Source organism: Streptomyces diversicolor (genome assembly GCF_057537855.1).
This window is the reverse complement of the sequence record NZ_BAAJXA010000028.1, coordinates 1-115,343: the sequence shown is the minus strand read 5'-3', so window position 1 is coordinate 115,343 and position 115,343 is coordinate 1. Positions and strand designations below refer to the sequence as shown.

Genomic DNA, 115,343 nt, shown 5'->3' with positions numbered 1-115,343 from the left:
GTGCGTCCGCGACGGTGCCATGCTGGTGCCCCGGCTCGTCCCGGCCGCGGCCGAGGGATTGCTGCCACGCTCCGACGACTGGCGGCTGGACGTCACGGCTCCCGGCACCATCGACGGGCTCGGCGTGGTCCGGGCGGAGGCGGCGCACGGCGAACTCGGCGAGCACGAGGTGCTGGTGGGCGTCCGGGCGGCCGGCCTGAACTTCCGGGACGTGCTCATCACCCTCGGGCTGTATCCCGGGGACGCCGCGCTCGGCACCGAGGGAGCGGGCGTGGTGCTGGCCACCGGGTCAGGGGTCACCGGCCTGGCGCCGGGCGACCGCGTCACCGGCTTCCTGACCGACGGGTTCGGCCCCCGGGCCGTCACCGACCACCGCAAGCTGGCCCGGATCCCCGACGGCTGGACGTACGCGCGCGCCGCCGCGGTGCCCGTGGCGTATCTGACCGCCTACTACGGTCTGGTGGAACTGGCCGACGTGCGCCCCGGCCAGAAGGTGCTGGTGCACGCGGCGGCCGGCGGTGTCGGCGTGGCGGCCGGCCACATCGCCCGGTACCTCGGCGCAGACGTGTACGCCACCGCACACCCCGGCAAGTGGGACACGCTGCGCGCGCTGGGTTACCCGGACTCACACATCGCAAGCTCGCGCGACACGGGTTTCGCGGACGCGTTCGGCGACGGCTTCGACGTGGTCCTCAACTCGCTGACCGGCGAGCTGCTCGACGCCTCGATCGGCGTGCTGCGGCCCGGCGGTCATCTGCTGGAGCTGGGCAAGACCGATCCGCGTGACCCGGCCACCCTGCCGGATGTCGTCTACCGGCCGTACGACCTGCTGGCAGAGCCGCCGGCCGAGCGGCTGCACGCGATGCTCACCACCGTCCTGCGACTGCTGGCCGACGGCACCTGCCCCGAGCCGCCGTTGACCACCTGGGACATGCGCGAGGCCCCGGACGCGTTCCGCCATCTCCAGCAGGCCCGGCACGTCGGCAAGATCGTACTGACCCTGCCGCCGCCGCTCGACCCCGACGGCACGGTGCTGATCACCGGCGGCACCGGCACGCTCGGGGCTCTGGTGGCCCGGCATCTGGTCACCGCGCACGGTGCCCGCCATCTGCTGCTGGCCGGCCGGCGCGGGCCAGCCGCCGACGGCGCGGTCGAGCTGCGCGCCGAACTGACCGCGCTGGGCGCCACCGTCGCCATCGCGGCGTGCGACACCGCCGATCGCGATGCCCTGGCCGAGTTGCTGTCCGGAGTCGATCCCGGCCATCCGCTGACCGCCGTGGTGCATGCCGCCGGCGTGCTGGCGGACGCCACGATCGGCGGCCTGACCGACGAGCAGCTGCACGCCGTGCTGCGCCCGAAGGCGGACGCCGCCTGGCATCTGCACGAGCTGACCCGCGACCAGGACCTGGCCGCCTTCGTGCTGTTCTCCTCGGCCGCCGGGGTGCTCGGCACCGCAGGGCAGGCCAACTACGCCGCTGCCAACGCCTTCTTGGACGCGCTGGCCCAGCACCGGCACGGCCTCGGACTGCCCGCGACCGCACTGGACTGGGGGCTGTGGGCCACGGCGAGCGGTATGACCGGTGCTCTGAGCGGGGGCGACCTGGACCGGCTGCGGCGCACCGGGCTGCGGCCGATGAGCGCCGCCGACGGGCTGTCCCTGCTGGACGCCGCGCTGCGCTGCCCGGCGCCGCAGCTGGTGGCCGCCCGGCTGGACCGTGCCGCGCTGCGCGCCCTGGACACCCCCGATCCGCTGTTCCGACGGCTGCTGCCCGCCACGGTCGACCGGCACTCCGCCCGGGGTGCCTCCGGCTGGGTCCGGGAGCTGGCCGGCCTCGACGACGCGGAGCGGCGCGCCGCCGCGCAGCGGCAGGTCCGGACGCACGCCGCAGCGGTCCTGGGGCACACGCCGGAGTCCGTCGGCGCGGACCGGACCTTCCGCGACCTCGGCTTCGACTCGCTCACCTCGGTCGAGCTGCGCAACCGGCTCGCCGCCGGCACCGGTCTGTCGCTGTCGGCCGCCGTCGTGTTCGACCATCCGACCGTCACGGCGCTCGCCGATCATCTGCTGTCCCTGGTGGCGGGCGAGCAGTCCGCGGCGTCCGGGCCCGCGGTGGCGCGTGACACCGGCGACGACCCGATCGTGGTGGTCGGCATGGCGTGCCGCTTCCCCGGCGGGGTGCGCTCGCCGGAGGACCTGTGGCGGCTCGTCAGCGACGGGGTGGACGCCATCGGCCCGCTGCCCGCCGACCGTGGCTGGGACCTGGCCGCGCTGCTCGACCCCACAGGTCGGCCGGGCACCACGTACGCGGCGGCCGGCGGATTCCTGTACGACGCCGCCGAGTTCGACCCCGAGTTCTTCGGCATCAGCCCCCGCGAGGCGCTGGCCATGGACCCGCAGCAGCGGCTCCTCCTGGAGACGACGTGGGAGGCGTTCGAGCAGGCGGGTATCGACCCGACCCGGCTGCGCGGCAGCAACACCGGCGTGTACACGGGCGTGGTCGCCCAGGAGTACGGCACCGACCGCCACGACGGCGACGAGGAGACCGAGGGCTATCTGCTGACCGGTCAGACATCGAGTCTCGCCTCCGGGCGGGTGTCGTACGCGATGGGCTTCGAGGGCCCGGCCATCACCGTCGACACGGCGTGCTCGTCGTCCCTGGTGGCTCTGCACATGGCCGCGCAGGCGCTGCGCGCGGGCGAGTGCGATCTCGCGCTGGCCGGCGGCGTCACCGTGATGGCCACCCCGTTCACGCTGACCGAGTTCGCCCGGCAGCGCGGACTGTCTCCGGACGGGCGCTGCAAGGCGTTCTCGGACGACGCCGACGGTACGGGCTTCTCCGAGGGCGCGGGCCTGGTCGTCCTGGAGCGACTGAGCGACGCACGGCGCGCGGGACACCGGGTGCTCGCGGTGCTGCGCGGTTCGGCGGTCAACCAGGACGGCGCCTCCAACGGGCTGACCGCCCCCAACGGCCCGGCCCAGGAACGCGTCATCCGCCAGGCCCTCGCCACCGCCGGGCTGCGCCCCGGCCAGATCGACGCCGTCGAGGCACACGGCACCGGCACCCGGCTCGGCGACCCCATCGAGGCACACGCGCTGCTCGCCACCTACGGGCGGGACCGCCACAGGCCGCTGCTCCTCGGCTCGGTCAAGTCCAACATCGGGCACACTCAGGCCGCCGCGGGCGTCGCCGGCGTCATCAAGATGATCCTGTCGATCGGCGCGGGCACCCTGCCCCGCACGCTGCACGCCGCGAACCCGTCCCGGCACGTCGACTGGCCCCAGGGGCGGGTACGGCTGCTCGACGAGCCCGCGCCGTGGCCGCACACCGGCGAGCCGCGGCGAGCCGCGGTCAGCTCCTTCGGCATCAGCGGCACCAACGCGCACGTGATCCTGGAGCAGCCGCCGGAGCACGCCGGGCCCGCCGGCGCCGAACCCGGGCCCGCCCCCGCCTCGGGGGTGATGCCGGTGCCGTGGCTGATCAGCGCGCGCGGCGAGCCGGCCCTGCGCGCCCGGATCCGGCAGCTGCGCGAGCTGGTCGACGGCACCCCCGGGCTCTCCCCGGTCGCGGTGGCCCGTGAACTGGCTGTCGGACGCTCCCAGTTGGAGCACCGCGCGTATGTGGTGGGCACCACGGCAGAGGAGCTGCGCCGCCGTCTCGACGATCCACGGGACGCCGTCACCGCCACTACCGGCGGTGTCGCGTTCCTGTTCAGCGGACAGGGCGCCCAGCGGGCCGGCATGGGCCGCGAACTGGCCGACGTGTACCCGGTGTTCGCCGAGGCGCTGGACGCCGCACTGGCGCACCTCGAACCGGGGCTGCGCGAGATCATGTGGGGCGACGGGGCCGCGCTGACGCGCACCCGGTGGACCCAGCCCGCGCTGTTCGCCGTGGAGACGGCCCTGTTCCGACTGCTGGAGCACTGGGGCGTGCGCCCCGCCCATCTGCTCGGCCACTCGATCGGCGGGATCACCGCCGCGCACGTGGCCGGGGTACTCGACCTGGCCGACGCCGCGACACTGATCACGGCACGGGCCCGGCTCATGGACGAGCTGCCCGCCGGAGCCATGGCCGCCCTGGAGGGCACCGAGGACGAGATCGCCGCGGCACTGCCCGACGGCGTCACCGTGGCGGCGCTCAACGCCCCCGGCACGGTGGTGGTCTCCGGCGACCCGAACGCGGTCGCCGCGCTGTCCGCCCGGTGGCGCGAGCGCGGCCGCCGCACCCGCGCCCTGGACGTCAGCCACGCCTTCCACTCGCACCACATGGACCCGGTCCTGGACGAATTCCGGGCGGTCGCCCGACGCCTGACCTACCACGAGCCGAACATCCCCATCGTCTCGGACCTCACCGGCCGCCCCGCCGCGGCGGAGCGACTGTGCGACCCCGAGCACTGGGTACAGGCGCTGCGCCGGCTGGTCCGTTTCCGGGACGGCCTCGCCGCGCTGACCGAGCTGGGCACCGAGGTCTTCCTTGAGCTGGGTCCGACGCCGGCACTGAGCCCCCACGTGCTCGCCCCCGGCGTGGCCGTGCCGCTGCTGCGCACCGACCGGCCGGAGCCCGAGAGCCTCACGGCCGCGCTCGCCGCCGCGCACACCCACGGCGTGCCCGTCGACTGGGACACCGTGCTGCCCCCGGCGCCCCCGATCACACTGCCCGCCTATCCGTTCCAGCGCGAGCGGTACTGGCTGACCAGCCGCCCGGAGCGGGCCACGGCGGAGGACGCCGGGTTCTGGACCGCGGTGGACGACGGCGACGTCCGGGCGCTGGCCGACACCCTGCGGGCCGACGAGGACGAGGCCCACGCGCTGGCCACCGTGCTGCCCCGGCTGTCCGCCTGGCGGGAGCGTAGCCGGCGCGGCTCGCGGGCCGACGGCTGGCGCCACCGCGTGACCTGGCGTCCGATGACCGCGGACCCGGCACCGGACCCGGCACCGGCATCGGCATCGGCATCGGCATCGGCATCGGCATCGGCATCGGCATCGGCCGAGGCTCCGTCCGGAACCTGGGTGGTGGTGGTCGCCGACGGCGAGCCGGACGCGGCGTGGCCGGACGCGGTGGCCGCGCTGCTGGCCGAGCACGCCACCGTGGAACTGCTGCCCCTGGCCGGCGAGTTGGACCGCGAACAGCTCGCCGAGCGGCTGCGCGTCGCCGCGCCGAGCGCGGTGCTGTCCCTGCTGCCGATGTCGCGGGCTGGGTATCCCGGCCACCCGGACCTGCCCTGGGCACTGGCCGCCACGCTCGTACTGACCCAGGCGCTGGCCGACACCGGTCTGCACGCACCGATGTGGACACTCACCTCGGGCGCGGTGAGCGTCGGCGCCGACGACCCGGTCACCGACACGGCGGCTGCCCAGTGCTGGGGCCTGGCCCGGTCGGCCGGGCTGGAACACCCGCGCCTGTGGGGCGGCCTCGTCGACCTGCCCGCCGCCCCGCCCAGCGAGGAGCTGCGCGACCGGCTGCGGCTGGCCCTGTCCGGACCCGGCGGCGAGGACCAGCTGGCGGTGCGTCCCACCGGCCTGTTCACCCGCCGTCTGGTACCCGCGCCGGCGGCGGCACGCCCCGGCCGAGACAGCCCCTGGCGCCCCCGCGGCACGGTGCTGGTCACCGGCGGCACCGGCGGCCTGGGCGCCCATGTCGCCCGCTGGCTGGCCGCGAACGGTGCCGAGCGGCTGGTGCTGGTGAGCCGGCGGGGCGCCGCCGCCCCCGGAGCCGCCGCGCTCGCCGCCGAGCTGGACTGCCCGGTCACCGTCGCCGCCTGCGACGTCACCGACCCCGTGGCGCTGGACGAGTTGCTCGTCCGGATCCGCGCCGACGGGCCGCCGCTCCGAGCCGTGGTGCACGCCGCGGGCCTGCCCCAGGACACCCCCGTCGCCGGGACGACGATCGCCGAACTGGCCGAGATCAACGGCAAGGCGACCGCCGCCGGGCACCTCAGCCGGCTACTGGCCGACGACCCGCTGGACGCGTTCGTGCTGTTCTCGTCCGTCGCTGCCACCTGGGGCAGCGCGGGCCAGGGCGGTTACGCCGCGGCCAACGCCGCGCTGGACGCGCTCGCCGAGCAGCGCCGCGCCCGGGGTGCCACCACCACCTCGATCGCCTGGGGGCTGTGGGCCGGGCAGAGCATGGCGACCGACATGCTCGCCCGGGTGGAGCGCACCGGGCTGCGGGCGATGGCCCCACGGGCCGCGATCGCCGCCCTGCAGACGGCGCTCGACCAGGACGACACGACGGTCACGGTGGCCGACGTGGACTGGCCCCGCTTCCTGCGCCTGTTCGCCACCGCCCGAAACCGGCCGCTGTTCGCCGAACTGCCCGCCGCGCGCAAGAAGGGAAACCCGGCGCGGTCCGGCGAGGGCGCCGCCGACGAGGCGGCCAGGCTCGCCGAGCTCGCGCCCGTCGTCCGCTCGGCCCGCCTGCTTGAGCTGGTAGCCGGGCACACCGCGGCCATCACCGGCCGCGCCGCCGATCCCGACACCCGCCGGCCGTTCAGAGCGCTGGGGTTCGACTCGCTGATGACCGTCGAGCTGCGCAACCGGCTCGCCGCGTCGCTCGGCATTGAACTGCCCAGCACGCTGGTCTTCGACTACCCGAGCCCGGCCGACCTGGCCGCCCGGCTCGACACGCTGATCGCCGGCACGCCGGCCCCGGACGCCACGGTCCCGGGCTCCGCGACACCGGAGGCGACCATCGCCACGGCTGCCGACGACCCCGTCGTGGTGGTCGGCATGGCGTGCCGCTTCCCCGGCGGCGTACGCTCGCCCGAGCAGTTGTGGCGGCTCGTCAGCGACGGCGTCGACGCCATCGGTGCTTTCCCCACCGACCGGGGCTGGGACGTCGACACCCTCTACCACCCCGACCCCGACCACCCGGGCACCACCTACAGCGACCGGGGCGGATTCCTCTACGACGCCGGTGAGTTCGACGCGGAGTTCTTCGGGATCAGCCCCCGTGAGGCGCTGGCCATGGACCCGCAGCAGCGGCTCCTGCTGGAGACCGCCTGGGAGGCGTTCGAGTACGCCGGCATCGACCCCGCCCGGCTGCGCGGCAGCAACACCGGTGTGTACGCGGGCGTTTCGGCACAGGAGTACGGCGGCGGAGCCGGCCACGGCCCGGACGACGTGCGCGGGCATCTGGCGACCGGCGGCGCGACCAGTGTCGCCTCCGGCCGCATCGCCTTCACGCTGGGCCTGCACGGCCCCGCCGTCACGGTCGACACCGCGTGCTCGTCGTCGCTGGTCGCCACCCATCTGGCGGCGCAGGCGCTGCGCACCGGCGAGTGCGATCTGGCGCTGGCCGGCGGCGTCACCGTGATGTCCGGACCGGCGGTGTTCCTGGAGTTCAGCCGCCAGCGCGGGCTCGCCCCCGACGGGCGCTGCAAGGCGTTCTCGGACGACGCCGACGGCACCGGCTGGAGCGAGGGCGCCGGACTGCTGGTGCTGGAACGGCTGTCGGACGCGCGCCGGCTCGGTCACCGGCCGCTGGCGATCGTCCGGGCCACCGCGGTCAACCAGGACGGCGCCTCCAACGGGCTGACCGCCCCCAACGGCCCGGCCCAGGAACGCGTCATCCGCCAGGCCCTCGCCACCGCGGGGCTGCGCCCCGGCCAGATCGACGCCGTCGAGGCACACGGCACCGGCACCCGGCTCGGCGACCCCATCGAGGCACACGCGCTGCTCGCCACCTACGGGCGGGAGCACACCGCCGAGCGGCCCCTCCACCTGGGCACGATCAAGTCGAACATCGGGCACACGCAGGCCGCGGCCGGTGTCGCCGGAACCATCAAGATGATCATGGCGATGGGCCGTGGCGAACTCCCCCGCACCCTGCACGCCGCCGACCCGTCGCGACGCGTCGACTGGGACACGGGCCACGTCGCGCTGCTCACCTCGGCGACCGCCTGGCCCGACACCGGCGAGCCCCGCCGCGCGGCCGTCTCATCGTTCGGCATCAGCGGCACCAACGCGCATCTGATCATCGAGCAGGCCCCGCCGGTCGCCGACGAGTCCACGGCAGAACCCGCCGGCGAGCCCCCGGCCGGGCCCGCCGTCCCGCCCGCTCCCGTGCCGTGGCTGCTCAGCGCGCGCACCGTGCCCGCGCTGCGAGAGCGGGTCCGCCGGCTGCGCGCGTTCCTCGACGAGCGTCCCGAGGCCACCCCCGCCCAGGTCGCCCGCGCCCTTGGCACCACCCGGACGCACTTCGAGCACCGGGCCTCGGTGGTCGGCGCCACCCGCGACGAACTGGCGCACCGCCTCGACGGACCGCCCGCCGCCGTACGGCGCGGCGACGGGCGCACTGCCGTGATGTTCCCGGGCCAGGGTGCGCAGCGGGCCGGGATGGGCCGCGAGCTGTACGCGTCGTACCCTGCCTTCGCGGCCGCCTACGACGAGGTCTTGGCCCATCTCGACCCCCGGCTGCGGAAGATCGTCGAAGACGGCGGGGAGCAGCTCGATCGGACCGAGTTCACCCAGCCCGCGCTGTTCGCGGTGGAGACGGCGCTGTACCGGCTGCTGGAGAGCTGGGGCGTCAAACCGAGCCTGCTGATCGGCCACTCCCTCGGGGAACTGACGGCGGCCCATGTCGCGGGTGTGCTGACCCTGCCCGACGCCGCCCGGTTGATCACCGCCAGGGCGCGGCTCATGCAGGCGCTCCCGCAGTCGGGTGCGATGGTCGCGCTGGCCGCGGCCGAGGAGGAGGTCCGGCCGGAGCTGCCGCCGGGCGTCGGCATCGCCGCGGTCAACGGCCCCGGCTCGGTGGTGGTCTCCGGCGACGCCCCGGCGGTCCTGTCGCTGGCCGACCGCTGGCGCGAACGGGGCCGCAAGACCCGCAGGCTGGCGGTCAGCCACGCGTTCCACTCGCATCACATGGACCCGATGCTCGACGAGTTCCGCCGGGTCGCCGAGGAGGTCACCTACCACGAGTCGGCCATCCCGATCGTCTCCGACCTGACCGGCCGCGAGGCCACCGCCGCCGAGCTGGCCGACCCCGGGTACTGGGTGCGGCAGCTGCGCGAGACGGTGCGTTTCCACGACGGTGTCGCCCGGCTGCGCGAACTCGGCGTGACCGTCTTCCTGGAGGCCGGTCCCGACGCCGTGCTCTCGGCCCTGGTGGCGGGCGTCGACGCCGTCGTACCGCTGCTGCGCGCCGGGCGCCCCGAGCCCGCCACGGTCATGACGGCGCTGGCGACCGCGCACGACCACGGCACGCCCGTCGACTGGGACGCGGCCCTGCCGCCTGCGGCGCCCCTCCGGCTGCCCACCTACCCGTTCCAGCGCCGCACGTACTGGCTGCCCAGCGGCCGGACGTCCGGCGCCGCCGGTGAGTCGCCCGCTGCGGTCGGGCATCCGCTGCTGCGGGAGCTGGTGGAGCTGGACGACGGCAGTGTGCTCTACACGGGACGGGTGTCGCGGCGCGCCCATCCGTGGACCGACGACCACGACGTGTTCGGCACCACGGTCATCGCCGGGGCGACCTGGGTCGAGCTGATCGCCTGGGCGGCACGCGAGCAGGGCTGCCCCGAGATCGTGGAACTCAACCACGAGGCGCCGCTGGTGCTCCCGCTCAACCGGGTCACCGAACTGCAACTGCGCCTTGCCGCGCCCGACGAGGACGGTCAGCGGCAGGTCACGCTGCGCTGCCGGGCGGACGGCGCACGCTCCGGCTGGACCGGCCTGGCCCGGGCCGTCGTGGCCGACGGTGCCCCGCTCGACGCGGCTGCGCCGGACACGCTGTGCGTCTGGCCGCCGCGGGACGCCGAACGGCTCGACACGGCGACGTTCTACCGGCGGTTCGAGGAACACGGGTTCTTCCGCTGGGGCCCGGCGTTCCAGTCGCTGCGCGGGGCGTGGCGCTCAGGCGACAGTGTCCTCGCCGAGCTGCGCTTTCCCGAACACACCGACGCGGCCGGGTACGACCTGCATCCGGCGCTGCTGGACGCCTCGCTGCATGCCCTCGGCCTTGACGGCACCCCGGACGGGCTGCTCCCGCCGATCGAGGACGCCGGCCTGCCGACCGAGCGGCCGCGTATTCCGTTCGCCTGGCGGCGGGTGCGCATCCACGGCCGGGGGGCCCGGGTGGTGCGTGTCCGCATGGTCGCCGCCGCCGACGGCGGCGCCGAGCTGACGCTGGCCGACGAGTCCGGGCGGATCGTGGCCGAGATCGGCTCGTTCGTCACCATGCCGATCTCCCGTGACCAACTGCGCGGTTCGCTGACGACCCCGCGGCACGAATCGCTGTTCCATCTGACGTGGGACCGGATCACGCCGCCCGAGCATGACGCCATGCCCCGGACGGTCCGGCTCGGCGCCGGGTACGAGGGTCTGGACGACCTCGCCGCGGCCTCCGTGTCCACCCCGCCGGAGGTCGTCATTGCGCGGGTTCCCGACTCCGGCGACGCGCACCCCGCGTCCGCGGACCCGGCGTCCGTGCACGCGCACACCGCCCGAATACTGGGGCTGATCCAGCGCTGGCAGGCTGCACCGGAACCGGCGCAGGCCCGGCTCGTGGTGCTCACCCGTGGCGGCGTCACGCTGCCGTCGGACCCGGTGCCGCCCGCACCGGCGCACGCGGCGGTCTGGGGCCTGGTGCGGGCCGCCCAGGCCGAGGATCCCGGCCGGTTCACCCTGATCGACGCCGACGAGGAGCCCGCCGACGCGCTGCTGGCCGCGGCGCTGGCCACCGGAGAGCCCCAACTGGCGCTGCGGGGCGGCCAGTTCCATCTGCCCCGCCTCGCGCGGCTGCCCGACGCTCCCGCGCAGCGCACGGTGCGCCCGTTCGACCCGGACGGCACGGTGCTCGTCACCGGCGGCACCGGCACGCTCGGCGGCCTGCTCGCCCGGCATCTGGCCGAGCGGCACGGCGTGCGCCATCTGCTGCTGGCCGGGCGGCGGGGCGTGATCGGCGACGAACTGCGCGACGCACTCGCCGCGCTGGGCACCGAGGTGACGGTCGCCGCCTGTGACACCGCCGACCGCGACGCGCTGGCCGAGTTGCTGGCCTCGGTACCGGCCGCACACCCGCTGACCGGCGTCGTGCACGCGGCCGGGATCATCGACGACGCGGTGCTGGCCGATCAAACGCCCGAGCGGCTGCGGGCCGTGCTGCGGCCCAAGGCCGACGCGGCCTGGCACCTGCACGAACTCACCGCGGGTCTCGACCTGTCCGCCTTCGTGCTGTTCTCCGGCGCCGCCGGGGTCCTCGGCAGCGCCGGGCAGGCGAATTACTCGGCCGCCAACGCGTACCTGGACGGGCTCGCCGCCCACCGGGCCCGGCTCGGGCTGCCCGCCACCTCACTGGCCTGGGGCCTGTGGGAGCAGCCCAGCGGTGTCACCGGGCATCTGGACGACACCGACCGCGGCCGCATGGCCCGCGGCGGTATGCGGCCGCTGCCGACCCGGCTGGCGCTGACCCTGTACGACGCCGCGCTCGCCTCCGGCGTCCCCGCGCTGCTGCCGGCCTGGCTCGACCCGTCCGCGGTGGCCGATCCGGCGGCGGTACCCGCGGTGCTGAAGACCCTGGTGCGCGACGGCGCCCGGTCCGCCGCGGGCGCAACGGGAGCCGCGGCGGCCACCCGGGCCGCCGCCGACGACCTGCGCGGGCTCGGCTCGACGGAGCTCAAGCGCCGGCTGCTCGCCCTGGTCACCGGGCACGTGGCCACGGTCGCCGACTGCGCCGCGCAGGGTGTGGAAGAGCGCCGCCCGTTGAAGGAGCTGGGCTTCGACTCGTTGATGACCGTCGAGCTGCGCAATCGTCTGGCGGGCGCGACCGGTCTTTCGCTGCCGGCCACGCTGGTCTTCGACCACCCCACCCCGGCGGCACTGGCCCAGCACCTGCACGATCTGCTGGGACCGGACGACGCCGGCCCGGAAACCACACAGGAGGAGATCTCGGACGAGGCCGTCCGTGCGGCACTGCTGTCGGTCCCGGTCGCCGCGCTGCGCGACGCCGGCCTGCTCGACGGCCTGCTGCGGCTCACCGCGGCGAAGCCCGGAGACACCGTGGCGCCGGACGTCGAGGAGGCAGCGGACTCCATCGACACGATGGACTCGGCGGACCTGATCCGTATGGCGCTCGGCGGAGGGCACCCGAGCAGCGCACCCCAAGACCCCGCAGCGGGGCGGACGTCCCACGAGGAACGTACCGCCGACCGGACCACCGCACCCAGGTGACCCGGACGGGTCGCTGCCGCCGGGAGGATCTCCCGGTGGCAGAACGGCCCCGTCCGCTGCGGCCCCCCTCCGGCGGCCCCGGACCCCCGGGGCCGCCCGGCGCGGCACAGGACAGCCGCCCTCCCCTCGACTCCCCCACCCCCGACGAACTTGCCCGCAACGGCGTACGCCGCCGGGTCCGCCGTCCGCATGCGTTAGGAGCAGCACCCCGCCATGCCTCAGCAGATACTCGCCGACATCACCGCACACGTAGGGCAGGTCCTCGTCACGGAGGGCGCCACGGTCACCGCCGGAGACACCCTCGCGATCCTGGAGTCCATGAAGATGGAGATCCCCGTCGAGGCGGACACCGCGGGCACCGTCACCAAGCTGGCCGTCATCGAGGGTGACGTGCTCCGCGAGGGGGCTTTGATCGCCGAGATCTCCTGAACACCGCCGTCCCGGCAGCCGGTTCCACCGGCTCATGGGGTCCGCAGGCAAGCGCCTTCGTTCGTGCCGGGGACGTAGAGTTCGCGGTCGGCCAGGGCTCGGGCGGAGGCGTGGGCACTCATACACTGCGCGACCGGACGAACTCCATGGGGGTTTGGCCGTACTGCTTCTTGAAGGCACGGATGAAGTGACTGCTGTCGGTGAAGCGCCACTGTGCGGCGAGTTCCGAAACACTCGGTCGGCCGACCGGCACTGCCAGTTCGAGCCGGGCTTCTTCCAGCCGCCTGCGGCGGATGTACGCGGCCACCGACTCCTCGGACTGGGCGAACGCCCGGTGCAGTGTCCGTACGGAGACATTGAGTTCGCGGGCCAGGGCCGCAGGGGTGAGATCCGGATCGGTGAGACGGCCGTCCACGATGTCCCTGGCGGCTTGGGCCACTGCCGGGGCCAGCCGGGGCTCACGGTCGTCGAACGCCCGCATGAGTACCCCCTTGACCAGTTCGATCAGAGAGTTGCGCGCGGCTTGCACACCGGCGGGCGTGAGGTCGTTCAGCGTCGCGTCGACAAGTTTGGAGTAGCCCGTGAGCAGACGTAATTCGGGCGAATCGGCCGGTCCGACGATCGCCCGGTCGCGGATCAGCGGCCTGAGCGGCGAGGCCGGCAGGATCAGTACCTTCGCCATCGTGTGCGGCTCCACCTCGAACCGCGCCGGAGGGCCGTTGTGCCGCACGATGAACTGCCCGGCCGCCACGGCGGTCTCACCCCGGTTGCCCGGAGGGACGAAGCGCCACGCGCCACGCCCCAGCACATGCACCAGGACCCGGTCTTCGAGGTGGTGGGAGGCGCCCCGGGTACCGCCGGCCATCAACTCACCGTAGACGTCCGAGAGCACCGCGTCGTGCACCTTGGACGCGCGGACCCGGACCCGGAAATCACCCGATCCGACTGGCGCCCAGGGTGGCAGGGGGAGCGCCTCTTTGATCTGTGACTCCCACGCACGCCGGAAGACGTCGAAGCCGTTCGTCCCGGCACTCGGAGCTGTCGTGTCGACGAAGAAGTTCCTCCCAGGCCCTGGTCCCGGTGCCGCTCCGTCGGTCCTCGGTTCGGTGTGTCCCGTGTCGCTCATCTCAACGTCTCGCCTTGCCGGCAACCGATGCTCCCTCGCCGCCGTATTCCACCACGGAACCGGGCACCGGCGCTGACGTCCCATCAGGGTGACGCTGTGGTACAAGCGCACGTCGCGGCGATCTCCGTAAGGTGAGCGATACGGACCATGATGGACGGCGCGCGGGGACCGGGGCGACCGGACCGCACCTGTTCGGAAACGGACAGACAGCGCGCTCGCTTCCATGCTTTCCGCCCCATGGTGAGTACGTGAAGGGCTCCAGCTGTTATGTCAGACACGAATCGCGGCACCGACGTTCCCTTGAGCGATCCCGCCGCCGACGCCGCCGTCTTCGACCTGCTGATCGGCCTGGTCCGCGCCCAGGTCCTCAGGGGCGTGGCGGCGCTGCACATCGCCGACCACCTCTCCGAAGGACCCATGACGGCCGAGGAGTTGGCCAAGCGCGAGGGCAGTCATCCGCGGGCCACGTACCGTCTGATGCGCGCGGCCTCGTCGATCGGTCTGCTGAGCTACGAGGGAGACCACCGTTTCGGTCTCACCGGCCGGGGCCGGCTGCTGCGTTCCGGGGTCCCCGGCTCCATGCGCTCCCTGGTGCTGGCCCAGACCGGCCAGGCGCTCTGGCAGTCCTGGGCCCACTTCTCCGAGGCTGTGCGGGAGGGCGGGGCCCAGACCAAGAAGGCGCTGGGGATGGAGATCTTCGAGTACTACTCGAAGCCGGAGAACTCCGAGGAAGCGGCTCTCTTCGCCCAGGCGATGGGGGACCTGTCCGGCCTGGTGACGCAAGGCGCCGTGGCCGCCGTCTCCACGGCCGGTGTGTCCACCGTCGTCGATGTCGGCGGTTCGAACGGTGACTTCGTCCTCGCGCTGATGGCGGCCGACCCCGAGCTGAGAGGACAGGTCCTCGACCTGCCGCACGTCGTCGAGAGCGCACGCGGCGAGGCCGACAAGCGTGGTCTGTCCGGCCGTTTCTCCGCGGTGGGGGGCGACTTCTTCGTGGAGGTTCCCCCGGCGGACCTCTACCTGGTGAAGACGATCCTGCACGACTGGGACGACGACCAGTGCACGACCATCCTGCGCAACTGCAGGTCTGCCGTGAACGAGGGGGGACGCGCGCTGGTCGTCGAGATGCTCGTCGGCGAGATCGGCAAGCCCGACCTGGCCACCCTGTCGGACATGGCCATGCTCACCTCGACCAACGGTATGGAGCGCGATCTGGACGAGTTCGACGCCCTCTTCGCGGCCTCGGGGTGGCGCCGGTCGAAGACGTACCCGGTGGGCAACGGTTACTTCGGCATGGAGCTCGACACCATCTGAGGGCACTCGATCTCGGTGGCGGCAGGGGTGAGGCTCAACGGGCCCTGGCCACCGTGGCCGGGACCTCCGCCAAGGCGTCACCGGATTCCCCGGCGCATGTGCTCGACATGGTCAACCGAACCATCCCGTCCCGGTCGGCCGCCGCCAGGCGTCCGACCTCAGGCGGGACCGCCTCGGCACCGTACTCGACAGGCGGGCCGGTGCCGGGCTGTCCGCGGCGCTCACACGGCGCCGGCGCGGCCGGCTTCCCGGCCCGGGCCGGTGCCGGCGCCCGCTACCCGACACGGCAGTCCGACGCACCTCCGCGTCGCCGATGGCGACGCGGAGGTCATGCGTGCTCCGCCGGACGTTCTCCACCTTGGCCGGCGGAGCACCGAGCAACTGCCCAGGACCCGCATCCACACGCCGCTGGAAGCCTCAGGGATCAGACACAGGTACTCACGCTTCACCCGCATCGCTGACTCCAGCACGCGGCCGCTCCCCCGCCGACGGCCGGGCACGGCAGCGCCGGATCTTGACCCTTGAGTCCTGACCGTGAACCTTTCGGGCAGCTCAGTGCCACCGATTGCCTCTCGCTCTGTCAGGCGACTTGGGTTCTGGGTCGTGACCGGAGAAACTGATCCCGTGACGTCCCGTGATCCGCGTGGCTCCCTGCTTCTCCTCGTCCGCCCGCGCACCCTGGCCGCCGCGCCCCGAACAGCAGTGACCCAGCGTCGCCGACCGGCCCCCCGCCCCCCGGAGGGCACCCCTCCGCCGGCGGAACTCGCCCGCATGGCCCGCGCCGTCCTGGCGGACGCGGCCCGCGTCACCCGCTGGGCCGACGCCGCCCTCCGCCCTGGCCGCGAGGGCGCGAAACCCGACAGCAAGGGCACCCTCTCCGCCACGACCGTCGAACGGGCCGCCGCCGACCTGGGGCTGACCGTGGCTCAGGTCCAGCACGACTGGGACACGGCACGTCTGGCCGGCCTGGTCAAGATGCACGGTGACAGCACCCGCCCCGGTCAACTGCTTCGGGCCTGGGACCGCGACGACAGCGCCGTACTGCGCGGCTGGGTCGTCCTCTTCGACGCTTGGTCGCTTGCCCACCCGGAACCCACCGACCACGAGCCGACCTCCGTCGCCGACGTCGTCTCGGCCATGCCCCAGGTGCTCTCCTTCCTCCAGCTCTGCGCTGGCCCCGTCCCGGTGGAGCATCTCCTCGACCTCCTCGAACAGCGGGTCACCGAACTGCGCACCGAACGGTGCGAGGCCGCACACGGCCCCCGGCCCAAGTCCACGCCCCAGCCCCAGCCCCAGCCCCAGCCCCAGGACGTCAGCCACGGTCAGCCCGTCCAGGAACCCCCCGATCTGCCGTTGGACTTCGCGGCCTTCTACCAGAGCCGCCAAGAGTTCTTCCATCAGTTCGCGGAGACCCGCCTCGGCAGTCGGCGTGTGGCCGAGCAGGTGGTCCACCAGGCGTTCCTGGAGATCCTGCGCGGCTGGGGCCGGCTGCTGCAGGAAGGCGACCTGGAGCAGCAGACCCTCGTGGTCCTGCACCGCTGTGTCACCGACCGCCTCAGACGCGATAGCCCCACCCCCTCCGCGGCCTCCGCGGCCTCCGCCAACAACGATCCGGCGGAGCCCGCGGAGGACACCGCGCTCGCTCCGCTCCTCGACTGGGCGTTGCGGGCGCTCGCCTCCGTCGGTGCCCTCACCTACGACGACGGGCAGGCCACGCTCACCGCGCTCGGCAGCTGGGCGGTTTGGGTCAAGCTGGAGCAGATCTGCGTCGCCGCGCAGAGCCCCGCCGGGAACATCGAGCAGGGCGCCGAGGACATGCTGCGCGGCTGCGCCCAGCTGCGCCCCCACGCGGCCCGCGCCGAATACCGCGCCTGGCTCGCCGCCCGGCCGGTGGGCAGCGCCGTCACCGAACTCCTCGGCGCCGCCCGGGGCGAGGACGCTCTGCTGCGCGGCCTCGCCTTCGAGGTGCTGCGCGTGATCGGCGCCCCCGCCGAGCCCGAGGTCCGTACCGTGCTCGACGAGCCAACGCTGCGGCCGTACGCCTTGCTGTGGCTCGCCGAGCATGACGGCGCCGACCCCGAGGACGCGTTCGAGGTGCTCACGCGGGCAGAGGCCACCTGGCTGTGGGTCGACACCGCCGCCGCCGTCGCCGACTACGGCGAGGCCCCGATGCTCGTGCGGCACCTGGAGTCCGCGGTGCAGCTGACCATTCCCGCGCTCCTCGACGAGGTGCGCGCCGTCGGCCACCCCCGCACCGTGCAGGTACTGGTCGCACTCGCCGCGGCACACCCCGATCCCGTCCTTGCGAAGGCCGTACGCCGCGCCGCCTTCCAGGTACACACCGGGGCGCCGCCACGCTGCCGGGCTCAACTGACGCTCGTGGATGACAATCCCCGCGCAGGGACCCCCGTACGCCTGACCATGCGGCTGGTGGCCGAGTCCGGGCATCCCTGGGCCCGCCCGGGTGCCCGGCCCCCGCTGGACATTGTGGCCGTGCCGCTGAGCAGTGCGGAGGTTGTGCCGGCCACGGTGCTGTACGGCCCGGGAGACGCCGAATCCGCTCAGTTCCGCGTCGTGGCCGCAAAGCCCGGTACGCACCGGATCCGGTTCACTTTTCTGCACCACGACACCGGTGTCGTCCTGCAGCAGGTGGAGACGAAGCTGGACATCGCGACTGCCGATCCCACGGGTGCGGGGAAGGAACGGCTGCGGCCTCGCAGGGGGAGGTCCTGACCACGTGCCGCGCTCATTGACCACCCGCGTCGTCCAGGACCCTAGTGACGGCTTCCGCTTCCTGCCGCATCTGGAGACGGAGCCGCCCGATCTTCGCGTCAGTTTCGACGTCCTCGGCGGCGACCGGATCCGGGCCCGTATGACGGGAACGCTGGTTCCCGCGCTCGTGGGCACCGAGCACAAGGCCGATCTGATTGCCCGGCCGGATGAGGTCCACGGCGCGGCGGCCCGGTTGTGCGCTCGTTGGAAGGAGCGGTTCGTCGACTTCCAGCCGGTCGACGACCGAGGCCGAGCCCTGCGGGACCGGCGGCGCCCGTACGCGGTGGCCGCGGATCTCAGCGGCGAACCGGAGGACGAGCTGCGCACGGTGGTGGCCGATTTGGCCCGCGGCGGTGAGTCCCTGCTGTTCGACACCCTGCTCCGCGGAGACGATGTGCGGATCCAGACGTTCCGCACCTATCTCCGCTCGGCCTTGTCCAGGGAGGGGCTACGGGTACGATTCGACTCCGATGTGCAGCTTCCCTGGCCGATGCTCTGCACCGGCCAGGAACCCACCGAATCCGCAACGCCCCTCCCCGCCCTCTTCGCCCGCTTTCTCGGCCACCGGCATCAGATCGAGCACACGGGCGACGCCTACGCGTGGATCGGACCGCCCCGTACGGCACAGCAGCGGCCGGCCGTCAGCCTGAACCACGACGTCCGCGTGGGCAGCGCGACCCGAGCGGACGAAGTCGCGAAAGCGCTGGCGGAGGGCACGGCGTGCACCGTGCGCACGACGCACGAGGAACTGGTCCGCGACTTCGGAAACCCGTATCTGGACGAGCAGTTGATGTACTTCTGGTGCCACGGCGAGTTCATCGCCAACGAGCCCGAACCCCACGTCCTGGTCATCAGGCTCACGGATGGCACCCCCTTCGACGGCCACACCGTACGCGAGCTGCGGGCACGCCACCGGAACAGCTGTTTCCGACCGCTCATCCTGCTCAACGCCTGTCATGCCGCAGTCTCCGGGGCGAGCGCGGACCGTGCCTTCCTGGGGCGCATGCTCATCGAGCACGGCGCGCAGGGCGTGCTGGGACCGCATATCGCGATGCCGCAGGCGTTCGCCGCCGAGTACGCGCTTGAGTTCATCAGGCGATATCTGCGCGGCGAGTCGACCGCCGGCAGGATCGCGCACGAGCTGGCCCGGCTCTTCGCGGCCCGGTACCGCAACCCGTTGGGCTTCGCCTACGGACTGCATGGCGGCATGGATTCCCGTCTGGAACTGACAAGTGGAGGTGACGCGTGAGCCGTGCCGCCACGGTCGTCGAGGCCGTCGACCTGGACGAGAGCGGGTGGCTGCTCGACGCCCACACTGGTGAGCCGGTGCCGGACCACCGGCTGCGCCACACCTTCACGGAGCGCCTCGCCCCGCCCGCCTGGGCCACGGACATCTTCGTCTACGTGCACGGCTGGCAGACATCCCCCAACTCCGCCCACCGTGCTGCCGAACGGCTGCTGAACCTGGCACACGACAACCTGAGGACGGCCCCGGACAGGTATCCGGCCTTGACGGCCGAGGGCTTCAGCCCATGGTGTGTTGTGGTGCGCTGGCCGTCGTCCAGCCCGGTCACCCCTACCGGCTACCGCAGGATCCGGGACCGGGCACACGCAATGGGAGCGCGTGACGGCGAAGGACACGCGACGCACATCCTGGGCCGGCTGCTCGGCTATCTGCACGCCGAGCGCGCCGCCCCCGGTGCGGCACCTGTACTGGCCAACCGCGACGGGCAGTACCTCCACCTGGTCGGACATTCCTTCGGCTGCCGGTTCCTGTGCGAAGCGGTGCAGTGGGCGGCGGACCCCCAGCGCGCCGACACACTCGACTGGAGCGCGGCGGGCCGTTCGCCGGACCGCCCGTTCACAGTGGACAGCATGCTGCTGTTTCAGATGGCCGCACGGCGCGACGCCTTCCTCTCGCTCTTCCCATCCATCCTGCCGAGTGACCGGCACGACGGCGCCCCGCTGAGGGGGCCCATCGTCGCCACGTACTCCCGCCACGACCGGGCGACCGGGTTCTGGCACCTGCGGGCAGAACGGCAGCATGGCATCGGGCACTCCGGGATCGGCCCAGCACCAGCGCCCATGTTCACCACACGTCTGCTGCCGCTCGACGAGCGGTATCCGCTCTCCGCGCTCGACCACCACTTCGTGAACGTCGACGCTTCCGACGTGTATGTCCGCGGTCGCCGTCTCAGCCCGGCAGGGGCCCACTCCGACCACGTGCGTCCGGAGTCGGCCCATCTCTTGCTCACTCTCGCGGACTACTCGCGCTGAGCGACCAGTACAGGCGTCCGGCGAAAGGCTCAATGAGGCGTCGCCGACCACACAGCCCGAGGAAGATCTCGGTGCGTTCGGCGTGCTCGGCCCAGACGGGCCCGTGGCAGGGGTGATGGGTGGCCTGCGGACAGCGGGTCCCTGCTCTTCGGCCGGTTCGCCTTCGGCGGGGGCCTCGGGCGACAGAGGGCGGGCTTTGTGGGCGGCGAGTCGGACCGGGGCTGTCGGCGCGCCCCACTGGATCTATTCGGCCCAGGCACGCTCCAGCTGGATGCGGAAGGCGGCGGGCCTTCGCCCGATCAGCTCTGCCAGCGTCGAGTCGACGCTGGTGAACTCGCCATTCCGTGCTGCCGCGAAGATGCTCAGCATCAGGTCGGCGATCGGGGTCGGGGCGCCGTGCGCCAGGACCTGCTCGCGAAAGGCGTCGTCGGGGACGACGGTCCGGGTGAAGGGCCGTCCGGTGACCTGGGACGCGAGCTCGGCGACGGTGTCGAAGTCGAGCGCCGCCGGGCCGGTGAGCGGCGGGGTGGGCCCCTCGAAGCGGGCCTCCTCGGCGAGGATCACCGCGGTGGCCTCGGCGAGGTCGTCATGGCCGGTCCAGGCGACGGGGCCGTCGGCGGGGAGGGCGATGTCGCCGGTGTGGCGGGCGGACTCCAGGAACTGCAGGGCGCTGGCGGCGTAGAAGCCATTGCGCAGCGCGGTCCAGGGCAGGCCGGTGGCGCGCAGCAGGTCCTCGGTTTGGGCGTGGTCGCGGCATGCCTGGAAGCGGGAGTCGTGGGCGGCGCCCATCTGGCTGGTGTAGAGGATGCGGCGGACGCCGGCCTTCACGGCGGCGTCGATGGCGGTGCGATGGCCGCTGACGCACTCCTGGCCCGTGCGGTCGAGGGAGACGAGGAGCAGTTGCTCGGCGCCCTCGAAGGCGTGCGCCAGCGAGGCGGGGTCGTCGAAGCTGCCCTGCCGGACGCGGACGCCGCGGTCGGCGAGGTCTTGGGCCTTGCGAGGGTCGCGGACGCTGACGCCGACGCGGTCGGCGGGGACGCGCTCCAGGAGGCGCTCGACGGTGCGGCGGCCGAGCTTCCCGGTGGCCCCGGTAACGATGATCATGGGTTCTCCCGACACTGTTTCCAATGGAATCATTTCCACGGTAACACTGGAAATCTCAGTGGAAACAGATCCTCGGTACCATCGGTTCATGGCTACGCGCGACTCAACCGACGGCCCTCGGCGCCGCATCGTCGAGGCAGCCGTCGAGCTGCTGGAGAACGGCGGCCCTGACGCGGTGAGCACCCGCGCGGTCGCCGCCGCGGCCGGAATGCAGCCGCCGGCGATCTACCGGCTCTTCGGTGACAAGGAGGGACTCCTTGAAGCCGTCGCCGAGCACGGCTATACGCAGTTCCTGGAGAGAAAGCGCGCGCAGCTCGACCCCGCCCCGCAGGACCCGGTGGAGGAACTGCGCCGCGGCTGGGACATGGTGGTCGAGTTCGGGGTCTCCCGCCCCGAGCTGTTCGCGGTGATGAACCGGGCCATCGGCCGGGGATCGGACGCAGCACACCGCGCGGGCCTGGAGATCCTCCATGGGCGGGTGCGCCGGCTGGCGGCCGGGGGGTGGCTGCGGGTCGACGAGGAGCTGGCCGCGCAGATCATCCAGGCAACCGGCCAGGGCGCGGTCACCACCTGGCACTCCACCCCCGCAGACCGCCGCGATCCGGCGCTGTTGACCGTCCTGCGCGAGTCCATGGTCGCGGCCGTCACTCGCGCCGAGCCGGCGGTCCCCGCCGCGGAGTCCGGTCCCGCCGCTGCGGCCCGCGCGCTGCGCGCCGCCCTCCCCGACGACGCCGATGTCCTGAGCGAGGCCGAGCAGCGCCTGCTGCGTGAGTGGCTGACGCGCCTGGCGGCGCACGGTGGCGCGCCGCATGCCTGATCGCGCGTCAGGTGCCGTCAATACACCAGTTATGCCCTAGTAGGTTCCTCGCCAGGTTGGCGTGGTCTCACGGAGACTGTGGTCAGTCCGCCGCCGGGGCCGCTTCCAGGGCCTCGGCGGTCAGTTTGCCGCGTGGGCCGATGGCGTCGGCCACGCTCAGGCAGGTGCTGTCGTGGAAGACACCGAGTTCGTAGTGCACGGAGTCGGTGTCGACGGAGCGGACCGTGAGCCCGATCTCGTAGTCGCCCGGGTAGGTCACCTCACCGAGATACTGGATCTGGTACGACGAAGGGGGCAGATCCGGCACCGAGCCCGCACCACTTGTCCCGATCGAGTGCGAGGTGAAGGCGGCGACAGCCTCGTCGTACCAAGTGGCCAATGCGATGAAGTTGACGTGCTGGTTGGAATCGACGTCACCGATCCGGGAACGCAGAGTGGCCCAGTACGAGTAGTGGGCACGTCGCAGGCGCTCAGGGCGTGGACGGGCAGCTGCCGACGTTCCTGTCTCCGGCAGCTGCAACTCCCCGAGATCGGCGATCAGCTCGTCCGGAAGCCGGAGCGGCCCCGAGCTCTCGGCCAGCACGACGGTGGCGTCGCCACTGCCCACCTGCTTGCCGCAGATCGGCCTGCCGCACCCGGACATCGATCTGGATACCGAACCTCTGACCGTCAGGAGTGTTCATGCATCATGACCTTAGGGCAGCGTCAACTCACCCGGCCCCGCGTCCCGGCTGACGAACCTGACCCAGCGGCGACCGGCACCGCTGTTCAGGGACTTGAAGTCCGCAGCCGACCGCATCATCGACCGCCACGGACCCTCGTTGTCACCGCGGCCTCGCATGCGGCCCCGCAAGGCCACCGTGCTTCGGGGGCACACCACGACGTCGCCTACGGCCCGGTCGTGTGCTGCGAACCATCCCGGTCCTGGCCGCTTCCGGATGGCCGACCTTCGGCTGCTTCGTGTGCATGCGTGTCGTTGTACCGGAAGGTCACCTTGATGCGGTCGCCGCGCCCCTTCGACGCGGTGAACAGGATCGGCTCACCGTGTTGGGTGGTGTCCAGGCCCTCCGATGCCAGTATGGGGTAGCCGACGGCGACGTCGAGATGGTCGGCGTCGCGAGGTTCGGCGAGTTCGCTCCAGTAGGTGCGGTAGGCCCTGCGCAGTTCGATGTCGTAGTGATCACGCAGTGCGTCGTACAGCGATCCGGTGCCTTCTGCCGAAGGCCAATGGCTTTTCAGGCGCGGCAGTCGGCTGCGGTCCATCCAGATGGTGGTGAGACTCCAGGGGACTCCGTCGACGTAGCGTACGAGTTCGTAGCAGACAAGGCGCTCGGCCGCACTCAGTTCGGTTTGGATGCGCTTGTCCGTAACGGTGCGGACGTCGAGCAGGCGGGTTTCCGTGGTCGCGCCGTGAGCCGAGATGTTGTGGGTGAAGCTGGGCACGGTACCCAGGTCGAAGCGGACCTTTGTTGCAGCGGGGAAGGTGCCGTTGCCCTGCTTCACCTCGATGACGCCTCGCCGTGCGAGTTCGTCGAGCGCCTGCCGGACCGTGAGGCGGTTGACTCCGAATTCGTCGGCGAATTCGAGCAAGCTCGGCAAGCGTCTTCCTGGGGGATACTCGCCGGCCTGCAGACGCGCTTCGATGATTTCGCTCAGCTGACGGTAGAGCGCTGTTCCGTTGTGCCGGTTGAGGTGGGTGCTTCGCATGGCGTTGGTGGGCTCTTCTTCTCGGTGCGCGGCGGCCGGTGGTGAATGGCTGGGGCGGTCAGCCCCTGTGTCGGTCGTCTTCGCGTGGGTCCAGGACGACGTCGAGTCGCAGGCGCCTCGGGTCGCGGTCGAGCGCGGCGAAGAGTGCGGTGCGGACCAACTCGACGCGGTGGTCCATCTCTTGCTCGTCGACAGTAACCCATGGTACGTCGTGGGGTATGCGGTTGTCAGGAATGGGATCGTCGCGGTAACGGGGCTTGATGAAGCCGTGGATGTGCGGTGTCCAGTTCCCGAGCACTTCCCAGTTGAGCTTGTGCGGCCGGAATGCCTCTTCGACGGCCGCGGAACTCAGCAGGAGGTCGTTGAAGTAGCCGCCGGCCGCGGTGGGCGGCAGGTGGTGCAGTTCGGTGGCGTGTGCGTTGCTGATGAGCATGCACATCCCGCTGACGTACTGGTTGGCGGCAAGCAGCAGTCGAGAGGCGGTCAGGTCAGCGATGTGGCGTCCGGTTGTGACGTCGCTGTGTCCGGCCTCGATCTCGGAGCACATCAGGCAGCCGGAGTCCGGTTCGGGACGGAGCACATCGGCTGGGTTCGGCATGGGGTTGCTGTTCGGCGTCATGGGTGTGGCTCCTAGGCGTGATCGCGGTGCCGGACCGAGGTGGTGGTCATGCGCTGTCCGCCGGCATCGAAGTAGTGCAGGTGTGCCGGTTGAGTGTGGACCATAAGGGGTCCGGACGGCCGGGCTGTGGCTGGTACACGTACCCGGGTTGCGCCGGCGTCGGTCGCGACGTGCAGGAGACGATCCCGTCCGTGCAGTTCGCTGGCGGTCACCGAGCCGGCCAGCGTGAAATCGTCCGCGGTACCCGGCCCGAGTCGAAGGTCCTCCGGCCGGACACCGACGCTGTGAGCGCCACGGTAGTCATGTCGAGGGAGCAGGCCGACTGGAAAGAGGTTCATGCCCCCGAGGAAAGTGGCCGTGAAGGTGGTCGCCGGCTCACCGTAGACGACGTCCGGTGAGTCTGCCTGCTCGACGCGTCCGGCGTTCATGACGACGAGGTGGTCGGCGAGGGACAGAGCCTCTATCTGGTCGTGAGTGACGAAGACGACCGTCATGCCGAGCCGACGCTGCAACGCCATCAGGTCGGTGCGCATTCCTGCACGCAATTCGGCATCGAGGTTGGAGAAGGGTTCGTCCATGACGAGTACGGCAGGGTCGCGGACCAGAGCACGAGCGATGCCGACACGTTGACGTTGCCCGCCGGACAATTGAGCCGGACGGCGATCGAGCAGCCCGTCGAGTTTGAGGAGCCCGGCTGTCTCGCTGATCGCCGTCAGGCGGTCCCGTTTGGGCACGCGCGTCATGCGGAGGGGAAACTCGATGTTGGCGCGCGCGGTCTTGTTCGGGTACAGGGCGTAGTTCTGGAAGACCATCGCGATTCCGCGTTCTTCAGCTGCGAGCGCGGTGACGTCGTGGCCATCCAATTCGATCTTTCCGGCGGTGGGGGTCTCCAGACCGGTGATGCAGCGGAGCAAGGTGGTCTTGCCGCACCCGGACGGGCCGAGCAGCACGGTGATCTGCCCCGCTGGAATGGAGACGTCGACCCGGTCCAGTGCGTAGCTGCTCCCTTTGTCGAAGGACTTGGCCAGTTCGACGCATCGGACCGCATGGCCGAGGTGTGGGCCGCTGGAACGCGGGGGTGATGTTTCGGACCCTGACGACGGCGGCGTGTGTACTTCGGTCACTTGGACTCCTCCAGCAGGAGAGATGCCTGCCTGGCGGCGTCACCCAGTGCCTGGGCGGGACTCTTGGAGCCGCGCAGCGCCAGGATGATCTCCTGTTGCAGCTCGTCGGTGATCTGGCTGGACTGGGACCCGGGAAAAGCGAATTGATTGACGACGTTCGCGAGTTGCTGGTTCCCCGGCCGGTAGAGCGGGTTGGTGAAGAACCCCTTCAGGTACTTTTTTCTGTCGGTGGCCACCCGATTGACCGAGGACAGTCCGCTGGCCTTGACGAGTGTAGTGATCGCGGCCGGGCTCACCAGCTTCGAGATGACGTCGAACGCTGACTTCTGTCGCCGTGCGTCCTGGTCGAGCAGGACCAGGCTGGCGAGTCCCGCGACACATCGACGAGTACCGCCGTCGGGGATGGGCATGACCGCGGTGCGGACGTCGAATGTCGACGCCTTGGCTATTCCAGCGATCTTCGCCGAGCTCGTGTACATCATGCCGAGGTCGCCTCGGCCGAAGGCGTCCGCTTCCTGCTGGTAGGTCATGGTCTGACCGAGGCCGTCCTTGAAGAGTTTCGCCCAGAACTGCAGTACCTCGACACCCGCGTCATCGTTGAAGGCAGGTGTCCGCCCGTCGGCAGAGGCCATCGCGCCACCGTTGGAGTACAGGAAGTTCTGGAAGCAGAAGTTGCCGCTCTGGTCGTTGCTGAAGGTGGCTCCGTATGTGGTCGCCTTCGATGCGACCAGTTGTTCGGCGTACTGGCGGACCTCGGAGAAGGTGGTCGGGGGCTTGTCCGGATCGAGACCGGCCTTGGTGAACGCGTCGGCGTTGTAGAACAGAATGAGCGTCGAGATGGAGTAGGGCATCGCGTAGAGCCTGCCGTCGACCTTGCACAGGTCCATGAGGGCGGGCACCATCTCCGTCTGGTCGAAGCCGCTGGACGCGACCAGGCCATCGAGGGCGACGGCCCGCTGAGCCGAAACATACTTGTTGAGGTTGTAGCCGCCGATCATGGCGATCGAGTCGTGCACGCCGGCAGCCAGGTCGGACTGTACCCGCTGATCGACGGAGTCGAAGGTGCCTGGCGTCTGGACAACCTTGACGGTGGTGGCCGAGCCGGGGCCGTAGAAGCTCGACAGCAGGGCGGGCATGAAGGAGTAGACGGCACTGTCGATCATGACGAGGTCCAGTGTGTCGCGTCCTGAACCGGATGCGGAGGATGTGCCGTCGGAGTTGCCGCTGCACGCGGCGAGAAGTCCGCCGAGGCCGAGGGCACCGGCGCCGGCGAGCAGTGTGCGGCGGGAGAGAGAACTGTCGGCAGACATAGGTCGATGCTCACTTTCAGGGGTACCGGAATGGGTGGGACAAGCCGGGTCAGTCGAGTCCGCGGGCGAGGGCCAGCCCACGAACGAAGTGCCTTTGACAGGCCAGGAAGCCAAGGAGCAGCGGAATGACCGCGAGGGTGGCGGCCGCCGTCTGAGCGCCGTAGTTGGAGCCGGACTCCTGGGACGCGAAGAGTGAGATGCCGTATGGCACGGTGCCGTGGGCGTTCGTACGCAGGATCACCGAGGGCCAGAACAGGTCATTCCAGTTGTAGATCACACTGAAGACGGCCAGGGCGAGGATGGCCGGCTTGACGTTGGGGAGAACCACCCGCCACACCATCGCGATCGGACCGACGTGGTCCAGCCGTGCCGCGTCGAACAGGCTCTGCGGGATCGAGAGGATGAACTGGCGCATCAGATAGATGCCGAAGCCGGTGCAGGCATAGGGAAGAACCAGGCCGGCGATCGAGTCGTTCAGCCCGACGCGCGCCAGCATCACATAGTTCGGGATCGCGACGACTTGGGGCGGGACGATGAAGCAGACGAGTACGCCCCAGAACAGCACGGATCTGCCGCGGAATCGCATCCGCGCCAGTGCGTATCCGGCGGGCACAGCAGTGATCAACTGGCAGAGGAATATCAGGCCGGTGACGAGAATGCTGTCGAGGTAATACCGGCCCCACGGTGCGGCCCGCCAGGCGGCGACGAAGTTGTCCAGGGTGAGGTGGGACAGGCCGAGACTGCCGTCGACGATGTAGGGCTCGGGTGTGAAGGCGGAGCGGACCATGACGTAGAACGGGAAGAGCGTGACAACAGCTCCTGCTGCCAGTACTCCATGAGTGGCGGCCAGGCGTGCGGCGCCGGTCGTGCGGCGGGGAGCGGTCATCGCGTGCCTGCCCTTTCCCACCGCCGGCCGAAGCCACGCAGCTGTGCAAACGTGGCAGCCAGTACCAACACCAGCAGAAGCACACTGATCACCGACCCGACGCCCAGGTTTCCGAAGGTGATTGCTTGTTGCCACATCAGGACCGACAGTGTGGTGCTGGCGCGTACGGGACCACCCGCCGTCATGACCTGGATCTGGTCGAAGACACTCAGGGCGTTGCGGGTCGCCACCGCAGCCGCGAACACCAGAGAGGGACCGAGCGCGGGGAAACTGACGTGCCAGAAACGCTGCCACGCACCGGCTCTGTCCAGCCGCGCGGCCTCCACCAGATCGGGATTGACGTTGTTCAGGCCCGCCAGGAACATGATCATCGATGATCCGATGCCGTGCCATGCACCGACGACGGCCACCGCCGGCAGCGCCCAGGTCGTCGAACCCAGCCAACCGGTCACACCGATGGCGCGCCCGAGCATGGAGTCGATGACGCCGCTGTTCGGATAGAACATCCACGTCCAGATCACAGACATCGCGGCGAGGGTCGACGCGGCGGGCATGAAGTACGCCGTTCGCCAGAGCCCAGCCCCCGTTCCGAGTGAGTTCACGGCGACGGCGACCAGGAGACCGACGCACACAATGATCGGTGCCGTGATGAGCCAGTACAGGACTGTGTGCCAGAGGGCGGGCAGCAACTGTCCTCCGCGAAGGGCCGTTCGCACATTGCCCAGGCCCACGTAACCATGCGACTGCGCCAACAGGTCGTAGTGGAACAAGGACAACACGCTCACGACGCCTACGGGCAGCAACACGAACAGCGTGAGCAGGAGCATCGCAGGGGAGAGCAGAACGTAGGGTGCGCAAGCGCTGACGACCCTTCGCCGCAGCGACCCGCGTCGAACCGAGTCCTCAGGTCCGGCGCCTGTGGCCGGAGAACGCTTGGTCATCGTGCGCTGATCCGATGCCGGGGCGGCGGTCACTGACCCGTCCCTACGGCAGCCGGCCGTGCCGTCCCCTCGGCGTCGCAGTGGTCGCCGCCGGCTGTGGCCGCCGGGTGTGCGCCACCAGGTGCCGGGTGCCTCGCGTCCGTCACGGCGTTTCCTCCTTCGTCTGAAACGAGCGGTCCATGGGGTGCGGTGGACTCACCAGGACCTTGCCGCACCCAGCGGACGCAGGGGGCGACCCTCCGATGACTCTTTCCAGAACAGCTAGTGAACGAGACGTCTAGACGGCTAACCGTGTACTACGGTCGAGCCGTGAGCAAAGCCGCCATAACGAAGACCCCCCTGGACAGGGCCGAGCGCCTGGCGGGGTTGGCCGCCGCCGCGCGGACCGCACGCTCAGCCCTCATCGACCTGGCCGACAGAACACTCGCGGCCACGGATGTCGTGATCGTGGAGTACCCCGAGCCCTACGCCGCTCCCCTGACGCTGCATACCGCGGTCGGTGACTCCGACCTCGGTGCCGCCGTCGTGACACGTTGCACGGTCACGATCGACGGCCGCACCGGATGGGGCCTCGTACTCGGATGGGACCGGCTCGCCTCTCTCGCCGCAGCGGTACTCGACGGCGTGGGCGGCGAGATGGCCGACACGCTGGCCGCTGAAGCTCTTGCTGCCGAGCAACTGGCCCGGCAGCAAGAGGCCGACCTTGTCCTGCTGACCCGAACGGAGTCGGAATGACGTACGCGACACAAGAGGTCATGGAGGGACACGACCACTTCCGGGCCACGATGGTCGCCCTGTCCTATCCAGGACGCCGAATTCCCGTCGAGGACGCGTCCCGCACCCACGCGTCCCGCACCCACCTCAGTCGCACCGGCCGACAGATCCTGCGCGCGCTGTACGACGACGAGACACCCGTCACCACGGTCGCCGCAGACGGAACGACGACGGGCGCCGCACCCGAGGAAGCACGTGTCCTCGTCGTGAACGGCAGCACTTCTCACGGGGTGCTGAGCCGGATCCCGCGAGGCACCGAGGAATACCCGGAACAGGGGGCGACAGTCATCTATCTCGTGGCGGGGCTGCCCGATGCGGCGCACCTCCACCTGACCGGTCCCGGCGTGGACGGAGACCTGGAAGTCCGCCTTCCTCTCGCCCTCGACGACGTCATGGCCCGTAACACGGCCTGCCGGGAGAAACCCACGGGCATCGACCTCCTCCTGGCCGGTGACGGATGGGTCACCGGGCTGCCGCGCACCACGTCCGTCCAGCAGGTGGATCGATGAGTTACTCGACCTACAAAGAGGACGCCGCCGCGATCAGCGCCGTACAAAGACTGGCGGCGAAACGCCGAGCGCCTGGAGTGCCGGGCGAACTGGCCGCGCAACTGCCCCTGTTGTTCGACCAGATACAGGGCGAAGCAGGACTCTTCGCGCCGGCCCTGGTCGAGCGCGCGCTGAGCCAGGCGCAAGGCGATGTCGGCCGGGCGGTGGGCCTGCTGCGAGGCTGGGCCGCCGTCCTGCCCCGTCTGGTCACCCCGACGCTCAGCGAGGAGGACGTACGGGTCGTACGGCGACTGACACCGGCATTTCGTAATCCGGAGCACGGACAGTACCTCGGTGCGTCGCCGGATCACGCGCCGCGACTGCTTCAGACCGACGACACGCCCGAGCAGACCGCCGGCGTGCCCGAGCCGGAGCAAGCAGTGAGCGATGAACCGGGCTCCGAAGCGACGGATGGCCCGTGCGCACAGAAACTGCTTCGGTTTCCCCGCGCGGTGGCGGACCTTGAGGCCAGCGGCATCCTCAAGCATGGCTCAGGGGCACACTCGGCGCCGCACAGCGCCCTGCTTGCCACGCTCGCCCAAGGGGACACCGGCGCGCTGACGACGATTGCCTATGCGGCCGCGCGAACCTTCGGCAGCCAGCGCGAACCGATCGTCGGAGAGCTGCGCGCAGGGTACACACCGGTCCAGGTCGTCCATCCGGACCTCGGTGTTCAGATCACGCTGGGTGAAGTCCCTGTCTGTACAGCCGAGTTCGTCGTCGAGCACCGTTGTCCCCCGGGCCAGAAGGACTCTCCCGCCGCCCGGTTCTATCTCGGCGCCGGAACGACCATCGGGCATCTGGAGCGTCGTGCGATAAGCGCCGCTCTGCTCGATGCGACATGCAGCCGGGACGGTGCCGCGGACGACGTCGGTCTGGGCATGCTGGGAGACCCGGAACTGCTCGCCCCCCTGCTCGACGGTGCGGCAGCGTGTGGCCACATCGAGCACTTCAAACTGCCACATCATGTGCAGTTCCAGTCCAAACTCGACCCGGACGCGTCCGCCTACGAGTCCGCGGAGGATCAAGAAGCGTGAACACGATGCGACTGCTCGACCAACAGCCTCCGGCGGAGGCCGGCTACCGGTTCGGCTACCTCGACGAGCCTTCCAAGCACGTCATCCGTCAGGCGATCCTCAAGTCCATCTGCATACCAGGACACTTGGTGCCGTTCGCATCGCGACACATGCCGGTTGCCCGGGGGTGGGGCAGCGGCGGACTTCAGGTGACATTGGCCGCCATCACGCGAAGCGACACGGTGAAGGTCATCGACGAGGGCGACGACGACACCGTGAACGCGATCGGGCTGCGCGACCTCATAGCCCGCACCTGCGGTGTGGACACCACGACGGACGCCGGCAAGGCAACACTCATTCAAAGCCGCCACCGGATACCGGAGACGAGTCTCGAAGAGGGGCACGTTCTCGTGTTCCAGCTGCCGTACGGTGACCCCCTGCGCTCCATGACGTCGAACTCGATCGTCACCAGCCCGGGCGAACGCCGACGCATGCACGCGGAGGGCGACTACGACCAGGTCTGGCTGGGACTCTTCGAGCAGACGCTGCAAGAAGGCCAGGCCCGCTCCAGCCTCAGTCATCCGGTCGAGGTCAACGGCGGTTACACGGTCACCGTCGCCAGCCCCCGCTGGGACCTCCCTCGGCTCAACAACGCCGAGTTCATCTCCTTGTTCGGCATGGGCCGGGAAGGCTATATCTTCGCCATCCCGCCCTATACCAAGGCTGTCCCGTTGAGTTTCGAGGACCGCCCGTTCGTCATCGAGAGCTTCGCTCAGCCCTGCGCCCGGTGTGGCAGCACTTCCTCGTACCGGGTCACACAGCACATCGACGCCGCCGACGTGCTGGTCTGCTCCGACGTCGACGCCTGCGACCGCCGGCAGGTGCACGCATGACGTCCCCGCACCTTCACGTCAGCCATCTCACCGTCCGTTACGGGGCGGGTTGCGAGAACTGCCGCGACGTGCGTTCCGAACCGAGCGAGCCCTTGTGCTCGTACTGCGGGAGCCTCACCGGATGCCGCGACATCACCTTCACCGCGGACCACGGCGAGGTCGTCGGCATCGTCGGCGAATCCGGGTCCGGCAAATCGACGCTGCTGCGGGCACTGGCGCTGGCGACCAGGCCGACCACCGGAACGGTCGACCTGCGCGGACACCGAGTCAGTGACCTCACGGGCCGCGCTCGCCGCCGAACGCGGATCACCGACATCGGCGTCGTCGAACAGGCTTCGAGCGACATCCTGCATCCTGGAGTCTCCGCTCTCGGCAACGTGGCCGAACCCCTGCTGGCACGAGGATGGCGGCACTTCGAACAGATCCGCGCCGAAGCCACGGCACGGCTGGAGGAGACCGAGATCCCCAGCGATCGCATGTCCGAACCCGTCCGCACCTACAGCGGCGGGATGCGGCAGCGCGTCCAGCTCGCCCGGGCCTTCGCCGGCTCACCACAGTTGATCTTGCTCGACGAGCCCACCAACGGACTCGACGTGTCCGTCCAAGCGCGCGTTCTCGACCTCATCCGGCGCCTGGCCAGCGACAAGGGAACGACGATGGTCATCGTCTCGCACGACCTCGCCACCGTCCGCATCCTGGCTCAGCGCACCTTGGTGATGTCGGCCGGGCGAGTCGTCGAAGCCGGGATGACCGACCAAATACTCCAAGACCCTCAACACCCCTACACCCAACTGCTGGTGAGTTCCCAAATATGAACACCCTGAGCATTCGCGGGCTGAGCAAGAGCTTTCACAGCCATCTACGCCAAGACGCCACCACCATCCCGGTCCTGCGCGGTGTCGACCTCGACCTCGAACAGGGCACCTGCACGGCACTCACCGGAGCCAGCGGATCAGGCAAGACATCGTTGCTGCGATGTGTATGGCGCACCTACCACCCCACCGACGGAACGATCACGCTCCGCACCCCGGGCCATGAACTCGACCTTGCCGGCGCCGACGACCAGGCCGTCCTCTCGGCCCGACGCAGCGTCATGAGCAGCGTGACTCAATTCCTCGACGTCATTCCACGCGTCCCCGCCGTCGACCTGGTCGCAAGCCGCGGCATCACACACGAGGGCGCACGCGATCTGCTCCGGCGTGTCGGTCTGCCGGCGGAGCTTGTCGATCAGCCACCGGCAACCTTCTCAGGTGGACAAAAGCAATTGGTCAATATCGCCATGGGCCTGGCCGCCCCGGGGCACCTCCTCCTCCTGGACGAGATCACAGCATCCCTCGACCGCACACGGCGCTCCGCCATACGGGCCGTGCTACGCCACTACAAGGATGCGGGAGTCACCATGCTCGCCGTCGTCCATGACAGCGACGCCCTCGGCCCGCTGGTTGACCGTGTCGTCGAACTTCGAGACGGAAAGGTCCTCACCACATGATCAGCCTCCGAGCCCGTCGTATCGCAACTCCCGAACAAGAACTGCATGACCACTGGGTGAGCATCGAGGATGGGGGCATCATCGGCGTGACCCCCGCGCCGATGCCCGGCGCCGAGCAGGTCGACCTCGGCGACGTCGACCTGCTCCCCGGACTGATAGACCTGCACTCGGACTGTCTTGAGCGTCATCGGTACCCTCGACCAGGCGCAGAAGTCGGTCTTCCCGCCGCCCTCCTCGCCGTGGACGCCGAGGCCGCCGCCAACGGCATCACGACCAATTTCGTCTGCGCTTCCTTCGAGGAGGACGCGTCCAAAGGCCGCACCAGTAACAACGCCCTCGACCTTGTCAACGCCCTGGGGCACTGGCACGCGCGCTTGCGCGTCGACCACTACATCCACGGCAGGGTCGAACTGTGGCAGGCCGACCTCGACCTCGTCCGAACAGCGTTGGGCAACCCCAGAACAAAACTCGTGTCGTACATGGACAACCATGCGGCTACCAACCGTCCGGTAGTCCTCGACGACATTCGACACTCGATCTGGGGTCAGACGCACCCGGACCACGACACGGCGGAACCCCCGCCCGCGGGCATCGTGGACGAGGTCCGCCGCTACGTCTGCGCTCTCGCCCAGGACAGCGGCCTGGTCCTTGCCTCGCACGACGATCCCACCAGCGCGGCCGTCACCACGGCCGCCCACCTCGGAGTCGACATCATCGAGTTCCCGACGACCGCGGAGGCGGCCGACGCGGCAAGCGCCGGAGACCACGCCATCGTCATGGGCGCGCCCAATGCCGTTCGTGGCGCATCACGCGTAGGACGGCTGTCCGCCCGCGCCGTCGCGGCTTCGGGGGCACTGACCGCTCTTGTCTCCGACTATCACCCCCCGTCTCTGCTCGCTGCGATCTATGCGCTCGAAGACGCCGGCGTCTGCTCGTGGAACGATGCGGTCAAGCTGGCCACCACGGCACCGGCTGACCTCGCACACCTGACTGACCGAGGAGCCATCACACCTGGTCGACGTGCCGATCTCATCGCAGTCGCCAGACATGACAGGTACCCGGTCGTTCACACCATGTGGCGCAACGGCAAGCCCCTGTATGCGTTCGGCTCGCCGGCGGCCTCTCCCACGACACGATCCGAGGCGTTGACAACTCGGCCAACATCGCACAACTGATTCCCAAACGAGCGCTGGCACGCTCCTCGGCGGAGGGGAACTGTAGCTCGACGCGGCTCTGACGGAACAACACATCGTCCAACGGGCGCTCTTGCCCCGCTCACCTGGCGCACAGACATGAAAGGGAGTATCGATGACTGACCGAATCGAACAACAACGCCCCACTCCCCCACCAGACACCCCAGGAAGTCAGGTGGACAGGGGCACGCCATCGCCACGGTGCGTGCCGTTCCCGAACCCGCGGGACTGCCGTTCCGGACGGCTCCGCACCGCGGCAGGACCGATCGCGTCTGTCGCCGGTTCCCGGGACCATGTCCCCTTGAAGGCGGTCCTGCGAGCCAGCCTGACGCCGGCCTACGGCCGCCCCTGGTCCGTGGCCGTCCTGCGCGCGACCCCGGGGGGTGGCGCGGCATGAAGGACCGGATCCCCTGGCCGGTGCCCGAGCCACGCCTGCCCTCCGGCGTCCACCCCGTACTGGCCGCCGCGACACGGGCCGCGGTGGACGCCTTCCGTCGTGCGCGCGAAACCTACGACCGGGCCCAACTGGCTGAGAAAGTCCAGGTGGGCGCGGACGGCACCCCGACTATGCGGCTGGACATCCTGGTGGACACCGCGATCGCCGACGTCGTGGACGCCCACCGGATCAATCTGCTCAGCGAGGAACTGGGCAGCATCGACAACGGCTCCGCCGTCACGCTCGTCACCGACCCGGTGGACGGCACGGCGAACGCCGCCTCCGGCGTCCCGCTGTCCGCCTTCGCCGGTGTCATCGCGGTGGACGGCACGCCGACAGAAGCACTGACCTGCTGGCTGGACACCGGCCGCTGCTGGCACACGGTGGCAGGGCAGCCGACGCCGTACCGCACCAGCGGCCGCACGGAACTGGACGGTGCGGCGGTGAGTCTGCTGCGGCCGCAACCGCACATCGCCGACGCATGGTGGCGGGTGGCGACACGGGCCGCCACGATCCGCATCCTGTCCACGAGTTGTCTCGAAGCGATGCTGGTGGCCGAAGGATCGACGGACGCGTTCGCCGACGCCGGCTCCGACACCCACCGCATCGTCGACCTGGCCGCCGCCATGGTGACCGTCCCCGCGGCCGGCGGCACCGTCATCGACACGCACGGCCGCCCCCTGGAAATCGACCCCGACCTCACTCGCCGCTGGTCAGGCATCGTCGCGGCCACCCCGCAACTCGCGGAAGAACTGGCCGAGACCATCCGCGGAACATGACAGCGACGACCCAGCGGCCGGTGACCGCGCCGAGCGGCGTACACCCCAGCTCAGCAGGCCGACGGCGCACACCGACCGCGGCTGACGGACGTTCACTTCGGCCACCGGCGGCGCGGCCAGGCTGAAGGACTGGCTACCAGGCGTCCATCCCGCTCGCGCAGGCGTGGGGCGGCGGCCCAGCTGTGATGTCTCAGGACGTTGGTTCCACGAAGTTCTCGAACGGCTTCGGATGCAGGAGGCCGGACAGCACTTAGGCGGAGGCGGAGGCCACGAAAAAGGGGATGGCGACGAGGAAGCGGCCGGCCTCGGCCCGTCGGCGCTGTTCGGCGAGCCACTCGTCCGCATCATCACGGCCGACGGCGCCGCTGGCGCAGGCCTGCTCGGCGAGCCTGGCGAGCAGCGACAGCATCGCGGGGTCGGTGAACACGCTGGTGTGCACCTCGACCGTGACATCGTCGAAGCCGCCGGCCAGGAGCAGGCTGCGGTACTGGCGGCCGGCGCGGGGCGTGCCCAGGAGGTCGGCGCGGGCGTGCACGATCGTGCGGGTGAGCGCCGCATCATCCGAGTCGATCATGATGGCGTCCCAGTCCTGACCGACCAGGACGATCCTGCCGCCTGGGCGGAGGACCCGTCGTGCCTCCGCCACCGCGCGCCCTGGCTCCTGACGTACGTGGAAGACCTTGTCGGCACGGTAGCCGCGCACGCTTGCGTCGGCGAACGGCAGATCCTCCGCCCCCGCCTCCCGGAACTCGTTCTGCGGCCACCGCTGCCGGGCAGCGGCCAGCATCCACGGGCTGGGGTCCACGCCCACCGCGTGGACCCCACGTTCGGCCAGCTCGGCGACGGCTCGACCGGCGCCGCAGCCGACGTCCACGACGGTCGAGCCCGGGATGAGAGACAGCAGTTCGTAGGATCGGGCCCGCAGCCGGGTGGCACTCGGCATCTCGTCCGCGGCGTCGAGGACAGCCAGTAGGGCTTCGGTGTCGCGGTGCTCTTCGACCGCTTCCTGATTCTTGGACATGGACGTCATGCTGCGACTTAATGTCGGCATGAAGTCAAGCGAAGACGGCGGCGCCGGCACGTTGAGCATCGGCGCCCTCGCGGCACGGTTCGGTCTGGCCACGCATGTGCTGCGACATTGGGAGGCGATGGGCCTGCTGCACCCCGGACGGGACGCCGGAGGGCGCCGCCGCTACGGTGTGGACGACCTCACCCGCGTGGCGACGATCCTCCTCTTGAAGGAGGCCGGCCTTGGCCTGAACACCATCAGGAGCCTGTCTGCAACCGTCGACCGCGCCACCCGGCACGAGATCCTGCGTCCCGCGGCCGAAGAGCTCCGGGCGAGAATCGCAGCGGCCCAGGCCTCATTGGAGCTCGTTGAGGGCGGTCTGAACTGCGAGCACGAGGACGTCACCCAGTGCCCGAACTACCGGCGGCTCATCGCTGAGCGGTCCGGCTCCCGAAGTCCGTCGGAGAGCCAGTGATCGAGGCCGTAGCACCAACCTCACAGGGCAATACATCTGGTCGGCGCGCTGCACTCCAGCCGCCCGGTGAAACCCGCAGGTCAGACAGCGAGTCCCGCGGGAGCACTAGACGACTGGTCTAATTCGATGCTACGTTCAATGCATGCCAGCCACCAAGATGGACACACGTCAGAGCCTCCTGGACACCGCGCGGCGGATCGTTGCCGTCAAGGGCTACGCCGCGGTCGGCATCAACGAAGTCCTGGGCGGAGCCGGTGTGCCGAAGGGATCCTTCTACCACTACTTCAGCTCCAAGGACGCCTTCGGTGAGGCGATGATGAAGAGCTACTTCGACGACTACCTCGCTGTCATGGATCGGATCGTCGCCGACAGGGACAAGAGCTCTGCGGAACACCTCATGCGGTACTGGCAGAACTTCTACGACACGCAAGCCGTCGACGACTGCCAGGGCGGATGCCTGGTCGTCAAGCTCGGTGCGGAGGTTTCCGACCTCTCGGAGGCGATGAGGATGGTGATGAAAGCGGGCACCACGGCCATCGTCGACCGAGTGGAGAAAATGATCACTGCTGGCATCGCGGACGGGTCCGTGTCCGTAGACGCGGACCCCCGTGCGACGGCCGAGGCTCTCTATGACACATGGCTGGGGGCAAGTGTGATGGCGAAGATCCACCGCAGCCCGGACTATCTCGACGGCGCCATGACGGTCACCCGCCAACTCCTCCACGTCTGACAAGCCCACGCTGCCCGCGACGAATCGGAAATCGGGCAGCGCTCCGACGCGTATTAGTAGACCAGTCTAATCAAAGGAAGATCATGACTGCCGACCTTATCTACTCCGATGCGACACAGCTCGCTGAACTGATCCGTACCGGGAAGGTGTCATCCGTCGAGGTGGTGCAGGCACACCTTGACCGCATCCAGGACGTCGACCCGAAGCTCAACGCCATCGTCACGCTGGTCGACGGCGTCCTCGACGCCGCGAAAGCGGCGGACGAAGCGCTCTCGGCGGGCGGCGAGATCGGGCCTCTGCATGGTGTCCCGTTCACGGTCAAGGACTCGTTCGACACCGCCGGGGTGCTGACACAGCGCGGCTCGCCGATCTTCAAGGGCCGCGTTCCGGACACGGACGCCACCAGCGTGGCGCGCATCAAGAAGGCTGGTGGGATCCTGCTGGCCAAGACCAATCTGCCGGAGTTCTCCTACTCGACCGAGAGCGACAACCTCCTCACCGGCAGGACGAACAACCCCTGGAACCTCGACCGGACACCCGGTGGCTCCAGCGGTGGGGAGTCGGCAGCGGTCGCAGCCGGCATGTCGCCCTTCGGGCTCGGCAGCGACCTTGCGATCTCCGTACGCGGACCGGCCGCCCACACCGGCATCGCCGCCCTCAAGGCGACGCACGGGCGCATCCCGATGACCGGAGTCTGGCCCCGAGTTCCACGCCGTGACTGGCACATCGGACCGATGGCCCGAACCATCCGTGACATCGCGCTGGCCTATTCGCTGATGGCCGGCCCCGACGGCGCCGACGGTTTCGCCATGATTCCCCGCGAGTTCGACACAGGCCTGGGCACGTCACCCGATCGTCCTGTCCGCATCGGCTGGCTGGTCGACTCCGGACTCGGCCCGATCGACTCGGAAGTCGCCGCGACCGTGCAGAAGGCCGCCGAAGCCTTGCAGAGCACCGGCGCCAAGGTCGAAAGGGTCAGCATCCCGGCACTCGAACGGGACAACGCCCTCGAACTCTTCTACCGACAGCACGTCATGGAGGTCAAGCCCGGCTTCAAGGAGGCGACCACCGGCCACGAAGACCAGATGCTCAAGATTTCCAAGTCCATGCTCGCCGGCCCCGACACGTCCATCCGCGACTACGTCCTGGCCGAACAGGCCGTCGAACGTCTCCGGGACGCATTCACCGAGTACTTCCAGCAGTACGACGCCCTCCTGCTCCCGGTCGTGCCCATCCCCGCCCACGAACACGGACTCACCCAGTTCACCATCAATGGCCAGACCGTGGACGCCGCCCACATCCAGACCGCCACCATCCCCTTCAACCTGACCGGCCTGCCGGCCCTGTCCATGCGCTTCGGAACCAGCAGCGACGGCATGCCCATCGGAGTCCAGCTCGCAGCCAACTGGCACGCCGAGTCCACCATCCTTCACCTCGCCTCGCTGCTGGAATCGGTCAGCCCCGTCCGCGACCACCACCCCGACATCTGACAGGCCGGCACAGCCACACGGGCCTTGCCCCCGGTCCAAGGTGTGGGGCGGCGTGCGGCGCACGCGATGCGCCTGCTGACATCGGTCCGGCCGGCCGACGGGTACGGTCGCAGCAAGTGAGTGGCAAACCGGATGGTGGCCACCGCGGCGGACCGTGGTCCACCGGTCGCCGTCCACCGCAGTGGCTGGCTCTTCGCGAGCAGTACGGGCGTCGGCTGGACCGATTCAGGACCCGTTGGTACGGACCCTGGCCGTGGCCGTCCGGCTCGGTGTCGCCCCGCGGATGGGCGGGACGCCGGGGCCGACCCTGCGGGCGGCTCGTCGACGATCCCGCCTCGACCAGTGCGCGCAGTCCCGCCCGGACGCGCGCGGGCGGCGGCCCGCTCACCTCGGCGGCCAGTGCCCGCGCCGCCGGTCCGTTCAGGGCGTGGCTACGAGGGCGTAGTTGTCGGTGTACGCCTGTAGCTGGGATTCTTCGGCGCTGTAGAGGATCTTCGTCTTGGTGGACGAGGAGTCGAGGGTGACCTGGACGTCGAGGTTGGCGCTGATGTCGTTGGACGCCAGGTAGTTACTCTCTCCGCCGGCGACGAGGATGATCGTCGGGTTGGCTCCGGAGGGGCTGATGTTTGAGGCCGGTACGGAGAACGAGAACTGGTTGGCGGTGACCGCGTTGTGGTCGCCGTTGATGTGGACCAGGCCGTAGAGGTCGTCGAAGCGGGTGCTCGTGCCGTCGCCGTACACCCGGCGGAAGTGGTTGCCGGAGATCAGGTTCTCCGAGCTGCCGTTCGTCAGGGCGATCATGCTGGGGAAATTGCTCAGCAGTTTGTTCGCGGAGATGTTGCAGCGGTTGGAGTTGACGAGGGTGATGTTGCAGGCCCACAGGATTGTGTTGCCCGAGATGAGGATGCCCTCAGCGTTCTCCGCGAAGACCGAGTAGCCCGCCCAAGCGCGGGGCCGCAACCAGGATTACTGGACGACCCCCGCGCACTCCAGTCGGGTGCTGGCGGACCTCGAAGGCCCCGGCCGTATCACCCACATCTGGATGACCCAGTTCTGCCGCCGTACCCTCGGCCCCGGCCTCATCGACCCCCTCGAAGCCGACACCGTGGCTCCCGTGATGGAGATCCACAACGCGCTCGGCGTCAACTGGGAGGAGCCGGACCCCGACTACTACCGCAAGGTCCTCATCCGCATCACCTGGGACGACGAGGAGGAGCCCGCCGTCCTCGTCCCGCTCGGCGACTTCTTCGGCATCGGCCACTGCATGCCCAACAGCTACCAGTCGGCCCTGTTCACCGTCTCCGCCAAGCCGGAGGAGTCCCTGATCTTCGGCGGCAGCGCCGCCTTGAACTGCTGGGCGCCGATGCCGTTCGACAAACGCGCCCGCATCGAGCTGGTCAACGAGAACGACCTGCCGATCCAGCAGTACTTCTACATCGACTACGAGCTGCTTCCGGACCGGCTCCCCGCGGACACCCTCTACTTCCACGCCCGCTGGAATCGCAGCAACCCCTGCAACGGCTGGGCCCCCGACATCCAGACCAACAGCCCCGAGGTCAACATCGTGGATGTGACCGGCGAGGACAACTACGTCATCCTCGACACCGAGGGCCGCGGTCACTATGTCGGCTGCAACCTCTCCGTCCACCACCGGCAGGGCAGCTGGTGGGGCGAGGGCAACGACATGATCTGGATCGACGACGACTTCCTGCCCGACGGCTCCACCAGCTGGCCGCCCTCCCTGCACGGCACCGGCACCGAGGACTACTTCAACCACGCCTGGGGGATGCAGAAGAACGCCTACCTCTACCACGGCGCGATCCTCCACGAGGCCGACGTCCCCGGCTACTCGGTCAACTACCGCTTCCACGTGGCCGACCCGGTCCGCTTCGAGGAGCGCATCAAGGTCTCGATCGAGCACGGTCACGGCAACCATCTCTCCGACGACTGGGCGTCGACGGCGTACTGGTACCAGACCCTGCCCTCCCCGAAGGCGACGATCCTCCCGCTGGAGCAGCGGATTCCCGTGCGCCCGGCCGACCGGCCGATGCCGGTCCCGGCCTCCCGTGCGGGCACGGTCGCCGAGGAGATCGCCGTCATGCGTGAGAGGTACCGGGCCCGATTCGAGCGGCACATGAACAACCTCGCCGAGCGCACCCGGCAGCGGGGCGAGCGCTCTTTGCGGGAGTCGGAGGCGAACATCGAGCAGGCCGCGGCCGTGCGCCGCCGTGACGACGAGCGCGCCGATGACTGACACCCGGACCCGGGCGGCGGCGGCCCTCGACACACACTTCCCGGCGGTCCACCTCCGCCCGCCGGCACACTGGATCAACGACCCCAACGGCCTGGTCTTCCACGACGGCCACTACCACGTCTACTTCCAGTACAACCCGCACAGCGCCCGCCACGCCGACATGCACTGGGGCCACTACCGCAGCCCGGACCTGATCCACTGGGAGCTGCTGCCGGTGGCCCTCGCCCCCACCCCCGGCGGGGAGGACGAGGGCGGGGTGTGGTCGGGCAACGCTGTCTCCCACCACGGCCGTCTCATCGCCTTCTACTCCGCCAAACGGGACGACCGTTGGTACCAGCCGGTGACGTCGGCGGTGTCGGTCGACGGCGGTACGACCTTCACCAAACGCGGCAGCCTCCTGATCCCGAAGCCGGCCGAGGGCACGACGATGTTCCGCGACCCGTACGTATGGCAGGACGGCGACCGCTGGCGCATGCTCGTCGGCGCGGCCCTGGCCGACGGGCGCGGAGCAGCCCTGCAGTACACCTCCGCCGACCTCGACGACTGGTCGTACGAGGGCGTCTTCCTGGCCCGTTCGCCGCATCCCCTGCGCGATGGCCGTAACACCGAGGAAGGCTGGGAGTGCGCCCAGTACGTCGCCTTCCCCGACGGCACCGGCACGGTCCTCGCCAGCGCCTGGGACCCGCAGGCGGGGGCAAGCTGCGCGATCCACTGGCCGGGCCGCGAACAGGACGGCGAGTTCAAAGCCGCGGCGACACCCCGCCTCCTCGACCACGGACCCGACTTCTACGCCCCCGCCCTGCTCCATGCGCCCGACGGGCGCCGGCTGATGTGGGCCTGGATCTGGGAGGCCAGGGACGAGGAACGCGTCGGCGCTCCGAGCGCCTGGACCGACGAGGCGGGCTGGGCGGGCATGCTCTCCCTGCCCCGCGAGCTGACGCCCGGCCCGGACGGCGAACTGATCCAGCGGCCGGCTCGCGAACTGCTCGCCCTGCGCGGTGGGCGCCGGATCGCCTCATCGGGCAAGGTGAGCGCCGAGGAGCCGGTGGACCTCGGCGAGGTGCCCCGCGCCACCGACCTGACCGTGACCTTGGAGCGCGGTGGCCGCCTGAGGCTGCTCACCTCACCGGACGGGACCGAGTACCTCGACGTCGTCCACCACCTCGTCACCGGCGAACTGGTCGTCGACCGCGCGCACGCCTCCCTCGACCCGCGCGCCAAGGGCGGCAGTTGGCGCCTCCCACCGGAGGGGCCCCACGCGGCCCTGCGGATCCTGCTGGACCACTCGGTCGCGGAGATCTTCACCGAGTCCGGCCGCGCCCTCACCGTACGCTTCTACCCCGTCGGTGCCGGTCCATGGCGCGTGCAGATGGGTACCACGGGCGGTGGCTCCGCCTTCTACACGGTCGCTGCATGGGACCTGACACCGCCCGAACAACACATGGGCCGACGCGGCGACTCCTGACACCGGCACCGCCCCGCCGACACGCATGCGACTTCGGCGGGGCGTCTCGCGCGGGGTCCGCCTCCGCCCGTGCGCACCTGATGAGCGGGGGACCGGGAAACCCCTTCGCTTGTGCTTGAGGAACAGGCCATCGTCATCGGCCACGGCTGAGGTGCCCCGTCACAGCACAGAAAGATCACCGATGAAAAAGCGCACCACCGCGTCTGCCGACGCCGACCGGGCCGGCGTCCGGGAACTGCCCGTGGTGGGTGGCGGTCCCAGTCGCATCGCCGCCCTGCCTACCGGCGCGCTGCCCGACGGCCTGGCCATCGCGCCGTCCGGCCGCGCCCTCTACGTCGCTCGCTGAAGTGATGTGGGGCGCGGGGAGAAGCCGAGCGTGTGCTTCCGGCGGCCGACGTTGCGGCGTAGCGCCTCCTCTTCAGGCAGTACGACGCCTTGCGTTCTCGTGCGATCTCAGTAGGCAGGAGAGACGGCACGCGCACGACGCGCTGACAGGGTCCTCGCGGGCAGCCTTGGTGACTGTCCGAGACCGTGACCCTGGAGAGACATTCCCTGTGGCTACCCTCCTTTACCGACTGGGCCGCACCGCCTTCCGGCGGCGCCGGCTCGTCGCCCTGCTGTGGGCGCTGATCCTCGGCGCCGTCGGCTTCGGCGCCGTCAAGGCACCGGCCGCCGACGACAGCAATACGTCGTTCATGCCGGGAATCGAGGCGCAGAAGGCGTTCGACCTGATCGGCGAGCGTTTCCCGGGTTCGGACGCCAACGGCGCCGACGCCCGCATCGTCTTCACGGCCCCGCACGGGGAGAAGGTCACCGCGGCCGACAACCGCGCCGCCATCGACACCCTGGTGTCGGAAGCGGCCGACGGCCCCCAGGTGGACAGCGCCGTCAGCCCCTTCACGGCGAACGCGGTGAGCGAGGACGCCTCCACGGCGTACGCCACGGTCACCTTCAAGGTCAAGGCCGCCGATCTGACCGATGCGGCCAAGAACGAGCTGGAAGACGCCATCGGCCGGGCGCGCGACGCGGGGCTCACGGTCGAGGTGGGCGGTACCGCCCTGGCTGATCAGCCCGCGGCGGGCGGCTCCGCCGAGGCCATCGGCATCGTCCTGGCCGCCGTCGTCCTGCTGATCACCTTCGGATCGCTGGCGGCCGCCGGACTGCCGCTGCTCACCGCCGTCATCGGCGTCGGGATCAGCATGTGCGCGATCCTCGCGCTCGGCAGCACCTTCGGGCTGGACATGACCACCGGCACGCTCGCCTCCATGCTGGGACTCGCGGTCGGCATCGACTACGCCCTGTTCGTCGTCTCCCGCTACCGGGAGGAACGGGCGAACGGCCGGGAGCCACGCGAGGCCGCGGGGCTGGCCGTCGGCACGGCCGGTTCCGCCGTGGTCTTCGCCGGCCTCACGGTCGTCATCGCGCTGGCGGGGCTCGCGGTGATCGGCGTGCCGATGCTGACGAAGATGGGTCTGTGCGCCGCGGGAGCGGTCGTCGCCGCCGTCCTCATCGCGCTGACCCTGGTGCCCGCCCTGCTCGGCATGTGGCCCAACGCCGTACTCCCCCGCAAGACGCGCAAGCGCGGCCTCTCCGCCACCCAGCACCAAGGGCGCGTCCGGGAGAACGGCGGCAGCCGGTGGGCCCGGTTCGTGCTGCGCCGCCCGCTGACGGTCCTGCTCGTCGGCCTCGTGGGCCTCGGTGCTCTCGCGCTGCCCGCCGCCCAGCTGGAGATGGGCATGCCGGGTGCCGAGGCCAAGCCCGTCTCCACGACGGAGCGGCGGGCCTACGACGCGCTCGCCGACGGCTTCGGCGCCGGCTTCAACGGCCCCCTGACGATCGTGGTGGACACCGAGGGCGCCGACGACCCCGCGGCGGCCGCGAAGACCATCGCCGGGCAGATCGACCGGACGGACGGCGTCGTGTCCGTCTCACCCGCGCGGTTCAACGAAGCCGGTGACGCCGCCCTGTTCTCGGCCGTCCCGGCCACCGGTCCGAACGACGAGGCCACCAAGGACATCGTGCGGACGATCCGGGCCGAGCGCCCGGGCCTGGAGGCGCGGACCGGAGCGACCTTCGAGGTCACCGGCAGCACCGCGATGAACATCGACATCGCTCGGGCGCTCCAGGACGCACTGGTGCCCTACCTCGTCGTCATCGTCCTGCTGTCCTTGGTGCTGCTCCTGGTGGTCTTCCGCTCCCTGCTCGTGCCCCTCAAGGCGGCCCTCGGATTCCTGCTGTCGGTGCTGGCCTCGCTCGGCGCGGTGGTGGCCGTCTTCCAGTGGGGGTGGGGCGCGGAGCTGCTGGGCGTCGAGCAGACCGGCCCGATCATGAGCCTGATGCCGATCTTCCTCGTCGGTATCGTCTTCGGCCTGGCCATGGACTACGAGGTCTTCCTCGTCGCCCGCATGCGCGAGGCGTACGTCCACGGGGAGCGGCCCGCCCAGGCGGTCGTGACCGGCTTCCAGCACAGCGCCCGGGTGGTCGTGGCCGCCGCCGCGATCATGATCGCGGTCTTCTCCGGCTTCGTCGCATCAGGCGAATCCATGATCAAGACCATCGGGTTCGGCCTCGCGGTCGCCGTGCTCTTCGACGCCTTCGTGGTCCGCATGGCACTCGTGCCGGCCGTACTCGCCCTGCTGGGCGACAAGGCGTGGTGGCTGCCCCGCCGGCTCGACAAGGTGCTCCCGCACGTCGACGTGGAAGGCGCCGCACTCACCGCGTCCGATACAGGCCCGGAAGACGGCGCTCACGCCCCGCAGCAACCGGTGCGCATCTGACCTCCTGCTCGCACCCAGCGCACCGCGGTGCCGCGTACGGCGGCGCCGCGGCGCACGTCTGCCAGGCTGTGCCTGGTCGCCCTACCCTGGAGAACGCGATGAGCACGAACTGGCAGCGCCGCGCGGCGCGCCACCCGCACGCGGCGGAGGCCGGCCTTCTGGCACTGCTGCTCCTCGTCACGCTCTCGGGGGCCCTGTTCACCCGCAGGGTCACGGACGAGCCGCCGGCCCTGTGGCCCGGCATCGCCCTGTCCGTCCTCGCCTGCGCGGCACTGCTGTGGCGGCGCAGCCACCCACTGCCCGCCCTGGCGGTGACCGCGGTGTGCGCCGTCGCCGAGGGGATCACCGGCTATCTGATGACTCCCCTGCTCATGGGCCCCCTGTTGTTGGCGCAGTACTCCGCGAGCGTGCGCGCCTCTCGCCGGAAGGCGTGGAACAGCGCACTGGCCGCGGCCCTGGCCATGGCCGTCACAGGGATGTTCTTCACTCCCTTCGGACACCAGCTGATCTTGACGACCATCAATCCCGCGGCATGGGTCCTGATGGTCGCGGCCTTCGGAAGCTATGTGCGGGTACGACGGGAGTACGCCGCCGCTCGGGCCGAACACACCGCCCAGGAACGGGAGGAGGAAGCACGCCGCCGCGTCATCCAGGAACGGATGCGGATCGCCCGCGAACTCCACGACGTCGTCGCCCACCACCTCGCCCTGGCCAACGCCCAGGCCGGCACCGCGGCCCACATCGCCCCGACCAACCCCCACCAGGCGCTTGAGATCGTCGCACGGCTGCCCAGGACGACCGCCGCCGCCCTGCGCGAACTCAAAGCCACCGTCGGGCTGCTGCGCCAGGACTCGGACCCCGACGAGATCACTCCCGCACCGGGCCTCGACCACCTGGCCGACCTCCTCGCGAGCTGCTCGGCCGCCGGACTCGACGTCGACGTCACCATCCAGGGGAAACGCCGGCGACTCGGCTCCGGACTCGACCTCACCGCCTACCGGATCATCCAGGAAGCACTCACCAACGTCACCAAGCACGCGGCCACCCGCACCGCGCACGTCCGGCTGGCCTATACGCCCCACTACCTGACCCTCACCATCACCAACGACACCCCCGCCCCCCGTCCACCGGCCGGCCCGTCCCAGCAGCGAGGGTTCGGACTGCTCGGCATGCGCGAACGCACCCTCGCCGCCGGAGGCACCTTCCACGCCGGCCCACGACAGGACGGCGGATTCGAGGTCGCCTGTGCGCTCCCCCTGCACGACCTCGACGCACGCGAGAACGAAAGCGAAAGCACCACATGACCATCCGCGTCCTGCTCGCCGACGACCAGGCCCTCCTCCGGGCCACCTTCCGCATCCTGATCGACTCGGAACCCGATCTCACCGTCGTCGCGGAGGCCCACGAGGGCCAGGAGGCCATTGCCCGCACCCTCGAACACCGGCCCGACATCGTCCTCATGGACATCCGTATGCCGGGCACCGACGGCTTGGCCGCCACCGCGGACCTCTGCGCCCGCCCCGAACTGTCCGCCACCCGCGTCCTGATCCTCACCACCTTCGAGAACGACGAGAACGTGGCCAAGGCCCTACGCGCCGGCGCCAGCGGCTTCCTCGGCAAGGACGTCACCCCGGACGTCCTGCTCGCGGGCATCCGCACCGTGGCGGCCGGCGACGCCCTGCTCTCCCCGACCGCCACCCGCTCCCTGATCGACCGGTTCCTGGCGACACCCGACCACCGGCCGCTCGCACCGCCCGAGCGCCTGGCGACGCTCACCCAGCGCGAGCGCCAGGTCATGGCCCTCGCCGCGCACGGCAGAACCAACGCTGAGATCGCCGACCACCTGGTTCTCAGCCCTCTGACCGTACGGACCCACATCCAGCGCGCCATGACCAAACTCGACGCCCGCGATCGAACCCAGCTCGTCGTCATCGCCTACCAGAACGGTCTCGTCGGCAACCCGGGGCGGTGACGTGCTGCCGCCCGTGCAGAAAGCTGCGCCACCTGACCTGGCGCCGACCGTCTTCAGTTCGTAGCAGTTGGGCCGGTCCTGTGAATGGCCAGTGCTGTGACCGCATGGGTTCGCCGGGTTGGCGGTCGTGGCGGCTGGATGTGCGGTGACGTCCGATCCGAGCGCTGGAGGCGCGGTGGCCGAGCCTGTCCGTGTGCGCGGACTGGCCGACCGGGAGGGGCAGAGGCTGCCGCAGATCGTGTGCCGCGGTAGCACCGACTCGGTGCGCTACCGGCGGGCGATGATGCTGCCGGCCTCGGTCGGCGGGGACCGCGTGCCGGTGATCGCTCAGCTGGTGCAGGCCGACGAGGACACCGTTCGGGATGTGATGCACCGGTTCAACGAGATCGGCCCGGCCTGCCTGGACCCTCGGTGGACGGGAGGCCGTCCCGGCCTGTTCAGTTCAGACGACGAGGACTTCGTCGTTCGGACGGCCACGACCCGCCCGGTCAAGCTCGGCCGTCCCTTCACCCGTTGGTCGCTGCGCGAACTCGTCGCCTACCTGCGCAAAGTGCACGGCCCGCATCCGCAGTGAGACTCGACGGGCAGACCGGCGTACTCATCGGGCCCGAGGCGCGTCCAGTGCCTGTTTTTCGCGGCGCCGACGACCCCCAGACCATCGAGAAGGTCCTCAAGCTCAGTCGGCGGCCGGCGCCCCTGGACGGCGGGCACGGCGTGCCACCCAGGTGACGTCCGACCGCCGCCCGCCCTGGTCGACGTCCAGGACTCCGGTCCCGCGCGCGGGCGGCCCGTGCCCGCCGTACCGCGCTGACCTGTTCCTCGGTGACCTGGTCGGCCCGTCCACGGACCCACATAGTCGCGTTGCTGGCCTGGACGATGTGGTGGAACACCGAGCCCCGCCCCACGCCGTTGAAACATGCTCTCCACCGCCCGGTTCGAGCCCTCCACGGTGCCCTTGAGGTGAGGGGTGTGCCGCCCGGCGTTGACCATGCCGACGAGGGCGGCGTGCACGGTACCGACGAACTCCCCTGTTTCAGCGGTGACGTCGCATTCGGAGGCCGGCAGCAAATCGGTGCACGCTCTCGACGGTCGCCTCATACATGTCCGGAACGGCGGACCGGCCCCGGGCCGCCGAGGTGAAGCACATCGACGGCGTGGGCAGCGGCGGGGCTGCCGCCGGGTGTCTTGGCGGCGGCAGCGTCCCGCCGAGGTGTCGGCCGGAGCGGCTGCGGGCCGCTCCGGCCGTGTTGTCAGGGGTGTTACGCGGCCTTGACGGAGCCGGCGTCGACGGCCCAGTTGGCGCCGATGGCGCTCGGCATGGTCGGGGATGCCAGCAGCAGCACCGCGCGAGCGATCTCGTCCGGCTCGATCAGGCTGCCGGTGAGCATGCCGAGATCCGTCGGCAGGTTCTGCATCAGGACGGCGTGCTCGACGCCGATCGCCTGCGCCACCTGGGACATGTAGCCGTCCTCGCCCGCGATCGCGTTGGTCCTTGTCACGGACGGCGAGACGGTGTTGACCCGTACCCCCTGCGGGGCCAGCCGTTCGGCGAGCCCTCGGGAGAACGTGTTCAGCGCCGCCTTGGCCGCCCCGTAGGGCAGTGGGGTGCCGCCGGGAGCGCCGGGGCGCCGGGCGGTGTCGGAGCTGATGTTGACGATCGCGCCCCGGGCCTCCGCCTCGGTCAGCGCGGGCAGTGCGGCCCGGGTGACGCGTACGGCGGAGCTGAGGTTCAGGGCGAAGACGTCCTGCCAGATGTCGTCGCCGCCGTCGAGGGTGTCGCCGAGCGATCCCTCCGGCAGGCTGCCGCCACCGGCGTTGTTGACCAGGACGTCCAGACGCGGGTCGGCCGCGAGGACCGTCTCGACCATGCGGCGGGGCCCGTCGGCCTCGGACAGGTCGGCGGACACGAAGGTTGCCCCGGTCTCTTCGAGCTCGGGTGTGCTGCGCCGGGACACGGCGGTGACCGATGCGCCTTCGGCGAGGAAGGCCCGCACGATCGCGAGGCCGATGCCTTTGCTGGCGCCGGTCACGAGCACGCGCTTGCCGGCGAGTTGCAGATCCATGGTGCATTACTCCTGTGGTGCGAGGAACGTGATGCGGCGGGGAAGGGAGCCGGAGGTCAGAAGGTGTCGTGCAGCGGTGCGCCGAACCGGGCGTCCGCCGCGTGGGTGTCGCCGACCCGGGAGGCATCCAGGGACAGCCGGCCGTCGGCGCTGAGTCGGAGGGCTTCACCGTCACTCTCGCGCCGCGCCCGGGCGAGGACGTGGACGCCGCGATAGGCCGGCTCGCGTGCGGGGTCGGCCCCCGTCGCGGCCGGAGGCTCCGGTCACCACGGGGATGCTGCCCGCCCCGTCGGACTCGTATGACGTTGTCATATGAATGACCGTAGGGGTTTCACATGACAACGTCAACCCAGTGATGTGACGGTGTCATCTGTAGTATGCGGGGCATGGTCAGTCGCGCAGAGTCCGCCGCCGCCACCCGCCGCGCCCTTCTCGACGCGGCCGCCGAACTGCTCGACGAGGGCGGCCCCGAGGCGGTGACCCTGCGGGATGTGGGCGCACGGGCCGGTGTGAGCCGCGGCGCCCCCTACGGACACTTCGCCGACAAGGAGAGCCTGCTCGCCGCCGTCGCCGCAGAAGACTGGGAGCGTTACAGTGACGAGATCGCGGCCCTGCGCGGCACCCCGTCCGACCGGCTGCGGGGCGCCCTCACCGCGCTCGTCTCCACCGGCCGCCGCCACCCTCACCGCTACCGGCAGATGTTCGGCCCCCCGGGCGGAGCCGACCCCGCCACGATGATCCAGGCCTCATGCCGCGCTCAGGACGAGTTCCTGGCCATCGTCTCCGAACTCGTCGACGAACACGACCTGCACCGATACGGTGGCCTGCTCCTCACCGGCGTCAGCGGCATCATCAACGCAGAACTGAGCGGCCACTTCTCCACTGGGCGATGGCGCACCTCCGCCGACGAACTTGTCGACACCCTCGTCACGCTCATCGCCGACGGACGGCCCCGCGCCTGAGCTTGTTCTTGAGGATCTGACCTGATGCCGACCGTCTGCCCGGCGGACACGGGATGCCAAGGGGTGCTGACGGCCAGGACGAAGGCGCAGACACCCTCACCCGCCCGGCCCGCGACGGCACCGGCCGTCACCCGGCCCGTGCGGCCGTCGCTCACATCCGTTGGCATCGACCACGGGGATCGGGATGGCCGCTCTCTCTCCCCATCGGCGCTCGCTCCACGGCAGCAGGAGGCCGACGCCCCTCGCAAGCGGGACGGCCTGCGCCGGTCACTCGCCGAGTGGTTCGGCAGCAGCGTGCTGCCGTGCCGCAGACACCGGCCTGTTCCCGGACCACGCCCGACTGCACCACTTCATGGTGACCTGGGGGGCGTAGCCGCCGTCGACCAGGTGCTCGGCGGGCAGCGGCCCGCCACGCGCCGGACGGGTGCGGATAGCCGGCAGAGCCTGGGCGTCGTTGGCGGCGGCCGAGGTGGTGGCCACGTTCGTGGTCACGTCGATGCTGTCGGAGGCACACCTCTCCATGACATGCTCGGCGAACCCACTCCAGCGGATGATGTGCCCGTGCCGGACGTAGCACGCCGTGGTGTCGTAGGGGGAGACGACCGCCGAGGAGAAGGGCGGCGGGCCACCGTCCTCGGCGGTGCGCCGGTGCAGGCGGCCTGCCCTGTCATTCCTCGCCGACCAGCAGATGCCCGGCCGTGCGGGCCGCTTCCTCCAGCGTGGCCCGGGCCGACTCGGTGATCGGTTCCGGCCGGTCAAGTCGCGCACCGCGTGGAGTCGTTGCGCTGCGTGGCGCGCTCACGCAGCGCAACGACTCCGGCCTCCTTCAGGCGCGCCGGAGCGAAGCCGAGAAGACGGTCGGCGCGGGCGACCTGGGCGACGCGCTCGCGGAAGTCGGCCGACACGCTGGGGTGGAAGCCGGGATCGTCCAGCTCCATGGCCAGGGCCTATGTGAAATCGATGCGGCAGCAGACCGTTTCTCCTGTTTGCCGGTCAGACAGACCGCGCAGGAACTTCAGCACGCGAACGGTGGCCGACTGGGCCGACGCGAGACCGGGACGGCTCGCAAAGCGCCGCGTTGACCCTGCCCCTGGGGCATGGGTTGTACTTTCGCCGGGGCGGAGCACCGAGATCGGAAAGGTTGAACGTCATGGCGTGGAGCACCCAGCAGCTCGCCGACATCGCCAGTACCACCGTCAAAGCGGTGCGTCACTATCACCGGATCGGACTGCTCGACGAACCCGAACGTGCCCCGAACGGCTACAAGCAGTACAAGCCGGGCCATCTCGTCCGTGTGCTTCAGATCAAGCGGATGCGCAGCCTTGGTGTTTCCCTCGCGCAGATCGGCGCGATGGGACGAGCTGACGGGAAACCCGACGAGGCCGTCCGTATGCTGGACGCCGAACTGGCGGACACCATCGAACGCCTGCAGCGGATACGCGCTGAGCTGGCCGTCATCCTCAAGCACCGGGCGCCGCTCGACGTTCCCCTGCCGTTCGGTCCCGTCGCCGATGAACTGTGCGAGCGAGACCATGCCCTGGTCACCGTCTACTCGCAGGTGTTCAACGACAACGCCCTCGATGACCTGTGCCAGCTCATCTCGGAACGCGATGAGCACGAGGACGAGTTCGATTCCCTCCCCGAGGACGCGGACGACGCGACGATCAACGAACTGGCCGGGCATCTGGCCGTGGCGATGCGCGCCCATCAAGACCGGTTCCCGTGGATGAGCGATCCGGCCAGTGCCGCGCCACGAGGCAAGCGGTTCGCCGAGACCGTGATCCTCCCCGCCGTCGTCGAACTCTACAACAAGGCCCAGCTCAAAGCGCTCGCCCGGGCCCACGCGCTCAACCAGGAGTTCAGATCCACGGCGGGTACTGACGCCACCGAGCGCCAGGCCAGTTCGTGATGTCGAGCGCGGCCTCGAAGACGCTGCCGAGCAGCGCCGAGCCTGATGCTCCGACAGAACAGCTACCCCGAATGTGATCTCTGCGGTCGTCGGGCTTGACCTGGCCCCAGGGGCAGGGGTTGCCCTGGATCACGCAAGGAAGCGCATCGAGAACACATTCGGAGGAATGGACATGCATCGAAGCCGTCGTATAAGCCGGGGTCTGGCCCTGACGGTTGCGATCGGCCTCGCCGGGTCGTTGGCACCGGCCGCGGCCGCCGATCGAGACGACGTAGGTCAAGTGAAGTGGGGGGCCTGTCCCGACGACGTCACGGCCGAGGCGCCGACTCTGAACGTACAGTGCGGCACCGTGACAGTGCCGCTGGACTACGACGACCCGGACGGGACACAGATCGACCTCATGGTGTCGCGGCTGGCGAGTGAGAACCCGCAGAAGCGGCGCGGTGTGCTGTTGCTGAACCCGGGCGGTCCGGGCGGGTCCGCGCTGACGATGGCGGCCGGTCTGATCGACCTGGGCATCCCGTCGAAGGTCCTCGACACCTACGACCTGATCGGTATGGACACCCGCGGATTCGGACACTCGGCGCCGGTCGACTGCAAGTTCACGGTCAGTCAGGGCTATATCGGCAATGTCCCGCCGTACGCCGTGGACGACGCAGCTGTGGTCAAGCAGGCCGAGATCGCCAAGGGCGTCGCCGAGCAGTGCGCGGCCAACGACACCGACGGCCGCATGGCCCACATCACAACCGCCAACATGTCACGGGATCTGGACCGGATCCGGGCCGCGCTCGGCGAGGAGAAGGCAAGCTACTTCGGCCTTTCGTACGGGTCGGCGCTGGGGGCCGCGTACGCCTCGATGTTCCCGGACACCACCGACCGTGTTCTCATCGACAGCAATCTCGGTGACACGGCCCTGGACCACGCCGGGATTCGTCGGTACGCGCTGGGAATGGAGCAGACGTTTCCCGACTTTGCGAAGTGGACAGCGGCACGGCACTCCGCCTACGGGCTCGGACGGACGCCGGAGGAAGTGCGCGAGATGTACTTCACGCTGGCCGAACGGCTCGACGAGAAGCCGGTATTCGGCATCGACGGACGCCAGTTCCGGTTCGCCACCTTCGGTGGACTCTACGCCGAGCGGACGTACGGCCGGACGGCGCACCTCTGGGAAGCGGTCAAGGACGCCGACGGCACCGCGATCAAAAGGCTGATGGCAGAGACCCCCGGCGTACGAACGCCAGCCGGTGAGGTGGCGTCGTACTCCAACTCCTGGTCGGTCTTCCTCACGGTGACCTGCAACGACGTGGAGTGGCCCAGCGATGTCCGGGCGTACCAGCGCAGCGTTGCCGCGGACCGGAAGAAGTATCCGTTGTTCGGTGCGGCGGCGGCCAACGTTCTGCCGTGTGCGTTCTGGACGCGAGGGCCGTCCGAGCCGCAGGTCGAGATCAATGACGACGGGCCGGCGAACATCCTGATCATGCAGAATCGACACGACCCGGTCACGCCGCTGCTCGGTGGGCAGCTGTTCCGGAAGAAGTTCACCGATCGCTCACGTCTGGTGACCGCGGACGGAAGCGGTCACGGTGTCTATGTCTACGGCGGCAACGCATGTGCGCTGAACGTCGGCACTGCCTGGCTGGCCGACGGAGCGATGCCGGAGAAGGACATCAAGTGCCGGGCCTCGGCCTGAACCTCGGCCATGATCTGCGGCGTGCTGGACAACCTGCGTGTTTCCTCCGTCGTCCGACGAGGGCGAGGTTGTGCGGGCGGACGGTTCCGGGCAGGGCGCGTTGGACGCCGCCGCCTTTGAGGCAGCAGTCATGAAGGATTCTTCAGCCCTTCCAAAAACACCGTCAGGACGAGGTTGGTCCCCGGTGTGTGCACGGGCGAGAGTGCCTGGGCCAGCGGATTCGCCGCCAACACCAGGAACGTATGGGTCTGCATGAACGCGGGTGTCGCCGACCAGGAGTTGATCAGCCGGGTCAAGGTGGGAGAGACCTGGTTGCGGTGAGCACGCAGCCCGGGTGGTCGCGGAACCGGATTGGCGAGCGCGAACAAGTGGGCGGTTGCGGACTCGGGGAGCCGTAGAGCCTGAGCGAGCGCCCGGAGGATCTCCGCGGAAGGCCGCCGGTCACGTCCCTGTTCCAGCCCGAGGTAGTAGTCGACGCTGATACCGGAGAGTGCCGCAACTTCCTCGCGGTGCAGTCCGGGCACTCGCCGGTGTGCGGTCTCAGGAAGCCCGACATCCGCAGGACGGACCAGCTCGCGCCGAGCCCGCAGACAATTGCCCAGCGGATTCACAGTGCGGTCGTCCATGAGGGCAAGGGCGAGCTGGAACGGGCTCCGGACCCTGGTGGTGGCAGCACCAGGGTCACGGCTCACTTCCTCAGGTACGACCCGGGACCTGGCGTCGCGTCCATGGCCGCACAGACACTTGACGGCCTGACGGCCGTGGTCACCGGCGCCAGTTCCGGTGCTGGCGCGGCCGCGGCACGGCCGATGGGCGCGTTGGGTGTGTCTGTCATAGTCATGGGCCGTGCGGTGACCAGAACCCGCGCTATCGCCGACGACGTCGGCGGCACCGCCCTTCCCGCGGACTTCGCCCGTTTCAGCGAGGTACGCGAAATTCAGAAAAGCGTGAGAACACCTTGAGCAACCCCATGCCTCTCATCCTGGTGCACGGTTTCTGGCACGGCAGTTGGTGCTGGAGCCCGGTGACCAAGCAACTGGCCGCCAGGGGAATCCAGTCGGTCGCGGTCGACCTCGACGGACACGGACTGCGCAACCCCGCACCACGCGCCTGCGGGGGACGGCCGTTCGACGCGGCGGCGTTCGCCGCCGAGCCGTCACCGGTGGCGGATGTCACCACATTGTCTGAGGCGGCCGACCTCGCCGACCGGATACGGATGATCGGCGCCGGCCGGCCCTGTCTCCTGGTGGCGCACAGCATGGGTGGTACGGTCGCCACCGCGGTCGCGGAACTCGCTCCGGAACTCGTCGGCGGGCTGCTCTACATCGCCGCGTATGCCCCGGTGAGCGGAGTGCCGGTAGCCTCCTACACCACACTTCCGGAGATGCTTGGTTCGCGTGTGTCGTCGCTCATTGCGGCCGACCCTGCCCAGGTCGGCGCGATGCGCATCGACCCCCGCGATCCGAACCGACGCGCCGAGACCAAGGAAACCTTCTACAACGACGTCGACGACTACACGGCGGATGCCGCGATCGCCCTGCTCAGCCCAGACGCCCCGATGAGGATGGTCGCTGATGCGCTGACCATCACCGAGCAGCGCTATGGCAGCACCCCCCGCACGGCTACGTGCTCTGCACCAGGGACAACGCCATTCCTCCGGCGATGCAACGCCGCTTCATCAAGGAGATCGACGCAGTGTCGATCTTCCCGACCACCATCACCGAACTCGACACGTCGCACTCGCCGTTCCTGTCCCAACCCGCCGCACTGGCCGAAGCGATCGCGGCTGCCGCCACCACTCACCCGCAACAGGTGTGACGGGACGGCCGGGGGACGCCGGCCACCCCCGTCCGACACCCTGCCAGGCATACCGTCACCCAGGCTCGTTGACATCACCACCGGCCGGCTCGCCGGCGTCGCACCGCCGCGCCTAGCTTGTGGCCGATGGCTTACTGTGTTTTTCGTTGGTTCTGTGGGTGCAGGGGCTTTGGCGGTGTGGGCATGGTGGTGTGTCTTCCGAGTTGCGGGCTGTTGATTCCGACGTCTCTGTTCTGCCGCTGACGCGGCCGCAGTTGGCCGAGGCCCGGCGCGTGCGCGCAGGCGAACTGTTCGAGCAGCGACGTCCTTCATCCGAGGTTGCACGGATGGTGGGGATGCACCCCGAGAGTGTGCGTCGGTGGAGACGCTTGTGGGAGCAGGGCGGGGCTCAGGCGCTGCGGCGGCGTCCGTCCATCGGCCGGCCGCCCAAGCTGGATGACGCCCAAGTCGGGCTGGTTCGGGCCGCGTTGGGGCAAGGCGCCCAGGCACACGGGTTCGAGGCGGATCTGTGGACGTTGGAACGGGTCGGTGTGGTGGTGGAGCGGGTGACCGGGGTGAACCTGGCCCGGGCATCCGCGTGGCGCCTGCTGACCGGGCGGCTGGGCTGGAGTCTGCAGCGGCCCGGGCGCCAGGCCGTCGAGCGGGACGAGTCCGAGATCGCCCAGTGGGTCGCCCAGGAGTGGCCACGCATCAAAAAGGGGCGGTGAAGAAACGTGCCTGGATCGTGTTCTCCGACGACTCGGGCGTGTCACTGCTGCCCCGGGTACGCCGCACCTACGCACCTCGCGGCCGCACTCCCACGCTCCGGCACCGGCACCGGCACCGGCTGAACTGGAAACGAGCCGGGACGGCCGCCGCGCTGGGCTACCACGCCGCCGACCCGGAACGCGGCCCGCGGCTGTGCTTCCACCTCAAGCCGGGCAGCTACGACACCACTTCCCTGATCGAGGTACCGGAACAGATCAAGACCTTCTACACCGGTGAGTCGGTGGTACTGGTATGGGACGGACTGTCCGCCCACTGGAGTCGGGGCATGCGGGCCTGGGCAGCCGAGCAGGACAGGCTGACGCTGGAACGGCTGCCGGCCTACGCACCCGAACTCAACCCGGTCGAACTGCTGTGGTCGGCCATCAAGACCCGCGAGCCGGCCAACCTCGCCGGCGACCACCTCGCCGACGTTGCCGACGCAGCCGAACACGGCATCCACCGAGTCTGCTCCAACGAACAACGCCCGTGGTCCTTCCTCACCCACACCGGCCTGACAATCCATCCCCAACCACCACAGAACTAACGAGAAACTCAGTAGTGGTGGGGGTCGTCGGCGAAGTCGGGGAACTCGGTGAGCAGGAGGTGTTCCGCGGCGCCTTCGAGGGCTTGGGCGGTCTCGGTCGAGCGGGGGAGCATGGTCTTCTCGTAGGCGTGGACGGCCTCGTCGACGGTTGCCGCGTTCGCCAGGGCCAGAGCGAGGTCGCTCGCGTCGAGCATGGCGAGGTTGACGCCGACGCCCAGCGGGGGCATGAGGTGGGCGGCGTCGCCGAGCAGGGTGACCGTCGGGTTGGGCTCCCAGGTGTGGGGCACGGGCAGGGCGTGGATCGGGCGGTCCACGTAGGGACCGTCGTTGTCGGTGATCATCTGCCTCATGCGGGGCGACCAGTGGGCGTAGCGCTCCAGGAGCAGGGCGCGGAGGGCGTCGGTGTCCTCGGGCGTCAGGCCGCTCGCGGCGATCCAGTCGGCCGGGACGCGCTGGATCAGGTAGACGCGGATGTGGTCGTTGCCGTTGCGCTGGGCGAAGACGGCGCGCTGCCCGTCGGCGGCGTGTGCGCTGCCCTGGCCGACCAGTTCGGCGATCTCGGGGTGACGGGCGTCGACGTCGGAGAACCACGCCTCCAGAAAACTGACCCCGCTGTACTCGGGAACGGCCGGCGAGACGGCCGGGCGTACGCGGGAGAAGGCGCCGTCGGCGCCGATGACGAGGTCGGTCTCGGTGGTGGTGCCGTCGGTGAAGTGCAGCAGGCGCGGCCCTTGGGCGGGTCCGCTGACGTGGTCGAGGCCGTGGCCCCAGCGCACGGTGCCGGGTTGGAGGGAGCCGAGCAGCAGGTCGCGCAGCCGGCCGCGGTCGATCTCCGGTTTGAACAGTTCGTCGGGCCCGGGGACCTGGTGGGAGGTGATCGTGCCCGTCGGGTCCATCTGGCGCATCTCCTGCCCTTCGGGGCGGGCCAGCTTGAAGAACTCGTCGAGCAGGCCGGCTTCCCGCAGGGCGATCTGGCCGTTGTCGGCGTGCAGGTCCAGGGTGCCGCCCTGGTTGCGTGCGTCGGGCCCGGCGTCGCGGTCGTGGACGGCGACTGCGATGCCGTGCCGCTGAAGGATGCGGGCGCAGGTCAGCCCGCCGGGTCCGGCTCCGATGATGCTGATCCGGGCGTGCGTGGGGTTCGGAGAAACCATGAGGGTGTCCTTCGCTGAGGGATGAATGGGACGTCGCGGCCGGAGGTGGTGGTGCCGGCGCCCGGAATCCGGGGACGCGGTGTGCCGCGGCAGGCGGTGGTCGTCGGACCGGTTGCCACGGCCGGACCGCGGTGCCGTGTCCGGGCAGCCCAAGGGCCGGGCGGGACTGCGTCTGCTCCCCAGCCCCTGAAAGTAGAGTATGGAGAAAAGTAGAATGTGACAACTCTTGTTCTGGTGGCACTTTCGGATAGGCTCACGGCATGACCGAGCCCGTTGTCAGCCGCCGCGAGCGCAAGAAGGCCGCCACCCGGCAGGCGATCGCCGACGCCGCACTCCGCCTCTTCCTGGAGCACGGCTACGACCAGGTGAGCATCAAGGACATCGCCGAGACCGCGGACGTGTCGACCGCCACCGTCTTCAAGCACTTCACCGGCAAAGAAGCCCTCGTGTTCGACCAGGAAGAGAACACAGACGCGCACCTGGCCGCGGCCGTGCGGCAACGGCCCGCCGATCAGAGCGTCCTCGACGCCCTGCGCGAGCACGTACTCGCCACCTGGCTGCCGATCGCCGCGCACCCCCAGACAGCGGAGTTCACCCGCCTGGTCAACACCACCCCGGCGCTACGCGCCTACGCCGAACGCATGTGGACCCGGCACACCGACACCCTCAGCGCGGCCATCGCCGACGAGTACGGCGTGGATCACGACAACCTCGCCTGCACCGCCCTGGCGCGCTTCGTCCTGGAGGTTCCCGCCCTGGCTCAACGCCAGAAGGACCGCAGAGCAGCCGTCGAGGAGGTCTTCGACATCCTCACCAACGGCTGGCAGCCCCCCGACAACCACGACACACCCACAAACGCATGAGTCAGCAGAACTGGCCAGACCGTCCCCAAGCCATGTGTGCACCAGGCAGAGTGCTGTCGAATCTCGCGGACTGCCTAATTCGCCCCTCCCGCATGCGCCAACGCGCCGGGTTGTCCGGTGACGGGCTGTCCGCAGCGCTCGCACGGCGTCGGCGCCGCGGAGGGACGGCCGGCTTTCCGGTCCCGGCGGCAACCGGCGCCCGCTGCCCCCGCACGGCCGTCCGACACGTTTCCTCACGCGCCCTGCGGAGCTGTTCTTCGCGGGCGCGGCGGCGGTCTTTTGCGCGTGTGTGCCAGGCGTCGGGGTCGGCCGGCGCGGCGGGCAGGTCTTCCCGCCGACCGTGCCTGCACCGCCCCCGCACCGCCGCGCGCCCGCCGGCCTTCACGCGTTCCAGGGTGGTGAACGGGACCGGGATCGCGTCGGCGTAGCCGTCGTAGCCGTCCTCGCGCGGACGACCGTAGGGGCCCATGCCCTGGTAACTGCCGGACCAGATCACGCGCGTGAGGCCCATGACCTGGTCCATGCGGTTCTTCAGCCCGGCCGCCCCGAGCCGGATGCCGGGGCTGAAGACGACAGCGGCGGGCGGGTAGCCCTCACGGCCGGACTCCGTCAGACGGAGCCGCGCGGCACCGTCACCACATGCTTGCCTACGACGCCGCCGCGCTCGAAAGCCCTGTGCGCCGCGGCGATGTCCGCGAGCGGATAGACACTGTCGATCACCGGGCGCAGCGCGCCGGAGGCGACCTGGGCGGCCAGGTCGCGCAGGACGGCGGTTCGGGGGTTGGCGCTGAAGGTCCGGATGCGGCGGGAGCCGTGCAGGCTGGATGCGGCGATCTCGGCCAGGGCTGAGGGTGACAGGCCGACGGTGACCATACGTCCGCCCCTGGCCAACCGGCTTCGGTAGCAGTGCAGTTCCGAGCCGACGGTGTCGACGATGACGTCGAACGGACCTGTCCGGTCCGAGGTGGTGGAGCCGTAGTCCAGGACCTCGTCGGCACCGAGGTCGGCCAGGACCTCGGCGTGGCGGTCGCGGGCCAGAGCGGTCACATGGCCGCCCATGGCGTGCGCCAACTGTACGGCGGCTGTGCCGACTCCGCCGGCCGCGCCCCGGACCAGGACCCGTTCTCCGCTCATCAGGTGCACGCTGTCGCGCAGTGCGATCAGTGCCGTGGAACCCGCCACCACCAGGGCCGCCGCGTCGACGGACGCGAGGCCCGCCGGGGCGTGCGCGATTCGGTCCGCGCTGACGACGACGTACTCGGCCGCCCCGGCGACGGTGTGCCGCCGGCGCGGATGCACCATGCCCCACACCCGGTCCCCGGCCCTGAAGCCGGCGGCGTCGGTGCCGGTCGCGACAACGGTGCCCGCGAAGTCCAGTCCCGTGCCGATCGGGAACCGGCGTCCCGACATCATCTTCAATTCCCCGGTACGGACGATCACATCGTGTCCGTTCACGCTGGTCGCCTCCACCGACACCAGAACCTCGCCGGCGCCGGGTACGGGACACTCCACGTCATTGATCCGCAGTACGTCTGCCGTGCCGAAGCTCGTGATCTGAACGGCCTTCATCTCGCTGTCCTTCCGTGAACGGCTGGGGCTGCTCCGATGCTGGACCCCGCACACGGCAGCACGGTCGTTCACTTCTTCCTGGGCCCGGCAGACCCACCCTCGCCGGCCGGGCCGACGGCATACTGGCGCCGTGACCCACTCCCCTCACACCATCAGCGACGATCCCCGGCGCGAACTCGCCGACTTCCTGCGCACCCGTCGGACCCGGCTGCGGCCCCAGGACGTCGGGCTGGAGCCCGGCCCGCGACGACGCGTCGCCGGGCTGCGGCGGGAGGAACTGGCTCTGCTGGCCGGGGTCAGTCCGGACTACTACCAGCGCATGGAGCAAGGGCGCGACGTCCGCCCCTCCGAGCAGGTGCTGGACGCCCTCGCGCGTGCCCTGAACTTCTCCGCCGAGGAGACCCGCCACCTGCACAGCCTCGCCGCCGCCGCGCGTACCCCGGCCCGCTCGTCGCGTTCCTACGAACCGGAAGCGGTACCGGACACCACACTGCGAGTGATGCGCGCCATGGCCTCGCCCGCCCTGGTCGTGGGCCGTTTCCTGGACGTGCTGGCCTGGAACCCGCTCGGCGGCGCACTGCTGGGGCAGTTCACCGGGCAGCCGCACAGCGAGCGGAACCTGCTGGCGTTGTTCCTGCGCCCCGAGGCCGACCGGGCGTGCCCGAACCGGGCGGCCACCATCGCAGAGCTGATCGGGATGCTGCGGACACAGATCGCCGCCGATCCCGGCCACCCGCGCGCGGCCCAGCTGGTGGGTGAACTCGCGCTGCGCAGCGATGAGTTCGCGGCACTGTGGGCCCTCCATGACGTGACGGAACCGACCCGCGGCCACCTGCGCATCACCCACCACCAGGTCGGCGAACTGAACCTGGACTGGGACATCTACCCGATACCGGGCAGCCCCGGCCCCGCTCTCATGGTCTGCACCGCTGCCGAAGACAGCCCCGACGCGGCACGCCTCCGGCTGCTCGCAGACCTCCTGGACACTCCCTGACCGATGCCGGCGTCCATGCCCGCCCTGGCGCGTCGCACCGTCCCCACGCCGTGACCGCACCGTCCCCACGCTCGTGGATCCGCGTCCATGCCTGTCACACATCGATCGCTCGCGCCAGGCATTTCCCCTTCCCTCTCCGGATCATTAGCGTGAAAGACAGGGGCGCGACAAACTGGACGAAAGACGCGGTCAGGATTGCCGTGGACCACGCACCGAGTACCGCGCCCGGACGGTGGCGGTGAGCCCTGATGCACGCCTCTGCCACCACAGCACGAGCACTCGCCAAAGGAGAACCGCGCATGCCTATGGCACGCATCGATCTGATCCGTGGCCGCCGTCCTGGGGACGTCCGGGCCATCGCCGACGCCGTCCAGCAGTCCCTCGTCGACGTGTTGAAGATTCCCGAGCGCGACCGATTCCAGATCATCACCCAGCACGAGGCCGACGAGATCATCGCCCTCGATGCGGGGCTCGGTTTCCAGCGCACCGACGGCACCGTCATCGTCCACATCTTCACCCAGCGCGGACGCAGTACCGACGAGAAGCAGCGCCTGTACAAGGCGCTCGCCGAACAGCTCGGGCGCGTCGGGGTCGACGGCAAGGACCTGTTCGTCAGCTACTTCGAGAACGGCCCCGAGGACTGGTCGTTCGCGGACGGTCGCGCCCAGTACGTCGAGGGCGACCTCGCCGTCCCGGGCCGCTGAAGTACTTCCTCGGGGCAGGCATCGTCTGGGCTCCTCTCAAGAAACCCATCTGACCCTCTGTCAACGCCTTCCGCATCTCGGGGGAAGCTCAGGGCAAGGCTGTCCGGTGCACCAGGGTGCCCGGTATGCCCGCCCTATGAGGGGGTCAGACCTGTGCCTGGCCTCCGTCGACGAACCAGTCGACGCCGTTGACGAAGCTGGAGGCATCCGAGGCCAGGAACGTCGCCACGGCGGCGATCTCGTCCGGGTGGCCGATCCTGCCGAGCGGCACTTCCGAGGCGAGCTGGTGGTCCGGGCCTACGGCGCCGATCAGGCCCGGGGTCTCGGTCGGGCCGGGGCTCAGCACGTTCACCCGGAACTTCCGTTCCCGCGCGCTGAGCGCCCAGCTGCGCACCAGGTTGCGCACCGCTGCCTTCGACGCACCGTAGATTTCCAGGCTTGGTCCGGGGCGGAGGGCGTTGGTCGATCCTGTCACCACGATCGAGGCGCCGTCCGACAGCAGGGGCAGCGCCTTCTGTACGGTGAAGATCGTGCCCTTCACGTTCGTAGCGAAGGTGGCGTCGATGGCTTCCTCTGTGATCTCACCGAGACGCTGAGGGACAGCGCTGCCGGCGTTGGCGACCAGCACGTCGATGCGGCCCGCCTTCTCGCGCACGACCGAGTAGAGGTCATCGAGGTCCGTCTGTACCGAGACGTCGGTTCTCACACCGGTGGCCGCCGGCCCGATCTCAGCGACGGCCGCGTCGAGCGGCTTCTGGCGGCGACCGGCCAGGAACACCCGTGCACCTTCCGCGGCGAACCGCCTGGCGATGGCAAGGCCGATGCCGCTGCCGGCTCCGGTGACCACCGCCACCTTGCCTGCGAGTACTTCTGTCATTACGTGTCCACCCCTCGATTCTTGACTGGTTCGTCCATAACGCTAAACCTTTATGGACGAACCAGTCAAGAATGGGTAGGCTGCCACCATGGCGCGACCGAGGAAGTTCGACGAGCAGCAGGTACTGGACACTGCCCGGGAGCGGTTCTGGTCGGGCGGGTACGCCGCCACGCGAATGGAAGACATCGCCGAGGCAACGGGGCTCGGCAAAGGCAGCCTGTACGGCGCCTTCGGCGGAAAGCAGGAACTGTTCCACCGCGTGTTCGACGATTACTGCGGTTCCGTCGTCGACGCTGTGAGCCGGCAGCTGCGCGGCAACGACGCGGACGCCTACGCGCGGCTGTCCGCCCACGTGTACGCGGTGGCCGCGGCGACTGCCGCAGACACCGCCCACCGCGGATGCCTGCTGGCCAAGGGCGCCGCCGAGCTGGCCGAACACGACGAGACGGTGGCCAAGCGGGCGCGCGCGACCATCGAGGCACTGCGGGCGCTGCTGGAGAGCGACATCGCAGCCTGCCGGCGCAATGGCGATATCGCCGCGGACGCGGATCCGGGAAAGCTGGCTGCGCTGGTGCTCGCCGTACTGCGCGGCATCGAAGCGCTGGGCAAGGCCGGAGCGAGCGAGGAAACGCTGACCGACATAGCCTCGACAGCCCTTGCTGTACTGCCCCGCCCCGCTCCCTGAGCTTCTTCGGTCCGGCCACCGCGCCGCCCACCATTCGACACGTGCCGGCTGCTGCCTATGAGCCAGATTCGCCTCGATGACCTCCGGTACGGCGGCGGGTGGTCGCGGCTATGCCTGTGCCGCATCGTCGTCCGGCGTCGCGACGGCACGGGCCACGTCGAGGAAGCGACGCAACAGGGCGGGCCGAGGGCCGGCGTCGGGGAGGTGGACAAGGCGGACGGGGACCGGTGGAGCGCCGGTCAACGGCACGAAGCGGACCGCGGGGTGGTGGATGCGGCGTTCGGCCTCCTCCGGGACGACCCCGATCCCGCGTCCGGCGGCGACCGACTCAAGCCACTCGTCGAAATTCGTGGTCTCGACATAACGTTTCGGGCCGTCCCCGTCGGGCCAGGACCAGGGACCGGTGGTGCCGCTGACCGGGTTGATGACCAGGGTCCAGTCCGTAGCGTCCCGCCACCGCAGTTGATCCGCGCCGGCTGCTTCACTGTCACGGCCGCAAGCGGCGACGCGCTGCTCGTCGTAGAGATGCACCGCGCGCAGCGGTGGTTCCATCGGTCTGCTGCCGCGTACGACGGCGATGTCGACCGTTCGGCGGTCCAGGGAGCCGAGTAGATCGTCGCTGCGCACCAGGGCGACGCGGGTACCGGCGTCGCGCTCGAAGCGGGCGATGGCACGCTGCGCCCATGGTTCGGGCAGCAGCCAGGAGAAGCCCAGACGCAGGGTGGATTCACCGCGTGCGGCGGCGACAGCCTCCTCGAAGGTGGCCAGCGTGCGCTCGGCGTGGACGAGGAAGTCGGTCCCGGTGTCGGTGAGGCCGACGCGTCGGGAGGAGCGATCCAGCAGGCGCACGCTGGCACGGGTGGCACGGGTGGTGGCCCCGGTTGTTGCCTCACGGTCGTCGGTGTTGTCGACGCTGACTTCTGCCACGGTCCGCAAGGCATACTTTCGGCACTGGGATCGGTTGAGGGCTCGAAGGGGCTATGAACAAGCGTGTGACGATCGTCGATGTGGCAGAGCGGGCGGGGGTGGCGGTCAGCTCCGCCTCGGTGGCGCTCAACGGCAATCCGGGCGTCTCGGAGTCCACGCGCCACCGGGTGCGGGCGGCTGCCGACGAACTGGGCTACAAACCCAACCTGCGTGGGAAGAGTTTGCAGGCCAAGCGCGCTTTCGCGGTGGGGCTTGTAGTGGAGCGGGACGCCGGTGTATTGGAGGCGGATCCGTTTTTCGGCGCCTTCATCAGCGGTATCGAACGGGAGTTGGCTCCGCGGGACTACGCACTGGTGTTGCAGATCAGCGGCAGCGCGAGCGACACACAGCACCGCTACGAGCGGCTGGCCTCCGACCGCCGGGTCGACGGGGTGTTCCTCAACGAGATCCGCGCGAACGACCCCCGCATCCGGCTGCTGCGGCGGCTGGACTTGCCGACGGTGGGCATCAACGCGTCCCGGCATGCCTTCCCCTTTCCCGCAGTGCGCCAGGACGGCACCTCAGGGCTGGCAGACCTGGCGGCGCACCTGATCGATCTGGGCCACCGGCGGATCGCCTACGTGGGCGGTCCACGCGAGTTCTTGCACGCCCGCGAGCGGGAGCAGACCTGGCGTACGGCGCTGGAGCGGGCCGGGCTTGAGCCCGGCCCATGGTGTGCCGGTGATTTCACCTACGAGGCCGGCCGGCGTGCCGCGGACGAGCTGCTGGCGTTGGATGTGCCGCCCACCGCGGTACTGTGCGCCAACGACCTGACCGCCATCGGTGTGATGACCCGGGTGCAGGAGCTCGGGGTGCGAGTGCCGGAGGACGTGTCCGTGGCGGGCTACGATGGTATTCGCTTCGGTTCCTATGTGCGGCCCGCGTTGACCACTGTGCAGACCGCGCCCGCCCTGCTCGGCGAGGAGGCCGCCCGGTTGTTGCTGGATGTCATCGATGGCTGCGACGTTGTCGACGTCACCGCTCCCGCGGCGACCCTGGCGATCCGCGGCTCCACGGGACCGGCACCGGGCGGCTGAACCGGTGCCGCCGTGGCCGGCCCCCGGCGTGGGTGTCGGGTTCAGCGCGCCGGCGGCGCGGTGCTGGCGCGCGTGACGAACTCCACGGGCGGCAGGGCGGGTGGCTGGAAGGGATGCCCCTGGGCGAGGGAGACCAGTTGCTGCGCCGCGGCACGGCCCCATGCGATCACGTCCTGGCGGACGGTGGTCAAGGGCGGGGCGATGTACTCGGCCAGAGGGATGTCGTCGAAGCCCACTACCGACAGGTCCTCCGGGACTCGCAGTCCGCGACTGTTTGCGGCGGCGATTCCGGCGATGGCCATCAGGTCGTTGGCGTAGACGATGGCGGTCGGCGGGTCCTGCCGGTCGAGCAGGTCGTGCGTGGCACGGGCGCCGGCGGCCCCGGTGAAGTCCGCGGCCGCGAGCGGTCCTGCGGGCAGCCCCGCGTCGGCCAGGGTGGTCATCCAGGCGCGCTGCCGGGCCTCGGCGTGCACATAGCCGTCGGCACCGCTGACGTGCCCGATGCGCCGATGGCCGAGCGTGTGCAGGTGCTCGACGGCGTGGCGCACCCCGTCAGCGTCATCGACGCCGATCGCCGGCACCGAGCTGTCCGCACGGTCCGGTCCGACGATCAATGCCGCCAGGCCCAATCGGTCGACCAGTGCCGTGCGCGGGTCGTTGATGTGCAGATCGGTGAGGAACACACCGTCGACCCGGCCGTCATGGCTCAAGCGCTCATACGCGTCGCGCTCGGCCTCCTCGTCCGCGACGACCTGGAGGACCAGTGCGTAGTGCAGCGGTGAGAGCCCGCTTTCGACGCCTGCGACGAACTGCGGGAAGAACGGGTCGGTGCTGAGCAGTTCGGGAGGCCGACGGATCACCAGGCCGAGGGCCTGGGCGCGCCGGGTGGACAGGGCCCGGGCGCCGGCGCTGGGCTGCCAGCCCAGCTGAGTGGCTGCCTCCAGGACCCGCCGGCGTGCTTGAGGGCTGACGCCGGCGCGGCCGTTGACGACGAAAGACACGGTGGCTTTGGACACCCCGGCAAGCGCCGCGACATCACCGATGGTGGGGCGGCTGCGCCGGCGTGGAGACGGCGCTGCCGCGGGCTCGGTGCCGGCCGGTTCCGTGCCCGGGTCGTGGTGCCGGTGGACCATGTTCTTCGCCTCCTTGCCGCCGCCCGGTACCGGTGGGGCCGTGAGGTGCGCTGCCCAACCGATTACCGAAACGTTTCGTACGATCCCTTGACGCTTGGATTTTAAACCGGTTTGAATGGCGCCCGTCACCCCGACGCGATCACCTGCCGGGGCCGGTCGACGGCGGTGGACAGGGCCGCCCGCCGCCACCATCTGGCAGCCCACTCTGCACTCACACCCATGAAGGAGTCAGGCCATATGAAGCGTCATGCGCGCACAACGGTGCTGGTGGCCGCCGTGGCGGTGGTCCTGCCGCTGTCCGCCTGCGGGGCAGGCGACTCCGGCGGCGGCGCGCCGACGACAGGACCGATCGACATCTGGTACTCGACCAACGAGCAGGAGCAGGCGTGGGCCAAGGCAGTCGTGACCGCCTGGAACGCCGAGCACCCGGAGGAGAAGGTCACCGCCCGGGCGGTGCCGGCGGGCAAGTCCACCGAGGACGTGATCGGTGCGGCGATCACTGCGGGCAACACTCCCTGCCTGGTCTACAACACTGCGCCGGCCGCCGTCTCGGCGTTCCAGAAGCAGGGCGGGCTGGTGAACCTCTCGAAGACGTTCAAGGACGCCGAGACCTTCGTCAAGCAGCGCTCAGGCGCCGCGGCGGACGGCTTCCGCTCCCCGGACGGTTCGCTGTATCAAGTGCCGTGGAAGACCAACCCGTTCATGCTCTACTACAACAAGGACGCGTTCGCCAAGGCCGGCCTGGATGCGGAGCATCCCAGGCTTCGAACCTACGCTGATGTACTCGCGGCAGCGAAGGCGATCAAGAGCAGCAAGGCCGCCAAGTTCGCCCTGTATCCACCGGCGACCAGCGACTACACCAATTCGCTGTTCGACTTCTACCCGCTGTATCTTGCGAACTCCGACGGCACCCAGCTGGTCAAGGACCACAAGGCGACCTTCACGTCCGAGGCCGGCCTGCAGACCCTCGGCTTCTGGCAGCGGATGTACGCCCGGGGCTACTCCTCACCGGAGGCGTACAGCGGCGACATGTGGGCGGGTCCGTTCGCCGACGGGGTGGCCGCGATGGGGATCGCCGGGCCGTGGGGCAAGGCTCAGTTCGACGGCAAGGTGACGTACGGCGTGACGCCCCTGCCGACCGCCGCGGGCGCGGACGAGGCGTCGACATTCGCCGATTCGAAGAACGTCGGGCTGTTCACCTCCTGCCGGCACCAGCAGACCGCCTGGGACTTCACCAAGTTCTCCATGCGCAAGGACCACGATGTGAGCCTGCTGGAGAAGACCGGGCAGTTCCCCACCCGCACCGACGTGTCGACTGTCGCCGCCGACTTCCTGGAGAAGAACCCGTTCTACCAGCCCTTCGCCGACGCCGTCCCGCGCGCCGTGGATGTGCCGAACATCGCCCGCTCGGGCGAGGTGTGGACGACTTTCCGCAAGGCATGGGACGACACCGTCCTGTCGGGCGAGGGAGACGTGAAGGGCTCCTTCACCCAGGCTGCCCAGACCATCGACGACCAGGCCAACGGCTGACGAGGCACACACATGACCGCACCACACGTCCGCCCGGCGGGGATGCGGGCCGCCGGCGGCTCCGCCGGGCCGCAGCCCGCAGGAGCCCCCGCGTCCGCCGGCTCCGTTGCCCCGGCGGGAACGCCCTCGGACCGGCCGCGCCGCCTCCGCCGTGGACAACGCCTAGAGCGGTGGCTGGGCCGCCATCCGCTCGGCCTCGCGCTCGCCGCCCCGTACACCGCCTACGTACTGGTCGTCTTCGCGATCCCGTTCGGCTTCGGCATCTGGATGGCCTTCCACGACTACTTCTTCACCGCCCCTGGGGTGTCGGTCCCGCACCCGTTCGTCGGGGTCGACAACTTCACCGCGGTCCTGGGTGATGAGGATGCCCAACGCGCCTTCCGCAACCTGGGCGTCTTCATGGCGATCAACATACCGCTGACCGTCGTGCTGGCCCTGTCGCTGGCGGCCGCGCTGAACGCGGCCACACGATGGCGGGTCTTCTTCCGCGTCGCGTACTACGTGCCGTACGTCACCGCGTCGGTGGCCACCCTCGCCGTGTGGCTGTTCTTGTTCAACGGTTCGGGTGCGGTCAACCATGTGCTGGGGGCCTGGGCGCCGGATCCGTCGTGGCTGGCGAACCAGCATCTGGTGATGCCGCTGATCGCGCTGTACGTGACGTGGAAGCAGCTGGGCTTCTACATCCTCTTGTATCTGGCCGCGCTGCAGAACGTGCCCCGCGAGCTGCACGAGGCCGCGCTCACCGACGGGGCGGGCCGCTGGCAGGCCTTCCGTGCGGTCACCCTGCCGGCCGTGCGACCGGTCACCTCCCTCGTCGTCCTGCTGTCGCTGATCACCTCCGGGCAGATCTTCACCGAACCGTTCCTGCTCACCGGCGGCGGCCCGCACGGCGCCTCGATGACCCCTGCCTTGCTGATGTACCAGCGCGGCCTCGAACAAGGTGCGCCGGACGCGGCCGCCGCCATCGGGCTGATCCTCGTCACTGCGGTACTCGTCCTCGCCACGATCTCCCGGCGCCTCATGGAGAGGGACTGACATGGCCCGAACGCTGCGCATACTGCGCTATGGCGCGCTCCTCCTGGGCGCTGTCGCCGCGCTGCTGCCGTTCTCCTACATGCTCCTGGGCGCGCTGCAGAAGAAACGCGACACCAGCCTGGGCGGACTGCTGCCCAACCCGTCCCGTCTGACCCTGGCCAACCTCGCCGGCATCGACGACTCCTTCAGCCTCATCACTGCCCTGCTCAACTCGCTCGTCATGACGGTCGGAGTGGTGGCTTGCACCCTGGTCTTCGGGCTGCTCGCCGGGTACGCACTGGCCATCCTGCGCTTCCGCGGTCGCGGCCTGGTCTTCGCGCTGGTGCTGCTGGTCCAGGCCATCCCGTTCCAACTCCTGATGATCCCGCTCTATGTGATGGTGGTGCGCTACTTCCATCTGGCCGACAGCTACGCCGGAATGATCCTGCCCTTCGCCATCAACTCCGTCGCCGTGCTCATCTTCCGCCAGTACTTCCTGCAGATACCCAGGGAGATCTTCGACGCGGCCCGCGTGGACGGTGCCGGCGAACTGCGCATCCTGCGCTCAGTCGCGGTGCCCCTGGTACGGCCGGCGATCCTCACCGCCATGCTGGTGACCTTCATCGGCCCGTGGAACGAATTCCTCTGGCCGTTCCTGGTCACCAAGGACCCGGACATGCAGCCCCTGGCGGTCAGCTTGGCGAACTTCTCCCAGGCCAACTCCACCTTCCAAGCCAACCCCATGGGCGCTGTGCTGGCCGGCGCATGCGTCCTCGCAGCGCCCGCCATCGTGTTGTTCCTGCTCTTCCAGCGTCACTTCACCTCCGCCAACCTCGGCTCCGCGATCAAAGGGTAGGTATGACCCAGCTCAACGCCGACACCGCGCTCCCCTACGCCCTGAACCGCGTCGGTGTGCTCATGACCGCCGATCCGGACGACCCGCTGGAGGCCGAGGGCGTCCTCAATCCCGCCACCGCCTGGGGGCCCGACGGCCACCTGTACCTGTTCCCGCGGATCGTCGCGTCCGGCAACGTCTCCCGCATCGCCCGGGCCCGCGTGGTGATCGAAGGCGGGGTTCCGGTCGGTGTCGAACGCCAGGGTGTGGTTCTCGCCCCCGACGAGGGTTTCGAGCGCGGCGCGAACAACGCCGGCGTGGAAGACCCGCGCATCACCTTCCTCAGGGACCTCGGCGTGCACGTCATGACCTACGTCGCCTACGGCCCGCTCGGCCCCCGTCCGGCCCTGGCCATCTCCTACGACACCGTCCACTGGCAACGCCTGGGTCCGCTGCGCTTTGCCTACCAGCCAGAGCTGTCCACCGACCTGAACTTCTTCCCCAACAAGGACTTGGTGTTCTTCCCCGACGTGCTGCCCGGACCGAACGGACGGCCCTGCTTCGTCCTGCTGCACCGGCCGATGTGGGAACTGGACTGGCTACGGCCCGGCGAAGGTGCCCCGGCCCCGGCCGGAGTCACCGATGCCCGGCCGTCGATCTGGATCGCCTATGTGGACGCGGACGCCGCCCGCCACGATCTGACGGCGCTGACCTCGCTCACCCATGCCGCACCGGTCGCACAGCCCCAGATGCCCTTCGAGGAAGCCAAGATCGGAGCCGGCCCCCCGCCGCTGCGTGTTCCCGAGGGCTGGCTGCTCATCCACCACGGGGTCACCGGACCGGTCGCCAAGGGCTTCGAGCTGAGCCACGGCTCCGTCTACCGGGCGGGCGGCATCCTTCTCGACGCCCTCGACCCGTCCCGGGTGCTGGCACGCAGCCCACAGCCGTGGCTGTCCCCCCAGACCGAGGAAGAGACCGTGGGGACCCTCGGCAATGTCGTCTTCCCCACCGCCGTCGAGGAGATCGCCGGCACCCCGTACGTCTTCTACGGAATGGCCGACAGCTCGATCGGCGTCGCGGCTCTCGAACGCACTGCCCCGTAACCGCCCGTCCCGTCCCACCTCGCAGAGAGGACTCCCCCTCGTGCCCGTCTCACGCCGAGTCTTTCTGGGAACATCCAGCGCGGCACTCGCCGCGCTGATCACCACGAGCGGCCCGCTGGGCCGCCTGCCGTCGGCGTTCGCCGACCCGGCCGACGACCTCGCGGACATCCGGTCGGCCCTGCTCGATCTCTACCTTGAGCACGACTGGCTCGACGACGGAACCACCGCCCGGGTGGAGTGGACCTACCAGAGCCAGGCCATGAGCTACCTGTCCGCCCTTCGGGCCGACGGTTCCTGGGGCGACGTGGACTATTCCGCCACCAACAGTGCCGCCAACGGAGCGGCATGGTCGCCGTACCGGGCACTGGACCGCATGCAAGCCATGGCCGCCGCCTACGCCAATCCGTCCGGACCTCATTACCGCGATCCCCGACTGCTGGCCGGCGTGCAGAAGGCCGTCGATCACTGGTTCCAGGTCAAACCGACCAGTGTCAACTGGTGGGAAACCGGGATCGGCATCCAGCTCCGCCTGGAACGCATCGGCCTGTTCCTCCACGGACAGCTCGGCGCCACCCGCACTGCCGACATCGTCGGCGTCCTCCAGAACAGCGCCTCCGGCACCGGCCAGAACACCGTCTGGTACGCACAGAACGTCATCTTCCGCGGCCTGCTGACCCCTGACCCTGCGCTCGTCGCCTCCGGACGCGACGCCATGGCCAACGCGATCCTCCTCAGCACAGGCGACGGCATCCAGAGCGATCTCAGCTACCACCAGCACGGAGACCAGCTCTACTCGGCCGGGTACGGCCGCTCCATGCTCACCGACGTCGCACAATGGCTGTATGTCCTGCGGCGCACACCCTTCGCCTTCACGCCCACCTCGGTGCACGACTACACCAGCTGGGTTCTGGACGGAACCCGCTGGATGATCAACGGCGATCACGCCGAGTTCAATGTCTTCCTCAACCCCGCCCCGCGCTACCGCAGCAACGCCGAGCGCATCCTCGAAAGCCTGCGGCGGCTGGCCGACACCGTGCCCGACCAGGCCGACCATTTCGACCAACTGCGGCGCAACATCGTCCTCAAGAGCAGCGACACCGGCCTGAGCGGCCACAAGCACTTCTGGCGATCAGACTTCTCCGCCCACAAGCGGCCCGACTGGGGTGTCACCGTCAAGATGGTCTCGGCGCGGACCATCGGCTCCGAGTGGCGCTCGTCCAACCCCCGGAATCTGAACTACCTGTACTGGGTCCCCTTCGGCACCACGTTCATCGCCCGCAGAGGAGACGAGTACCGAAACCTGTTCCCCGTCTGGGACTGGTCCCGGCTGCCCGGGTGCACCAACCCGGCGGTTGTGGTCTCCCTGAACGCAGCCAACCCCTACAAGCAGTCGACCACGTTCGTCGGCGGTGTGGACAACGGGCTCTACGGCGCCGCGGCCCTGGACATGGACAAGTACGGCACCACCGCCCGCAAGGGCTACTTCTGCTTCGACGACGAATTCGTCGCGCTCGGGGCGGGCATCACCTCTACCGACCCGAACCCCGTGGTGACCACCCTCAACCAGTCACGCCGGCAGGGCAAGGTCATCGCCGCGGGTACCCTCGTCAACCCGGGGACCACCCTCACGCGCACCGGCGCATGGGCCTATCACGACGGCACCGGATACGCCTTCTTCGAGCCCGTTTCCATGACGGTCAAGAACGAGACCGTCACCGGTTCCTGGGCCGACATCGCCACCGGCCAGGATCCCACCCCCGTCACACAAGACGTGTTCGGCATCTGGCTCGACCACGGCGCCAAGCCGACCAACGCCACCTACGCCTACATCGTCCGGCCCGGTGTCACCCAGGGCCAGGCAAAGGCATACGCCCAGCACCCGCCCGTCCGCGTGCTCGCCAACACCACATCCCTCCAAGGCGTACGCCACGACAGCCTGCGTATCGCCCAGCTCCTCTTCTACTCCCCCGGCACGGTCACCGTCCGCACAGGGGTGACCCTCACCGCCGACCAGCCCTGCATGGTCATCCTCGACGAGTCGGAGCCGGGCACCCCCGTCATCACCGTCTCCTCCCCTCAGGCACCCGACGTCACCATCACCCTCACCCGGTTCGGAACGGTGACCCGACAGGCCGTCTCTCTCCCCGACGGCGACCGCCAAGGCTCCAGCGTCGTCCTCGGCGCACCGGCGAACAATGTCGCCCTGCGCCGACCGGTGCTCACCTCCTCCGACCGAGACACCTCCGTCGGCGCCCACTTCCTCACCGACGGCAACCCCAACACCCGCTGGTGTTCCGCAGGTTCCGGCGCCCAATGGGCCATGGTCGACCTGCTGACGACGCAACTCGTCAACGCGGTGACGCTGCACTGGGACACGGTCCACGCACAGGCGTACCGCGTCGAAGTCTCCTCCGACGGCGAGACCTGGCGGACCGTCTACTCGACCACCGCGGGCAGGGGCGGCACCCAAATCCTGCCCCTGACAGTCCAGCCCGTACGCTTTGTCCGCCTCGACCTCACCCAGCGGCACGGCAAACAGGGTTACTCGCTGCGGGGCATCGACGTACACGCCGCTCCCGACCTGGCACGCGGCAAGAACACCACAGCGTCCTCGACCCGTGCCGCCGCACTGGCCCCGGCCAACGCCACAGACGGGCGGGCCACCACCCGTTGGGGATCGGACTACTCCGACCCGCAATGGCTCAAGGTCGACCTGGGTACCACCACAGCGATCGGCGCCGTGAAGCTCCACTGGGAGACAGCCAGCGCCAAGAGCTACACGCTGCAGGTTTCGGACGACGACAGCAACTGGACCGACATCCACTCCACGACCAGCGGCCCGGGCGGAGTGGAGACGATCCCCGTCTCCGCCGGCGGACGATACGTGCGCATGTACGGTACGCAGCGCAACACGTCGTACGGGTACTCGCTGTACTCCTTCGAGGTGTACGGACACACCGGCTGACTCCCCGGCATCAGCCAGGGCCGGACGGGCCGGCTGACGCCACCGACTCCGACTCATCGCCCCCGGTCGCTGCCGTCCGGGGGCGAGCCGCAGGGCGCTTGCCCGGCCTGTTGTTGAGCGGCCGTTCCCAGACGTGTCGCAACGCGAACCAGGTCAGCAAGCGGACGAAGGCGGCTGTGGGGCGGCCAGGCGATCACCGTTGTCACGGGCGCAGCGTCCAGGACCGGCACGGCGACAAGGTCCCGGCGCAGGTCGGCGCCGGCCGACTCCGGAACGACCACGGTGGTGCGGCCGAGCGCGATCAGCTGGAAGAGCTGTGTCAGATTCCGTACCTGTGCGCCGGGTCCTTCCGGATAGCTGCCGTCGGGGCCGGGCCAGCGGGCCATCGGCAGCGTCGGCAACGCGGTGACCTCGGCCATCCGCACCTGGGAGCGGCCGGCGAGCGGGTGTGATGCCGGCAGGATCGCAACCTGCCCCTCGGTATGCAGGGTCTCGGTGTCAAGCCCGGCTGCCGCGTCGAAGGGCAGATGGAGCAGAGCCACGTCGGCATGCCCTTCCCGCAGCAGTCGCAGGTGCTGGTGCGTCTCGCACAGCAGCAGGTCGACGGTGGCCGCGCCAGGTTCCGCGGCGTAGGCATCGAGCAGTCTCGTCAGCAGCTCGCCGGCGGTGCCGGACTTGACAGCGAGGACGAGGCTGGGAGGTGTCGTCGCGGCTCGCTGGGTGTGCCGCTCGGCCGCGGTCACCGCGCTGAGGATCGCCCGCCCTTCGGCCAGCAGCACGGCTCCGGCCTCGGTGAGCGTGACCTTGCGGCTGCTGCGTTCCAGCAGCGTGATTCCAAGCCTCCGTTCCAGCTGGGCGATCGTGCGGGACAAGGGCGGCTGGGCTATCCCGAGGCGCTGGGCGGCCTTGCCGAAGTGCAGTTCCTCGGCAGCGGCAACGAAGTATCGCAGCTCGCGTATCTCCATGAGCCCAGGCTAGCGGCGGCAGATGGCCGATCGATACCTTCAGGGTATTGCCGCACTGCCGAAGCGGTGTTGGTGCCCGGCCGGCGCGAGCGCATGCTCGTTGCCATGAGCGAGAAGACGACGGCGCTGGTGACCGGCGCGAACAAGGGAATCGGGTTCGAGATCGCGGCCGGGCTGGGTGCGCGGGGCTGGAGTGTCGGTGTCGGTGCCCGGGACGAGCAGCGCCGGGAGGATGCCGTGGCGAAGTTGCGTGCGGCCGGCGCCGATGCGTTCGGCGTGCCTTTGGACGTGACCGACGGCGCCAGCGTGACCGCCGCCGTCCACCTGCTTGAGCAGCGTGCAGGACGGCTCGACGTCCTGGTCAACAACGCGGGCATGGCCGGCGGCGGGCCGGAAGAACCCACGACCGTCGACGTCGAGACCGTGCGGCAACTGGTGGAAACCAATGTCATCGGCGTCATCAGGGTCACCAATGCGATGCTGCCGCTGCTGCGCCGTTCGGCGCACCCGCGGATCGTGAACCAGTCCAGCCATGTCGGCTCCCTGACCCTGCAGACCGCTCCCGGCGTCGACCTCGGGGGGATCAGCGCGGCCTACGCGCCGACGAAGACGTATCTCAACGCCGTCACCGTCCAGTACGCCAAGGAGCTGAGCGGCACCAAGATCCTGATCAACAACGCCTGCCCCGGTTACGTGGCCACCGACCTCAACGGATTCAGCGGGACCCGGACCCCCGCACAGGGTGCCGCGGTCGCCATCCGGCTGGCGACCCTGCCGGACGACGGCCCGACCGGCCAGTTGTTCGACGACAACGGGGTCGTGCCGTGGTGACCCGGCCTTCGGACGTGCTCCTCGTCGACCGGCCGTAGCCGCCCCAGGACAGGGCGCTCCTCGGCGTCCGCCCCGCCAGCGAGACGTGGTGTCAGGGCGTGGAAGCCACGCGGGCGACAACGTCTCGGACGCCGGCCAGGGTTTCGTCGGGATGGTCAAGGGGAGGGGCCGCCGTCGCCGCGGCCCCTCGTCGGCAGCGGGACCAGGACGGCGACCGAGACCCCACCCGGTGACGGAACCGGTGCCCGCGACGGTGTTCACACAGGTGGTGGCCCCGTCTGCGGCACCGCGCGTGTGGGCCGCCGTTACCAACCGCTTACGTTCCTTTACCCGCCTTTACCCCTTCGGTGAGGCGGGAATCTGTGTTACTCATGAGGTGTGCGGTGAGGGACCTGCGAGCTTGACCGTACGGACTCGGGACTATCGTCCGGCACGCGCCGGAGTCAGCGAGCTGGGGGAACTGCATGGACCCCACACCCTCCTCTTCCTCGGCTTCTTCCTCCGCTTCGCCGTTCGACATGGTCAGCGACGCCCTGGCGGACTACATTCCCAGGGCCGGAACAGCCGAGGCCGAGGACGCCGGCGCCCCACCGGCCGAACATCACCCGCGCCGGCCTCCGAGCGCCGCCCGGGAGAACGGAGGCCGGGAGCAGATCCTCGGGGCGGTCACCCTGGACCGGGACCTGAGGATCACCGGCTGCAACCTGGAAGCCGCGCCCTTCGCGGGAGTGAGTGCCGCGCCGGGGGCCGCCTTCGCCGATCTGCTGCCCCCCGCCGACGTACCCACGGTGACACAACGGCTGCAGAGGGTCCTTGAGACGCGGGAAGCGCACGTCGCCCGGGTCCAGCGGCTGCGGCGGGCCGACGGGACAGAACTGGTCGTCTCGATGAGCATCCTGCCCGCCGCACCACCGCGGGACGGTCTGACCGTCTCCCTGATCGCCATGGCCAAACGGCTGCACCTGTACGCCTCCGCGACCGCCATCGGAACCTCACTGGACATCGGGGAGACCGCGCTCTCCCTGGCCCAGTCCCTGCTGGCCTGGGGAGACGTCGCCGCCGTCGACCTCGACTACGCCGTATGGACGGGCGAGGCGGTCACCGAGCAGGCACAGGAACGCATCCGCCTGAGACGGGCGGCCCTGGTACCGGACCGGGCCTGGCCCGACGGCTACCTGACACCCGGGGACAACCTCCCCCGCGAAGCGAGCCGCCTGCTGGCCGGCGCGGAAATGCGCGACGACATGCCCCAGGCCATCGTCATCCCCGACCGCGCGGCGATCGAACGCACCCTGCTCAACGATCCGCAGCTGGTGCGCGCACTGGTGCCCGGCGACCGGCCGGTCAGTGTCGCCTGCATACCGCTGGTCGTGGACGGACCGGAAGACACACCCGGACCCATCGTGCTCGGCATGACCGAGGTCTGGCGCCGGCCGGAGCGCCCCTTCCGCGACGGCGAACTGCTCGACCTGCAAGAACTCGTCGCCAGAACCGCCCGCCACGTCGACCTCGCCCGCCAGCACCAGCGCGAACACGCCCAGGTCCTGGCCCTGCAGCGCCGGCTGCTGCCCCGCGCCGGCAGCGACACCATCGAGGTCGCCACCGTCTACGAACCCACCACCCCCGACAGCGCGGGCGTCGGCGGCGACTGGGTCAACAGCTTCCCCCTCCCCGGCGACCGCACCGCACTCGTGGTCGGCGACGTCGTAGGACACGGCCTCGGAGCCGCGGCGGCCATGGGCCAGCTCAGCATGGAGGCCCGCGCACTGCTGTCGGCGGGGATGGGCCCCGGGGAGGTCCTGGAGCGTCTGGACGAGACGGTCACCCTCCTGGACGACACCGACACGGGCCTCGCGGCCGGATACAGCGCCCTGGGCTCGACATGCTGCATCGCGGTCTACGACCCGGTCGACCACCGGCTGGTGATGTCCAACGCCGGCCACCTGCCGCCCATCCTCATCCATCCCGACGGATCCGCCGAGACCATGACGGCGCAGCCACACCCCGGCCTGGGTGCCGTGTTCGCCGTCCGGGAGCCGTTCGACGAGCACGAGTTCACCGCGCCTCCCGGCTCCCTTCTCGTCCTCTACACCGACGGCCTGGTGGAGGATCCGGCGGCCTCGATCGACGACGGCATCGGCCGGCTGACGGACAGGGTGCGCGAGGTGCATCCCTGGGACGATCTCCAGCAGGCCGCGCGCCGCGTGGTCGCCGGCCTGGCCCCGCAGGGGCGCCTGCGCGACGACATCACGCTGCTGCTGGCCCGTATGGCGGGCCGCCGCAGCCGGGACACCGCCATCTGGCACCTGCCCGCCCGCGAGGACACCCCCGCCCGCACCCGCGCCCTGGCCTGCCCCTTCCTGCGGCGATGGCACGCCGGCGACCAGGCACGGGACAGTGCGCTGCTGGTGATCAGCGAACTGGTCACCAACGCCGTCCGGTTCGGCACCGGACCCGTCACGGTACGGCTGGTGAAGGCCGGGAGCCGTCTGTCGTGCGAGGTCGGCGACAACGGCGACGGCCGGCCGCGCCTGCGCCGCGGTGCGCCGCTCGACGACAGTGGCCGGGGGCTGCACGTCGTCCACAAGCTCAGCACGCGCTGGGGGGTGCGGTGGACCAGCACCGGCAAGGCCGTCTGGGCGGAACTGGAGGCGTAGCGCCCGTGCCGGAATGAGAGCGGCGGGCTCCGGCTACAGCCACTCCCCCTCTACTGCCGTGGCGGTCAGCCCGGGCGCGGCCGCGTACAGCACCGTACGACTGCCTGTCTTCTGGCCCGCGTCGTGCGCGCGGCGCAGTATGTCGAGCACGGCGGCACCGCCGCGGTTACCCGTGGTGTAGCTGTCCCGGCTGTGGGCCAGCAGCCCCGCCGGCCACCCGTCGGGCATCGTCTGCTCCATGTACTCCAGCACCCGTGTGCCACCGGGATGCGCGAGCAGCAGATCGGGATGCCACGCGGGCCACTCGTCCTGGTGGCGCACACGCAACCACTGCCACATCGCGGCCACCGTCTCCTGCACGGCGCGCGGCCCACGGCGGTCCATCACGAAATGCGTGCCGTCGGACCGGGTGTCCAGCCGGTGCAGATCCGCGGTGCCGGGCAGCGTGTGATGCCAGGCCGCGTCGAGGCGCAGGACCGACTCCGTCCTGGGGCGGCCCGTGACCACCACGGCGACCGCGGTGTCCGCGAACAGCAGCCGGACGATCAGCGATTCGAGCGTGTCGTCGGCGGGCTGGTAGGTGGTGCTCAGCGCCTCCGATATCACGACCAGTACGACCCGGTCGGGGTCCGCGGCGACCAGCTCGGCCGCCAGCGCCAGGGATCGGGTGCCGGCGATGCAGGCCCACTGGGTGGCCGGCAGCAGCAGCACGTCGCGGCGCAGCGGAAGCCGGTTGAGCAGGGACAGGTCCAGGCCCGGCAGGGCGGGGGTGGTGGAGTGACTGGTGATCAGACAGTCGACGTCGGCCGCCTCAAGTCCGGCGGTCCGAAGGGCCTGACGGGCCGCGCGCTCCCCGTATGTCTGCACGGCCGCCCAGGCCGGCGCGGTGCGCTCCTCGATGGTCTGCGGCGCCGGTACCGACTCCAGCGCGGCTATCACGCGGTTCACCTCCTGGTCGGTGAACCCGCCCGCGGCCAGTGCCTCACGGGCCGGGCCGGCGCCCGGAGTTCGCAGGCCGCCTCCGCCGCCGGGCGCGACGGATGTCTCCAGCGGCAGCATCCAACCACGGGAGGCGATGCCCGTACTCGCGGCGATGCCGTCGATCCGCGGCAGCCATGCCGCCTGCGGATGCCGGCTTCGCACCTCCGAGAGGATCTGGCCGGTCTGCACGATGTGTTCGCCGTGGAGCACGGCGGGAGGGCACAGGTAGGCGCCCATAGTACGCACCTTTCTCCGAAAACCCATGAATGGCGAAAAGTGTCCGAAACATGCCTGATTGGGCAGGCCCGGGGTCAAGTCGCCGTCATCGCACTCTACTTCGTGTTCGACCGTCTTGGCCTATATCACGAGTGAACGATGTCATGAGAGTTGTGTCCGAAGGTGATGCGGCAGGCGTGCCCGCCGTGCCCCTGCGACCCGGTGCGCCGCCGCGGAGCGGTTCATCAGGCCGGAGGCCGCGGGCATGAACTGGCCGGGCCGGCGCCTCAGGACAGGGGCGAGCCCGGGATGGGCCAGGCGATCGTCGACGTCGCGCGATCGATGAGTTCAGGGGCGCCGGGCGGCGGCCAGCTGCCTGCGGCGTAGAGTTCCCGCCGGATGCGCACGCGTTCGTCGAGGCCGTGGAAGGGCCATACGTGCACGATGCGTTCGGGTCCGTCGAGCGCGTACATCACGACCGTGACCGGGTCGATCAGGTCACGGTCGGGCAGTGCCCTGCGCCACCCTTCGATCGTGCCCGGCAGACCGCCGGGGACGAGTGTGTAATCGCGGATCTCGTACACCGGCCCGAGCGCACCCACCTCGACCGCCGGCATCATCGGCAGCCCGGCGAAACTCGCCACATCGACGCCGGTGATCTCGCCGGTCCGCGAAAGCGGGTGCCCGCTCAGCCGCATGGCGTGCCGAGCGGTGAAAAGGGATGCTTCGTCCGGGAACGACCGCAGCACCCACATGCGTCCGAGTTCGCCGTTCTCCGATGTCCACCCGCCGAGCCAGCGGCCGCCGTCGTCCGCGTCCTGCGCCCAGGCACCCACGGCTTCGGCGACGCGCGGCCCGTCGACCAGCGCGCAGGTGACCGTTGTCCACTCGTACCGGATCGCTCGCTGTTCCGCGGAGACATCCTCAGAGGTGATGGGCGCTTCCCGCAACGTACCGCTTCCCTCACTCGATGCGTGGTCTCGCCGCGACAGGACCGCGCCGAGATCGCACACCATACGGCAGTCGGTGAGCACGCCGTGCCACGGCCGTGTCATCTGGCGGACAGCGCAGAGGGGTCGCGCACCGAGCCGGCGCCGGCGTGATGCCGTACGGGTGCCGGGCGAGAATGCCGCGCCCGTACGCCGCTTCTTCGAGGACGCCTGAAGCGGAGGCCGCAACGGCGCGCGTGGGCACGGCGGCCAGGGAGTGAAGGGCCGTGCGCACGGATACGCTCAGATCATGTCTGTGCCGATCCGCCTCAACTATCCCGCAGCGATACCCGTCGGCCATGTGATCGAGGTGACCGAATTCCTCGACACCCGGCCCGAGAAGAAACGCCGGAGCTACGCCCGTGGCGAGCCGTTCCAGATCCCCGTCATCCGCGACCTGGACACGGGGATCCGCTACATGAACCACCGGCATGTCAGCCGCGGGGACAACGGCGGCAACGACTTCGTGCCGAACAACTACTCGCCCGAGCCGCGTTCCGACCTCGTGGTCAGCCGCGTCTACCGGGCCAAGGTGACGGCCTGCACGCTGGTGATGGTGGAAGGTCTGGAGAACCAGCACACCACCCTCGTGGTCGATCCGGTCGAGGACGTCTCCCCCGGCTCGTGAATCACCTCTGACACGTGACGCGGCCTGCCCCGGAGGGCGGGAATCGCTGCTGTCCGGCGTACCCGTGCCTGGCGCAATGCCCCGGGCACGGGTGCGCCGGCCGGCCCTGGTGGGCCTCCTCGTCGACACCGTATGACGGGACCGCTCACCGCGAGCGTGCCGTCTCGTGGGCCCACTGCTGGAAGGTCGTCGTCTCGATGCCCAGGGCGTGGGCCATGGCGGGGTGGGCCGGTGCCGGGTAGGTGTCCATCCGCCGCTGCGACTTCGCCAGTTCCGGCGGGATCCCCCAGGCGACGGCCTGCTCCGGGTCGCTCGGCAGCTCGATCGGCGTCGACCGCAGGGAGTTGAGGATCTCGACCGCGCGGCGCAGGGACAATGCGTCTCCCGCGAGTTCCAGGACGACCTCGTGGAAGCGCGGCGGATCCGCGAGCACCGCGAGCGTGGCCTTCCCGATGTCCTGGACCGCGATCCACGGCCGTGCGACGTCGAGGTCGTTGACGACGGCCAGCCGGTCCGATGTGAACTGCGCGAACCACAACGAGGGTTGTTTCAGGTTTTCCATGAACCCGGCGGGTCGCAGGATGGTCCAGGTGCAAAAGCCCGCCTCGCGCACCACCCGCTCGGCCTCGATCTTGCTGCGCCAGTAGTGGGCCGGGAAGGCTCCCCAGCGTTCCTCATCGAACGCACCGGGGTCCTCGTTGCCCGCGCCGGACACCGATGAGTGCACGATCTGCTCGATCCCGGCCTCCCGGCTCACCGCCACCAGGTTGCGGGCACGTTGAACCTCGAAGTCGGCCATCAAGTTCGCATAGTCCGCCGTCTCCATCGAGAACACCGCGCCCGCCCCGGCCGCCGGCCCCTTGAGCGAGGCGGGATCGTCGAGATCGCCGCGCGCCAGTGTCGCTCCGGCCGCGGCAAGCCGGCGGGCCGCCGCGGACGACGGGTCCCGGACCAGAGCACGGACCGGCCGTCCCGCGGCGAGCAGCGCGCGGGCGACCGCGCCGCCCTGGTTGCCGGTCGCTCCCGTCACCAATACGGGTTCGGTTGTCATGGGTACCCCTCTCTCGCACTAAACGGGGTCCCACCCCGTTTCTGGACCGGACTATATGGGGTGGCCCCCCGTTTGTCGAGGCGAGGTTAGAATCGGCGCGATGACGAGCCAGCAGACCCCGCAGCGCGCCGACCGGCGGCGCAATCGCGAACGCCTGCTCGCCGCCGCCGCCGAGGTGGTGGCGCGGGACGGCGCCTCCGCCTCGCTTGAGGAGATCGCCCGACGGGCCGGGCTCGGCTCGGCGACCCTCCACCGGCACTTCCGCTCCCGCGAGGCCCTGCTGACCGAGGTCTTCCATGAGGGCGTCGAACGACTGGCGGCACGCGCCCGGGAGCTCAACGAGACCGCGGGCGGCGACGGGCTGGGCGTCTGGCTGGAGGAACTGACCCGCTACACCGCCACCACCCGCGGGCTTGCCGTCTCCCTGCGGCCCACCGCGGCCGACAGCGGTTGCCACGGCGTGCTGGCGGACGTCGCCGCCGACCTCGCGGCGACCGCGGTCAAGGCCGGCCGGCTGCGCCCCGAGGTCACGGTCGACGACCTGCTCGCCCTCGCCAGCGGCATCGCCATCCGGGCCGAGGACGACCCGGAGTTGGCCACCCGCCTGCTGCGCATGGCCGTCAACGGCGTGGAACCCCGACCCTGACACTCCCGCCGGAGATCCCGGCCCCGGCGGCCGAGACCCGGGCATGCGTACGGCCACCGGTGATCAACGGTGCGGGAAACCCAGCCGGTGGCCGCAGGTCACACGAGGGAGCCGGGCCGTCGGCCCGTACGGGGAAGTACCGGCAGACGGCGCCGGCCCCCTGCCTGCCCGCCCACCGGACCGTGCCACGGCTCCCACCTCTCGCTCGCTTGCATAAACGGAACAAGGTTCCGTACGATCGAATCGGATCGCGGTTCCGTTTCAACGTTCCGTACCCCCGCCGCTTCGCTCACGGGTGACCGCGCGGGGGTGTCCTGATCGGAGGACACAGCCATGCAGTACCGCACGCTGGGACGCACAGGCGTCCAGGTCAGCTCGCTCGCGCTGGGCGCGATGAACTTCGGCGCGCTCGGCCGCACCAGCCAGGACGACGTCGACCAGATCGTCGGCACCGCCCTGGACGCCGGGATCAACCTCATCGACACCGCCGACATGTACAGCGGCGGGCAGTCGGAGGAAATGGTCGGCAAGGCGATCGCCGCACGCCGTGCCGACGTCGTACTCGCGACCAAGGCCGCCCTGCCCATGGGCGAGGAGCGCAACCACCAGGGGGCCTCTCGGCGCTGGCTCACCAAGGCCCTTGACGACAGCCTGCGACGCCTCGGGGTCGACCACATCGACCTCTATCAGATCCATCGCTGGGACCCGCGCACCAGCGACGAGGAGACGCTTGCCGCGCTCACCGATCTCCAACGCGCCGGGAAGATCCGCTACTTCGGCACCTCGACGTTTCCCGCATACCGCCTCGTGCAGGCCCAGTGGGCCGCTCGCGAGCATCGTCTGGGCCGCTACGTCACCGAGCAGCCGAACTACTCGATCCTGCAACGTGGCGCCGAGAGCGAGGTGCTGCCCCTCGCGCAGGAGTACGGCCTCGGGGTGCTCGTATGGAGCCCGCTGGCCTCCGGCTGGCTCACGGGCACCGTCCGCGAGGGCCGAGCGATCACCACCAGCAGATCCGCGTTCATGCCCCAGCGCTTCGACGTCACCGTCCCGGCGAACCGGGCCAAACTCGACGCCGTGGAGAAACTGGCGTCTCTCGCCGACGAAGCCGGCCTCACCATGATCCAGATGGCGCTCGGCTTCGTGACCGCGCACCCGGCGGTCACCAGCGCTCTGATCGGCCCCCGGACCATCGACCACCTGCACTCCCAACTGGCCGCCGCGGACACCGTCCTGCCCACGCAGATCCTCGACGCCATCGATGCCATCGTGGCCCCCGGAACGGATCTGGCGGCACACGAGAAGAACGCGACACCCGCGCCTTCGATCGCCCGTCCGGCGCTGCGCCGCCGCGCTTCCTGACCCGAGCCCTCCTCGCCGAAAAAAGACTCCCGCTGGTTCGCCGCCGCCATGCGTCAACGCGCCGGCATCGTCCGCGCCGCCGACTACCAGGGCCTCGCGACGTTCACCCCCGTCACCGACGAAGCCCTCAAGGACAGGATCGACACCGCATACACGGAAAATTCACCGGCGGGCTCAGCGATGGGCCGACGGGGGGCTCGTCGCGGACTTCGGCGACGACCGTGCCGTGCGGTTCCGCGATCTCACCGCAGGGTGCCCGGCCGGTGCCGACCACCTCGCCGTCACGGGGTGAGCGGGCCGAGCCGGTACCGGCCGCCGCGGCGCGTGCCGAAGGACACCACATCCCCCTCGGGGCGGTCCACGTCGGCGCCCTCGACGCGCACCGGGTGCGGGGTGCGGATCCGTACGGGATTGCCGAGCAGCGAGCGCACCTCCGCGCGTGTGATCCCCTCCGCCGTCCACTCCAGGTCGATCTCGAAGCCGCCGCGCGCCCGCAGCCCCCGGAAGGATCCGGTGGGCCAGGCCCCGGGCAGGGCGGGCAGCAGCTCGATCTCGCCGGCGTGGCTCTGCACCAGCATCTCGGTGATGCCGGAGACGCCGCCGAAGTTGCCGTCGATCTGGAAGGGCGGGTGCAGGTCGAAGAGGTTGGGCGCGGTGCGCGCCGGGGTGAGCAGGTCCGCCAGGTGCTGGTAGGCGCGCGCCGGCTCCAGCAGCCGGGCCCACAGGTTGATCTTCCAGGCGAGGGACCAGCCCTGTCCCGCGGCACCGCGCAGCTCCAGGCTCTTCTTGGCGGCCGCGGCGAGTTCCGGCGTGCCCCGCGGGGTGATCTGCGCGCTCGGGAACACCCCGTACAGGTGGGACACATGGCGGCTTCTGACCAGGGCCGCCTCCTCCCAGTCCACCAGCCACTCCTGGATCTGGCCCAGGTAGCCGACGCGGGTGGGAGCGAGCCGGTCACGGACCTCGGTGACTCGTTCGACGAGCCGGGGGTCGCGGTCCAGCGCCTTGGCGGCCTGCCGGTAGGCGTCGAAGAGGTCCCGCAGCAGTTGCATGTCCATGGTGGGGCCGACGCAGATGCTGACGCTCTCGCCCTCGTCCTGGTGGTGGGTGACCTCCGGCGACTGCGAGGGGTTGGTGACCAGCCAACCGGTCTCCGCGTCCACCTGCAAGGTGTCGAGGAAGAACTCCACCGCGCCCTTCATCACCGGGTAGTTGCGGCTCAGCGCGCCCGTGTCACCGGTGAACAGGTAGTGGTCCCACAGCATCACGCACAGCCAGGCGCCACCGGTCGGCCACATGCCGTACTGGGCGGCGTCCACCGGTGCCGTGCCGCGCCAGCCGTCGGTGTTGTGGTGCAGCACCCAGCCGGGGGCGTCGTAGAGGGCCTTGGCGGTGCGGCTGCCGGACTCGGCCAGTTCGTGCACCATCCGCACGGCCGGGTCCCAGCACTCGGCGAGGTTGCCGGGTCCTGCGGGCCAGTAGTTCATCTCGAAGTTGATGTTGACGGTGTACTTGGACTCCCAGGCCGGGTTCAGGCCGTCGTTCCACAGGCCCTGGAGGTTGGCGGGCTGGCCGGGCGAGCGGGAGCAGGAGGCGAGCAGGTAGCGGCCGTACTGGAAGTAGAGCGCGGCCAGTTGGGGATCCTTGCCGTCGGCGAACAGGGGGATGCGTTCGTCGGTGGGCAGGCCGGTGCGCTCCGAGGGACCGAGGTCGATGGCGACCCTGTCGAACAGGCGCCGGTGGTCGGTCACGTGCCGGGCGCGCAGGTGTGCGTACGGCTTCCTCGCGGCCGGTGCCAAATGGTTGCGGGCGCGGGAGGCGGGGTCGGCGCCGACGTCGAGGTAGGTGCGGTAGCTGGTCGCCATGGAGATCACGAGGGTGACGCCGTCGGCGCCCTCGACGGTGAGTGTTCCGCCGTCGGTGCGCACCCGGCCGCCCTCGGCCTCGGCGCGCGCCAGGGCCCTGAAGCGCACCGAGCCGGGCAGGCCGTACCAGTCGCCGCTGACACCGTCGAGGGCGATGGTGTGCGCGTCCACGGCCGAGTCACCGGAACGCTGCGGGCTGGTGAAGCGGGCGGAGAAGCCGACGGTGCCCGGGGTGTCCGTGGTCATCCGGACGACGAGGACCTGGTCGGGTGCGCTGGCGAAGACCTCCCGGACATGGCGTACGCCACCGCGTGTGTAGGTGGTGCGGGCGATGGCGGTCTCCAGGTTCAGCTCGCGTTCGTAGTCGCTCACCTCGCCCTGGCCCGCGAGGGTGAGTTCGAGGTCGCCGAGCACCTGGTACGCGGCCTGCTCCGAGGGGCTGCCCAGGAACTCGGCGTCGATCAGCCGCTGTGCCTGGTTCCACTTCTCCTCGACCACGAGGCGGCGGATCTCCGCCAGGTGCTGCACGGCGTCGGGACGGGCGTAGTCGTTGGGGCCGCCGGCCCACAGGCTGTCCTCGTTGAGTTGGAGCCGTTCGGTGTCGGTGCCGCCGAAGACCATGGCGCCGAGCCGGCCGTTGCCGACCGGCAGGGCCTCCAGCCACTCCTGCGCCGGGGCGCGGTACCACAGCCGCATCGGGTCGGCTGCGTGGTCCCCTCCCCGCGCCGCCGACGCCCTGGTGTCCGCCGCCTGTGGCGCGGCCTGTGCGGGAGCGGCGCTCAGCGCGGTCGCCGCCGCGGAGGCTCCGGCCGCGGCCAGGACGTTTCTTCGGGACAACTCGGGCATGGCGATGCCTCCAGGTATGGGTTGAGGGCGGTGCGGGTGTCTGTGCTCTCGGCGCGGGCGGGCTCGGGCTCGGGCCCGCGCCCACCGCGCCCCGGGCAGCGGCACGTGCGGCACGCCGCCCGGGGGCGCTCGTCGGACGCGACCGCTCAGCGAGCGCTCACTGGGTGTCCCCGCCGGGCAGCGGGTAGGGGAAGTCGGCGGTGACGCCGATCTTGTCGTACTCCATCCTGGAGGCGTCGTACCCGTCCTCCCAGTTGGCGTTCTTCACGTCGTTGCACCGGTAGCTCTGGTACGACTGGTCGGTGGTCCTGCCGACCTCGATGTCCTCGAAGGTGAAGCCGCAGCCGCCGGCGTCCATGTGGATGCCCCGGGTGCCGCTGTCGGGCATCGACTCGTCCGGGATCACGTCGCCGACGACCATCTGGCGCACGTGGTTGTCCATCGGGTACGGCTCGACGTTGTTGACGCCGTAGGTGTAGAAGGCGCCCATGTCGCCGCTGTCCAGGCCGGCTTCGTCGATCCGCAGGTACTCGAAGGTGTTGCCGCGGGCGTAGTTGTCCTTGAGGGCCACTTCCGGTCGGACCTCAAGGCTGATGCCGTAGCGGGCGCTGTGCTTGACGTGGCTGTGGCTGACCGTGTTGTGCCCGGTGTTCATCAGCTCGATGCCGGAGGCGTCGCCGGGGTTCAGTTCACCGTAGTGGGTGATGTAGTTGTTGGTCAGCAGGTGGCCGTTCGAGGTGTTTCCCTCTCCCGGGTAGGGGCCCTCCACCTTGATTCCGTCGGCGCCGATGTTCTCCAGCAGACTGTCGCGGACCGTCAGTCGGTCGTTGGCGGCGAGTGCGTAGACGGCGTGGTATCCCGTGTCGGAGATCTTCAGCCGGGACAGGGTGATGTCCTTGCTGTTGGTGACCAAGACGGCTCCGAAGCGGTTGCGCGGCATCTCGATCTGCCGGTCGTACTCCGGGTACTTGTGCACCTCGCCGGAGTCGCCGTCGCTGATCCACCCGTTGCGGTACCAGTCGACGAAGTCGGTGTACTGCAGGGCGAGTCCGTCCAGGGTGATGTCCTGCGCCCGCCGGCCGGGGTCGGCGCCGGCCAGCTCGAACAAGGTCTTCACCGTGGGGCGCAGCACGGTGACGTCGTTGATGTCGCCGCGGGGCTTGTAGTAGAGCCGGCCCTTCTTGAAGTCCAGGTAGTACTCGCCCGCCTGGTCCAGGAAGTCGAGCGAGTTCTGGAGGAAGTAGCGCGAGCCGCCGCGGGAGTTGTTGAGCGCGTACCGGGTCCAGTACTTGAGCGTCATCTGGTTCTTGGCGGGGTTCCAGTCCCGGATCGGGACCGTATCGGTGAACCAGCTCCAGCTGCCGCCGGACCAGACCACCGCCTGGGCGTTGCTGAGGTCCCACTTGGCGTCCCATTCACCGGGGTGGGAGTACAGCCACTGGTGGACGGCCTCCTTCTCCGGCTCCGGCAGGGTGGACGTGAGGTACGGGGCCCACACGTCGTCGGACTTGCGGTTGGGGTAGCGGGCGGTGGTGGCGCGCGTGCCGTCCTCGAAGAGGGTGTAGAAGGGGTTCTTGGTGCCGACGTCGGCACGGTAGATGCCGTCCTTGTACTCCTCCCAGCCGGTCACCGGCTCGGCACCCATCACCCGGGCCCTGCCGGGGCCGTCGTAGGAGCGGTAGACGACCCGGTGGCCGCCCGTGCCCGAGTCGCGGTCGTCGAGTTCGACGGTCCGGCTCAGCGGATAGTCGCCGGCGCGCAGGTTGACGTGGATGTCGCAGCGCATCGTGCCGGGCCGGTTGAGGCCCTTGTCGCGGATGTGGTCGCGCGCCTTCTCGATGGTCTTGAAGGGATTGCTCCTGGTGCCCTTGGCCTTGTCGTTCCCGTCGGGGGACACGAACAGCTCGGTGGCCTTGCAGCCGGCGGCCCGGGCGCTCGCGTCGGGCGTGTCCAGGGTGGCGCCGCCGACCAGCAGGGCGCCGGCCGCGAGCAGCAGGGGGAGTCTTCTGGTCCTTCGTCGTACGGGTCGTACCCGGGTGGTTGGCACGAGTTCTCCTTGCCGCGTGGAGTGCCTGATGTCGTTGGCCGGATCCGCGTGGACGGGCCGATGTGTTCCGTGCCGTCACGGGCGCTGTGCCGCGCGGGCTCGTGTTCCTGGTGCGGGACGTCGGCGCCGGTCCGGGGGCGTCTCGTCGGCCGCCGATGGACCCGGGGGCCCGGAGGGTGCGGGGCCCGCCCCCCTCGGGGTGCTCGTTCCGGAGGAGCACGCGCACGGCATCGCGTACACGATTAGTGGGTCACTGATCGAGCAACGATAGTTAATATGTTCGTGCCGTGGTGTCGTCAATACACGTGCCTGACCCTGAAGTTGATGACCTGAGAGGCGACGGACTCGCGGCCCGTGAGTCATAAGTTCACGCTCCCCAGGAAGCGCGGTGCCATGACCGATCCCGACCCGCCGGCATGTCCCCAGCTCAGTGCGGAGGACCGGGCGGCCCTTGCGGACCTCGTCCGGCAGCCGCAGGCCGGCCTGCGGCTGCGCGGCCGGATCGTCCTGGCCTGTGCGGAGGGACTGACCAACGCGGAGGTCGCCCAGCGGCTCAGATGCGCTCCCGCCACGGTGGCCAAGTGGCGCGAGCGCTATCTGCTGCGGGGCGCCGCCGGTCTGCGCGACGCGCCTCGCCCGGGACGGCCCCGCAGCACCCACCGCCAGGAGGCGGAGGCCCGGGTCGCGGCGCTGCTCGAACAGGCCCGCGCCGGTGCCCCGGTGCCCTCGACCCGCTCACTGTCCGACACGCTGGGTCTGTCGCAGTCCACGATCGCCCGGATCTGGCGGGAACAGCAGGCCAAGCTGCCCGTTCCACCGGACGCCCGTCCGAGCGGGCCACGCCGGGAGGCGGACGGGGAGGCGGGCCGGACCGAGGGCGGTCCCGTGCCGGGCACGCCCCGCATGCCGCGGCAGTTGCTCTCCGACCACGTGTACACGCTGCTGCGGGACTGGATCGTCAACGGCCGGCTGGCGCCCGGGCAACGCCTGGTCGAGTCGGAGATCGCGCGCGGTTTCGGCACCAGTCAGGCCCCGCCCCGCGAGGCGATCAAACGCCTCGCGTACGAGGGGCTGGTCGTCTCCCAACCGCATCGCGGTACTTATGTCGTGCGGGTCTCCGAGCGGCAGGCGCAGGACGTCCGGGACATCCGGGTGATGTTCGAGGAGTACGCGGCCCGCCGGGTGGCCGGCCGACTGGACGCCGAGCACACGCGGCTGCTCACCGAGGACGTGACCCAACTGCGCCGGGCCGCGGCCGAGGACGACATCGGCGCCTTCCGAGACGCCGACATGTCATTTCACCGGCATGTGTGCGAAGCTGCCCGCAACGCGGCGCTGATCCGCCTGTGGCGCATGATCGAGTCCAGCCTGTGGGACCTGCACGTCCTGGGCGACCCGCGTTACGCGGGCGGCTGGGGCGCGATGGCCGAGCACCACGCCGAACTTCTGGACGTCCTGCGCTCCGGTGACCCCGATGTCGCCGGGCCCATGTTCGCCGGCCATGCCGCGGGCGAGGCCGCCCGCTACCTTCCCGGCCCTCCTGGGCCCGCCGCCGGACCCGGGCGGTGAAGCGAGCGCCGCCACCACCGGTTCCATCTCACCGAGGGGCACAAGCATGACCGATCCGGCCCGCAGACGACTGCTCCGTCTCGGCGTCCTCACGGCCGCCGCCGTCCCACTGGCCCGCGCCACCGGCGCGGCGGCCGGCGACCGGGGTCGCCCGCACTTCCCCGACGCCTGGTTCCCCGTCACCGACCACGGTGCCGTCGGCGACGGCACCACCGACTGCACGGCCGCCGTCCGCGCGGCGGTCCGAGCCTGCCACACCGCGGGCGGAGGACACGTCCTGGTCCCGCCCGGGCGCTGGGCCACCGGCCCGATCCATCTGCTCAGCGGCGTCGACCTGCACGTCGCCGAGGGCGCCACCGTCCTGTTCAGCACCGACCCGGCCGCCTACCTGCCGGTCGTACGGACCCGCTGGCAGGGCATCGAGGTCTACACCTACTCCCCCATGCTCTACGCGCACGGTCAGCACGGCATCGGGGTCACCGGCCGCGGAGTCCTCGACGCACAGGCCGACGACACGCACTGGTGGCCGTGGAAGGGCTCCGGGAAGTACGGCTGGAAGCCCGGCATGCCCAACGAGTTCGCGGACTGGGCGACGCTGGAGCAGTGGGGTGCGCAGGGCGTTCCGGTACGCGATCGCGTCCTCGGCGCGGGGCACTTCCTGCGTCCGAGCTTCGTCCAGCCGCACTCCTGCGAGGACGTCCTGATCGAGGGCGTCACGCTGCGCAACTCCGCGTTCTGGAACATCCATCCGGTGCTGAGCCGGAACGTCACCGTGCGCGACGTGCGGGTCGAGTGCGAGGGACCCAACAGCGACGGCTGCGACCCCGACTCGTGCGAGAACGTCACCATCGAGCGGGTCACCTTCGCCGTTCACGACGACTGCGTCGCCGTCAAGTCCGGGCGGGACGAGGACGGGTGGCGGGTCGGCGTGCCCTCCCGGCACATCCGGATCCAGGACTGCGTCTACCTCAGCGGCGGAGCCGCGGTGGCGATCGGCAGCGAGATGAGCGGCGGCGTGTCGGACGTGGTCGCCCGGCGCCTGTACCTACCGCTCGACCCGGGCCGCGACGAGACCTCCGTCGCCTCGGTCCTCAACGTCAAGTCGACGCCCGCGCGGGGTGGGTACGTCCGGGACGTCCGCGTCACCGACGTCGACGCGCCTGCCTGGACGTACGTGCCCTTCGAGGTGACCTTCCAGTACGCGGGCGATACGGGCGGCGACCGGCCGGCCGAGGTGTCCCGGCTGACGGCCGAGCGCTGGTCGGTGCGCGGGCACTGCGAGTACCCGGTGCGCGTGCGGGCGCCGGCCGATGCGCCGGTCGACGCGGTCCGGCTCGACCGGCTCACCTTCGACGACGCCGCCCAGGACATGCTGCTCCAGTCCGTCACGGACCTGTCGCTGCGTCATGTGACGGTCAACGGGCGCGCGCAGTAGGAGCGCAGGCGGCGCTCAGGCCGCCGCGCCCATCCTTCGCACGACGTCCTTGATCAGTGCCGCGAGCGCCGCCACCCGCACGGGTGTGGCCTGGGACTTGAGCAGCGAGGAGCTGACGGCGAAGGGCCGGCCGCCCGGCGGCGGTCCGGGCACGGCAGCCGCGACACACACGATGCCCTCGGCGGCCTCCTGGTCGTCGACGGCGTGACCGGCCGAGCGCACCTCGCGCACGTCCGCGAGCAGCGCGTCGAGCGTCGTCATCGACCAGGACGTGCGCGCATCGAACGGCTCCCGGCCCGCCAGCAGTTCACGCACCGCGGTGTCGTCCAGGCCTGCCAGCATGGCCTTGCCCAGCGCCGTGCAGGTGACCGGCAGCCTGGCCCCCGCCCGGCTGGTGAGGCGCATCAGGACGGTGCCTTCGTGCACCGCCAGGTAGACGACGTCCGTGCCTTCCATGGTGGCCAGTTGGAGCGTCTCCTCCCGGTCGCCCAGGCGGCTCACCTGCTCCCGGAAGCTGCGGACGGGATCGAAGGCGTCGAGGTAGGACTGGCCGAGCCGCAGCAGGCCCGGTCCGAGGGCGAAGCCGCCGTCCACGGCCCGGACCAGTTCCCGTTCGTGCAGGGCGGCGCAGATGTTGACGACGGACGCCCGCGGTATGCCGCCCGCGGCGGCGGCCAGTTGGGCGGGCGACAGCGCACGGCCACGGGCGTCCGCCAGCGCGTCGAGGATCGCGCCCGCCCGCAGCACGGCCGGCGCCGGTGCGGCACTGGCCCATACCGATCCGTCCCGAGTACTCATGGCGCCACACCCTAGTTGTCAGCCTGTTGACAGCAAAGCAGTCCATTGACAACCGGCGGTGCCGTACACCGATACTGGGCCCGCACGTCCCAAAGCGGCGGCGCCGGCACGGCGCCGATCACGGCGGACACCCGCGCGCACCCGGGATTTCGGCACCCGTCCCCTCACCGCGACGGCCGCCTTCGCCATCTCCACGACCGGCCGACCGGGACAGACGTGCCCGGCACGACCGGCGGCCACGGCCGGACCCGGCCCTCGACCAAGGAAAGCGGCACATGAAACTCGTACGGCTCGGAGACCCCGGGCGGGAACGCCCCGCCGTCATCGACGACCTGGGCGTCACCCGGGACCTCTCCTCCCTGACCTCCGACATCGACGGCGCCTTCCTCGCCGCGGACGGCATCGCCCGCACCCGCCGGGCCCTGGCCGAAGGCGCCCTGCCCGTACTGGAGGCCGAGGGGCTGCGCCTCGGACCGCCCGTGGCCCGGCCCGGCGCGGTGGTCTGCATCGGGCAGAACTACGCGGCGCACGCGGCGGAGTCCGGCAGCGAGCCGCCCTCCCGCCCGGTGATCTTCTTCAAGCCCCCGAACACGGTGGTCGGCCCGCACGACGAGGTGGAGATCCCGCGCGGCTCCGCCAAGACGGACTGGGAGGTCGAACTCGCCGTCGTCATCGGCCGGACGGCGCGCTACCTGGACTCCCCCGAGCAGGCCCTGGACCACGTGGCCGGCTACGCCGTCTCCAACGACGTCTCCGAGCGCGACTTCCAGTTGGAGCACTCCGGCGGCCAGTGGTCCAAGGGCAAGTCCTGCGCCACGTTCAACCCGCTCGGCCCCTTCCTGGTACCGGCCGACGAGGTGCCCGACGTCCAGGACCTGCGGCTGCGTTCCTTCGTGAACGGCGAGCCGCGGCAGGACTCCCGCACCGCGGACATGATCTTCTCCGTCGCGCGGATCGTGTACGACCTGAGCCAGTACCTCGTGCTGGATCCGGGTGACGTCATCAACACCGGCACCCCGGAGGGCGTCGCCCTGTCCGGCCGCTTCCCCTACCTGGAGCCCGGTGACGTGATGGAGATCGAGATCGAGGGGCTGGGGCGTCAGCGCCAGACACTCGGCGCCGCCTGACCGCCGTCCGGCCCCCACGCGGGTCCCGGCGGGACCTCCGGAACCAGTGACCGAGACCTCTTCTCAGTCATCACTTGTATGATACGTTACGACTAGATGAGGGCACGGTTGCGGGACTGCTTCCCGACGGCCGCACAACGCCCGTTCCCCTGGCCCGACGGCACGCTCCCCCACCTCCCACGCCCCCTCGGTCTTCCCTGGCGCGGGGTGGGTGGGCCGGCGGGCGGGACGGCGAGGAGAGCACGAAGAGGGGGAGCAGTTGAAGATCACCGGATTCCGGAGCCTGACGACCGTGCACCGTTGGGGGCGTCCCGTCGGAGACGCCAACGGCTTCGTCGCACAGGGCGTCACCGAGGTCCCGGTCCTGCTGGTCGAGACCGACGGCGGCCTCACCGGAGTGGGCCTCGGCGCGCACGGCGACGCCTCGCGGGTCTTCCCCGCACTCGACGGGCAGGATCCACGGGCCGTCACCACGCTCTACGACCGGATGCTGGCCCACACCTTCAAAAGCGGCCACGCCGGCACCGCCTTCGGCACGATCGGCGCCTTCGACATGGCGCTGTGGGACCTCAAGGCGAAGATGGCCGGTGAGCCGCTGTGGCGCACCCTCGGCGCGGCGGACCGATTCGTGCCCGGCTACGCGTCCGGTCTCGACATCGCGCTGGACGAGGAGGAGTTGGTCGCGCTGTACTCCGGCTGGGCCGCACGCGGCTTCACCGGCGCCAAACTCAAGGGCGGACTGGACACCGAACGCGACATCGCCAGGCTGCGCGCGGTCGCCGGAGTGCTGGGCGCCAACACCCGCTCCCCCGCCCTGATGCTCGACGTCAACGAGTCCTGGGGCAGGCACCAGGCCGCACGGCTGCTCGCCCGGATCGAGGACCGCGTCGAACTCGCCTGGATCGAGGAGCCGGTGCGCCGCTGGGACGCGAGGGGACACCGGGCCGTGGGCCGGGCCGCCCGTACCGCCGTCGCCAGCGGCGAGAACCTGACGGGCCTGGAGCAGTTCCGCCCCCTGCTGGCGGCCGACGCGCTCCAGGTCGTGCAGACCGCCGGCGTCTGGGGCATCACCCACTTCCTGCGGGTCGCGACCCTCGCCCACGGCCACGACCTCCCGGTCAGCCCGGTCGGCTACCACGCCAACCCCTTGGCGCACGCGGCCGCCGCCACCCCCAACCACCTGGTCACCGAGGTCCAGGACACCGGCACACCCGCCGGGCTGACCGTGGACCAGGCGATCGAGGACGGCGGCATCGTCCTCGGCGACGCGCCGGGACTCGGCATCACGGTCGACGAGAGCGCACTCGCCGCCCCCGAGGAGAACGCCGGCTGGGCCCGCCCCGACGGTCCCCACGTGCGCCCGCGCGACGCCGGTCTGCGGCTGGTGCCCGAGCCCGGTCCCCCGGGCCCGGCCCCCCGCACCCCCGCGGGCACCGCCTCGCCCGCCGTTCTCGGTCCCGGTCCCGGTCCTGTCCACCGTCCCGCGCGCCGTGAGCACACCGAGAGGGAGAGCACGCCGTGACGCGACCACGTGCCGTCTTCGCCATGAACCCCCGACTGGTCCACGCCGTCTTCGACGAGGACGCCCTGGCCCGGCTGCGCCGCGCGGCCGACATCGACACCTCACTGGTCCTGAGCGAACTGGACTCCACCCGTTCCCGCGACGCGCTGGCCGGTGCCGAGATCCTCGTCGCGGGCTGGGACGCACCCCTCGTACGGGCCGAGCACCTGGCCCGCGCCGAGCGGCTGCGGGCCGTGGTCTACGCGGGCGGGGTCGCCGCGAGCTGCCTGGAGGACCCGGCCGCCTTCGCCGCCCGCGGCGTGGTCGCGGCCAACGCCCGCGCCGCCAACTCCGGGCCCGTGGCCGAGTACACCCTCGCCATGATCCTGCTCGCCAACAAGCGCGTCCTCGCCGAGGAGCGCCGCTACCGCGCCTCGCGGACCCTGCCCGACCACTTCGGCGCGTACGCCGGACGCGGCAACTACCGGCAGACGGTGGGCATCGTGGGCGCCTCCACCGTGGGCCGGGCGGTGCTCGCCCTGTTGCGCCCCTTCGACCTGGACGTCCTCCTGTACGACCCGACGCTCACGCAGGAGCAGGCGGCCGCCCTCGGTGCGCGCCTCGTGCCGCTCGACGAACTGATGGCGTACAGCCGGGTGGTGTCCCTGCACCAGCCGCTGACTCCCGCGACCCGCGGGCAGATCGACGCGGAACGGCTGGCGCTGATGCCGGACGGGGCGACGCTCGTCAACACCGCGCGCGGTGCCGTCGTCGACCAGGACGCCCTGCTCGCCGAGGTGCGCACCGGCCGCATCGACGCCGTCCTCGACGTCACCGATCCGGAGCCGCCCGACCCCGGCAGCGAGCTGTGGACGCTGGACAACGTCGTGCTCACCCCGCACCTGGCGGGTTCGCTCGGCGGGGAGCTGCACCGCATCGGTGACGCTGTCGCCGACGAGGTGGAGCGGTTCGCGGCGGGCCGGCCCTTCGCCCACCCGGAGGACCTCGCGGCCTCGGCGCGTACGAGGGTGTGGTGAGGCCGATGCGTTCCCGTACCCTCGCCCGCGGTCCGGAGCTGACCGAACTGGGCCTGGGAGCCGCCCAGTTGGGGAATCTGGCCCGGGAGACAAGCGATACGGACGCCCAGGGAGCCGTCGACGCGGCCTGGGACAGTGGCGTCCGCTACTTCGACACCGCCCCGCACTACGGACTCGGGCTGTCGGAACGCCGCCTCGGCGCCGCCCTCGCTCGGCGTCCGCGGGCCGAGTACACCGTGTCCACCAAGGTGGGCCGACTCCTGGTGCCCAGCCCCCGGACCGCGCACCGGCAGGACGACGGCGGCTTCGCGGTGCCCGCCGCCTTCCGGCGCGACTGGGACTTCTCCAGGGACGGCATCCTGCGCTCCCTGGAGGGCAGCCTGACCCGGCTCGGGCTCGACCACGTCGACATCGTCTACCTGCACGATCCCGACGACCACTGGCACCAGGCCGCCACCACCGGCGTCGACACCCTCGTCGAACTGCGCGACCAGGGAGTGGTGAAGGCGGTGGGCGTGGGCATGAACCAGGCCGCGATGCTGACCGAGTTCGTCCGCCGCTCGGACGTCGACCTGGTCATGGTGGCCGGGCGCCACACCCTGCTCGACCAGTCCGCGCGAAAGGAGTTGCTGCCGCTCGCCCAGGAGCGCGGGGTCGGCGTCGTCGCCGCCGCCGTCTACAACTCCGGCCTGCTGGCGGCCGACCGTCCGCCGGCCGACGCCACCTACGACTACCTGCCCGCGCCCCACGAGCTGATCGCCCGGGCCGCCGCGCTCGCGGACGTCTGCGAGCGACACGGCGTCACTCTGCCCGAGGCCGCGATCGCCTACCCGCTGCGGCACCCGGCGGTCGTGTCGGTGGTGCTCGGCGCCCGCGACGCGCGGCAGTCCCGTACGAACGCCGGGCGGCTCGCGGCCCGCGTACCCGACGCGCTCTGGGCGGAACTGGCGGACCTCGGCCTGGTACCGGACGTCCCCGGCGCACCGTCCGCGCCGTCCGCGCCGTCCGCGCCGTCCGCGCCGTCCGCGGCGAGGGAGCGGTCATGACCGTCGTCGACACCCATCTGCACGTCTGGGATCCCGGTCGGGCCGCCTACGACTGGCTGGGGCCCGCGCTGTCGCCCGTCGACCGCGCCATGCGGTTCCGGGACGCCCGTCCGGCCCTGCGCAGGGCCCAGGTCACCGCGGCCGTCCTCGTCCAGGCGGCGGACAACCACGCGGACACCGACCTCATGCTGGCGACCGCCGCCAGGAACCCGGAGGTCGTCGGCGTCGTCGCCTGGGTCCCGTTGGACGACCCGGACCGGGCCCGGGCCCGCCTCGCCGTGCTCCGCCGCGACCCGCACGTGGTGGGCGTACGCACCCTGCTCCACGAGCGGTCCGACCCGGAGTGGATCCTCGGCCCCGACGCCGGCGCGGGCCTCGCGCTGCTCGCCGGGGCCGGCCTCACCTTCGACTACTCGACCTCCTCGCCCGCCGCACTGCGCCACCTGCCCGAGCTGGCGGCCCGGCACCCCACCCTGCGCCTGGTCGTCGACCACCTCGGCAAGCCGCCCGTCGGCGGCGGCCGCGAGGAGCGGGCCGAGTGGCACCGGCTGATCGCCGCCGCCGCGAAGCACCCCCGCGTCCACGCCAAGGTGTCCGGGCTCTACTCGGCCTCGGGCGCACTCGACGCGTGGACCACCGACGAGGTGCGGCCGTTCGTCGAGGACGCGCTGGAGCTGTTCGGGCCCGAGCGGCTGATGTACGGCGGCGACTGGCCGATCTCTGTGCTGGCCGGGGGCTACGCGCGCACCTGGGAGGCCGTGTGCGAACTCCTCGCCCCACTGGCCCCCGACGACCGCGCCGCCGTGCTCGGCCACACCGCCGCCCGCTTCTACCGCCTCGACCCCGCCCTGCTGGACGCCGCGCACGACGCGGCCGTGTGATCCGCTCCGGAAGGAACGCCATGGAACACCAGACCACCACGCCGGACACCGCCGCGCTGGCCGGCTGGCTGCACAGCTGGGTGACGGACGAAGGGGCGATCAACGGCTTCCACAACCACAGCGTGTGGGGCACCAACCCTGCCACCTTCCTGGACTTCACCAGTGGGCACACCACATTCGCCGGTCCGGCCGTCGGCGCCTGGGCCCAGGCACTTGCCGCGCGGCCGGACGAGCGGGGCGTCGCCCTGCTGCGCCGGCTGCTGCGCCACCAGTGCGCCGAGGTGCAGCCCGACGGGCAGTACCGGCACATCGGCTTCCAGGTCGGCGAGTCGGCGACCAGCGGCCTCATCCACAACGCCGTCGGCAGCCTCGGCATGCTGCTCGCCGTGCGCCACGCCGGTCACCTGCTGCCGGCCGAGGAGGTCGCCGCCGTACTGGCCGCCGTACGGCGCAACCTGGACGCCTGCGAGGTGTACGGCGGCGGGCGCCCGGGCGAGGACGGCACCTGCAACCAGGAGTACGCCCGGGTCTGGGTCAAGCAGCTCTACACGGAGCTGAGCGACGACAAGACCTACGCCGACGAGATCGCCGAGGACCTGGCGGAGTTGATCCGGCTCTTCCATCACCGTGGAGTGCCCGACGCGGAGAGCGCCGGCACGTTCCGCACCGTGCTCGACCGCACCGAGGGCGGCATCCTGGAGCCCGCCGAGTACTACGGGCTCATGATCGTGCCCCTGGTGCTCGGGTACCGCGCCCAGGGCGATGGGGAACTGCTCGCCGAGGCGCGGCGGTTGTGCCGGCACGTGGCCCGTTCGGCCTGGACCGACGAGACGGGCGCCACCCGCTACCACCGCTACTGGTACGTGCAGGGCGAGCGCACCCTGAAGGCGGACACGCCGATGCTGATCGCCGGCATGGGGCTGACCCTGTACGGCATCCACGAGGTACTGGCCGAGGGCCCGGACACCGAGCTGGAGGCGTTCACGCGGGCCTGCCTCGCCACCTACGCCCGCTACCAGACACCGGCCGGCTACTTCGCCTCCGCGAGCGGCTGGCACAACGAGGCCGACATCGCGCCCAGCACCGCCTGGCACGCGCACGACCTGCTGTTCCTGATGGCCCGGTACGGCCCGGACGAGGACTTCTGGGACCGGGTGACCGCGCCGCGCCAGCGGCAGTCGGTGCTGGTCAGCGATCGCGCGCTCTGGGCCGAGTCCGGCGTCCACTGGTCCGTGCGCAGCCCGCTGACCGCGGGCGACCTGCATCTGTACGGCCGCAAGGACCGGGCCACCTTCGCCCGGGAGTTCTTCGCCTGGACGGACCGCGAGCCGCTGCCCGAGGAACTGCGCTACCCGGACGTCCCCGAGTTCTTCGTCGCCGACGACGGCATCTACCGCGTCGACCGCGGCGAGTCCCCCACCGACATCACGGCCGTCGGCCCCCTGCCCTACCGGGGGCGACTGTGACCACCGAACGACACCGCCGGCTTTCCCCACCGAGGAAAAGAGAGATGACAAAGAGATGACAGTGACGTCGACCAACAAAGGGAGCAAGGCGCGCGGTGCCGCGCTTGCCGCTGCGGTTCCCCTGCTCCTCGTCGCGGCCTGCTCGTCGGGCTCCGGCTCGGCGGGGGGCGAGGACGGCGAGATCCGGATGATGGTGAACCTCACCGACAACCTCAACCAGGCCTACTGGGAGAAGCTGGTCAAGCCGTTCGAGGACAAGACCGGCCTGAAGGTGAAGATAGAGGGCCCGACCGGCAAGTCCGTCGCCGAGTCCTTCCCGCAGCAACTGGCCGTCGGCACCGCGCCCGACGTCATCCAGTCGATCTTCCCCGACGACGACACGGCGCCCGAACTGATCGACCTCAGCGGCGAGACCTGGGCCAAGGGCACGCCGATGTTCGACGAGTACGCCATGGGCGACGCGCACTACGCGGTCGGCGTCGGCACCCAGACGCAGTCGCTGGTCTACTACAACAAGAGCGCCTTCGAGAAGGCCGGGATCAGCAAGCCGCCGACCACGTGGGACGAGCTGACCAAGGACCTCGGCGACCTGAAGAGGGCCGGTTACACGCCGATGCAGACGGCCGGCGACTTCCAGACCGGTCTCCAGCTCCAGCAGATCTACCACCCCACGCTGAACCAGCTGCACCCGAAGTGGCAGACCGCGGTCTTTGACAAGAAGCTCTCGGTGGGGGACGCGTACAAGCCCGCGTTCCAGATGTACGCCGACTGGATCAAGGCCGGCTACATCGACAAGAGCGACGTGGGGCTCAGCCCCTCCCAGGCGGACGCCGACTTCACCGCGGGCAAGGTGGGCCTCTACACCAACGGCAGCTGGTTCGCGGCCACCCTGAACAAGGCCGGGGACCTGCCCTTCGAGGTGGGTGTGTTCTCCCCGCCGGCCGCGGACGGCCAGGCGTACCCGGGTCCGCAGGGCGCCACCATGGCCAACCCCTACATGATCCGCAAGGGCATCGGCGACGAGGACGGCGCCAAGCAGCTGGTGGAGTACCTGGTCACCGACGCCAAGGCCATCGAGGCGCAGCTCGGCTCGGACGGAGTGTTCCGCAAGGGCTCCGAGCCGAAGCAGTCGAAGGTCGACGCGCAGATCCAGGGCATCCTCGACGACGCCCCGGCACTGGTCGCCGTGGGCGAGGGCCAGGGCAACGTCCGGCTGCCCGTCACCGGCTTCAACCCGAAGTTCACCGAGGTCGCGCAGAGCCTCTACACCGGGGCGGGCCCGGCGGACGCCGCCAAGAGCATCGACCAGTGGGTCGACGAGAACCGCTGACCCATGGAACGGACATCAGTCTCCAAGCCGCGGGGATGGCGCGACCTGGGCGCCCGCGTCAGCATGGTCGTCCCCGCGGTGCTCATCTACGTCGCCCTGCTGGTCGTACCGGTGATCTACGCGATCTACTACAGCTTCACCGAGTACAACGGATTCCCCCATCGTGCCCCCGAGTTCGTCGGACTGGACAACTACAGGACCATGTTCGAGTCCGACGACATCACCGGCACCATGGTGGTCACCGCCGTAGTGGCCGTGGTGGGCGCGGTCGCGGTCAACCTGGCCGCGCTCTCTCTCGCGCTGCTGCTGCGGCGCACCAACCGGTTCAACACCTTCGGCCGGGTGGTCATGTTCTACCCGCACGTGCTCAGCGCGCTGGTCGTGGGCTTCCTGTGGCAGGCCGTCCTCGGCCCGCAGGGCGTGGTCAACACCATGCTGGAGAAGGTCGGCACCGACAGCCTGCCCTTCCTCAGCGATCCCGACTGGGCCCTGTGGTCGATGATCCTCGTCATCGTCTGGTCGCTCTTCGGCGTCCAGCTGGTCCTCTATCTGGCGGGTCTGCAGGCGGTGCCGGCGGATCTGCTGGAGGCGGCGCGGATCGACGGCGCGAGCAGGTGGCAGACCTTCCGTGCCGTCACCTGGCCCTCCCTGGCGTCCACCGTGACGGTCGCCGTCATCACCTCGGGCATCTCGCTGCTGAAGACGTACGACGTGGTCGTGTCGCTGACCGGGGGCGGTCCTGCGGGATCCACCAAGACCCTCGCCTACTCGATCCTCGCAGTCTCCTTCCCGCAGCGGGACATCGGCGTCGCCTCGGCCCAGGCCGTGCTGCTGATCGTCGCCGCCGCGGTCCTGGCCATCACAGTCCTCGTCCTGCGCAGGCGCGCCGAGGACGACGCGGAGTCCATCGGATGAAGAAAACACTCACCTCGGCCGCCACCGTCCGGGTCGCGTTCGTCTCCCTGGTGTCCCTCGGCATGCTCGTGCCGATGTACCTCCTGGTGGTCAACGCCTTCAAGAGCCAGCAGGAGATCCTCGCCGACCCGTTCTCGCCGAGCTTCGGCACGGCGACCTTCCGGTACCTCGCGGACGCCTGGAACAACCCGGACTTCAGCATCCTGAAGGGCTACGGCGTCACCATCGCGCTGGTGCTCTGCGTGAACGCCCTCGCCATGGCGGTGTGCGCGCCCGCGGCGTACGTGCTGGCCCGCACGCCGAAGCTGATCGCGCGGCTGCTGCTGTTCTTCTTCATCGCGGGCATGTTCATCCCCACCCAGGTCATCCTGGTGCCGGTCATCTTCGTGCTGCGTGCGATCGGTCTGATGGGGACGCTGCCGGGGCTCATCCTGTTCATGACGGCGACCACCATTCCGTTCACGCTGTTCGTCTTCTTCGGCTACATCCGGGTGCTGCCCAGGTCGCTGGACGAGGCCGCGGCCATCGACGGGGCCGGCCGGTACTACACGCTCTGGCGGATCGTCCTGCCGTTGATGCGGCCGATCATCGCCACGGTCTTCATCCTCAACTCGCTCAGCGTCTGGAACGACTTCGCCAGCCCGCAGATGATCCTCGGTCCCGGCAGCGGCGTCTACACCGTCACCACGGGTGTGTACGCGGCCGTCGGTCAGTACTCCACGGACTACACCAAGGTGTTCCCGACCCTGCTGCTCGCGGTGATCCCGATCCTGGTGATCTTCATGGTGATGCAGCGGCACATCATGAGCGGGCTCGCGGCGGGGGCGGTCAAGGGCTAGTCCCCCGCCGCACCTCTTCGCGAAACGGATCACTTCCCGGTGCGGCGGGCCCGGCACGGGCACCGGCGAGGAACTGTTCCACCTGGACTGACCACCACCCCACGCGAAGGAACACCGTCATGCCGCACACTCCCTCTCCCCCGTCCCCCGAACTCGACGGTCTGGCGGCCGTCGTCACGGGCGGCGCGTCGGGGATCGGGCTCGCCACCGCCAGGCTCCTGGCCCGCCGCGGCGCCCGGGTCGCCGTCCTCGACCTCGCCCCCAACGCCCTGCCGGCCACCGACCGCGAGGCCCTGCTCCCCGTCCGCTGCGACGTCACCGACGACGCCTCGGTCCGGGCCGGCGTCGCCCGGGCGGTGGACCTCCTGGGCGGCCTGGACATCCTGGTGAACAACGCGGGCATCGGCGCCCAGGGGACGGTCGCGGACAACGACGACGCCGAGTGGCGGCACGTCCTGGACGTCAACGTCCTCGGCGTCGTGCGGACCACCCGGGCCGCGCTGCCCCACCTGCGTGCCTCCCGTCACGCGGTGGTGGTCAACACCTGCTCGGTCGCGGCGACCGCGGGGCTGCCCCAGCGGGCGCTGTACAGCGCGAGCAAGGGCGCCGTGCAGTCCCTGACCCTCGCCATGGCCGCCGACCACATCCGTGAGGGCATACGGGTGAACTGCGTCAACCCGGGCACGGCGGACACCCCGTGGATAGACCGCCTGCTGTCGAGCGCCGACGACCCGGGGGCCGAGCGCACCGCGCTCAACGCCCGCCAGCCGACCGGGCGTCTGGTGAGCGCCGAGGAGGTCGCCGCGGCCATCGTCTACCTGGCGTCCCCGGCGGCGGCGTCCGTCACCGGCACGGCCCTCGCCGTCGACGGCGGCATGCAGGGTCTGCGGCTGCGCCCCGAGGGCGGCTGACCGGGGCACCGCGCACCGGCCCCGTCCGTGCATCGCACCCCCCACGCCAGTCACATGAGAACCGACGAAAGGGCAACCTCCATGCTGAGAACTCGGCGACGACCGTCGCGCACACCGATGGCCGCGGTCGCCCTGGCGCTGACGGCGGGCGTCGGTGGACCGGCTGCCGGGGCCGCCGCCGCGGCCGGCCCCTGGACCGCTCCCGGGAAGCTGACGGTCTACGTCTCCGCCACCGACGGGGACGACACCAACAGCGGCGGCAGGAAGGACCCGTTCCGGACCATCACGGCGGCCCGGGACGCACTCGCCGGCCACACCTCGGCCAAGGCCCGCGGCACGGTGCTGATCCGGGGCGGCACCTATGTCCTCGACGACACAGTCGAGTTGAAGGGCGCCGCGAACTCCTGGGTCACCTACGCGGCCTACCGGAACGAGAAGGTGACGATCACCGGGTCGCACGAGCTGCCCGCCGAGGGATGGAAGAAGCTCACCGACCTCTCCGAGAAGACCCTCACCCAGCCGCAGTACTCCTCCCACACCCGTCTGAACACCCCCGAGCTGCGTGCGGGCGTATGGGTCTACGACCTCGGCGCCCAGGGCATCGACCCGGGCACCCTGTACAAGAACGGCTTCAACTGGGTACAGGAACCCTTCGCTCCCGAGCTCGTCGTCGGCGGTGACACCCAGGTCCTGGCCGAGTACCCCGACGGCAACTCCTGCGCCACGACCGAGACCGACTGTCACCTGTGGGGTACGGGCGACAAGTGGAAGGCCGAGGGCCCCCGGGACCTCATGAACGTGGACCTCGACGCCCGCTTCGGCCGCCAGGACGACTGGAACTCCTCCGGCACGACCCCGCGGGCCCAGTTCGAGGACAAGAAGCAGCAGCTTGAGGACCCGGAGCAGCGCGACACCTGGTCGCCCAAGGAGATGCGGCGCATGACACCGCAGATCTTCACGGTCGGGGGCCGTGCGCTGGCCGATGACCGCTACAAGAGCTGGGCGCCCGAGGCGGTTCCGACGGTGGACGACCTCGGCACCCGTGGCTTCGGCGAGTACACCGACGTCCCGGTGCAGCTCGACCCGCGGTGGATCGAGCACATCGACAACACCAAGGCCGAAACCGAGGGCTGGCTTTCGGGGTACTTCGGCAACAACTACGCCAACGACATGGTGCGGATCCTGTCGTGGAGCGACGACCGGATCTACACCAAGTACCCGTCGATGTACATTCCGCAGGACGCGTGGACCAAGGTCAAGGTCCTCAACGTCCTCTCGGAGATGGACACGGCCGGTGAGTACTACATCGACCGCTACGACAACAACGACGTCCTGTACTACCGGCCCGAGGGCGGGACGATCGAGGGCAAGGACACCACGCTCCAGACCTTCGACAAGAACTTCTTCCTGCTCGACGGGGTGCGGGGCGTGACCCTGCGGGGCCTGGCCATGACCGGGTCGCTCGTCAGCGGCGTGCAGCTCCTCGACGCCGTGGGAACGCTCATCGACGCCGTCGACATCTCCAACGTGAGCATGGACGCGATCCGCATCGGGCGGACGACCGACACCATCACGAGCATGCCCGACTACGAGACCCTGCGCGGCGGCCACGACAACGTCGTGCAGAACTCCTACCTCCACGACCTGGGCGGCGGCGGGGTCCTGCTCGGCGGCGGCGACCGGGCCACGCTGGAACGGGGGAACAACGTCGCCCGTCACAACGAGATCGCGCGTTTCTCGAAGCTGGCCACCTACACGCCGGCCGGCTACCTGTACGGGGTCGGCAACTCCTTCGAGTACAACTACGTCCACGACACACCGCACATGGCCGTGCAGATCATGGGCAACGACATGCGGGTCAACCACAACCACTTCTACGACGTGGTGAAGAACGCCGGGGACATGGGGGCGGTCTACGCGGGCCGGGACTTCACGTACCTGGGCAACGAGATCGCGTACAACCACTTCGAGAAGATCGGCGGTTCCAACGACGCGCTGTACATGGACGACGGCGCGTCCGGTGTGCGCTTCCACCACAACGTGGTGAACGGCTCGAACTCCGGCGTCAACCTCAACTCCGGGCACAGCAACACCGCGAACGACAACGTGTTCATCGGGGTGAAGCACGTGGGCCACGGCGGCATCTACCACAAGAAGGGCGAGAGGCGGCTGCCGCTGGACAACAGCTGGGTGCTGCAGAGCAGGTTCAACGCGTTCCTCGACGTCCGTGAGGGCGAGAAGTACAGCGCTACGCCCGAGACCGTGGCGGCCTGGCACGAGCACTACACGAGCGGGGAGGCGATGTACTCCGACGGGAGGCCGATCGTGTACCCGCAGGTCGAGCGGTGGTACGTGCCGAGGGGTGACCGCGACGGGCCGGGACTGCACGGCGGCCGACTACTCGACGGCGGGCACGAACGGCTGCAGTCGGGCGACGGTGTGGGACGACGCCGACTCGCTCTACGTGCCGTCCGGTGTGGAGATCGACCACGCGGTGGTCGTCGGGGGTGGCTCGGGATTCGTGGAGACGACCGCGGCGTTCACGGAACCCGCGGCGGAGTACAAGCTGTCGCGCTGGAGCGACAAGGTCAACACCCGGTCGGTGGAGGCCACTTCGGTGGCGGAGACGGGCCTGGACCTCGACACGCTGAAGTTCTCCGGCTCCGGTGCGGTGGCCGAGTCGTACGGGGCCGCGTGGGTCGCGGAGTGGAACCGGCATGTCAGCGCGGAGGGAATCGGCCGGCCGTGACCGGCTGAGCACGGCCTGCCGCGCGGCCGAGGGGTCCGTCGGGCGACGGGCGCCTCGGCCGCCTCGTCGTGGCGCCCTACGCCTCCGGCACCTCGGCCGGACGGCGGCGGGCCCACGACGACGTGATGTGCTCGCGCATCGCCTCGGCTGCCGCGTCGCCGTCCCCCGCGAGCACCGCGGCCGCGACCCGGGCGTGCGCCTCGTGCGTCAGCTCGATGTCCTCACGTGTCGGGTTCCCGCTGTACTGCGGCGAGCGCACGGCCTTGCCCTGGATGCTGGAGACGATGGCCCGTCCGAACGCGTCCTGGGAGGCGCGGTGGATGATCTCGTGGAACTCGATGTCCGAGCGCGAGTAGGCCTCGGGATCGTCGATCAGGCCCGCGAGTTCGTCGAGCTTGGCCGAGAGCGCCGCCGACTGCTCCTCGTCGATGCGCCCGGCGGCACGGGCGGCCATCGCGCACTCCAGGGTGGTCCTGATCTCGATCAGGTTGTCCAGGTAGACCAGACGGTCCTTGCGCTGGAACAGCGCGTCGAGGACCAGCGGGTCGAGCAGGCTCCACTGGTCCTGGCCCAGGACGACGGTCCCCCAGCCCTGACGGGTCGCCACCAGTCCCTTCTCGGCGAGCGTCGTCGTCGCCTCCCGGATCACGGTCCGGCTCACCTCGAACTCCTCGCAGAGGTCACCCGCCGACGGCAGCGCCGTGCCCGGCGGGTACTCACCGAGCACGATGGCCGTCGCGAGGCTCTGGACGACGGCCGCAGCGAGCGGCGGCCGGCGTCGTTGAGGGCGGGACACGGCAGTGGTGTCCGCGGATGGCTTGATCATCTGGTCAGAGACTCCCAATGTTCGTGCAGGTTCGCCCGGCCCCCGCTGTCCAATGACCCAAGGTTAGCCGAACGTGCTAAGGTCATCATTCGTATTACAAGTTACGACTTACCGTGGGACGCGCCGTCCGGGAGCGGGCGCCGCGCGGGCGCCGCGCGCAGACCGAGGAGAAGCGCGATGCGCAGCACCGGATACCGGTCCCTTGCCACGGTTCACGAGTGGGGACGACGGGTGGGCGACGTCAACGGCGTCGTCACCGCCGGCGTCACCGAGGTGCCGGTCCTGCTGCTGGAGACCGACGAGGGCGTCACCGGCGTGGGCCTCGGACTCGCACCGCAGGCGCGATGAGAACGCATCGAGGACGCACTGAGGACGTGAGGGGGAGCGGGACATGAGGACGCGAAAGGCCCTGGTGGTCCGGGGCGGGTGGGAGGGCCACGACCCGGTCGGCTGCACCGAGGCGGTGCTGCCCGGACTGGAGCGCGCGGGGTTCGAGGTCGCGGTCGCCGAGGACCTGTCGGTGTACGAGGACCCGGGGCTGCTCGCCGCGACCGACCTCGTCGTGCACTCGTGGTCGGCGGGCGGGCTGACGGCGGCCCAGGAGGCGAACCTGGTCGACGCGGTCGAGGCCGGCACCGGCTTCGCCGGCTGGCACGGGGGCGTGGTCGCCACGAACGTCGCCAACCCCCGCTACCTGCGGATGGTCGGTGGCCGCTTCCTGTGGCACCCGCACGGCTTCCAGGAGTTCACCGTGCGGATCGCCGCCACGCCGGACCGGGACGGCGAGATCACCGAGGGCATCACGGACTACGACGTCACGACCGAGCACTACTGGGTGCTCACGGACTCCCTCAACACCGTCCTGGCCACGTCCGTGCTCACCCCGGGCGCGGCCGATCCGTGGGACGGCCCCGTCGAGTTCCCCGTGGTGTGGACGCGCCGCTGGGGAGCGGGGCGGGTCTTCGTCTGCACCCTCGGACACCGCGTCGCGGACCTCCGGGTGCCGCAGACGGCGGCGATCGTCGCCCGCGGGCTCGTGTGGGCGGCGCGCGCGTGACACCCGGGGGTGTCCGGGCCGTCCGGCGCTCCCGCCCGCGCCGGGCCGGTGCCCGCCGCGTGTCAGGTGCTCTCGCGCGCGACGACCCGGTACCCGACGTCCCGGTGGGGGACGTCGACCGGGGCACCGCGCATCCGCGTGAGCAGCAGCTCGGCGCTCAACTCCCCGATCCGCGCGCTGGGTACGGCCACCGTGGTCAGCGCCGGGACCAGGTGCCGGGCGAGTTCGAAGTCGCCGAAGCCGGCCAGGGCGAGCGTGCCGGGCACGTCGATGCCGCGCCGTACGCAGGTCTGGAGGGCGCCGGCGGCGAAGACGTCGCTGGAGAACATCACGGCGTCGGAGTCCGGGTGGCGCTCCAGTGCCAGGTCCAGCAGGGCGACACCCGTGTCCATGGTGACCGGCTCGGGACCGGCGTCCACGGTGCGCGGTTCGCTGCCCAGCAGTTCCCGGACGGCACCGGTGTAGCCGTCGAGGCGTTCCGCGGCCCGGGGGTCGCCCGAGGTGTGCCGACCGGCGAAGGTGATCCGCCGCCGGCCGCGCTCGACGAGGTGGCCCACCATCGCCGCTGCCGCCGCCGCGTTGGAGAATCCGACGAGCAGGTCCACCGGGTCCTCGGACCAGCCCCAGGTCTCCACGACCGGCACTCCGGCCGCCCCGAGCAGCGTCAGCGTGCCCGGGGTGTGGCGGGTCCCCACCATGAGCAGTCCGTCCGGCCGCCGGCCCAGGAAGCTGCGCAGCACCTCCTCCTCGTGCTCGGGCCGGTAGTCGGTGGTGCCGACGAAGATCTGGTAGCCGTGGGCCGCCAGTGCCGTGGAGAAGGCGTGCACGGTGTCGGCGAAGACCGACGCGTTGATCTGCGGCACCAGGGCGGCGACGGTGCGGCTGCGGTTCGACGCCAGGTTGCTGGCGGCCAGGTTGGGCACGTAGCCGGTTGCCGTGAGGGCCGCCTGGACCCGCGCGCGTGTCTCGTCGGACACCGACAGGGGGTCGCGGACGACCCGGGAGACCGTCTGGGCCGACACCCCGGCGGCCGCCGCCACGTCGGAGAGGGTCACCGAACGGGTCGCGGATCGCTTGCGGGGACGGGGCGGCGGCTGGGTCACGCCGGAAACGATAGCGGGCGTCACAGTGCTCCCCGCGCGACCAGCGCCCGCATCAGATCAGCGATGCCGAACGTCCACGGCACGCACGCGTCGCTCGGCCGGATCCGGTTGACGAGCGTGCCGAGCTTCGGCGTGGCGATGGCGACCAGGTCGCCGTCGTGATGCGTGAACCCCTGTCCGGGCGCGTCGCGGTCCTCCACGGGCGCGAACATCGTGCCGAGGTAGAGCACGGCGCCGTCGGGGTACTGGTGGTGCGGACCCAGCAACTGCGCCACGAGGTCCAGGGGGTCGCGGCTGATGGCGGCCATCGAGGACTCGGCGTCCAGCCGGTACCCGTCGGCGCCCTCGACGGTCAGGGTCACCGTGGCCCGCCGTACGTCGTCGATGCCGAAGCCCGGTTCGAACAGCCGCAGGAACGGGCCGAGGGCGGCCGAGGCGTTGTTGTCCTTGGCCTGCGGCAGCAGCAGCGCGGAACGGCCCTCCACGTCACGGAGATTGACGTCGTTGCCGAGTGTCGCGCCGACCACGGCCCCGGTGGAGGAGACGGCCAGCACCACCTCCGGCTCCGGGTTGTTCCAGCGCGAGCCGGCGTGCACCCCGGCGTCGGCGCCGCTGCCCACGGCGGCCAGCACGGGCGCCTTGGTGAAGATCTCGGCGTCGGGGCCGATGCCGACCTCCAGGTACTGGCTCCACGCCCCCTGCGCGACCAGGATCTCCTTGAGCGCGGCGGCCTCGTCCGAGCCGGGCCGCAGGGAAGCGATGTCGTCGCCGACGAGCCGGCGGATCCGTTCCCGGACCTCGGCGGCACCGGCGGCGTCACCGCGGACGCGTTCCTCGATCACCCGCTCCAGCATCGAGACCACGAAGGTGACTCCGGCGGCCTTCACGGCCTGCAGGTCCACCGGCGCGAGCAGCCACGGCCGGCCCGGGTCCCGGGCGTCGACGGGCGTGTTGGCCAGTACCTCGCCGAGTCCGGCGATCCGCTCGCCGCGGGCAACACGCAGGAGTGCGGCGGGGTCCGGCGTCTCGCACAGGTCGCGCACGGTCGGGAAGGCCGCGGTGACGTCGTGCAGACCGTCCTCGCGGACCGCCACGACGGACGGCCCGAGCCCGGGACGCCAGGCCCGGCCCACGAGCGCGCCCGCGGTGCCGTCGGCGGGCAGCGTGGTCTCGGCGTCCGGCCACTGGTTCATCGGGTTCCTTTCGTGGCTGCCCCGGCCTCCTCCGGGAGGGGGCGATGGGGTCAGGGCAGGGGCGTTGACACTGCGAGCGACGCCCGCTTAGCGTGCATGTTAGCGCTGCCGATAGCGCTAACAACAGGGTCTGGGCGGTGATCGCCGCGCGCACGGACGCGGCGGCGTCGCACGACGGCCCGCACGTCCTCTCCTGCGGTCCCCTCCCGCCTCGACCGGCGCCCCCATCCGCGCCGGGCCGCCCGCCGCCCGCCGCCCAACAACTTACGGAGCCCCATGACCTCGCGTGACAGACCCGGCGTCCTGGCCGGGTACCGGGTCCTCGACTGTTCCATCGCCATGGCCGGCCCGTTCGCCGCCCAGCGCCTCGGCGACCTCGGCGCCGACGTCGTAAAAGTCGAACCGGTCACCGGGGAGTGGCAGCGCCACGCCGCGGCCGGCGGGGCGGCGGGCAACCGGATCAACGTCTCCTTCCTCTCCCTGAACCGCAACAAGCGATCCCTCGCCGTCGACCTCAAGGACCCGGCGGGCAAGGAGGTCCTGCGCCGCCTCGTCGCCGGCGCCGACGTCTTCCTCCAGAACTACCGACCAGGCGTCGCCGACCGGCTCGGCGTCGACTACGCCTCCCTGGCCGCGATCAACCCCTCCCTCGTCTACGTCTCCATCTCCGGGTACGGCGAGGACGGCCCCTACGCCCAGCGCCCGGGCCAGGACCTGCTGCTCCAGGCGATGTCGGGGGCCATGCTGTCCAGCGGCCGCTCGGGCGAGGCACCGCGGGCGGCGGGCCAGTACCTCGTCGACGCCGTCACCGCCTCCACCGCGTTCGAGGGTGTGCTCGCCGCGCTGCTGCACCGCGAACGCACCGGCGAGGGCCAGCTGGTGACGGTGAACATGCTGGACGCCGTCACCACCCTCCAGATGCAGGAACTCTCGGTCCACACCGTCGGCGGGCTGCCCCAGACCCGCTCCGCCGAGCCGCACGCCCATGTCTACATCCGCTCGCCCTACGGCGCCTTCCAGACCTCCGACGGCTATCTCGTCCTCGCCTTCCCCCCGTTGAAGAAGCTCGGCGAGATCCTCGGCGAGGACACCTTCCGGTCCATGGAGGACGAGGAGCACGGCTGGACACACCGGGACGAGATCTTCGCCCGAACCGCCGCCCGGCTGCTGACCCGGCCCTCGCGGCACTGGCTCGACGCCTTCGCCGCCGCCGGCATCTGGGCGGGCCCCGTCTACGGCTACGCCGACCTGGTCCAGGACCCGCAGATCCGCCACAACGGCACCTTCGTCACCTACGACCATCCCACCGAGGGGCGCGTGACCGTGCCCGGCTTCCCCTACAAGTTCTCCGCCACCCCGCCCCGCATCGACCGCGGCGCCCCGCTCGTCGGGGAGCACACCCGCGAGGTACTGACCGAAGCGGGCCTCGCGGAAGGGGAGATCGAGGAACTGTTCGCCACCGGCGCCGTGGCGGAGACGACCTCATGACGCAGACCCGACCGACGCACACCGGACCCACGCACACCGAACCCGCGTACACCGGACTGACGTGGGACCACCCCCGCGGGTACGACGCCCTCGCCGCGTCCGCGGGTGGCCTCGTCCACTGGGACGTACAGCCGCTTGAGGGCTTCGAGTCCCACCCGATCGACGAGGTGTGCGCCCGCTACGACCTCGTCGTCCTCGACCACCCCCACCTCGGCGAGGCTCTGCACACCAGATGCCTGCGGCCGCTCGACGACCTGTTCACCCCGGAGGAACTGGCCCGCTGGGGTGCCGACTCCATCGGCCCCACCATGCGGTCGTACGCCATGGACGGCTGTCAGTGGGCGCTGCCGCTGGACGCCGCCACCCAGGTCGCGGCGACTCGGACCGACCTCGTCGGCGCGGCGCCCCGCAGCTGGGACGAGGTCCGCGGCCTGGCCCACCGGGCCCCCGTGGCCCTGTCCCTCGCCGGGCCGCACGCCTTCCTCACCTTCGCCTCCGTCGCGGTCGCCATGGGAGAGGAGCCGGCCACCGACCCCGACGAGCTGATCGGCGAGGTCACGGGGCTCGCGGTCCTCGACCTGATGGCCGCCCTCGACGCCCTCGCCCCACCCGAAACGCGCACACTCAACCCGATCGGGTTGCTGGACCTCATGGCCGCCACGGACCGGCTGGCACACTGTCCGCTGGTGTACGGCTACGTCACCTACGCCGACCGCCTGACCTTCACCGACGCCCCCAGCGTGACGGCGGGCGGGCGCCCGGGCTCCACGCTCGGCGGCACGGGAATCGCGCTCAGCGCCCGCTGCACGCCGTCCCCCGAACTCCTCGCCCACCTGCGCTGGCTGATGTCCCCTGAGGCACAGGGCGACTTCCTGCCCCGGCACAGCGGACAGCCAAGCGCCCGCACCGCCTGGACCTCCCCCGAAACCGTGGCCGCCGACTTCTACCGACGCACCGCCGCCACCTGCGAGCGGGCCTGGGTGCGCCCCCGGCACGCCGGCTACATCGGCTTCCAGAGCGCCGCGTCGGCCGCCGTGCGCGCCGCGCTCGCCGGCGAGACCGACCACCGTGAAGCGCTCGCCCGGATGCGCATCCTGTACCGGACGAGCCGGACCCCGAAGGAACGACAGTCATGACCGACACCGGCCCCCTCAAGCCGCCCGGACTCGGCACCGAGCACGTCCTGCTGGACGTCTCGGACCGCGTCGCCACCCTGACCCTGAACCGGCCCGCCAAACTCAACGCCGTCACCCCCGAGATGTCCCGTGCGCTGGTGCGGGCGATCGAGTGGTGCGACACCACGGACGACGTCCGGGCCGTGGTCGTCACCGGCGCCGGAGAGCGCTCCTTCAGCGTCGGCTCGGACATCGGCGCACTCGACCAGTACGCCACCCCGTGGGACTTCCGCAACCGCGTCGACTACTGCGACGCCATCCGCGCCGCCCGCACGCCCACCGTCGCCGCGGTCGGCGGCTACGCACTGGGCGGAGGACTGGAGACCGCGCTCTCCTGTGACATCCGGCTCGCCGCGGACACGGCGTCCTTCGGGGCGCCGGAGATCACGCTCGGCTGGATCGGAGGCGGTGGCATGGCCGCCTCCCTCAGCCGCGCGGCCGGGCCGGGCAACGCGGCGCTGATGCTGCTCACCGGCGAACGCATCGACGCGAAAAGAGCATGGGACTGGCACCTGGTGAGCGAGGTCGTGCCCCGCGCCGGGCTGCTCGACCGGGCCCGCGCCCTCGCCGCCGTGATCGCCTCCCGCGCCCCCGTGGCGGCCGAGACCGCGAAGATCAACCTGCGCGCCGCCGGGAATCTGCCCGAGGACCAGGCGCTCGCCTACGAGCGCGACCTGCAGACCATCTGCTTCGCCACCGAGGACGCCGCGGAGGGCCGCCGCGCGTTCGCCGAGAAGCGCAGCCCCGTCTTCCGCAAGCGCT

93 protein-coding genes and 5 pseudogenes (1 of these 98 running past the window's edge) are annotated in these 115,343 nt (G+C 70.5%); 68 read left to right on the top strand and 30 right to left on the bottom strand.

Going from position 1 to position 115,343, the window contains the following annotated elements; all coding sequences use genetic code 11:
* Positions 1-12,166 carry the 3' portion of a type I polyketide synthase gene (locus AC27LF_RS29785; protein ID WP_479664269.1) on the top strand. The gene continues 6,188 nt to the left of window position 1, outside the view, so the window shows 12,166 of its 18,354 coding nt (coding positions 6,189-18,354); the start codon falls outside the window, past its left edge; its stop codon occupies positions 12,164-12,166.
* Positions 12,167-12,379: 213 nt separating this feature from the next.
* Positions 12,380-12,595, top strand: coding sequence for a biotin/lipoyl-binding carrier protein (locus AC27LF_RS29780; protein WP_479664270.1), 216 nt, complete (start codon positions 12,380-12,382; stop codon positions 12,593-12,595).
* 118 nt (positions 12,596-12,713) lie between these two features.
* Here the strand turns inward: AC27LF_RS29780 and AC27LF_RS29775 are convergent, their stop codons facing one another.
* Positions 12,714-13,487, bottom strand: a complete 774-nt coding sequence (locus tag AC27LF_RS29775; protein WP_479664271.1) for a helix-turn-helix domain-containing protein — start codon at positions 13,485-13,487, stop codon at positions 12,714-12,716.
* A 534-nt stretch (positions 13,488-14,021) separates the two neighbouring features.
* On the opposite strand from AC27LF_RS29775, the gene AC27LF_RS29770 reads away from it, so the two are divergent.
* The 5 genes and pseudogenes from AC27LF_RS29770 (at position 14,022) to AC27LF_RS29750 (ending at position 20,084) form a co-directional block, all read left to right on the top strand.
* Positions 14,022-15,035 (top strand): methyltransferase, encoded by a 1,014-nt coding sequence (locus AC27LF_RS29770; RefSeq protein ID WP_479664272.1) that lies wholly within the window; start codon positions 14,022-14,024, stop codon positions 15,033-15,035.
* Between the two features lie 702 nt (positions 15,036-15,737).
* Positions 15,738-16,376: pseudogene (locus AC27LF_RS29765) on the top strand (hypothetical protein); the annotation flags it as partial.
* A gap of 276 nt (positions 16,377-16,652) precedes the next feature.
* Positions 16,653-17,381 (top strand): annotated as a pseudogene (locus AC27LF_RS29760) (hypothetical protein); the annotation flags it as partial.
* A gap of 391 nt (positions 17,382-17,772) precedes the next feature.
* Positions 17,773-19,056, top strand: coding sequence for a CHAT domain-containing protein (locus tag AC27LF_RS29755; RefSeq protein WP_479664273.1), 1,284 nt, complete (start codon positions 17,773-17,775; stop codon positions 19,054-19,056).
* Positions 19,053-20,084 carry a hypothetical protein gene (locus tag AC27LF_RS29750; protein ID WP_479664274.1) on the top strand — a complete coding sequence of 344 codons (1,032 nt, stop codon included), beginning with the start codon at positions 19,053-19,055 and terminating at the stop codon, positions 20,082-20,084. Before AC27LF_RS29755 ends, AC27LF_RS29750 begins: the two co-directional genes overlap by 4 nt.
* 243 nt (positions 20,085-20,327) lie before the next feature.
* On the opposite strand, the gene AC27LF_RS29745 is transcribed toward AC27LF_RS29750, so the two are convergent.
* Positions 20,328-21,188, bottom strand: a complete 861-nt coding sequence (locus tag AC27LF_RS29745; RefSeq protein ID WP_479664275.1) for an SDR family oxidoreductase — start codon at positions 21,186-21,188, stop codon at positions 20,328-20,330.
* Between the two features lie 88 nt (positions 21,189-21,276).
* Here AC27LF_RS29745 and AC27LF_RS29740 point away from each other — a divergent pair, with 88 nt between their 5' ends.
* The gene (locus AC27LF_RS29740) at positions 21,277-22,005 is read left to right on the top strand and encodes a TetR/AcrR family transcriptional regulator (protein WP_479664276.1); all 729 of its coding nucleotides are present in this window, start codon (positions 21,277-21,279) and stop codon (positions 22,003-22,005) included.
* Positions 22,006-22,087: 82 nt separating this feature from the next.
* Here AC27LF_RS29740 and AC27LF_RS29735 read toward each other — a convergent pair whose 3' ends face one another.
* The 7 genes from AC27LF_RS29735 to AC27LF_RS29705 all read right to left on the bottom strand — a co-directional run bounded on the left by AC27LF_RS29735 (position 22,088) and on the right by AC27LF_RS29705 (position 28,478).
* Entirely contained in the window at positions 22,088-22,648 is a 561-nt protein-coding gene (locus AC27LF_RS29735) for an acyl-CoA thioesterase (RefSeq protein WP_479664277.1), read from the bottom strand.
* A gap of 245 nt (positions 22,649-22,893) precedes the next feature.
* Positions 22,894-23,712 carry a GntR family transcriptional regulator gene (locus AC27LF_RS29730; protein ID WP_479664278.1) on the bottom strand — a complete coding sequence of 273 codons (819 nt, stop codon included), beginning with the start codon at positions 23,710-23,712 and terminating at the stop codon, positions 22,894-22,896.
* 58 nt (positions 23,713-23,770) lie between these two features.
* On the bottom strand, positions 23,771-24,331 hold the full coding sequence (locus AC27LF_RS29725; protein ID WP_479664279.1) for an HIT family protein: 561 nt from the start codon (positions 24,329-24,331) through the stop codon (positions 23,771-23,773).
* Positions 24,332-24,342: 11 nt separating this feature from the next.
* Entirely contained in the window at positions 24,343-25,455 is a 1,113-nt protein-coding gene (locus tag AC27LF_RS29720; protein ID WP_479664280.1) for an ABC transporter ATP-binding protein, read from the bottom strand.
* Complete coding sequence (locus AC27LF_RS29715; RefSeq protein WP_479664281.1) at positions 25,452-26,765, bottom strand: ABC transporter substrate-binding protein; 1,314 nt, start codon at positions 26,763-26,765, stop codon at positions 25,452-25,454. The genes AC27LF_RS29720 and AC27LF_RS29715 overlap by 4 nt, the downstream gene beginning before the upstream one ends.
* Before the next feature lie 49 nt (positions 26,766-26,814).
* The gene (locus AC27LF_RS29710; protein ID WP_479664282.1) at positions 26,815-27,651 is read right to left on the bottom strand and encodes a carbohydrate ABC transporter permease; all 837 of its coding nucleotides are present in this window, start codon (positions 27,649-27,651) and stop codon (positions 26,815-26,817) included.
* Complete coding sequence (locus AC27LF_RS29705; protein ID WP_479664283.1) at positions 27,648-28,478, bottom strand: carbohydrate ABC transporter permease; 831 nt, start codon at positions 28,476-28,478, stop codon at positions 27,648-27,650. Before AC27LF_RS29705 ends, AC27LF_RS29710 begins: the two co-directional genes overlap by 4 nt.
* Before the next feature lie 423 nt (positions 28,479-28,901).
* Between AC27LF_RS29705 and AC27LF_RS29700 the strand changes: the two genes are divergently transcribed.
* The 8 genes from AC27LF_RS29700 (at position 28,902) to AC27LF_RS29665 (ending at position 35,720) form a co-directional block, all read left to right on the top strand.
* Complete coding sequence (locus tag AC27LF_RS29700; RefSeq protein WP_479664284.1) at positions 28,902-29,327, top strand: phosphonate C-P lyase system protein PhnG; 426 nt, start codon at positions 28,902-28,904, stop codon at positions 29,325-29,327.
* Positions 29,324-29,875, top strand: a complete 552-nt coding sequence (gene phnH / locus AC27LF_RS29695; protein WP_479664285.1) for a phosphonate C-P lyase system protein PhnH — start codon at positions 29,324-29,326, stop codon at positions 29,873-29,875. The genes AC27LF_RS29700 and phnH overlap by 4 nt, the downstream gene beginning before the upstream one ends.
* Entirely contained in the window at positions 29,872-30,951 is a 1,080-nt protein-coding gene (locus AC27LF_RS29690) for a carbon-phosphorus lyase complex subunit PhnI (protein ID WP_479664286.1), read from the top strand. The genes phnH and AC27LF_RS29690 overlap by 4 nt, the downstream gene beginning before the upstream one ends.
* Before the next feature lie 5 nt (positions 30,952-30,956).
* Positions 30,957-31,823, top strand: a complete 867-nt coding sequence (locus AC27LF_RS29685) for an alpha-D-ribose 1-methylphosphonate 5-phosphate C-P-lyase PhnJ (protein ID WP_479664304.1) — start codon at positions 30,957-30,959, stop codon at positions 31,821-31,823.
* Positions 31,820-32,638, top strand: coding sequence for an ATP-binding cassette domain-containing protein (locus tag AC27LF_RS29680; RefSeq protein ID WP_479664287.1), 819 nt, complete (start codon positions 31,820-31,822; stop codon positions 32,636-32,638). Before AC27LF_RS29685 ends, AC27LF_RS29680 begins: the two co-directional genes overlap by 4 nt.
* Positions 32,635-33,312, top strand: coding sequence for an ATP-binding cassette domain-containing protein (locus tag AC27LF_RS29675; protein WP_479664288.1), 678 nt, complete (start codon positions 32,635-32,637; stop codon positions 33,310-33,312). Before AC27LF_RS29680 ends, AC27LF_RS29675 begins: the two co-directional genes overlap by 4 nt.
* Positions 33,309-34,487, top strand: coding sequence for an alpha-D-ribose 1-methylphosphonate 5-triphosphate diphosphatase (locus tag AC27LF_RS29670; RefSeq protein WP_479664289.1), 1,179 nt, complete (start codon positions 33,309-33,311; stop codon positions 34,485-34,487). Before AC27LF_RS29675 ends, AC27LF_RS29670 begins: the two co-directional genes overlap by 4 nt.
* 411 nt (positions 34,488-34,898) lie before the next feature.
* Positions 34,899-35,720 carry an inositol monophosphatase family protein gene (locus AC27LF_RS29665; RefSeq protein ID WP_479664290.1) on the top strand — a complete coding sequence of 274 codons (822 nt, stop codon included), beginning with the start codon at positions 34,899-34,901 and terminating at the stop codon, positions 35,718-35,720.
* Positions 35,721-35,970: 250 nt separating this feature from the next.
* Here AC27LF_RS29665 and AC27LF_RS29660 read toward each other — a convergent pair whose 3' ends face one another.
* Entirely contained in the window at positions 35,971-36,741 is a 771-nt protein-coding gene (locus tag AC27LF_RS29660) for a methyltransferase domain-containing protein (RefSeq protein ID WP_479664291.1), read from the bottom strand.
* Positions 36,742-36,769: 28 nt separating this feature from the next.
* Between AC27LF_RS29660 and AC27LF_RS29655 the strand changes: the two genes are divergently transcribed.
* The 3 genes from AC27LF_RS29655 (at position 36,770) to AC27LF_RS29645 (ending at position 39,424) form a co-directional block, all read left to right on the top strand.
* Entirely contained in the window at positions 36,770-37,204 is a 435-nt protein-coding gene (locus tag AC27LF_RS29655) for a MerR family transcriptional regulator (RefSeq protein ID WP_479664305.1), read from the top strand.
* A gap of 142 nt (positions 37,205-37,346) precedes the next feature.
* Positions 37,347-37,934 carry a TetR/AcrR family transcriptional regulator gene (locus AC27LF_RS29650; RefSeq protein WP_479664292.1) on the top strand — a complete coding sequence of 196 codons (588 nt, stop codon included), beginning with the start codon at positions 37,347-37,349 and terminating at the stop codon, positions 37,932-37,934.
* A gap of 83 nt (positions 37,935-38,017) precedes the next feature.
* Positions 38,018-39,424, top strand: coding sequence for an amidase (locus AC27LF_RS29645; RefSeq protein ID WP_479664293.1), 1,407 nt, complete (start codon positions 38,018-38,020; stop codon positions 39,422-39,424).
* Between the two features lie 420 nt (positions 39,425-39,844).
* Here AC27LF_RS29645 and AC27LF_RS29640 read toward each other — a convergent pair whose 3' ends face one another.
* On the bottom strand, positions 39,845-40,384 hold the full coding sequence (locus tag AC27LF_RS29640; protein ID WP_479664294.1) for a hypothetical protein: 540 nt from the start codon (positions 40,382-40,384) through the stop codon (positions 39,845-39,847).
* 82 nt (positions 40,385-40,466) lie between these two features.
* On the opposite strand from AC27LF_RS29640, the gene AC27LF_RS29635 reads away from it, so the two are divergent.
* From AC27LF_RS29635 to AC27LF_RS29605, 7 genes and pseudogenes are all read left to right on the top strand, one after another.
* The gene (locus AC27LF_RS29635; protein WP_479664295.1) at positions 40,467-41,678 is read left to right on the top strand and encodes a glycoside hydrolase family 172 protein; all 1,212 of its coding nucleotides are present in this window, start codon (positions 40,467-40,469) and stop codon (positions 41,676-41,678) included.
* The gene (locus tag AC27LF_RS29630; protein ID WP_479664296.1) at positions 41,671-43,143 is read left to right on the top strand and encodes a glycoside hydrolase family 32 protein; all 1,473 of its coding nucleotides are present in this window, start codon (positions 41,671-41,673) and stop codon (positions 43,141-43,143) included. Before AC27LF_RS29635 ends, AC27LF_RS29630 begins: the two co-directional genes overlap by 8 nt.
* 181 nt (positions 43,144-43,324) lie before the next feature.
* Positions 43,325-43,489, top strand: a complete 165-nt coding sequence (locus tag AC27LF_RS29625; RefSeq protein ID WP_479664297.1) for a hypothetical protein — start codon at positions 43,325-43,327, stop codon at positions 43,487-43,489.
* A gap of 208 nt (positions 43,490-43,697) precedes the next feature.
* The gene (locus AC27LF_RS29620) at positions 43,698-45,920 is read left to right on the top strand and encodes an MMPL family transporter (RefSeq protein WP_479664298.1); all 2,223 of its coding nucleotides are present in this window, start codon (positions 43,698-43,700) and stop codon (positions 45,918-45,920) included.
* 98 nt (positions 45,921-46,018) lie between these two features.
* A complete protein-coding gene (locus AC27LF_RS29615; protein WP_479664299.1) occupies positions 46,019-47,224 on the top strand; it encodes a sensor histidine kinase in 1,206 nt (401 codons plus the stop codon).
* A complete protein-coding gene (locus AC27LF_RS29610; protein ID WP_479664300.1) occupies positions 47,221-47,892 on the top strand; it encodes a response regulator in 672 nt (223 codons plus the stop codon). Before AC27LF_RS29615 ends, AC27LF_RS29610 begins: the two co-directional genes overlap by 4 nt.
* A gap of 175 nt (positions 47,893-48,067) precedes the next feature.
* A pseudogene (locus tag AC27LF_RS29605) lies at positions 48,068-48,451 on the top strand (helix-turn-helix domain-containing protein); the annotation flags it as partial.
* A gap of 700 nt (positions 48,452-49,151) precedes the next feature.
* Here the strand turns inward: AC27LF_RS29605 and AC27LF_RS29600 are convergent.
* Positions 49,152-49,955: an SDR family NAD(P)-dependent oxidoreductase gene (locus AC27LF_RS29600; protein ID WP_479664301.1), complete on the bottom strand. Its 804-nt coding sequence runs from the start codon at positions 49,953-49,955 to the stop codon at positions 49,152-49,154.
* 386 nt (positions 49,956-50,341) lie between these two features.
* Here AC27LF_RS29600 and AC27LF_RS29595 point away from each other — a divergent pair, with 386 nt between their 5' ends.
* Positions 50,342-50,917, top strand: coding sequence for a TetR/AcrR family transcriptional regulator (locus tag AC27LF_RS29595; RefSeq protein WP_479664302.1), 576 nt, complete (start codon positions 50,342-50,344; stop codon positions 50,915-50,917).
* Between the two features lie 267 nt (positions 50,918-51,184).
* Here AC27LF_RS29595 and AC27LF_RS29590 read toward each other — a convergent pair whose 3' ends face one another.
* Together AC27LF_RS29590 and AC27LF_RS29585 are read right to left on the bottom strand one after the other, a co-directional pair.
* Positions 51,185-51,676 carry a hypothetical protein gene (locus AC27LF_RS29590; RefSeq protein ID WP_487231282.1) on the bottom strand — a complete coding sequence of 164 codons (492 nt, stop codon included), beginning with the start codon at positions 51,674-51,676 and terminating at the stop codon, positions 51,185-51,187.
* A complete protein-coding gene (locus AC27LF_RS29585; protein WP_487231281.1) occupies positions 51,673-51,855 on the bottom strand; it encodes a hypothetical protein in 183 nt (60 codons plus the stop codon). Before AC27LF_RS29585 ends, AC27LF_RS29590 begins: the two co-directional genes overlap by 4 nt.
* A gap of 212 nt (positions 51,856-52,067) precedes the next feature.
* On the opposite strand from AC27LF_RS29585, the gene AC27LF_RS29580 reads away from it, so the two are divergent.
* Both AC27LF_RS29580 and AC27LF_RS29575 read left to right on the top strand, forming a co-directional pair.
* Positions 52,068-52,826, top strand: coding sequence for a helix-turn-helix domain-containing protein (locus AC27LF_RS29580; RefSeq protein WP_479664263.1), 759 nt, complete (start codon positions 52,068-52,070; stop codon positions 52,824-52,826).
* A gap of 166 nt (positions 52,827-52,992) precedes the next feature.
* Positions 52,993-54,516, top strand: coding sequence for an alpha/beta hydrolase (locus AC27LF_RS29575; protein ID WP_479664262.1), 1,524 nt, complete (start codon positions 52,993-52,995; stop codon positions 54,514-54,516).
* A 128-nt stretch (positions 54,517-54,644) separates the two neighbouring features.
* Here the strand turns inward: AC27LF_RS29575 and AC27LF_RS29570 are convergent, their stop codons facing one another.
* On the bottom strand, positions 54,645-55,142 hold the full coding sequence (locus tag AC27LF_RS29570; protein ID WP_479664261.1) for a helix-turn-helix domain-containing protein: 498 nt from the start codon (positions 55,140-55,142) through the stop codon (positions 54,645-54,647).
* A 102-nt stretch (positions 55,143-55,244) separates the two neighbouring features.
* Between AC27LF_RS29570 and AC27LF_RS29565 the strand changes: the two genes are divergently transcribed.
* The 5 genes and pseudogenes from AC27LF_RS29565 (at position 55,245) to AC27LF_RS29545 (ending at position 57,625) form a co-directional block, all read left to right on the top strand.
* Positions 55,245-55,478 carry an SDR family NAD(P)-dependent oxidoreductase gene (locus AC27LF_RS29565; RefSeq protein ID WP_479664260.1) on the top strand — a complete coding sequence of 78 codons (234 nt, stop codon included), beginning with the start codon at positions 55,245-55,247 and terminating at the stop codon, positions 55,476-55,478.
* 8 nt (positions 55,479-55,486) lie between these two features.
* Positions 55,487-56,122: pseudogene (locus AC27LF_RS29560) on the top strand (alpha/beta fold hydrolase); the annotation flags it as partial.
* A 20-nt stretch (positions 56,123-56,142) separates the two neighbouring features.
* Positions 56,143-56,334: a hypothetical protein gene (locus AC27LF_RS29555; RefSeq protein WP_479664265.1), complete on the top strand. Its 192-nt coding sequence runs from the start codon at positions 56,143-56,145 to the stop codon at positions 56,332-56,334.
* A 191-nt stretch (positions 56,335-56,525) separates the two neighbouring features.
* Complete coding sequence (locus tag AC27LF_RS29550; protein ID WP_479664259.1) at positions 56,526-57,041, top strand: winged helix-turn-helix domain-containing protein; 516 nt, start codon at positions 56,526-56,528, stop codon at positions 57,039-57,041.
* Positions 57,038-57,625 carry an IS630 family transposase gene (locus AC27LF_RS29545; RefSeq protein ID WP_479664258.1) on the top strand — a complete coding sequence of 196 codons (588 nt, stop codon included), beginning with the start codon at positions 57,038-57,040 and terminating at the stop codon, positions 57,623-57,625. The genes AC27LF_RS29550 and AC27LF_RS29545 overlap by 4 nt, the downstream gene beginning before the upstream one ends.
* Positions 57,626-57,633: 8 nt before the next feature.
* On the opposite strand, the gene AC27LF_RS29540 is transcribed toward AC27LF_RS29545, so the two are convergent.
* The gene (locus AC27LF_RS29540) at positions 57,634-58,776 is read right to left on the bottom strand and encodes an FAD-dependent oxidoreductase (RefSeq protein WP_479664257.1); all 1,143 of its coding nucleotides are present in this window, start codon (positions 58,774-58,776) and stop codon (positions 57,634-57,636) included.
* Between the two features lie 260 nt (positions 58,777-59,036).
* On the opposite strand from AC27LF_RS29540, the gene AC27LF_RS29535 reads away from it, so the two are divergent.
* Positions 59,037-59,639: a TetR/AcrR family transcriptional regulator gene (locus tag AC27LF_RS29535; RefSeq protein WP_479664256.1), complete on the top strand. Its 603-nt coding sequence runs from the start codon at positions 59,037-59,039 to the stop codon at positions 59,637-59,639.
* 609 nt (positions 59,640-60,248) lie between these two features.
* Here AC27LF_RS29535 and AC27LF_RS29530 read toward each other — a convergent pair.
* Complete coding sequence (locus tag AC27LF_RS29530; RefSeq protein ID WP_479664255.1) at positions 60,249-61,208, bottom strand: NAD(P)-dependent alcohol dehydrogenase; 960 nt, start codon at positions 61,206-61,208, stop codon at positions 60,249-60,251.
* A gap of 130 nt (positions 61,209-61,338) precedes the next feature.
* On the opposite strand from AC27LF_RS29530, the gene AC27LF_RS29525 reads away from it, so the two are divergent.
* Together AC27LF_RS29525 and AC27LF_RS29520 are read left to right on the top strand one after the other, a co-directional pair.
* Positions 61,339-62,202 carry a helix-turn-helix transcriptional regulator gene (locus AC27LF_RS29525; protein ID WP_479664254.1) on the top strand — a complete coding sequence of 288 codons (864 nt, stop codon included), beginning with the start codon at positions 61,339-61,341 and terminating at the stop codon, positions 62,200-62,202.
* Between the two features lie 299 nt (positions 62,203-62,501).
* Positions 62,502-62,906 (top strand): tautomerase family protein, encoded by a 405-nt coding sequence (locus AC27LF_RS29520; protein ID WP_479664253.1) that lies wholly within the window; start codon positions 62,502-62,504, stop codon positions 62,904-62,906.
* A gap of 145 nt (positions 62,907-63,051) precedes the next feature.
* Here AC27LF_RS29520 and AC27LF_RS29515 read toward each other — a convergent pair whose 3' ends face one another.
* On the bottom strand, positions 63,052-63,783 hold the full coding sequence (locus AC27LF_RS29515; protein WP_479664252.1) for an SDR family NAD(P)-dependent oxidoreductase: 732 nt from the start codon (positions 63,781-63,783) through the stop codon (positions 63,052-63,054).
* An 88-nt stretch (positions 63,784-63,871) separates the two neighbouring features.
* Here AC27LF_RS29515 and AC27LF_RS29510 point away from each other — a divergent pair, with 88 nt between their 5' ends.
* Positions 63,872-64,468, top strand: a complete 597-nt coding sequence (locus tag AC27LF_RS29510) for a TetR/AcrR family transcriptional regulator (RefSeq protein WP_479664251.1) — start codon at positions 63,872-63,874, stop codon at positions 64,466-64,468.
* A 108-nt stretch (positions 64,469-64,576) separates the two neighbouring features.
* On the opposite strand, the gene AC27LF_RS29505 is transcribed toward AC27LF_RS29510, so the two are convergent.
* On the bottom strand, positions 64,577-65,395 hold the full coding sequence (locus AC27LF_RS29505) for a LysR family transcriptional regulator (protein ID WP_479664250.1): 819 nt from the start codon (positions 65,393-65,395) through the stop codon (positions 64,577-64,579).
* A 53-nt stretch (positions 65,396-65,448) separates the two neighbouring features.
* On the opposite strand from AC27LF_RS29505, the gene AC27LF_RS29500 reads away from it, so the two are divergent.
* Positions 65,449-66,471, top strand: coding sequence for a LacI family DNA-binding transcriptional regulator (locus AC27LF_RS29500; protein WP_479664249.1), 1,023 nt, complete (start codon positions 65,449-65,451; stop codon positions 66,469-66,471).
* 41 nt (positions 66,472-66,512) lie between these two features.
* Here AC27LF_RS29500 and AC27LF_RS29495 read toward each other — a convergent pair whose 3' ends face one another.
* Complete coding sequence (locus AC27LF_RS29495; RefSeq protein ID WP_479664248.1) at positions 66,513-67,604, bottom strand: LacI family DNA-binding transcriptional regulator; 1,092 nt, start codon at positions 67,602-67,604, stop codon at positions 66,513-66,515.
* Positions 67,605-67,841: 237 nt separating this feature from the next.
* On the opposite strand from AC27LF_RS29495, the gene AC27LF_RS29490 reads away from it, so the two are divergent.
* The 5 genes from AC27LF_RS29490 to AC27LF_RS29470 are packed head-to-tail and all read left to right on the top strand — an operon-like array spanning position 67,842 to position 75,051.
* Entirely contained in the window at positions 67,842-69,134 is a 1,293-nt protein-coding gene (locus tag AC27LF_RS29490; protein ID WP_479664247.1) for an extracellular solute-binding protein, read from the top strand.
* 12 nt (positions 69,135-69,146) lie between these two features.
* Positions 69,147-70,169, top strand: coding sequence for a carbohydrate ABC transporter permease (locus AC27LF_RS29485; RefSeq protein WP_479664246.1), 1,023 nt, complete (start codon positions 69,147-69,149; stop codon positions 70,167-70,169).
* A gap of 1 nt (position 70,170) precedes the next feature.
* Entirely contained in the window at positions 70,171-71,004 is an 834-nt protein-coding gene (locus AC27LF_RS29480) for a carbohydrate ABC transporter permease (protein ID WP_479664245.1), read from the top strand.
* A 2-nt stretch (positions 71,005-71,006) separates the two neighbouring features.
* Positions 71,007-72,086 carry a glycoside hydrolase family 130 protein gene (locus AC27LF_RS29475; protein WP_479664244.1) on the top strand — a complete coding sequence of 360 codons (1,080 nt, stop codon included), beginning with the start codon at positions 71,007-71,009 and terminating at the stop codon, positions 72,084-72,086.
* 40 nt (positions 72,087-72,126) lie between these two features.
* Positions 72,127-75,051 carry a polysaccharide lyase family 8 super-sandwich domain-containing protein gene (locus AC27LF_RS29470; RefSeq protein ID WP_479664243.1) on the top strand — a complete coding sequence of 975 codons (2,925 nt, stop codon included), beginning with the start codon at positions 72,127-72,129 and terminating at the stop codon, positions 75,049-75,051.
* A gap of 53 nt (positions 75,052-75,104) precedes the next feature.
* On the opposite strand, the gene AC27LF_RS29465 is transcribed toward AC27LF_RS29470, so the two are convergent.
* Positions 75,105-76,016 (bottom strand): LysR family transcriptional regulator, encoded by a 912-nt coding sequence (locus tag AC27LF_RS29465; protein ID WP_479664242.1) that lies wholly within the window; start codon positions 76,014-76,016, stop codon positions 75,105-75,107.
* A 93-nt stretch (positions 76,017-76,109) separates the two neighbouring features.
* On the opposite strand from AC27LF_RS29465, the gene AC27LF_RS29460 reads away from it, so the two are divergent.
* Positions 76,110-76,847, top strand: coding sequence for an SDR family oxidoreductase (locus AC27LF_RS29460; protein ID WP_479664264.1), 738 nt, complete (start codon positions 76,110-76,112; stop codon positions 76,845-76,847).
* Positions 76,848-77,311: 464 nt separating this feature from the next.
* Entirely contained in the window at positions 77,312-79,504 is a 2,193-nt protein-coding gene (locus tag AC27LF_RS29455) for an ATP-binding SpoIIE family protein phosphatase (RefSeq protein ID WP_479664241.1), read from the top strand.
* Positions 79,505-79,537: 33 nt separating this feature from the next.
* Here AC27LF_RS29455 and AC27LF_RS29450 read toward each other — a convergent pair whose 3' ends face one another.
* A complete protein-coding gene (locus tag AC27LF_RS29450; protein WP_479664240.1) occupies positions 79,538-80,722 on the bottom strand; it encodes a beta-ketoacyl-[acyl-carrier-protein] synthase family protein in 1,185 nt (394 codons plus the stop codon).
* A 266-nt stretch (positions 80,723-80,988) separates the two neighbouring features.
* On the bottom strand, positions 80,989-81,651 hold the full coding sequence (locus AC27LF_RS29445) for an NIPSNAP family protein (protein WP_479664239.1): 663 nt from the start codon (positions 81,649-81,651) through the stop codon (positions 80,989-80,991).
* Positions 81,652-81,940: 289 nt separating this feature from the next.
* Here AC27LF_RS29445 and AC27LF_RS29440 point away from each other — a divergent pair, with 289 nt between their 5' ends.
* Entirely contained in the window at positions 81,941-82,318 is a 378-nt protein-coding gene (locus AC27LF_RS29440; RefSeq protein WP_479664238.1) for a hypothetical protein, read from the top strand.
* A 145-nt stretch (positions 82,319-82,463) separates the two neighbouring features.
* Here AC27LF_RS29440 and AC27LF_RS29435 read toward each other — a convergent pair whose 3' ends face one another.
* Entirely contained in the window at positions 82,464-83,369 is a 906-nt protein-coding gene (locus tag AC27LF_RS29435) for an SDR family oxidoreductase (protein ID WP_479664237.1), read from the bottom strand.
* Positions 83,370-83,469: 100 nt separating this feature from the next.
* Here AC27LF_RS29435 and AC27LF_RS29430 point away from each other — a divergent pair, with 100 nt between their 5' ends.
* The 3 genes and pseudogenes from AC27LF_RS29430 to AC27LF_RS29420 all read left to right on the top strand — a co-directional run.
* Positions 83,470-84,015, top strand: a complete 546-nt coding sequence (locus AC27LF_RS29430; RefSeq protein ID WP_479664236.1) for a TetR/AcrR family transcriptional regulator — start codon at positions 83,470-83,472, stop codon at positions 84,013-84,015.
* Positions 84,016-84,348: 333 nt separating this feature from the next.
* Positions 84,349-85,377 carry an aldo/keto reductase gene (locus tag AC27LF_RS29425; RefSeq protein ID WP_479664235.1) on the top strand — a complete coding sequence of 343 codons (1,029 nt, stop codon included), beginning with the start codon at positions 84,349-84,351 and terminating at the stop codon, positions 85,375-85,377.
* A gap of 33 nt (positions 85,378-85,410) precedes the next feature.
* A pseudogene (locus AC27LF_RS29420) lies at positions 85,411-85,524 on the top strand (hypothetical protein); the annotation flags it as partial.
* A gap of 134 nt (positions 85,525-85,658) precedes the next feature.
* Here the strand turns inward: AC27LF_RS29420 and AC27LF_RS29415 are convergent.
* Together AC27LF_RS29415 and AC27LF_RS29410 are read right to left on the bottom strand one after the other, a co-directional pair.
* Positions 85,659-88,088, bottom strand: coding sequence for a glycoside hydrolase family 95 protein (locus tag AC27LF_RS29415; RefSeq protein WP_479664234.1), 2,430 nt, complete (start codon positions 88,086-88,088; stop codon positions 85,659-85,661).
* A gap of 157 nt (positions 88,089-88,245) precedes the next feature.
* Entirely contained in the window at positions 88,246-90,135 is a 1,890-nt protein-coding gene (locus tag AC27LF_RS29410) for a right-handed parallel beta-helix repeat-containing protein (protein WP_479664233.1), read from the bottom strand.
* A 393-nt stretch (positions 90,136-90,528) separates the two neighbouring features.
* Here AC27LF_RS29410 and AC27LF_RS29405 point away from each other — a divergent pair, with 393 nt between their 5' ends.
* Together AC27LF_RS29405 and AC27LF_RS29400 are read left to right on the top strand one after the other, a co-directional pair.
* On the top strand, positions 90,529-91,704 hold the full coding sequence (locus AC27LF_RS29405; protein ID WP_479664232.1) for a GntR family transcriptional regulator: 1,176 nt from the start codon (positions 90,529-90,531) through the stop codon (positions 91,702-91,704).
* A 46-nt stretch (positions 91,705-91,750) separates the two neighbouring features.
* On the top strand, positions 91,751-93,139 hold the full coding sequence (locus AC27LF_RS29400; protein ID WP_479664231.1) for a glycoside hydrolase family 28 protein: 1,389 nt from the start codon (positions 91,751-91,753) through the stop codon (positions 93,137-93,139).
* Between the two features lie 15 nt (positions 93,140-93,154).
* Here AC27LF_RS29400 and AC27LF_RS29395 read toward each other — a convergent pair whose 3' ends face one another.
* Positions 93,155-93,937, bottom strand: a complete 783-nt coding sequence (locus AC27LF_RS29395) for an IclR family transcriptional regulator (protein ID WP_479664230.1) — start codon at positions 93,935-93,937, stop codon at positions 93,155-93,157.
* 275 nt (positions 93,938-94,212) lie between these two features.
* On the opposite strand from AC27LF_RS29395, the gene AC27LF_RS29390 reads away from it, so the two are divergent.
* The 11 genes from AC27LF_RS29390 to AC27LF_RS29340 all read left to right on the top strand — a co-directional run bounded on the left by AC27LF_RS29390 (position 94,213) and on the right by AC27LF_RS29340 (position 107,747).
* Positions 94,213-95,064 (top strand): fumarylacetoacetate hydrolase family protein, encoded by an 852-nt coding sequence (locus tag AC27LF_RS29390; protein WP_479664229.1) that lies wholly within the window; start codon positions 94,213-94,215, stop codon positions 95,062-95,064.
* 259 nt (positions 95,065-95,323) lie between these two features.
* Positions 95,324-96,586 (top strand): mandelate racemase/muconate lactonizing enzyme family protein, encoded by a 1,263-nt coding sequence (locus tag AC27LF_RS29385; RefSeq protein ID WP_479664228.1) that lies wholly within the window; start codon positions 95,324-95,326, stop codon positions 96,584-96,586.
* Positions 96,583-97,602, top strand: a complete 1,020-nt coding sequence (locus AC27LF_RS29380) for a hydroxyacid dehydrogenase (protein ID WP_479664227.1) — start codon at positions 96,583-96,585, stop codon at positions 97,600-97,602. Before AC27LF_RS29385 ends, AC27LF_RS29380 begins: the two co-directional genes overlap by 4 nt.
* 5 nt (positions 97,603-97,607) lie before the next feature.
* On the top strand, positions 97,608-98,648 hold the full coding sequence (locus tag AC27LF_RS29375) for an aldo/keto reductase (RefSeq protein WP_479664226.1): 1,041 nt from the start codon (positions 97,608-97,610) through the stop codon (positions 98,646-98,648).
* Positions 98,645-99,529 carry an amidohydrolase family protein gene (locus tag AC27LF_RS29370; RefSeq protein WP_479664225.1) on the top strand — a complete coding sequence of 295 codons (885 nt, stop codon included), beginning with the start codon at positions 98,645-98,647 and terminating at the stop codon, positions 99,527-99,529. The genes AC27LF_RS29375 and AC27LF_RS29370 overlap by 4 nt, the downstream gene beginning before the upstream one ends.
* Positions 99,530-99,549: 20 nt before the next feature.
* Positions 99,550-100,995 carry a hypothetical protein gene (locus AC27LF_RS29365; protein ID WP_479664224.1) on the top strand — a complete coding sequence of 482 codons (1,446 nt, stop codon included), beginning with the start codon at positions 99,550-99,552 and terminating at the stop codon, positions 100,993-100,995.
* A gap of 55 nt (positions 100,996-101,050) precedes the next feature.
* Complete coding sequence (locus tag AC27LF_RS29360) at positions 101,051-102,325, top strand: ABC transporter substrate-binding protein (protein WP_479664223.1); 1,275 nt, start codon at positions 101,051-101,053, stop codon at positions 102,323-102,325.
* A 3-nt stretch (positions 102,326-102,328) separates the two neighbouring features.
* On the top strand, positions 102,329-103,240 hold the full coding sequence (locus tag AC27LF_RS29355) for a carbohydrate ABC transporter permease (RefSeq protein ID WP_479664222.1): 912 nt from the start codon (positions 102,329-102,331) through the stop codon (positions 103,238-103,240).
* A complete protein-coding gene (locus AC27LF_RS29350) occupies positions 103,237-104,079 on the top strand; it encodes a carbohydrate ABC transporter permease (protein ID WP_479664221.1) in 843 nt (280 codons plus the stop codon). The genes AC27LF_RS29355 and AC27LF_RS29350 overlap by 4 nt, the downstream gene beginning before the upstream one ends.
* Before the next feature lie 119 nt (positions 104,080-104,198).
* The gene (locus AC27LF_RS29345; RefSeq protein WP_479664220.1) at positions 104,199-104,990 is read left to right on the top strand and encodes an SDR family NAD(P)-dependent oxidoreductase; all 792 of its coding nucleotides are present in this window, start codon (positions 104,199-104,201) and stop codon (positions 104,988-104,990) included.
* A gap of 117 nt (positions 104,991-105,107) precedes the next feature.
* On the top strand, positions 105,108-107,747 hold the full coding sequence (locus tag AC27LF_RS29340; protein WP_479664219.1) for a right-handed parallel beta-helix repeat-containing protein: 2,640 nt from the start codon (positions 105,108-105,110) through the stop codon (positions 107,745-107,747).
* 68 nt (positions 107,748-107,815) lie between these two features.
* On the opposite strand, the gene AC27LF_RS29335 is transcribed toward AC27LF_RS29340, so the two are convergent.
* Positions 107,816-108,565: a FadR/GntR family transcriptional regulator gene (locus tag AC27LF_RS29335; protein WP_479664218.1), complete on the bottom strand. Its 750-nt coding sequence runs from the start codon at positions 108,563-108,565 to the stop codon at positions 107,816-107,818.
* A 177-nt stretch (positions 108,566-108,742) separates the two neighbouring features.
* Here AC27LF_RS29335 and AC27LF_RS29330 point away from each other — a divergent pair, with 177 nt between their 5' ends.
* Both AC27LF_RS29330 and AC27LF_RS29325 read left to right on the top strand, forming a co-directional pair.
* A complete protein-coding gene (locus AC27LF_RS29330) occupies positions 108,743-108,913 on the top strand; it encodes a hypothetical protein (protein WP_479664217.1) in 171 nt (56 codons plus the stop codon).
* 43 nt (positions 108,914-108,956) lie between these two features.
* Complete coding sequence (locus AC27LF_RS29325; protein ID WP_479664216.1) at positions 108,957-109,622, top strand: ThuA domain-containing protein; 666 nt, start codon at positions 108,957-108,959, stop codon at positions 109,620-109,622.
* A gap of 62 nt (positions 109,623-109,684) precedes the next feature.
* On the opposite strand, the gene AC27LF_RS29320 is transcribed toward AC27LF_RS29325, so the two are convergent.
* Together AC27LF_RS29320 and AC27LF_RS29315 are read right to left on the bottom strand one after the other, a co-directional pair.
* On the bottom strand, positions 109,685-110,725 hold the full coding sequence (locus AC27LF_RS29320; RefSeq protein WP_479664215.1) for a LacI family DNA-binding transcriptional regulator: 1,041 nt from the start codon (positions 110,723-110,725) through the stop codon (positions 109,685-109,687).
* 20 nt (positions 110,726-110,745) lie between these two features.
* The gene (locus AC27LF_RS29315; protein WP_479664214.1) at positions 110,746-111,918 is read right to left on the bottom strand and encodes a fumarylacetoacetate hydrolase family protein; all 1,173 of its coding nucleotides are present in this window, start codon (positions 111,916-111,918) and stop codon (positions 110,746-110,748) included.
* 276 nt (positions 111,919-112,194) lie between these two features.
* Here AC27LF_RS29315 and AC27LF_RS29310 point away from each other — a divergent pair, with 276 nt between their 5' ends.
* The 3 genes from AC27LF_RS29310 to AC27LF_RS29300 all read left to right on the top strand — a co-directional run.
* Complete coding sequence (locus AC27LF_RS29310) at positions 112,195-113,406, top strand: CaiB/BaiF CoA transferase family protein (protein ID WP_479664213.1); 1,212 nt, start codon at positions 112,195-112,197, stop codon at positions 113,404-113,406.
* Positions 113,403-114,542 carry a carbohydrate ABC transporter substrate-binding protein gene (locus AC27LF_RS29305; protein ID WP_479664212.1) on the top strand — a complete coding sequence of 380 codons (1,140 nt, stop codon included), beginning with the start codon at positions 113,403-113,405 and terminating at the stop codon, positions 114,540-114,542. Before AC27LF_RS29310 ends, AC27LF_RS29305 begins: the two co-directional genes overlap by 4 nt.
* On the top strand, positions 114,539-115,343 hold an 805-nt coding region (locus tag AC27LF_RS29300; protein WP_479664211.1), incomplete at its 3' end, for an enoyl-CoA hydratase/isomerase family protein. The genes AC27LF_RS29305 and AC27LF_RS29300, both read left to right, overlap by 4 nt.

Excerpts from the sequence above, each read along its gene's own strand:
- AC27LF_RS29315 (WP_479664214.1), bottom strand. The coding sequence starts at position 111,918 with ATGAACCAGTGGCCGGACGCCGAGACCACGCTGCCCGCCGACGGCACC.
- AC27LF_RS29610 (WP_479664300.1), top strand. The coding sequence starts at position 47,221 with ATGACCATCCGCGTCCTGCTCGCCGACGACCAGGCCCTCCTCCGGGCC.
- AC27LF_RS29715 (WP_479664281.1), bottom strand. The coding sequence starts at position 26,765 with ATGTCTGCCGACAGTTCTCTCTCCCGCCGCACACTGCTCGCCGGCGCC.
- AC27LF_RS29675 (WP_479664288.1), top strand. The coding sequence starts at position 32,635 with ATGAACACCCTGAGCATTCGCGGGCTGAGCAAGAGCTTTCACAGCCAT.
- AC27LF_RS29515 (WP_479664252.1), bottom strand. The coding sequence starts at position 63,783 with ATGACAGAAGTACTCGCAGGCAAGGTGGCGGTGGTCACCGGAGCCGGC.
- AC27LF_RS29665 (WP_479664290.1), top strand. The coding sequence starts at position 34,899 with ATGAAGGACCGGATCCCCTGGCCGGTGCCCGAGCCACGCCTGCCCTCC.
- AC27LF_RS29730 (WP_479664278.1), bottom strand. The coding sequence starts at position 23,712 with ATGCGAAGCACCCACCTCAACCGGCACAACGGAACAGCGCTCTACCGT.
- AC27LF_RS29645 (WP_479664293.1), top strand. The coding sequence starts at position 38,018 with ATGACTGCCGACCTTATCTACTCCGATGCGACACAGCTCGCTGAACTG.
- AC27LF_RS29705 (WP_479664283.1), bottom strand. The coding sequence starts at position 28,478 with ATGCTCCTGCTCACGCTGTTCGTGTTGCTGCCCGTAGGCGTCGTGAGC.
- AC27LF_RS29325 (WP_479664216.1), top strand. The coding sequence starts at position 108,957 with ATGAGGACGCGAAAGGCCCTGGTGGTCCGGGGCGGGTGGGAGGGCCAC.
- AC27LF_RS29345 (WP_479664220.1), top strand. The coding sequence starts at position 104,199 with ATGCCGCACACTCCCTCTCCCCCGTCCCCCGAACTCGACGGTCTGGCG.
- AC27LF_RS29460 (WP_479664264.1), top strand. The coding sequence starts at position 76,110 with ATGCTCGTTGCCATGAGCGAGAAGACGACGGCGCTGGTGACCGGCGCG.
- AC27LF_RS29615 (WP_479664299.1), top strand. The coding sequence starts at position 46,019 with ATGAGCACGAACTGGCAGCGCCGCGCGGCGCGCCACCCGCACGCGGCG.
- AC27LF_RS29375 (WP_479664226.1), top strand. The coding sequence starts at position 97,608 with ATGCGTTCCCGTACCCTCGCCCGCGGTCCGGAGCTGACCGAACTGGGC.
- AC27LF_RS29455 (WP_479664241.1), top strand. The coding sequence starts at position 77,312 with ATGGACCCCACACCCTCCTCTTCCTCGGCTTCTTCCTCCGCTTCGCCG.
- phnH (WP_479664285.1), top strand. The coding sequence starts at position 29,324 with ATGACGTACGCGACACAAGAGGTCATGGAGGGACACGACCACTTCCGG.
- AC27LF_RS29355 (WP_479664222.1), top strand. The coding sequence starts at position 102,329 with ATGGAACGGACATCAGTCTCCAAGCCGCGGGGATGGCGCGACCTGGGC.
- AC27LF_RS29670 (WP_479664289.1), top strand. The coding sequence starts at position 33,309 with ATGATCAGCCTCCGAGCCCGTCGTATCGCAACTCCCGAACAAGAACTG.
- AC27LF_RS29310 (WP_479664213.1), top strand. The coding sequence starts at position 112,195 with ATGACCTCGCGTGACAGACCCGGCGTCCTGGCCGGGTACCGGGTCCTC.
- AC27LF_RS29435 (WP_479664237.1), bottom strand. The coding sequence starts at position 83,369 with ATGACAACCGAACCCGTATTGGTGACGGGAGCGACCGGCAACCAGGGC.
- AC27LF_RS29475 (WP_479664244.1), top strand. The coding sequence starts at position 71,007 with ATGACCCAGCTCAACGCCGACACCGCGCTCCCCTACGCCCTGAACCGC.
- AC27LF_RS29395 (WP_479664230.1), bottom strand. The coding sequence starts at position 93,937 with ATGAGTACTCGGGACGGATCGGTATGGGCCAGTGCCGCACCGGCGCCG.
- AC27LF_RS29480 (WP_479664245.1), top strand. The coding sequence starts at position 70,171 with ATGGCCCGAACGCTGCGCATACTGCGCTATGGCGCGCTCCTCCTGGGC.
- AC27LF_RS29580 (WP_479664263.1), top strand. The coding sequence starts at position 52,068 with ATGGCGTGGAGCACCCAGCAGCTCGCCGACATCGCCAGTACCACCGTC.
- AC27LF_RS29365 (WP_479664224.1), top strand. The coding sequence starts at position 99,550 with ATGGAACACCAGACCACCACGCCGGACACCGCCGCGCTGGCCGGCTGG.
- AC27LF_RS29685 (WP_479664304.1), top strand. The coding sequence starts at position 30,957 with ATGCGACTGCTCGACCAACAGCCTCCGGCGGAGGCCGGCTACCGGTTC.
- AC27LF_RS29635 (WP_479664295.1), top strand. The coding sequence starts at position 40,467 with ATGACCCAGTTCTGCCGCCGTACCCTCGGCCCCGGCCTCATCGACCCC.
- AC27LF_RS29780 (WP_479664270.1), top strand. The coding sequence starts at position 12,380 with ATGCCTCAGCAGATACTCGCCGACATCACCGCACACGTAGGGCAGGTC.
- AC27LF_RS29495 (WP_479664248.1), bottom strand. The coding sequence starts at position 67,604 with ATGGTCCACCGGCACCACGACCCGGGCACGGAACCGGCCGGCACCGAG.
- AC27LF_RS29335 (WP_479664218.1), bottom strand. The coding sequence starts at position 108,565 with ATGATCAAGCCATCCGCGGACACCACTGCCGTGTCCCGCCCTCAACGA.
- AC27LF_RS29655 (WP_479664305.1), top strand. The coding sequence starts at position 36,770 with ATGAAGTCAAGCGAAGACGGCGGCGCCGGCACGTTGAGCATCGGCGCC.
- AC27LF_RS29330 (WP_479664217.1), top strand. The coding sequence starts at position 108,743 with ATGCGCAGCACCGGATACCGGTCCCTTGCCACGGTTCACGAGTGGGGA.
- AC27LF_RS29305 (WP_479664212.1), top strand. The coding sequence starts at position 113,403 with ATGACGCAGACCCGACCGACGCACACCGGACCCACGCACACCGAACCC.
- AC27LF_RS29575 (WP_479664262.1), top strand. The coding sequence starts at position 52,993 with ATGGACATGCATCGAAGCCGTCGTATAAGCCGGGGTCTGGCCCTGACG.
- AC27LF_RS29660 (WP_479664291.1), bottom strand. The coding sequence starts at position 36,741 with ATGTCCAAGAATCAGGAAGCGGTCGAAGAGCACCGCGACACCGAAGCC.
- AC27LF_RS29500 (WP_479664249.1), top strand. The coding sequence starts at position 65,449 with ATGAACAAGCGTGTGACGATCGTCGATGTGGCAGAGCGGGCGGGGGTG.
- AC27LF_RS29585 (WP_487231281.1), bottom strand. The coding sequence starts at position 51,855 with ATGGAGCTGGACGATCCCGGCTTCCACCCCAGCGTGTCGGCCGACTTC.
- AC27LF_RS29450 (WP_479664240.1), bottom strand. The coding sequence starts at position 80,722 with ATGGGCGCCTACCTGTGCCCTCCCGCCGTGCTCCACGGCGAACACATC.
- AC27LF_RS29650 (WP_479664292.1), top strand. The coding sequence starts at position 37,347 with ATGCCAGCCACCAAGATGGACACACGTCAGAGCCTCCTGGACACCGCG.
- AC27LF_RS29415 (WP_479664234.1), bottom strand. The coding sequence starts at position 88,088 with ATGCCCGAGTTGTCCCGAAGAAACGTCCTGGCCGCGGCCGGAGCCTCC.
- AC27LF_RS29405 (WP_479664232.1), top strand. The coding sequence starts at position 90,529 with ATGACCGATCCCGACCCGCCGGCATGTCCCCAGCTCAGTGCGGAGGAC.
- AC27LF_RS29710 (WP_479664282.1), bottom strand. The coding sequence starts at position 27,651 with ATGACCGCTCCCCGCCGCACGACCGGCGCCGCACGCCTGGCCGCCACT.
- AC27LF_RS29725 (WP_479664279.1), bottom strand. The coding sequence starts at position 24,331 with ATGACGCCGAACAGCAACCCCATGCCGAACCCAGCCGATGTGCTCCGT.
- AC27LF_RS29570 (WP_479664261.1), bottom strand. The coding sequence starts at position 55,142 with ATGGACGACCGCACTGTGAATCCGCTGGGCAATTGTCTGCGGGCTCGG.
- AC27LF_RS29400 (WP_479664231.1), top strand. The coding sequence starts at position 91,751 with ATGACCGATCCGGCCCGCAGACGACTGCTCCGTCTCGGCGTCCTCACG.
- AC27LF_RS29425 (WP_479664235.1), top strand. The coding sequence starts at position 84,349 with ATGCAGTACCGCACGCTGGGACGCACAGGCGTCCAGGTCAGCTCGCTC.
- AC27LF_RS29490 (WP_479664247.1), top strand. The coding sequence starts at position 67,842 with ATGAAGCGTCATGCGCGCACAACGGTGCTGGTGGCCGCCGTGGCGGTG.
- AC27LF_RS29530 (WP_479664255.1), bottom strand. The coding sequence starts at position 61,208 with ATGAAGGCCGTTCAGATCACGAGCTTCGGCACGGCAGACGTACTGCGG.
- AC27LF_RS29540 (WP_479664257.1), bottom strand. The coding sequence starts at position 58,776 with ATGGTTTCTCCGAACCCCACGCACGCCCGGATCAGCATCATCGGAGCC.
- AC27LF_RS29440 (WP_479664238.1), top strand. The coding sequence starts at position 81,941 with ATGTCTGTGCCGATCCGCCTCAACTATCCCGCAGCGATACCCGTCGGC.
- AC27LF_RS29630 (WP_479664296.1), top strand. The coding sequence starts at position 41,671 with ATGACTGACACCCGGACCCGGGCGGCGGCGGCCCTCGACACACACTTC.
- AC27LF_RS29535 (WP_479664256.1), top strand. The coding sequence starts at position 59,037 with ATGACCGAGCCCGTTGTCAGCCGCCGCGAGCGCAAGAAGGCCGCCACC.
- AC27LF_RS29390 (WP_479664229.1), top strand. The coding sequence starts at position 94,213 with ATGAAACTCGTACGGCTCGGAGACCCCGGGCGGGAACGCCCCGCCGTC.
- AC27LF_RS29340 (WP_479664219.1), top strand. The coding sequence starts at position 105,108 with ATGGCCGCGGTCGCCCTGGCGCTGACGGCGGGCGTCGGTGGACCGGCT.
- AC27LF_RS29370 (WP_479664225.1), top strand. The coding sequence starts at position 98,645 with ATGACCGTCGTCGACACCCATCTGCACGTCTGGGATCCCGGTCGGGCC.
- AC27LF_RS29430 (WP_479664236.1), top strand. The coding sequence starts at position 83,470 with ATGACGAGCCAGCAGACCCCGCAGCGCGCCGACCGGCGGCGCAATCGC.
- AC27LF_RS29465 (WP_479664242.1), bottom strand. The coding sequence starts at position 76,016 with ATGGAGATACGCGAGCTGCGATACTTCGTTGCCGCTGCCGAGGAACTG.
- AC27LF_RS29350 (WP_479664221.1), top strand. The coding sequence starts at position 103,237 with ATGAAGAAAACACTCACCTCGGCCGCCACCGTCCGGGTCGCGTTCGTC.
- AC27LF_RS29360 (WP_479664223.1), top strand. The coding sequence starts at position 101,051 with ATGACAGTGACGTCGACCAACAAAGGGAGCAAGGCGCGCGGTGCCGCG.
- AC27LF_RS29690 (WP_479664286.1), top strand. The coding sequence starts at position 29,872 with ATGAGTTACTCGACCTACAAAGAGGACGCCGCCGCGATCAGCGCCGTA.
- AC27LF_RS29740 (WP_479664276.1), top strand. The coding sequence starts at position 21,277 with ATGGCTACGCGCGACTCAACCGACGGCCCTCGGCGCCGCATCGTCGAG.
- AC27LF_RS29680 (WP_479664287.1), top strand. The coding sequence starts at position 31,820 with ATGACGTCCCCGCACCTTCACGTCAGCCATCTCACCGTCCGTTACGGG.
- AC27LF_RS29520 (WP_479664253.1), top strand. The coding sequence starts at position 62,502 with ATGCCTATGGCACGCATCGATCTGATCCGTGGCCGCCGTCCTGGGGAC.
- AC27LF_RS29485 (WP_479664246.1), top strand. The coding sequence starts at position 69,147 with ATGACCGCACCACACGTCCGCCCGGCGGGGATGCGGGCCGCCGGCGGC.
- AC27LF_RS29595 (WP_479664302.1), top strand. The coding sequence starts at position 50,342 with ATGGTCAGTCGCGCAGAGTCCGCCGCCGCCACCCGCCGCGCCCTTCTC.
- AC27LF_RS29735 (WP_479664277.1), bottom strand. The coding sequence starts at position 22,648 with ATGTCCGGGTGCGGCAGGCCGATCTGCGGCAAGCAGGTGGGCAGTGGC.
- AC27LF_RS29600 (WP_479664301.1), bottom strand. The coding sequence starts at position 49,955 with ATGGATCTGCAACTCGCCGGCAAGCGCGTGCTCGTGACCGGCGCCAGC.
- AC27LF_RS29745 (WP_479664275.1), bottom strand. The coding sequence starts at position 21,188 with ATGATCATCGTTACCGGGGCCACCGGGAAGCTCGGCCGCCGCACCGTC.
- AC27LF_RS29510 (WP_479664251.1), top strand. The coding sequence starts at position 63,872 with ATGGCGCGACCGAGGAAGTTCGACGAGCAGCAGGTACTGGACACTGCC.
- AC27LF_RS29625 (WP_479664297.1), top strand. The coding sequence starts at position 43,325 with ATGAAAAAGCGCACCACCGCGTCTGCCGACGCCGACCGGGCCGGCGTC.
- AC27LF_RS29565 (WP_479664260.1), top strand. The coding sequence starts at position 55,245 with ATGGCCGCACAGACACTTGACGGCCTGACGGCCGTGGTCACCGGCGCC.